General features: G+C 71.7%; 92 protein-coding genes, 1 tRNA gene and 2 pseudogenes (1 of these 95 only partly in view). 47 read left to right on the top strand and 48 right to left on the bottom strand.

Translation table 11 applies throughout. The features are described from left to right. The 4 genes from KI385_RS37290 to KI385_RS37275 form a co-directional block, all read left to right on the top strand. Positions 1 to 258, top strand: the 3' portion of a protein-coding gene (locus KI385_RS37290; protein ID WP_238576446.1) for a PAS domain-containing protein. The gene continues 453 nt to the left of window position 1, outside the view; the window shows 258 of its 711 coding nt (coding positions 454-711); its start codon lies beyond the left edge, outside the window; its stop codon occupies positions 256 to 258. A 115-nt stretch (positions 259 to 373) separates the two neighbouring features. Beyond that, positions 374 to 835, top strand: a complete 462-nt coding sequence (locus KI385_RS37285) for a universal stress protein (protein WP_238576445.1) — start codon at positions 374 to 376, stop codon at positions 833 to 835. 97 nt (positions 836 to 932) lie between these two features. Further along, on the top strand, positions 933 to 1,148 hold the full coding sequence (locus KI385_RS37280) for a dodecin (protein WP_238576444.1): 216 nt from the start codon (positions 933 to 935) through the stop codon (positions 1,146 to 1,148). A gap of 135 nt (positions 1,149 to 1,283) precedes the next feature. Beyond that, on the top strand, positions 1,284 to 2,735 hold the full coding sequence (locus KI385_RS37275) for an amino acid permease (protein ID WP_238576443.1): 1,452 nt from the start codon (positions 1,284 to 1,286) through the stop codon (positions 2,733 to 2,735). 74 nt (positions 2,736 to 2,809) lie between these two features. Here KI385_RS37275 and KI385_RS37270 read toward each other — a convergent pair whose 3' ends face one another. Beyond that, a complete protein-coding gene (locus KI385_RS37270; RefSeq protein WP_238576442.1) occupies positions 2,810 to 3,292 on the bottom strand; it encodes a hypothetical protein in 483 nt (160 codons plus the stop codon). 298 nt (positions 3,293 to 3,590) lie between these two features. Between KI385_RS37270 and KI385_RS37265 the strand changes: the two are divergent. Then, positions 3,591 to 4,116: pseudogene (locus tag KI385_RS37265) on the top strand (IS5 family transposase). Here the strand turns inward: KI385_RS37265 and KI385_RS37260 are convergent. The 3 genes from KI385_RS37260 to KI385_RS37250 all read right to left on the bottom strand — a co-directional run bounded on the left by KI385_RS37260 (position 4,105) and on the right by KI385_RS37250 (position 6,281). After that, positions 4,105 to 4,575: a GNAT family N-acetyltransferase gene (locus KI385_RS37260; protein WP_238576441.1), complete on the bottom strand. Its 471-nt coding sequence runs from the start codon at positions 4,573 to 4,575 to the stop codon at positions 4,105 to 4,107. The pseudogene KI385_RS37265 and the gene KI385_RS37260 sit on opposite strands and share 12 nt — an antisense overlap. Next, on the bottom strand, positions 4,572 to 5,105 hold the full coding sequence (locus KI385_RS37255; RefSeq protein WP_238576440.1) for a hypothetical protein: 534 nt from the start codon (positions 5,103 to 5,105) through the stop codon (positions 4,572 to 4,574). The genes KI385_RS37260 and KI385_RS37255 overlap by 4 nt, the downstream gene beginning before the upstream one ends. A 129-nt stretch (positions 5,106 to 5,234) precedes the next feature. Beyond that, a complete protein-coding gene (locus KI385_RS37250) occupies positions 5,235 to 6,281 on the bottom strand; it encodes an ArsR/SmtB family transcription factor (protein ID WP_238578014.1) in 1,047 nt (348 codons plus the stop codon). Positions 6,282 to 6,376: 95 nt separating this feature from the next. Between KI385_RS37250 and KI385_RS37245 the strand changes: the two genes are divergently transcribed. Beyond that, complete coding sequence (locus KI385_RS37245) at positions 6,377 to 7,585, top strand: MFS transporter (protein WP_238576439.1); 1,209 nt, start codon at positions 6,377 to 6,379, stop codon at positions 7,583 to 7,585. Here KI385_RS37245 and KI385_RS37240 read toward each other — a convergent pair. Next, on the bottom strand, positions 7,543 to 8,406 hold the full coding sequence (locus KI385_RS37240) for a hypothetical protein (protein WP_238576438.1): 864 nt from the start codon (positions 8,404 to 8,406) through the stop codon (positions 7,543 to 7,545). The genes KI385_RS37245 and KI385_RS37240 overlap by 43 nt on opposite strands. 188 nt (positions 8,407 to 8,594) lie before the next feature. On the opposite strand from KI385_RS37240, the gene KI385_RS37235 reads away from it, so the two are divergent. After that, a complete protein-coding gene (locus KI385_RS37235; protein ID WP_238576437.1) occupies positions 8,595 to 10,985 on the top strand; it encodes a GH92 family glycosyl hydrolase in 2,391 nt (796 codons plus the stop codon). 100 nt (positions 10,986 to 11,085) lie between these two features. On the opposite strand, the gene KI385_RS37230 is transcribed toward KI385_RS37235, so the two are convergent. The 7 genes from KI385_RS37230 to KI385_RS37200 form a co-directional block, all read right to left on the bottom strand. After that, a complete protein-coding gene (locus tag KI385_RS37230; protein ID WP_238576436.1) occupies positions 11,086 to 11,298 on the bottom strand; it encodes an EF-hand domain-containing protein in 213 nt (70 codons plus the stop codon). An 82-nt stretch (positions 11,299 to 11,380) separates the two neighbouring features. Continuing rightward, the gene (uvrA, locus tag KI385_RS37225; protein ID WP_238576435.1) at positions 11,381 to 13,843 is read right to left on the bottom strand and encodes an excinuclease ABC subunit UvrA; all 2,463 of its coding nucleotides are present in this window, start codon (positions 13,841 to 13,843) and stop codon (positions 11,381 to 11,383) included. A gap of 59 nt (positions 13,844 to 13,902) precedes the next feature. Further along, the gene (locus KI385_RS37220) at positions 13,903 to 15,222 is read right to left on the bottom strand and encodes an NAD(P)/FAD-dependent oxidoreductase (RefSeq protein WP_238576434.1); all 1,320 of its coding nucleotides are present in this window, start codon (positions 15,220 to 15,222) and stop codon (positions 13,903 to 13,905) included. Further along, positions 15,219 to 15,413 (bottom strand): ferredoxin, encoded by a 195-nt coding sequence (locus KI385_RS37215; protein WP_128511603.1) that lies wholly within the window; start codon positions 15,411 to 15,413, stop codon positions 15,219 to 15,221. The genes KI385_RS37220 and KI385_RS37215 overlap by 4 nt, the downstream gene beginning before the upstream one ends. Positions 15,414 to 15,528: 115 nt before the next feature. Further along, positions 15,529 to 16,740: a cytochrome P450 gene (locus KI385_RS37210; RefSeq protein WP_238576433.1), complete on the bottom strand. Its 1,212-nt coding sequence runs from the start codon at positions 16,738 to 16,740 to the stop codon at positions 15,529 to 15,531. Positions 16,741 to 16,945: 205 nt separating this feature from the next. After that, positions 16,946 to 17,563: a TetR/AcrR family transcriptional regulator gene (locus KI385_RS37205; protein WP_238576431.1), complete on the bottom strand. Its 618-nt coding sequence runs from the start codon at positions 17,561 to 17,563 to the stop codon at positions 16,946 to 16,948. A gap of 110 nt (positions 17,564 to 17,673) precedes the next feature. Beyond that, on the bottom strand, positions 17,674 to 18,843 hold the full coding sequence (locus KI385_RS37200; protein WP_238576430.1) for a CapA family protein: 1,170 nt from the start codon (positions 18,841 to 18,843) through the stop codon (positions 17,674 to 17,676). Positions 18,844 to 18,952: 109 nt separating this feature from the next. Here KI385_RS37200 and KI385_RS37195 point away from each other — a divergent pair, with 109 nt between their 5' ends. The 3 genes from KI385_RS37195 to KI385_RS37185 all read left to right on the top strand — a co-directional run bounded on the left by KI385_RS37195 (position 18,953) and on the right by KI385_RS37185 (position 23,376). Further along, on the top strand, positions 18,953 to 19,900 hold the full coding sequence (locus tag KI385_RS37195) for an aminoglycoside phosphotransferase family protein (RefSeq protein ID WP_238576428.1): 948 nt from the start codon (positions 18,953 to 18,955) through the stop codon (positions 19,898 to 19,900). Positions 19,901 to 19,959: 59 nt separating this feature from the next. Beyond that, positions 19,960 to 20,763 carry an alpha/beta fold hydrolase gene (locus tag KI385_RS37190; protein ID WP_238576427.1) on the top strand — a complete coding sequence of 268 codons (804 nt, stop codon included), beginning with the start codon at positions 19,960 to 19,962 and terminating at the stop codon, positions 20,761 to 20,763. A gap of 297 nt (positions 20,764 to 21,060) precedes the next feature. Then, on the top strand, positions 21,061 to 23,376 hold the full coding sequence (locus KI385_RS37185) for a glycosyl hydrolase family 95 catalytic domain-containing protein (RefSeq protein ID WP_238576426.1): 2,316 nt from the start codon (positions 21,061 to 21,063) through the stop codon (positions 23,374 to 23,376). Between the two features lies 1 nt (position 23,377). Here the strand turns inward: KI385_RS37185 and KI385_RS44290 are convergent, their stop codons facing one another. From KI385_RS44290 to KI385_RS37170, 3 genes are all read right to left on the bottom strand, one after another. After that, positions 23,378 to 23,698, bottom strand: coding sequence for a hypothetical protein (locus KI385_RS44290; protein ID WP_342593493.1), 321 nt, complete (start codon positions 23,696 to 23,698; stop codon positions 23,378 to 23,380). 283 nt (positions 23,699 to 23,981) lie between these two features. After that, on the bottom strand, positions 23,982 to 26,063 hold the full coding sequence (locus KI385_RS37175) for a restriction endonuclease (protein ID WP_425357020.1): 2,082 nt from the start codon (positions 26,061 to 26,063) through the stop codon (positions 23,982 to 23,984). Positions 26,064 to 26,287: 224 nt separating this feature from the next. Continuing rightward, positions 26,288 to 26,629: a DUF1330 domain-containing protein gene (locus KI385_RS37170; RefSeq protein ID WP_238576423.1), complete on the bottom strand. Its 342-nt coding sequence runs from the start codon at positions 26,627 to 26,629 to the stop codon at positions 26,288 to 26,290. A 127-nt stretch (positions 26,630 to 26,756) separates the two neighbouring features. On the opposite strand from KI385_RS37170, the gene KI385_RS37165 reads away from it, so the two are divergent. Next, a complete protein-coding gene (locus KI385_RS37165) occupies positions 26,757 to 28,865 on the top strand; it encodes an alpha-galactosidase (RefSeq protein ID WP_238576422.1) in 2,109 nt (702 codons plus the stop codon). A 156-nt stretch (positions 28,866 to 29,021) separates the two neighbouring features. Here KI385_RS37165 and KI385_RS37160 read toward each other — a convergent pair whose 3' ends face one another. Together KI385_RS37160 and KI385_RS37155 are read right to left on the bottom strand one after the other, a co-directional pair. Further along, on the bottom strand, positions 29,022 to 30,173 hold the full coding sequence (locus KI385_RS37160; protein ID WP_238576420.1) for a glycoside hydrolase family 88 protein: 1,152 nt from the start codon (positions 30,171 to 30,173) through the stop codon (positions 29,022 to 29,024). A gap of 152 nt (positions 30,174 to 30,325) precedes the next feature. Continuing rightward, the gene (locus KI385_RS37155; protein WP_238576419.1) at positions 30,326 to 31,561 is read right to left on the bottom strand and encodes an ROK family transcriptional regulator; all 1,236 of its coding nucleotides are present in this window, start codon (positions 31,559 to 31,561) and stop codon (positions 30,326 to 30,328) included. A 492-nt stretch (positions 31,562 to 32,053) separates the two neighbouring features. On the opposite strand from KI385_RS37155, the gene KI385_RS37150 reads away from it, so the two are divergent. Beyond that, the gene (locus tag KI385_RS37150) at positions 32,054 to 32,896 is read left to right on the top strand and encodes a nitroreductase/quinone reductase family protein (RefSeq protein WP_238576418.1); all 843 of its coding nucleotides are present in this window, start codon (positions 32,054 to 32,056) and stop codon (positions 32,894 to 32,896) included. Positions 32,897 to 32,929: 33 nt separating this feature from the next. Here the strand turns inward: KI385_RS37150 and KI385_RS37145 are convergent, their stop codons facing one another. Beyond that, positions 32,930 to 34,492, bottom strand: a complete 1,563-nt coding sequence (locus KI385_RS37145) for an AMP-binding protein (RefSeq protein ID WP_238576417.1) — start codon at positions 34,490 to 34,492, stop codon at positions 32,930 to 32,932. A 333-nt stretch (positions 34,493 to 34,825) separates the two neighbouring features. Here KI385_RS37145 and KI385_RS37140 point away from each other — a divergent pair, with 333 nt between their 5' ends. After that, on the top strand, positions 34,826 to 36,655 hold the full coding sequence (locus KI385_RS37140) for an alpha-L-fucosidase (protein WP_238576416.1): 1,830 nt from the start codon (positions 34,826 to 34,828) through the stop codon (positions 36,653 to 36,655). Positions 36,656 to 36,769: 114 nt separating this feature from the next. Continuing rightward, complete coding sequence (locus KI385_RS37135) at positions 36,770 to 37,345, top strand: TIGR03086 family metal-binding protein (protein ID WP_238576415.1); 576 nt, start codon at positions 36,770 to 36,772, stop codon at positions 37,343 to 37,345. Between the two features lie 54 nt (positions 37,346 to 37,399). On the opposite strand, the gene KI385_RS37130 is transcribed toward KI385_RS37135, so the two are convergent. Further along, positions 37,400 to 37,570: a hypothetical protein gene (locus KI385_RS37130; protein WP_158713181.1), complete on the bottom strand. Its 171-nt coding sequence runs from the start codon at positions 37,568 to 37,570 to the stop codon at positions 37,400 to 37,402. A 638-nt stretch (positions 37,571 to 38,208) separates the two neighbouring features. Here KI385_RS37130 and KI385_RS37125 point away from each other — a divergent pair. Beyond that, positions 38,209 to 39,438: a hypothetical protein gene (locus KI385_RS37125; RefSeq protein ID WP_342593492.1), complete on the top strand. Its 1,230-nt coding sequence runs from the start codon at positions 38,209 to 38,211 to the stop codon at positions 39,436 to 39,438. Then, positions 39,438 to 40,148, top strand: a complete 711-nt coding sequence (locus tag KI385_RS37120; protein ID WP_238576413.1) for a hypothetical protein — start codon at positions 39,438 to 39,440, stop codon at positions 40,146 to 40,148. The genes KI385_RS37125 and KI385_RS37120 overlap by 1 nt, the downstream gene beginning before the upstream one ends. Positions 40,149 to 40,167: 19 nt before the next feature. Here the strand turns inward: KI385_RS37120 and KI385_RS37115 are convergent, their stop codons facing one another. Then, positions 40,168 to 42,321, bottom strand: coding sequence for a tetratricopeptide repeat protein (locus tag KI385_RS37115; protein WP_238576412.1), 2,154 nt, complete (start codon positions 42,319 to 42,321; stop codon positions 40,168 to 40,170). A 216-nt stretch (positions 42,322 to 42,537) separates the two neighbouring features. Between KI385_RS37115 and KI385_RS37110 the strand changes: the two genes are divergently transcribed. The 3 genes from KI385_RS37110 (at position 42,538) to KI385_RS37100 (ending at position 47,587) form a co-directional block, all read left to right on the top strand. Continuing rightward, a complete protein-coding gene (locus KI385_RS37110) occupies positions 42,538 to 45,756 on the top strand; it encodes an AfsR/SARP family transcriptional regulator (RefSeq protein WP_238576411.1) in 3,219 nt (1,072 codons plus the stop codon). A 161-nt stretch (positions 45,757 to 45,917) separates the two neighbouring features. Beyond that, a complete protein-coding gene (locus KI385_RS37105) occupies positions 45,918 to 46,067 on the top strand; it encodes a hypothetical protein (protein ID WP_238576410.1) in 150 nt (49 codons plus the stop codon). Positions 46,068 to 46,162: 95 nt separating this feature from the next. Continuing rightward, positions 46,163 to 47,587: a lipase maturation factor family protein gene (locus KI385_RS37100; protein ID WP_238576408.1), complete on the top strand. Its 1,425-nt coding sequence runs from the start codon at positions 46,163 to 46,165 to the stop codon at positions 47,585 to 47,587. Here KI385_RS37100 and KI385_RS37095 read toward each other — a convergent pair. Further along, on the bottom strand, positions 47,544 to 48,569 hold the full coding sequence (locus KI385_RS37095; RefSeq protein WP_238576407.1) for a tetratricopeptide repeat protein: 1,026 nt from the start codon (positions 48,567 to 48,569) through the stop codon (positions 47,544 to 47,546). The genes KI385_RS37100 and KI385_RS37095 overlap by 44 nt on opposite strands. Positions 48,570 to 48,819: 250 nt before the next feature. On the opposite strand from KI385_RS37095, the gene KI385_RS37090 reads away from it, so the two are divergent. Both KI385_RS37090 and KI385_RS37085 read left to right on the top strand, forming a co-directional pair. Beyond that, complete coding sequence (locus KI385_RS37090) at positions 48,820 to 50,025, top strand: lactonase family protein (RefSeq protein WP_238576406.1); 1,206 nt, start codon at positions 48,820 to 48,822, stop codon at positions 50,023 to 50,025. Positions 50,026 to 50,360: 335 nt separating this feature from the next. After that, a pseudogene (locus tag KI385_RS37085) lies at positions 50,361 to 51,325 on the top strand (amino acid permease). A gap of 106 nt (positions 51,326 to 51,431) precedes the next feature. Here KI385_RS37085 and KI385_RS37080 read toward each other — a convergent pair. Next, positions 51,432 to 52,187: a PaaX family transcriptional regulator C-terminal domain-containing protein gene (locus KI385_RS37080; RefSeq protein WP_238576405.1), complete on the bottom strand. Its 756-nt coding sequence runs from the start codon at positions 52,185 to 52,187 to the stop codon at positions 51,432 to 51,434. A gap of 115 nt (positions 52,188 to 52,302) precedes the next feature. On the opposite strand from KI385_RS37080, the gene KI385_RS37075 reads away from it, so the two are divergent. The 4 genes from KI385_RS37075 to KI385_RS37060 all read left to right on the top strand — a co-directional run bounded on the left by KI385_RS37075 (position 52,303) and on the right by KI385_RS37060 (position 56,778). Further along, the gene (locus tag KI385_RS37075; protein WP_238578013.1) at positions 52,303 to 53,967 is read left to right on the top strand and encodes an acyl-CoA dehydrogenase family protein; all 1,665 of its coding nucleotides are present in this window, start codon (positions 52,303 to 52,305) and stop codon (positions 53,965 to 53,967) included. Continuing rightward, the gene (locus KI385_RS37070) at positions 53,967 to 54,731 is read left to right on the top strand and encodes a crotonase/enoyl-CoA hydratase family protein (protein ID WP_238576404.1); all 765 of its coding nucleotides are present in this window, start codon (positions 53,967 to 53,969) and stop codon (positions 54,729 to 54,731) included. Before KI385_RS37075 ends, KI385_RS37070 begins: the two co-directional genes overlap by 1 nt. A 161-nt stretch (positions 54,732 to 54,892) precedes the next feature. Next, on the top strand, positions 54,893 to 55,399 hold the full coding sequence (locus tag KI385_RS37065) for a DUF1990 domain-containing protein (protein ID WP_238576403.1): 507 nt from the start codon (positions 54,893 to 54,895) through the stop codon (positions 55,397 to 55,399). Between the two features lie 155 nt (positions 55,400 to 55,554). Beyond that, the gene (locus tag KI385_RS37060; protein ID WP_238576402.1) at positions 55,555 to 56,778 is read left to right on the top strand and encodes a metallophosphoesterase; all 1,224 of its coding nucleotides are present in this window, start codon (positions 55,555 to 55,557) and stop codon (positions 56,776 to 56,778) included. A gap of 98 nt (positions 56,779 to 56,876) precedes the next feature. On the opposite strand, the gene KI385_RS37055 is transcribed toward KI385_RS37060, so the two are convergent. Further along, positions 56,877 to 58,649, bottom strand: coding sequence for a coagulation factor 5/8 type domain-containing protein (locus KI385_RS37055; RefSeq protein WP_238576400.1), 1,773 nt, complete (start codon positions 58,647 to 58,649; stop codon positions 56,877 to 56,879). 520 nt (positions 58,650 to 59,169) lie between these two features. On the opposite strand from KI385_RS37055, the gene KI385_RS37050 reads away from it, so the two are divergent. The 3 genes from KI385_RS37050 to KI385_RS37040 all read left to right on the top strand — a co-directional run bounded on the left by KI385_RS37050 (position 59,170) and on the right by KI385_RS37040 (position 63,351). Then, positions 59,170 to 61,320 carry a SpoIIE family protein phosphatase gene (locus tag KI385_RS37050; RefSeq protein ID WP_238576399.1) on the top strand — a complete coding sequence of 717 codons (2,151 nt, stop codon included), beginning with the start codon at positions 59,170 to 59,172 and terminating at the stop codon, positions 61,318 to 61,320. Positions 61,321 to 61,483: 163 nt separating this feature from the next. Further along, entirely contained in the window at positions 61,484 to 61,828 is a 345-nt protein-coding gene (locus tag KI385_RS37045) for an effector-associated constant component EACC1 (protein ID WP_238576398.1), read from the top strand. Continuing rightward, positions 61,825 to 63,351: a caspase, EACC1-associated type gene (locus KI385_RS37040; protein ID WP_238576397.1), complete on the top strand. Its 1,527-nt coding sequence runs from the start codon at positions 61,825 to 61,827 to the stop codon at positions 63,349 to 63,351. Before KI385_RS37045 ends, KI385_RS37040 begins: the two co-directional genes overlap by 4 nt. A gap of 41 nt (positions 63,352 to 63,392) precedes the next feature. Here the strand turns inward: KI385_RS37040 and KI385_RS37035 are convergent, their stop codons facing one another. After that, entirely contained in the window at positions 63,393 to 64,790 is a 1,398-nt protein-coding gene (locus tag KI385_RS37035) for an NADP-dependent succinic semialdehyde dehydrogenase (RefSeq protein WP_238576396.1), read from the bottom strand. A gap of 486 nt (positions 64,791 to 65,276) precedes the next feature. On the opposite strand from KI385_RS37035, the gene KI385_RS37030 reads away from it, so the two are divergent. Further along, a complete protein-coding gene (locus KI385_RS37030; protein ID WP_238576395.1) occupies positions 65,277 to 66,032 on the top strand; it encodes a L,D-transpeptidase family protein in 756 nt (251 codons plus the stop codon). On the opposite strand, the gene KI385_RS37025 is transcribed toward KI385_RS37030, so the two are convergent. Genes KI385_RS37025 through KI385_RS37010 form a run of 4 tightly spaced genes read right to left on the bottom strand, consistent with a single transcriptional unit; the run spans position 66,019 to position 71,770 of the window. After that, a complete protein-coding gene (locus KI385_RS37025; protein ID WP_238576394.1) occupies positions 66,019 to 68,106 on the bottom strand; it encodes a dipeptide ABC transporter ATP-binding protein in 2,088 nt (695 codons plus the stop codon). The two genes, KI385_RS37030 and KI385_RS37025, sit on opposite strands and share 14 nt — an antisense overlap. A gap of 15 nt (positions 68,107 to 68,121) precedes the next feature. Continuing rightward, positions 68,122 to 69,027, bottom strand: a complete 906-nt coding sequence (locus KI385_RS37020) for an ABC transporter permease (RefSeq protein WP_238576393.1) — start codon at positions 69,025 to 69,027, stop codon at positions 68,122 to 68,124. Next, on the bottom strand, positions 69,024 to 69,974 hold the full coding sequence (locus KI385_RS37015) for an ABC transporter permease (protein WP_238576392.1): 951 nt from the start codon (positions 69,972 to 69,974) through the stop codon (positions 69,024 to 69,026). The genes KI385_RS37020 and KI385_RS37015 overlap by 4 nt, the downstream gene beginning before the upstream one ends. After that, complete coding sequence (locus KI385_RS37010) at positions 69,971 to 71,770, bottom strand: peptide ABC transporter substrate-binding protein (RefSeq protein WP_238576391.1); 1,800 nt, start codon at positions 71,768 to 71,770, stop codon at positions 69,971 to 69,973. The genes KI385_RS37015 and KI385_RS37010 overlap by 4 nt, the downstream gene beginning before the upstream one ends. Positions 71,771 to 71,949: 179 nt before the next feature. On the opposite strand from KI385_RS37010, the gene KI385_RS37005 reads away from it, so the two are divergent. Together KI385_RS37005 and KI385_RS37000 are read left to right on the top strand one after the other, a co-directional pair. Further along, positions 71,950 to 73,128 (top strand): ROK family transcriptional regulator, encoded by a 1,179-nt coding sequence (locus KI385_RS37005; RefSeq protein WP_238576390.1) that lies wholly within the window; start codon positions 71,950 to 71,952, stop codon positions 73,126 to 73,128. Between the two features lie 56 nt (positions 73,129 to 73,184). Further along, entirely contained in the window at positions 73,185 to 74,711 is a 1,527-nt protein-coding gene (locus KI385_RS37000) for a M81 family metallopeptidase (RefSeq protein WP_238576389.1), read from the top strand. Between the two features lie 31 nt (positions 74,712 to 74,742). Here KI385_RS37000 and KI385_RS36995 read toward each other — a convergent pair whose 3' ends face one another. From KI385_RS36995 to KI385_RS36975, 5 genes are all read right to left on the bottom strand, one after another. Continuing rightward, complete coding sequence (locus KI385_RS36995; RefSeq protein WP_238576388.1) at positions 74,743 to 74,943, bottom strand: cold-shock protein; 201 nt, start codon at positions 74,941 to 74,943, stop codon at positions 74,743 to 74,745. A 150-nt stretch (positions 74,944 to 75,093) separates the two neighbouring features. After that, complete coding sequence (locus tag KI385_RS36990; RefSeq protein ID WP_238576387.1) at positions 75,094 to 76,368, bottom strand: MFS transporter; 1,275 nt, start codon at positions 76,366 to 76,368, stop codon at positions 75,094 to 75,096. Between the two features lie 73 nt (positions 76,369 to 76,441). Next, a complete protein-coding gene (locus tag KI385_RS36985; RefSeq protein ID WP_238576386.1) occupies positions 76,442 to 77,617 on the bottom strand; it encodes an amidohydrolase family protein in 1,176 nt (391 codons plus the stop codon). Then, positions 77,617 to 79,017, bottom strand: coding sequence for a glutamine synthetase family protein (locus KI385_RS36980; RefSeq protein ID WP_238576385.1), 1,401 nt, complete (start codon positions 79,015 to 79,017; stop codon positions 77,617 to 77,619). The genes KI385_RS36985 and KI385_RS36980 overlap by 1 nt, the downstream gene beginning before the upstream one ends. 87 nt (positions 79,018 to 79,104) lie before the next feature. After that, positions 79,105 to 81,168: a SpoIIE family protein phosphatase gene (locus KI385_RS36975; protein WP_238576384.1), complete on the bottom strand. Its 2,064-nt coding sequence runs from the start codon at positions 81,166 to 81,168 to the stop codon at positions 79,105 to 79,107. Positions 81,169 to 81,375: 207 nt separating this feature from the next. On the opposite strand from KI385_RS36975, the gene KI385_RS36970 reads away from it, so the two are divergent. The 9 genes from KI385_RS36970 (at position 81,376) to KI385_RS36930 (ending at position 89,528) form a co-directional block, all read left to right on the top strand. After that, a complete protein-coding gene (locus tag KI385_RS36970; protein ID WP_238576383.1) occupies positions 81,376 to 82,233 on the top strand; it encodes a TetR/AcrR family transcriptional regulator in 858 nt (285 codons plus the stop codon). 68 nt (positions 82,234 to 82,301) lie between these two features. Next, positions 82,302 to 83,189 carry a beta-keto acid cleavage family enzyme gene (locus KI385_RS36965; protein WP_238576382.1) on the top strand — a complete coding sequence of 296 codons (888 nt, stop codon included), beginning with the start codon at positions 82,302 to 82,304 and terminating at the stop codon, positions 83,187 to 83,189. A 48-nt stretch (positions 83,190 to 83,237) separates the two neighbouring features. After that, complete coding sequence (locus KI385_RS36960) at positions 83,238 to 84,209, top strand: 3-hydroxyacyl-CoA dehydrogenase NAD-binding domain-containing protein (protein ID WP_238576381.1); 972 nt, start codon at positions 83,238 to 83,240, stop codon at positions 84,207 to 84,209. Next, positions 84,206 to 84,670 carry a thioesterase family protein gene (locus tag KI385_RS36955; protein ID WP_238576380.1) on the top strand — a complete coding sequence of 155 codons (465 nt, stop codon included), beginning with the start codon at positions 84,206 to 84,208 and terminating at the stop codon, positions 84,668 to 84,670. Before KI385_RS36960 ends, KI385_RS36955 begins: the two co-directional genes overlap by 4 nt. Before the next feature lie 99 nt (positions 84,671 to 84,769). Further along, a complete protein-coding gene (locus KI385_RS36950; RefSeq protein WP_238576379.1) occupies positions 84,770 to 85,102 on the top strand; it encodes a DUF427 domain-containing protein in 333 nt (110 codons plus the stop codon). Between the two features lie 123 nt (positions 85,103 to 85,225). Further along, a complete protein-coding gene (locus KI385_RS36945; RefSeq protein WP_238576378.1) occupies positions 85,226 to 86,203 on the top strand; it encodes a metallophosphoesterase family protein in 978 nt (325 codons plus the stop codon). Between the two features lie 28 nt (positions 86,204 to 86,231). Then, positions 86,232 to 87,533 (top strand): MFS transporter, encoded by a 1,302-nt coding sequence (locus KI385_RS36940; protein ID WP_238576377.1) that lies wholly within the window; start codon positions 86,232 to 86,234, stop codon positions 87,531 to 87,533. Further along, complete coding sequence (locus tag KI385_RS36935) at positions 87,530 to 88,648, top strand: TolB-like translocation protein (RefSeq protein ID WP_238576376.1); 1,119 nt, start codon at positions 87,530 to 87,532, stop codon at positions 88,646 to 88,648. The genes KI385_RS36940 and KI385_RS36935 overlap by 4 nt, the downstream gene beginning before the upstream one ends. A gap of 220 nt (positions 88,649 to 88,868) precedes the next feature. Then, positions 88,869 to 89,528: a DUF309 domain-containing protein gene (locus KI385_RS36930; RefSeq protein ID WP_425357113.1), complete on the top strand. Its 660-nt coding sequence runs from the start codon at positions 88,869 to 88,871 to the stop codon at positions 89,526 to 89,528. A gap of 37 nt (positions 89,529 to 89,565) precedes the next feature. Here the strand turns inward: KI385_RS36930 and KI385_RS36925 are convergent, their stop codons facing one another. From KI385_RS36925 to KI385_RS36865, 13 genes are all read right to left on the bottom strand, one after another. Next, entirely contained in the window at positions 89,566 to 90,726 is a 1,161-nt protein-coding gene (locus KI385_RS36925; RefSeq protein ID WP_238576375.1) for a D-alanyl-D-alanine carboxypeptidase family protein, read from the bottom strand. A gap of 208 nt (positions 90,727 to 90,934) precedes the next feature. Then, positions 90,935 to 92,158 carry a cytochrome P450 family protein gene (locus KI385_RS36920; protein ID WP_238576374.1) on the bottom strand — a complete coding sequence of 408 codons (1,224 nt, stop codon included), beginning with the start codon at positions 92,156 to 92,158 and terminating at the stop codon, positions 90,935 to 90,937. A 157-nt stretch (positions 92,159 to 92,315) separates the two neighbouring features. Further along, positions 92,316 to 93,536 (bottom strand): MAB_1171c family putative transporter, encoded by a 1,221-nt coding sequence (locus KI385_RS36915; protein WP_238576373.1) that lies wholly within the window; start codon positions 93,534 to 93,536, stop codon positions 92,316 to 92,318. After that, a complete protein-coding gene (locus KI385_RS36910; protein WP_238578011.1) occupies positions 93,529 to 94,140 on the bottom strand; it encodes a hypothetical protein in 612 nt (203 codons plus the stop codon). Before KI385_RS36910 ends, KI385_RS36915 begins: the two co-directional genes overlap by 8 nt. A 79-nt stretch (positions 94,141 to 94,219) precedes the next feature. Beyond that, positions 94,220 to 94,708, bottom strand: coding sequence for a helix-turn-helix domain-containing protein (locus tag KI385_RS36905; protein ID WP_128509549.1), 489 nt, complete (start codon positions 94,706 to 94,708; stop codon positions 94,220 to 94,222). Between the two features lie 437 nt (positions 94,709 to 95,145). After that, positions 95,146 to 96,336 (bottom strand): thiolase family protein, encoded by a 1,191-nt coding sequence (locus tag KI385_RS36900; RefSeq protein WP_238576372.1) that lies wholly within the window; start codon positions 96,334 to 96,336, stop codon positions 95,146 to 95,148. 106 nt (positions 96,337 to 96,442) lie between these two features. Continuing rightward, entirely contained in the window at positions 96,443 to 97,087 is a 645-nt protein-coding gene (locus KI385_RS36895) for a CoA transferase subunit B (RefSeq protein WP_238576371.1), read from the bottom strand. Further along, a complete protein-coding gene (locus tag KI385_RS36890; RefSeq protein ID WP_238576370.1) occupies positions 97,087 to 97,842 on the bottom strand; it encodes a CoA transferase subunit A in 756 nt (251 codons plus the stop codon). The genes KI385_RS36895 and KI385_RS36890 overlap by 1 nt, the downstream gene beginning before the upstream one ends. Positions 97,843 to 97,972: 130 nt before the next feature. Further along, positions 97,973 to 99,736, bottom strand: coding sequence for an FAD-dependent oxidoreductase (locus KI385_RS36885; RefSeq protein ID WP_238576369.1), 1,764 nt, complete (start codon positions 99,734 to 99,736; stop codon positions 97,973 to 97,975). A 14-nt stretch (positions 99,737 to 99,750) separates the two neighbouring features. After that, entirely contained in the window at positions 99,751 to 101,712 is a 1,962-nt protein-coding gene (locus KI385_RS36880; protein ID WP_238576368.1) for a maleylacetate reductase and hydroxyquinol 1,2-dioxygenase domain-containing protein, read from the bottom strand. A gap of 203 nt (positions 101,713 to 101,915) precedes the next feature. Further along, positions 101,916 to 102,794: a helix-turn-helix domain-containing protein gene (locus KI385_RS36875; protein WP_238576367.1), complete on the bottom strand. Its 879-nt coding sequence runs from the start codon at positions 102,792 to 102,794 to the stop codon at positions 101,916 to 101,918. Between the two features lie 333 nt (positions 102,795 to 103,127). Further along, positions 103,128 to 103,739, bottom strand: a complete 612-nt coding sequence (locus KI385_RS36870; RefSeq protein WP_238576366.1) for a YceI family protein — start codon at positions 103,737 to 103,739, stop codon at positions 103,128 to 103,130. Positions 103,740 to 103,903: 164 nt separating this feature from the next. Continuing rightward, a complete protein-coding gene (locus KI385_RS36865; protein ID WP_238576365.1) occupies positions 103,904 to 104,674 on the bottom strand; it encodes a pirin family protein in 771 nt (256 codons plus the stop codon). A gap of 487 nt (positions 104,675 to 105,161) precedes the next feature. On the opposite strand from KI385_RS36865, the gene KI385_RS36860 reads away from it, so the two are divergent. Together KI385_RS36860 and KI385_RS36855 are read left to right on the top strand one after the other, a co-directional pair. Beyond that, a complete protein-coding gene (locus KI385_RS36860; RefSeq protein WP_238576364.1) occupies positions 105,162 to 106,172 on the top strand; it encodes an aromatic acid exporter family protein in 1,011 nt (336 codons plus the stop codon). A 188-nt stretch (positions 106,173 to 106,360) separates the two neighbouring features. Continuing rightward, positions 106,361 to 106,630 (top strand): hypothetical protein, encoded by a 270-nt coding sequence (locus KI385_RS36855; protein WP_238576363.1) that lies wholly within the window; start codon positions 106,361 to 106,363, stop codon positions 106,628 to 106,630. A gap of 232 nt (positions 106,631 to 106,862) precedes the next feature. On the opposite strand, the gene KI385_RS36850 is transcribed toward KI385_RS36855, so the two are convergent. Next, positions 106,863 to 106,936, bottom strand: a tRNA-Pro gene (locus KI385_RS36850). Positions 106,937 to 107,098: 162 nt separating this feature from the next. Here KI385_RS36850 and KI385_RS36845 point away from each other — a divergent pair. From KI385_RS36845 to KI385_RS36835, 3 genes are all read left to right on the top strand, one after another. Next, positions 107,099 to 107,392, top strand: a complete 294-nt coding sequence (locus KI385_RS36845; RefSeq protein ID WP_181923728.1) for a YiaA/YiaB family inner membrane protein — start codon at positions 107,099 to 107,101, stop codon at positions 107,390 to 107,392. Positions 107,393 to 107,632: 240 nt separating this feature from the next. Next, the gene (locus KI385_RS36840) at positions 107,633 to 108,283 is read left to right on the top strand and encodes a transketolase (protein WP_238578010.1); all 651 of its coding nucleotides are present in this window, start codon (positions 107,633 to 107,635) and stop codon (positions 108,281 to 108,283) included. Between the two features lie 58 nt (positions 108,284 to 108,341). Beyond that, entirely contained in the window at positions 108,342 to 109,256 is a 915-nt protein-coding gene (locus KI385_RS36835; RefSeq protein ID WP_238576362.1) for a transketolase family protein, read from the top strand. 92 nt (positions 109,257 to 109,348) lie between these two features. Here KI385_RS36835 and KI385_RS36830 read toward each other — a convergent pair whose 3' ends face one another. After that, entirely contained in the window at positions 109,349 to 110,272 is a 924-nt protein-coding gene (locus KI385_RS36830) for an alpha/beta fold hydrolase (protein WP_238576361.1), read from the bottom strand. Between the two features lie 182 nt (positions 110,273 to 110,454). Between KI385_RS36830 and KI385_RS36825 the strand changes: the two genes are divergently transcribed. After that, positions 110,455 to 113,658 carry an amidohydrolase family protein gene (locus KI385_RS36825; protein ID WP_238576360.1) on the top strand — a complete coding sequence of 1,068 codons (3,204 nt, stop codon included), beginning with the start codon at positions 110,455 to 110,457 and terminating at the stop codon, positions 113,656 to 113,658. Positions 113,659 to 113,958: 300 nt separating this feature from the next. Beyond that, positions 113,959 to 115,281 (top strand): acyl-CoA dehydrogenase family protein, encoded by a 1,323-nt coding sequence (locus tag KI385_RS36820; protein ID WP_238576359.1) that lies wholly within the window; start codon positions 113,959 to 113,961, stop codon positions 115,279 to 115,281. Positions 115,282 to 115,343 lie beyond the last annotated feature (62 nt).

The raw sequence follows: 115,343 nt of genomic DNA, 5'->3' as shown, positions 1-115,343 counted from the left end.
GTCCGCGAGACCGTCCCGCCGCCGCCCGTGCCGCGCGGCTCGGCGAGCCCGGTGGAGGCCCGGATTCTGGCACTGGCCGCCGGTGGCGCGACCACGGCGTCGATCGGTACGGCGCTGGGGCTGACCGTCGACGGGGTGAACTACCACCTCACCCGGCTGGCCCGCCGCTGGCGGGTGCAGGGCCGTACCGCGCTGGTCGCCAGGGCATATGTGCTGGGCGTGCTGGCGCCGGACAGCTGGCCGCCGGCCCCCGCCTGACGGCGCCGGGCGGCGGGCCCACCGCGGGTCGGCAACGGATCCGCTCCGGGTCAGCGGCGCGCGGCAGCGTGGCCCGGAGGTCCGGCAGCACGCATGTGCGGATAACCTCCGTGGTGTGGAGGAGAACGCAGCCGCGCAGTTCGAGCGCGGAACGGACGGCCCGAAGGTCATCGTCGTCGGCATCGACGGCTCCGACTCGTCCTGGCGCGCCGCCGCGTATGCGGCCGGTCTGGCCAGGCGGCAGGCCTCGAAGCTGGTCCTGGTCTACGTCCAGCCGGTGCTGCCGGCCGGGGCGGCGATGGGCGCCCCCGTCGTGGACGCGACGAACGAGGTCGCCGAGGAGCTGATGGCCGAGATCCGCAAGGCGACCGACCGGCTGCAGGGGATATACAACGTGCGCTGGGAGTTCCACACCCTGCGCGGCGACCCGTACAACGGCATGGTGCAGATGGCCGACGAGCTGAAGGCCGACGCGGTGGTGGTCGGCGCCTCGGAGTCGGCCGGACACCGCATCATGGGCTCGGTCGCCGTACGCCTGGTCAAGGCCGGGCGGTGGCCGGTCACCGTCGTCCCCTAGCGCCCCCGCCGGGTCACTCCCGCTGGTGGGGCGCGCCGCCCTGAGGCACGGTGGGAGGTGGACGGGCGGAGCGCCGCCCCGGCCGAGGGAGACCACCGTGACCGACCGCACGTATCGCGTGACCGAGATCGTCGGCACGTCCCAGGAGAGCGTGGACGCCGCGATCAAGAATGGCATCAAGCGTGCCTCGCAGACCCTGCGCAACCTGGACTGGTTCGAGATCACCCAGGTCCGCGGGCATATCGTCGACGGCGAAATCGACCACTACCAGGTCGGTCTGAAGGTCGGTTTCCGGCTGGAGGACGCCGATTGACACCCGATTGAACCCCTCCCGTGTACGTCTCCCGGCGAGTCCCGGCGCTACTAGGGAGTCGCCTTCCTTAGTCGCGCCCAAGGGTCCATGATGATCCGCCGTCGGACCACGACGGAGCGTACGGAGGGATGACGCATGGGGCTGCGCGCGGGACAGGGCGTATTGCGCCGCAAACCGATCGAACACATTGAAGAGGCGGAAGGCACCGCAAGCCAGCAGCTCACCAGGGTGCTCGGGCTGTGGCAGCTGACGGCCATCGGCGTCGGCGGCATCATCGGCGCGGGTATCTTCACGCTGGCCGGCACCGTCGCGAACGGGAAGGCCGGCCCCGCGGTCCTGATCTCCTTCCTCGTCGCCGGCATCGCGAGCGCCGCGGCCGCCTTCTCGTACGCCGAATTCGCCGGGCTGATCCCGAAGGCGGGCTCGGCCTACACCTATGGCTATGCGGTCCTCGGTGAGGTGGCGGGCTGGTTCATCGGCTGGGATCTGCTGCTGGAGTACACCGCGATCGTGGCGGTGGTCGCGATCGGCATCTCCGGCTATTTCGGCTTTCTGCTCGGCGAGATGGGCCTCGATCTGCCCGCCTGGATGCTGGGTGCGCCGGGGACCGGCCCGGGACACCAGGTGGACCTCTTCGCCGCGGTGCTGTGCCTGCTGATCGCCTATCTGCTGACGCTGGGCATCAAGAACGCCGCGCGCTTCGAGACGATCGTGGTGGGCCTGAAGGTCCTGGTGGTCATCGTCGTGATCGCGGTCGGCTTCTTCCACATCAAGGGCGCGAACTACACGCCGTTCTTCCCGTTCGGGGTGAGCGGCGCGTTCACCGGTGCGGCCACCGTCTTCTTCGCGGTGTTCGGCTATGACGCGATGAGTACCGCGGCCGAGGAGTCCAAGGACGCCCAGCGCCATATGCCGAAAGCGATCATGTATTCGCTGGCGGTCTCGATGGTGCTCTACGTCCTGGCCTGCCTGGTGCTGACGGGTATGCAGAACTACAAGGACATCGACCCGGAGAGCGGCTTCTCTTCGGCGTTCAAGTCGGTGGGCCTGAGCAGCCTGGCGGATGTCATCGCGGTCGGCGCGATCATCGGCATCCTGACCGTCATGTTCACCTTCATGCTCGGGGTGACCCGGGTGTGGTTCTCGATGAGCCGGGACGGGCTGCTGCCGAAGTGGTTCGCCAGGACCAGCCCCAAGCACCATGTACCGACCCGGGTGACCTGGATCGTCGGCGTCGCGTCCGCGGTCATCGCGGGTTTCCTGCCGATCGGCGAGGCCGCCGAGCTGACGAACATCGGCATCCTGCTGGCGTTCGTGGTGGTCTGCGTCGCGGTGATCGTGCTCCGCTACAAGCGCCCCGACCTGCCGCGGACCTTCCGTACGCCGGGGATGCCGGTGGTGCCGGCGATCGGGGTGTGCTTCTCGATCTGGCTGATCACATTCCTGGAATGGCAGACCTGGGTGCGGTTCGTGGTCTGGTTCCTGGTCGGCATGGTCATCTACTTCACGTACTCCTACCGCCACTCGAACCTTGCGCAGGCGGACCACGAGACCTCCGACGGGGAGAACGGCGGCAAGCGGCTGTGAGCGGAGCCCTCTGACCGAGCGCGGCACGTCGCGGGGACCGACGGCCGCCGGCCGATCGGTCCCCGCTTTGTCCGTCAGAAGACGAACGGTCCCGGGGACTGCGCCGAGGTGGCCTTGCAGGTGGCCGTGATCCCCAGCACCACGACCTTCAGGGACGTGGCCTCCAGGCTGTCGCCCGCGGCGACCGTGCCGCTGAGCGGTCCGCTGGAGACCGCGCTGCCTGCCGGGATCGCCGGGTTGGAACTGCCGGTGAACTCCGTCGTACCGGAGCCGTTCTTGGTGAGCGTCAGGGTGGACGTGACCGAGTTCGCTCCGATGTCTATGGGCGAGGTGATCGCCGATGTGGACAGGCTGATGGTGGCGGAGGTGCCGTCCTGGGTCGCGGTGAGCGTTGCCGTACCGGAGCCGTAGGAACCGCAGTCGAACGAGAGGGTGGCCGTGTCGGGTGTGGGTGCCACCGCGGTCGCGGCCGGCGCCATCGCGAGTGTGCCCGCGGCGGCGACGGCGACGCCGAGCGCCGTTCCGATGCCGAGTTTGCCGTGTCCAACGTGTCTCATGGGGGTACCGCCTTCGTGAGGGGGGTGCAGGCCCGTGACACCGGCCGTCGAGGGGTACGTGAGGGAACGACAGGCAGCACGCGGGGCCCGCGGTCGGACCCCGTGCCGACCACCGCCGGAATCTGATGGGTGGTCAGCAACCCGAATCGCAGACCATTGAGGCACGGGCCCCTGAAGAGAGCAAGAGAGAACAAGGCAGACACCTCATGATTTTTGACGTGTCAGCGCCACATGCGGGCTCCTTAGGGCCTGTCTGGTGGGTCGGTGACGAGTGGTGCGACAGATCGTTCGTGGGCATGTGGGGCGAAGCGACCTGAGCGATGCGGAATGGGCTCGGCCTGAGCCGCACTTGCCGAAGAACGTCGGCCGAGGGGGACGAGGGAAGTGCCGTCGGACGGTGATCAACGGCATTCTCTTCCGACTGCGGACAGGGATCCCATGGCGAGATCTTCCGCCGCAGTTCGGGAAGCGGCGGACGGTGTTCGACCGTCACCGACGTTGGTCGGCGGACGGCACGTGGGAGCGGGTCCTACGTGCCGTCCAGGCCGATGCCGATACCGACGGGCGAATCGACTGGCCCTCGGTCGGTGTGGACGCCACAGTGTGTCGTGCCCACCAGCAAGGGAGGCCGTCCCGTCAGCTTCGACAAGTCGATCCACCGTCGCCGCAACGAAGTTGAACGAACCATCCTGGCCCTCAAGGGGTTCCGGGCCGTGGCCACCAGATACGACAAGAGAGCCTACGTGTTTCACGGCACCGTCACGGTGGCCGCGATCAGGCTGTGGCTCCGGGAGGGAGGCGGCCACCAGAGTTCAGCCGACTGACAGGTGGTACCGCAGCTTCTCCTTCGCCTGTGCTCCCAGCCGGTCGTAGAACCTGATCGCGTCCGTGTTCCAGGGTGGGGTCTGCCACTGGACTTGTCCGAGCCCCAGCTCATGTGCTTCGGCCACCACGGCCTCCAGCAGCAGGGGGCCGACTTTCAGACCCCGATGACCATCGCGCAGGAACAGGCAGTCCATGTGGAGATACTCTGCCCCGTCCCACGTGGACACCTCCGGAGCGCACGTGGTGTACCCGATGATCTCGCCGTCGTTCAACTCCGCGACGAAGCACCGCAATCGCGGAGTCTGTGAAGCGAACAGCAGCGCCTCCAGCCGCCGGGCCAAGCCAGTCGGCGGGGGTGCCGCCCTCTCGTACGCGGCGTGCTCGGATACGAGCTGGGCAACATGAGGAAGATCGGCAACGCGTGCGCGGCGCACCCTGGCCAAACCGGTGCCCGTCACCGGACCTCACCCTCCAGCACATCGCCGCGCCAGGCCACGAGCCGCTCGTCGGGCCCACCCCGGCCGTCCAGCACGTGCCGGGTGAGGGCATTCCGTTCGTGAGCCAAGACCGCCGCTTCCCACACGCACGGAGCAAGGCCCGACCGGCCGGGGCGGAGCTGGGCAGCATCGCCGGCCGGACCGACGAAGACGGCGAGGTCGGACATATACCCCTCGATCCAAGTGTGGACAAGGACGTAGTCACCGTCACCACCGGCATGGACGAGCAGCACGGCGAGCCCAAGTGAACCCCGCAGATACGCCGTTGACAGGTGATCGGCGGCGACCCGCAGCGCGGTCTGCAGGTCCTCGTCCGTCACACTCCGCCCCGGCGCCTCGATCGCATAGGGCTTCACCAGGTGCCCAGCAACCGCGCGGCTGCCCAGTGGCCGTACCGCGCGGGCGTGGTAGCCATCGGCCAGCGCCAGCAACGTAGATGAATCGACAGAGGTCAGAGGCTGGTGTGGCTGGGACTCTCCAAGGTCGGTCATACGACCATGATGCACGCGTGCGCTACACGCCCGACAGGGGCAGCAGTCGCCGGACAGGGCCTAGGTTTTTTCCCGCCGCCCACGCCCCTTCGGGGGGGTGGGCGGGTGTAGCGGGTGGGCCCAGGGGACTCACCCACCCGTCTGTGCCCCCATCAGGACCTCGCCGGCCGCCGTCCGGTAGTAGAGCACGGACCGCCCGGTCCGTCGGCGGCCGATCAGCCGGGCATCGAGCAGGACCTTGAGGTGGCGGCCCACCGACCCCAGGCCCTGGCCGGTAAGCGCCACCAGCTGCGTGGTGCTCTTGGGGGTACCGAGCAGGACCAGGACGCGCGCCCGCGCGGGTCCCAGCAACGCGCCCAGCGCCCCCGGCACGGGCGCCCGGCCCGCCTCCGCCAGCGCGCCCGAGCACGGATACACCACGGCGGAGCGGCGCTCCCCCGGCCCCCGGCCGGCAACGCCCCCGCAGTGGGGCGGGCGAACGTCCCACGAGAGCCACGTCTGGTGCGGGGTGACGGGGACGAAGAGCAGCCGCGCACCCGCTCCCGTCAGCTCGCGCGGCGGATGGTCGTACGTGGTGATCTGCAGCCGGTTCGCGCCCAGCCAGCGCATCCCGGGGCGCATATCGGCCAGGGCCGCGGCCCAGCCACCGCGGCTCAACTGGGCGGTGCGCGCGAGGACATCGGCCTCGATGATCCGTCGGCGCTGCGGCCAGTAGGGCAGCACCGCTTCCCGCCATACCCACTCCAGGAGGTCGGCGGTGCGCCGCGGCAGGTCGTCGGCGCGCCGCAGCGGGCCGGGGAGCGGGCGGCCACCCAGGGATACGGTCAGGTCGTCGCGGGCGGTGGCGGACGGCGTCTCGCGCAGACGAGCCAACTCCTGGTCGAGGGACGGGGTTTCAGCGGCCTCCGACACCTGCCCGTCGCCGGTCGGTGTGGGGGTGAGGAAGGTGGCGTTCCAGCGGTGTCCCAGGGCGGCCCGGACGAGGAGCGCGGTGAGCGGGTCCCCGGCCAGCCGCTCCCGGTAGGCGGGCAGATGCGTGTCGAGCCAGGCACGCTCGCCCGGGTGCGTGGCCGTTCCCCGTTGCAGGGTCTTGAGGCCGGCGATGGCCTCGGCGAGAGGAGAGATCACGAAGCGGCTTCCGGCGAGGGTGTCCGCGCTGATCTCCCACCAGCCCACGCCCCCGCCCGCCTCCGTACCCACTGCTCACCGTTGTTTCGCCGACCCGCGAAACAGTAACTCCCGGGCGGAGCGGCCGCCGAGACTCCGGGCTCATGCGCACCTACCGACAGCTCTTCCTTACACCGGAGTTCACCCCGTTCTTCCTGACCTCCTCCCTCCAGGTGGCGGCCCAGACGGTGAGCGGGCTGGCCCTGGGCACACAGATCTACGCGGCGACCGGCTCGCCGCTGCTCTCCGCCCTCGCCATGTTCGGCCCGTCGCTCGCCCAGGTGATCGGCGCGGCGACGCTGCTGTCGGCGGCCGACCGGCTGCCGCCACGCGCCGCGCTGACCGGCCTGGCGCTGGTACTCGGCCTGGGCACCGCCGTCCAGGCCGTCCCGGGGCTGCCCGTTGGGGCGGCGTTCGCCGTCCTTCTGGGCCTGGGGACGGCGGGCTCGCTGGGCGGCGGGGTGCGTTATGGACTGCTCGACGAGATCCTCGCGCGCGAGGGGTATCTGCTCGGCCGCTCGGTGCTCAACATGTCCGGTGGGGCCATGCAGATCGGCGGGTTCGCGGTCGGCGGTGTCCTGGTGAGCACCCTGTCCGCGCGCGGCACCTTGCTCGCCGGCGCCGCCCTCCACGTCGTCGCCGCGGCCGTCGCCCGGTACGGCCTCGGCCGCCGGCCCTCGCGCGCGACCGGGCGGCCGTCGTTGGCCGACACCTGGCGCACCAACGTGCGCCTGTGGTCCGCCGGACCGCGCCGCACCGTCTTGCTCGCCCTCTGGGTGCCCAACGGGTTGATCGTCGGCTGTGAGTCCCTCTACGTCCCCTACGCGCCCCGGCACGCCGGACTGCTGTTCGCCTGCGGCGCGTTCGGCATGCTGGCCGGGGACATGGTGACCGGCAGATGGATCCCCGAGCGGTGGCGGCAGCGGCTCTGCGTCCCGCTGTGTCTGCTGCTGGCCGTGCCGTATCTGCTCTTCGCCGTACGCCCGGCGCTGCCGCTCGCGGTGGCCGCCGTGGTGCTCGCCACGGCCGGCTACGCGTCGAGCCTGCCGCTGCAGGAGCGGCTGCTGTCGCTGACCCCGGACGAGCTGGGCGGGCACGCCCTCGGGCTGCACTCCTCCGGCATGCTGACCATGCAGGGCGTGGGCGCCGCGCTCGCGGGCGGCGTCGCCCAGTGGACCTCGCCCGCGACCGCGATGGCGGTGCTGGCGGCGGCCTCGGTCGCGGTCACGCTGGCTCTGGCGCCCGGTCTGCGGCCGAGGGTGACGGACCCTCACCTGCGCCGCGACGGCCATCTCAGCCGCTCGCCGAGCTGATGCCGCCACAGCCACCACGGCAGCCGGCGGTGGGCCACATACCCCCACAGATCCTGGTCGGCCTCGTTGCCGCGCGGGCAGCGGCGCAGCAGGTCCAGACAGCGGCGGTCGACGGTGCGGTGCAGCCGGGCGGTATGGGCGAGGGCGACGATGCCCTGGTGGCGGAGCCCCGGGTCCGACGTCTCCAGCGCGCGGTCCAGGGCCCGCGCGACCCTCGGCAGGATCGCCGCGGCGTCCGGGTGGGTGAGCGCGAGTCCGATCACGGCGACGCCGACCAGCTCTTCGCCCCGGTCGAACGCGGCGTCCACCTCTTCGGGCCGGTCGGTCCCCAGCAGCGCGGAGCTCTCCTGCCAGTTCATACCCCGGCCGGAGGCGGCCCGGTCGAGCAGGAACTCCCGCTGTCCGTCGGCCAGTTGGCGCCGGAAGGCCTCAACGGCAGCGCCGCCGTCAGCACCGTCGCCGACATCGCCGTCACCGTCACCCTCGCTGCTTGCGCGCGGCACATCCCGGCTCAGCGCCAGGTGGTCCCAGACCCGCCGCGCGTCCTCCGGGTCGTCGCCCAGGATCTCCCGGCATACGGCGGCGAGTTCCGTCGCGTCGTCCGGCCCGCGCGCATGGATACGGGCGAACGCCTCGCCGGGCGCCCCGAGATCGCAGCGGCGAAGGAAGGCGAGCCGGACGGCATCCTCGGCGGTCAGCCGGTCGTGCAGATAGCCCCAGGCGAGTTCGGGTGCGTCCAGGGCCACCGCGAACCGGACGAAGTCGGCGGGGATGCGGTGGGGCGGGGCCGGCGGGGCTGTGGTCTCGTCGGGCGGCGGCACGGTGGAAGGCTATCGAGTACTCGGCCGCGCTCCGGAGTTACCCTCGCGCCGCCCCTTGACGCGCACCTGACCGGCACCAAGAATGAGCGCGCTCTGACAACGTTGTCGGCCCGTGAGGTCATCCGCGTCTCCCTCCGCATGCCCTCGTCGGCCGTCCGCTCGGCAACAACCCCCGGAGGTCTGGATCCATGCCATGGCTCAGTCGCACCCGGCTGCGCACCGCGGGCGCGGTGCTGGCGGCCGCGCTCATCGGGGGCGCGCTCGCGGTCCCCACCGCGCAGGCCGAGCCGCCCGGCGGCCCGCTCACCGACCTGGTCAACCCGTTCATCGGCAGCCAGAACGACGGCAACACCTACCCCGGTGCCGCCGTACCGTTCGGCATGGTGCAGCTCTCCGCCGACACCGGCCACACCACCGGATACAGCTACGACGACGACCACATCCGCGGTTTCAGCTCGGTGCACATATCCGGCGTCGGCTGCGGGCTCGGTGGTGATCTGCCGGTGCTGCCCACCACGGGCGAGATCACCGAGACCGACTATGCGAAGTACGCCGCCGCCTACCGTCATGACGACGAGTCGGCCCGCCCCGGCTACTACCGCGTCGGACTGACGTCCTACGGCGGGATCACCGCCGAGCTGACCGCCACCGCCCGCACCGGCAAACAGCGCTACACCTTCCCGGCCACCGACCAGGCCAACGTCCTGCTCAACGCCGGCCAGTCGCTGCACAAGACGGTCTCCACACGGGTCGAGGTGCTGGATTCCCGCACCATCCGCACGGCCATCACGGGCCGCGGCTTCTGCCAGGACACCAAGCCGTACACGGTGTACACCCTCACCCGCTTCGACCGGCCGTTCTCCTCGTACGGGACCTGGGACGGTGACAAGGTGACGCCCGGCTCCAAGGACTCCACCGCCACCGGGCGGCACGGCGCCTACGCCCGCTTCGACACCCGCAAGGACCGTACGGTCGAGGCGACCACAGCCATCAGCTATGTCGACGCGGCGGGCGCGGCCCGCAATCTGCGTGCCGAGGGCGGGCGTTCCTTCGACCGCACGAAGGCCGCGGCCAACGCGGCATGGGAGCGGCGGCTGGCCCTGGTCAGGACGCAGGGCGGCGACACGACGCTGCGCCGCACCTTCTACTCCTCCCTCTACCGGTCCTTCCTCGCGCCGAACATCGGCAGTGACGTCGACGGCCGGTACACCGGCTGGGACCAGCGCACCCACCGGACCGCCGATTTCGGCGGGCACACCTACTACCAGAACTGGTCCCTGTGGGACACCTATCGCACCCAGGCGCAGCTGCTGGCGCTGCTCGCGCCGCGGGAGTCGCGCGATATGGCGCTGTCGGTGCTGCGGATCGACAAGGAGAGCGGCTGGCTGCCCAAGTGGGGCTACGGAACGGTCGAAACGAACATCATGACCGGCGATCCGGTCACCCCGTTCCTCACCAACGCCTATCAGCAGGGGCTGTTGGCGGGCCATGAGGAGGAGGCGTACGCGGCGCTGAAGAAGAATGCCGACGGGGTGCCGCCGGCCGATTCGCCGGCCGTCGGGCGGGAGGCCAACGCGCAGTATCTGAAGGACGGCTTCGCCCCCTTCATCAAGGACCGCCCGCACGCCAAGCCGGGTGACTCCGACTTCGACCACGGCGCCTCGGCGACCCTCGAATACGCCCTGTCGGATGCGATGCTGGCCCAGATGGCGCGCGATCTGGGGCACGACAAGGACGCCGACCGGTATGCGGCCCGGGCCCAGAACTACCGCAAGATCTTTGACAGTTCGACCGGATTCTTCCGGGCGCGGGACGAGCGGGGCGCCTTCACCGGGCCGGCCGACCCGGCCAAGAGCCAGGGCTTTCACGAGGGCACGTCCTGGCAGTACCAGTGGCTGGTTCCGCAGGATCTGCCGGGGATGCTGAAGCTGATCGGCGGCAAGGACAAGGCCGATGAGCGTCTTGATTCCTTCTTCGCCTACCAGCAGCTGCTGGAGGATCCGCGCAGGACGGCGCGTGAGGTGTGGGTCAACGGCCCGTACGACTACTACAACGCGGACAAGTACAACCCGCAGAACGAGCCCGATCTGATCGCGCCGTACACCTATCTGTCCACCGGCCGGCCCTGGAAGACCACGGATGTGGTGCATGCGGCGCTGACGCTGTTCACCGACACCCCCACGGGAATGACCGGGAACGACGACCTCGGGACGATGTCGGCGTGGATGGTGCTGTCCTCGATCGGGGTGTTCCCCGTGCAGCCGGGCACCGACAGCTGGGGCCTGAGCACACCGGTCTTCGACCGGGTGGAGCTGACGCTGGACCGGCGCTACTACCCGGCCGGGCACTTCACCATCACGGCGCCCGGTACGTCGTCCGCGCAGCGCTATGTGCAGTCGGTCCGTCTGGACGGCGCCGACCGGGACCGGACCTATCTGACCACCGACGAGCTGCGTTCGGGACGTGAACTGTCCTTCACCGTGGGCGCGAAGCCGTCCGGCTGGGGCACCGGCGATCATGCCGCGCCGCCGCCGGTGGGTACCGCGGCCGCGCAGCAGCGGCCGGCTCGCCGGCGCTGAGACCACCGTCGCGGCAGAAAGGCGACCAAGGCCCGGGCGGGGCGTCCCAGGACGACCCGTTCCGGGCTTTGCCGCGGCTGCGCACGAGGGAGCGCGGACGTCAGGCCTGCAGGGCCTGCCAGAACTCGTCGAAGGACATCCGGCCGTCGCTGTCGGTGTCCTTGGCCTTGATGACCGCCTCGGCGACCGGGCCGGTGACGTACGGGTCGCCCATCTCGGCCATCGCCCGCTTGAACTCGTCCGGCGTGACCTGGCCGTCGCCGTCCGCGTCGAACCGGTCGAACGCCGCCCTGGCCTTCTCGATGTCTGCCATGAGAGGTGCCCCCTTCGTGGTGCTGCGCAGTGCTGCGCGGTGGTATTGCCTGGTGATCTGACCTGCGTACATTAGCCGACCCTCACGAAGCGTCCGGCCGCGCCCTCCGCCGTGCCAGGTAGGGCGCCGTACGGCTCCCCGGCGCCGCCGCGACCTCGGCCGGTGTACCCGCCGCCACGATCCGGCCGCCGTCCGCACCGCCGCCCGGTCCGAGGTCGATGACATGGTCGGCGCCCGCGACCACCCCCATGTCGTGCTCGACGACCACGACGGTGTGGCCGGCGTCGACCAGCCCGTGCAGCTGCCGCAGCAGTACCTCGGTGTCGGCGGGGTGCAGTCCGGTGGTGGGCTCGTCGAGGAGGTAGAGGGTGTGCCCGCGACGGGTCCGCTGGAGTTCGGTGGCGAGCTTGATGCGCTGGGCCTCGCCGCCGGACAGCTCGGTCGCGGGCTGGCCGAGCCGCAGATAGCCCAGGCCCACCTCCTGGAGGGTGCGCAGGCTGCGGGCGGCCGCGGGGACATCGGCGAGGAAGTCGCCGGCGGCGTCGACGGTCATCGCCAGCACGTCGGCGATGGTCCTCTCCCGGTAGGTGATCTGGAGGGTCTCGGGGTTGTAGCGGGCGCCGTGGCAGGCGGTGCAGGGCGCGTAGGTGCCGGGCAGGAAGAGCAGTTCGACGGCGACGAAGCCCTCGCCCTGGCAGGTCTCACAGCGGCCGGCGGCGACGTTGAAGGAGAACCGGCCGGCGGTGTAGCCGCGGGCGCGGGCCTCGTCGGTGGCGGCGAAGACCTTGCGTACCGCGTCGAACAGCCCGGTGTAGGTGGCGAGGTTGGAGCGCGGGGTGCGGCCGATCGGCTTCTGGTCGACGCGCACCAGCCGGTCGATCGCCTCCAGGCCCTCGGCGCCGGTGAGCTGGGCACGGGCCATCGGGCCGGTGTCGGCGCCGTCCGTGTCGGTGGTGTCGCGGTGGTCGTCGCTGGTGCCGAGGTGGTCACGGACGGCTTCTGCGAGGACGCGGGTGACCAGCGTCGATTTGCCCGATCCGGAGACGCCGGAGACGGCGGTGAAGACGCCGAGCGGGAAAGCGGCGTCCAGACCGCGCAGATTGTGCAGGGTGACTCCGCGCAGCGTCAGCGTGCCCGAGGGAGTGCGCGGCGGGCGCGCGGCGGGCGGTTCGGTGGCGAAGAGGAACCGGCGGGTGGCGGAGTCGGCGGCGTCGGCGAGGGCTGCGACCGGTCCGCTGTGCAGCACCTGCCCGCCGTGCTCCCCGGCCAGCGGGCCGACGTCCACGAGCCAGTCGGCGCGCCGCACCAGGTCCATGTCGTGCTCCACGACGAACAGCGAGTTGCCCGCTTCCTTCAGCCGGCCGAGCACGGCGAGCAGGGACTCCGTATCGGCCGGGTGGAGTCCCGCGGACGGCTCGTCCAGGACGTAGACGACGCCGAAGAGGCCGGACCGCAGCTGGGTGGCGAGCCGCAGCCGCTGCAGCTCGCCCGCGGACAGGGTGGGCGAGGGCCGGTCCATGCTCAGATAGCCCAGGCCGAGTTCGGTGAGCACCTCGATACGGGCCACCAGGTCGCGGGCGAGCGCCGGGGCCACCTCCTCGTCCGTGCGCTCCGCGGTGGGGCGCAGCAGCTCGGCGAGGGCGCCGAGCGGCAGGCCGGCGAGCGCGGCGATGTCGTGGCCCTCGAACGTCACGGCCAACGCCTCGGGGCGCAACCGCCGCCCGTGGCAGACCGGGCAGGGCTCGGCGACCATGAACCCCTGGACGCGCTTGCGCAGCGCCTCGCTCTTGGAGTCGGCGAAGGTGTGCAGTACGTAGCGTTTGGCGCTCATGTACTGGCCCTTGTACGGGCGTTGGATACGGCCGGCCTCGCGGACCGGGTGCACGGTGACGACGGGCTGTTCGTCGGTGAACAGGATCCAGTCGCGGTCGGCCCGCGGCAGCTCGCGCCACGGCCGGTCGGTGTCATGGCCGAGGGCGGCGAGGATGTCGCGGAGGTTCTTGCCCTGCCAGGCGCCGGGCCAGGCGGCGACGGCGCCCTCGCGGAGGGACAGCGCCGGGTCGGGGACGAGGGACTCCTCGGTGACGCGGTGGACGGTGCCCAGGCCGTGGCACTCCGGGCAGGCGCCGGCGGCGGTGTTGGGCGAGAAGGCGTCGGAGTCGAGTCGTTCCGTCGCGTCCCGCGGATGGTCGCCGGCGCGGGAGAACAGCATCCGCAGGGTGTTGGAGAGGGTGGTGACGGTGCCGACCGAGGAGCGGGAGGTGGGCGCGGAGCGGCGCTGTTCCAGGGCGACGGCGGGCGGCAGACCGGTGATGTCCTCGACCTTGGGCGCGCCGACCTGGTGGATCAGGCGCCGGGCGTAGGGGGCCACCGACTCGAAGTAGCGGCGCTGCGCCTCGGCGTAGATGGTGCCGAAGGCGAGGGAGGACTTGCCCGATCCGGACACCCCGGTGAACGCGACCAGCGCGTCCCTCGGGATGTCCACATCGATGGTGCGGAGGTTGTGCTCACGGGCGCCGCGCACCCGTACGAACGAGTCGGCCATCCCTCCATGATCGGGCACAGTCCTCCATGATCGGGCACAGCCCTCCGTGGTCGTGCCCGTCAGCCTGCCGCCGTGGCGGCCCGGATCCGCTCGCGCGCCTCCTCCCAGGGGAGCGGGGCGGCGATGACCGCGCGCAGCGCACGGACCTGGCGGGGCGGGAGCCCGGCCGCCAGGACGCCGACGGCGCTGCCGCCCCGGCCGTAGAGCGCCAGGGCGCGGCGCGCCGTCCGGTCCAGGACGGTGGTCTCGACGCGGTCGGCGCCCGCGGTCAGCCCGTACGCCTGGATCTTGATGTCGTACTGGTCGGACCAGAAGTACGGCACGGGGGCGAAGGCGCGGCGCTCCTGGCCGGGGGTGCCGTCCGCGGGCGCGGCGGGGGCGGAGGCGGGCGCGGAGGCGCAGGCCTCGGCGGTCAGTTCGGCCAGGAGGTTGCGGGCGGCGGCCATCCCTTGCTCGGTGGCGTTCATCCGGTGCTCGAAGCGCAGCGGCCGGCCGTGCACCGGATGGTCCCAGCGGGCCACGTCGCCCGCGGCGTAGACACCGGGGGCGGCGGCGCAGTACGCGTCGCAGCGCAGCCCGTCGGTGGTGTCCAGCGCCGGGTCGGCCAGCCATTCGACGGCGGGCCGGGAGCCGATCGCCAGCAGGACGAGGTCGGCCGGCAGCCGGGTGCCGTCGGCCAGCCGTACATCGGTGATCTGTGCGTCGTCCGTACCGGCCGGGTCCGCCCCGTCCGCCGTGGTCCCGAATCCGTCCACGGCCCCGGTGATGAGCTGAACGCCCCGGGCGCGGTGTTCCTCGGCCAGCAGCTCGCCGACCTCGGTGCCGACCGCCTCGGCCATCGGTATCGCCCCGATCCCGACGAGGGTGACCTCGTGCCCCAACTCCCGTGCCACCGCGGCGGCTTCGCAGCCGAGGACGCCGTTTCCGACGATCACCAGCCGTCGGGCGGTGCCGGCGAGCCGGCCGCGCAGGGCCAGCGCGTCGTCGAGGGTGCGCAGGGTGTGCACACCGGCGATCCCGTCGGCGCCGGGCAGCGTACGGGCCGCGACGCCGGTCGCGATGATGACGCCGGCGCAGTCGAGCCTCTCTCCTCCGTCGAGGGTGAGGGTGCGGGTGGCCACGTCGAGGCCGGTGGCCCGGGTGCCGAGCCGCAGGTCGAGGTCGAGCGGGTCGAGCTGTTCCTCGGTACGCAGCAGCAGCCGCTCCGGCTCCCAGGCGCCGTGCAGCAGCTGCTTGGACAACGGCGGCCGGTCGTAGGGCAGATGGGGCTCGTCACCGATGAGTGTCAGCGGGCCCCGCCAGCCGAAGCGGCGCAGCGCCTCGGCCGCGGCGAGCCCGGCCGCCGAGGCGCCGACGACGGCGATCGGCCGGGCGGTCATGCGTGGACCTCGATCACGGCGGCCGGGCAGATGGCGGCCGCCTCGCGGACCGCGTCATGCTGCTCGGCGGGCGGTTCGGCGTCGAGCAGCACCACCACGCCGTCCTCGTCGCGCTGGTCGAAGACCTCGGGGGCGATCAGCACGCACTGGCCGGCGGCGCAGCACTTGTCGGCGTCAAGGGTGATCTTCATGGCAGAAGGCTCCGTGGGGGATTTCCGTGGGGATTGTGGTGTTGGGCCTGTGGTGTTGGGCTTGCGGACAGTGAGATCGGGCCGGGGCCACGATCGCGTGGCGGCGGGCCCGGTGTCACCAGGTGACGGGCAGCGCGTGGCAGCCGTAGATCGACATATCGGTGCGGAAGGGGATCTTCTCCAGGGGCACCGCGGGCCGCAGGGTGGGGAAGCGGCGCAGCAAGGTGCCGATGACCACCTGGAGTTCGACCCGGGCGAGCGCCTGGCCGAGGCACTGGTGGATGCCGTAGCCGAACGCGACGTGGTGCTGGGCGTTGGGGCGGCGGATGTCGAGCCGGTCGGCATCGGCGAAGACGCTCTCGTCGCGGTTGGCGGACGGTACGGCCACCACGACGCCCTCGCCGGCCCGGATGAGGTGCCCGTCGATCTCGATGTCGGCGGTGGCGACCCGGCGCGGTCCGTTGCGGATGATGCTGTGGAAGCGCAGCAGTTCCTCGACTGCGCCGCGGATCAGGGCGGGCTCCTGGCGCAGCCGTTCGGCACTCTCCGCGTCGCGCATCAGGGTCAGCGCGCTCAGGCCGATCATGTTGGCGGTGGTCTCGTGCCCGGCGATCAGGAGCAACGCGGCGAAGGCGGCGACCTCGTCGTGGGTGATCTCGCCGGTTCGCTGCTGTTCGACGATCAGCCGGCCGAGGATGTCATCGCCGGGGTCCGCCTCCTTGGCCGTGACCAACCGGTCGAGATAGTCCCGCAGTTCGAGCCGTGCGGTCTCCCGCTCGTCGTCGGGGACGGTGCGGGAGAGCAGTGTGCCGGTGATCCGCTGGAAGATGTCGTGGTCGTCGTACGGGACGCCCAGCAGCAGGCTGATGACCAGCGACGGGACGGGCAGCGCCAACTCCTCGACGAGGTCCACGTCCTGGCCGGCGCGGCGCTCCATGGCGTCGCACAGTTCGTCGGTGATCCGCTGGATCTCGGGGCGCAGCGCCTCGACCCGCTTGACCATGAACTCCCGGGTGACCATCCGGCGCAGCCGGGTGTGCTCGGGCGGGTCCCTGCGGATGAAGCCGCGGTTGTCGGTGTTGGAGCCGCCGGTCATTCCGCTGAGCGGGTAGCCGTGGACGGTGGTGTCGGAGCTGAAGCGGGTGTCGCCGAGGATCGCCCGGATATCGGCGTAGCGGGTGGCCAGCCAGGCCCAACTGCCGTCCGACAGTGAGATCTTGGAGATCGGCTGCTCGGTGCGCAGGGTGCCCAGTGCGGCGGGAGGGTCGAAGGGGCAGCCGCTCGGGGGTTCCACGGGCAGCGGCGCGGGGGCGGTGGAAAGTGTCATCTCGCTCATCTCGGTTCGTGCGCGCACGTCGGCAGGGGCGTGCGCCGGAGAGTCGAACTCGCCTAACACCCGTAAACTTACATGTGTAATGCACAGGTAAGCGTGCCGGGGGTGGTGTGGGTGACGATTCCTCAGGTGAGCGGCCCGGAGAGTCCCGGGGCGAAGACCGGCGCGGCAGGCGGTGGCCCGGCGCCCGAAGCGCGGCTCAGCGCTCCAGCAGCAGCCGCAGCATCTCGTCCACGAAGCGGTCCAGCCTGCTGGCGTCCTTGGGGCTTGGCATGACCTGCCAGAGCATGACCCGCCCGTGCACCGACGACCACAGCACATACGGCGCCTCGGACCGCGAGCCGCGCACCCGCCATCCGGCGTCCTCACAGGCCGTCAGCGCCTGCTGCCAGCTGCGTACCAGCAGCCCGGCCGGGTGTCCGGCGAGCCGTTCGGGGCCGACCGGGGTCTGCCGCGTCTCGTAGAGCAGCCGGTAGGTGGCGGGGTGTGCGACGGCGTAACGGCAGTAGGCGCGCAACTGGGCGCGCAGCCGCGCCACCGGGTCGTCGTCGGCCTTCGCGGCGGCCTCGGCCATCGCCGCGGCGAGCCGCTCATAGCTGACTTCCAGGGTCGCCCAGACCAGCTCGGTCTTGTCGGAGAAGTGGCGGTAGATGCTCGGTGCGGCGACGCCGGCCGCGCGGGCCACCGCCCGCAGCGACAGCGCGTCCTCGCTGCCGACCTCCTCCAGGAGGCGCTCGGTGGCCCGCAGGAGCTCCTCCCGCAGACGCTCGCCCTGTCCGCGCGGATTGCGGGGCCGGACGGCCGCACTTTCGCTCACTGCCCTCCGGTTCCTTCCCTGGCCTGGCCGATGTGGTGCTTCACCAGGGTTTCACACCGGGGCGGCGGGGCGTACGCGAGGAGGGCGCGGCGCCTGTGGGGACCGCGGGATCAGCTCCCCATCGTCAGCCCGTCGGCCGCGGCGCCCCGGCTCAGCACCGCCTTGCCGATCTTCTTGCGGACCTGGCGGTGGCCGTCGGCCGTGGCGAGATTGCGCATCCGCACCCGTGGCTCCCGCTCGGCCAGCTGCGGGATGTACTCGGCCTTGGTGACCCGCCAGCGCTCACCGGGCCGGCCGGGCGGCTCGAACCGGAAGCGGGCGATGGTGCCCCAGTTGCCGCGCGGCTGCTTCATGACGCCGGAGATCTGGTCGCCGAGGCCGTAGACGACCCAGGTGCCGTTGACCTTCTCGTACGGCTGCGGGGTGTGCGCGTGGGTGCCGACGATCAGGTCGATGTCGGGCCGGCCGTCGGTCTCGGCGGCGGTGAGCGCCCGGGCCAGTCGGAGCTGCCGCGCATCGGGCGCGGTGCGGTACTCCGTGCCCCAGTACGGGCTGACGACCACGACATCGGCGCCGGCCCGGCGGGCCGCCCGCGCATCCTCGATGATCTTCTTCTCGTCGAGCAGATTCACCGTCCACGGTGCGATCCCCGAGCGGCGGCCGCCTTCGGTGCCATAGGTGTACGAGAGCTGGGCCACCCGTACGCCGCCGGGCGTCCGCAGCAACGCCGGGCGGGCGCCCTCGGTGGCGTCGCGGGCCGAGCCGGTATGCCGCAACCCGACCGTGTCCAGCGCCTCCAGGGTGCGGCGCACGCCCGGGACGCCATGGTCGAGGGCATGGTTGGAGGCGGTGGCGCAGGAGTCGTAGCCGGTCGCCTTCAGTGCGGTGGCGATCTGCGGCGGCGCCTGGAGAACGGGGTAGCCGGTGAAGGGTCCGGCCAGCGGTCCGAGCGGCCCCTCCAGATGGCACAGCGCCAGATCGGCGGAGGAGATGACCGACTTCACGCCCTTGAGCATCGGCCGGTAGTCGTAGCCGTCATGGGGTGCGTCGTCCTGCGCCGTGTCGAGCACCTCGGGGTGGGACGGGAGGATGTCCCCGGAGGCGACCAGGGTGAAGGACAGCCGGTCGGTGGACCCGGCGACGGGGGCGCCCGCGTGGGCGCGCGAGGTGGATTCCGGCGTCGGCCGCGGGACCGGTCGCGGGACGGAGTGCGGGCCACCGCACCCCATGGCCAGCGCGGCGAGCAGGACGGCTGCCGCATACCGTGTGTACGCGCTCATGCTCGACAGATATCAGCCGATTATGGTGGGAATTGCCCGCATACGCCGGTGTCTGTCGCTCTCCCCCATACGGCCCCACGACAGCCGCGGCCCCCCTTACGCTGCCCGGATGGCGCACACTCCGTACGACACCGACCGCTTCCCCGCCGGCCTCCCGGTGGTGGCGCAGATGGGGCGGACCGCCTCCGGGCGAGCCTGGCTCGACCGGCTGCCGGGGATCGTGCGGGAGGTGGAAGAGCGCTGGGAGCTGCGGCTCGGCGCCCCGTTCCACGGCGGCAGCTGCTCCTGGGTGGCGCCGGCCGAGCGGCCCGACGGCGAACCGGCCGTGCTCAAGGTGGCCTGGCCGCACCGCGAGGCGGAGGGCGAGGGCCCCGCGCTGCACGCCTGGGGCGGCAACGGCGCCGTACGGCTGCTGCGCCGGGACCACGAGCGGGGCGCGCTGCTGCTCGAACGGTGCACCCCCGGCACCCAGCTCGGGCGGACCGCGCTGCCGCCGACCGGGCAACTCGCCCTTGCCGCAGGTCTGTTGCGTGAGCTGTGGGCGGCGCCCACCCCACCCGACGGTGAGTTGGAGCGGGTGGCGGTGGTGTGCGCCGAGTGGGCCGACATCCTCCAGGAGCGGATGCTGCGACTGCGGCCCGGCTACGACCCCGGGCTGGTGGCGCTCGGCGCCGATCTGCTGCGCGAGCTGCCGTCGACGGCGGCCCGCGAGGTCGTGGTGCACGGCGACTTCAACCCGGGCAACGTACTCGCGGCCGAGCGCCGGCCGTGGCTGGCCATCGACGCCAAGCCGATGGTCGGCGACCCGGCGTACGACCCGTGGCCGCTGCTGATGCAGATCGACGACCCCTTCGCCCACCCGGACCCCCGGCCGGTGCTCCGTGCGCGCTACGCACTGGTCGCCGAGGCTCTCGGCGAGGATCCGGCGCGGCTGCTCGCGTGGTCGGTGGCGCGCGGTGTGGAGAGCGCGCTGTGGAGCGCCGATCACGACGATGTGGAGGGCGGGGCCGAGGAGTTGACGGAAATTCAGGTACTGGCGGAGCTGGCCGGATTGTGACCTTCGAGGGGGCGATCGGGGGCTGGCAGGCGGGCGGGCCGGTCCTAGGCTGAGGGCGCATGAACGAGGAACCTTTTCGGGGCCGTGAGCCGCTTCATGTGACGGTGTGGGACGAGGCGACGCCCGGTGCGCCGCGGGCGGTGCTGGTGCACGGCACGATGAGCTGGGGCACCCACTGTTTCGCGGGGCAGCGGCCGCTGGCCGAGATGTTCCGCCTCGAACTCGTCGACCGGCGCGGCTTCGGCGACAGCCCGGACATCGAGCGCAGCGACTACACGATCGACGCCGAGGATGTATGCCACCTCCTCGGCCATGGCGCGCACTTGGTCGGGCACTCCTACGGCGCCGCCGCCGTGATGCTGGCCGCTTCGGCCCGTCCGGAGGCGGTGCAGTCGCTCACCCTCATCGAGCCGTCCCCGCTGCGCACCGCGGCCGGGCACCCCGTCGTGGCGGCGGCGCTGGAGCGGATCCGGGCCTCGTTCGGCGGCGTGGAGGAGGAGCTGAGCCCGGAGGACCATCTGCGGCGGTCCACCGAGCCGTACGGCCTGCCGATGCCGGAGACGACCCCGCATCTGCTGCGTGCGGTGCGGTCGGCGATGCGCGAACGGCCCGTATGGGATGCGCAGTTGCCGCTCGGGCCGCTGGCCAAGGCCACCATGCCCAAGACCGTCATCAACGGGACATGGGAGACCGCGCACCCCGACTACCGGGAATTCACCGGGAATGCGCTGGTGGCCTGCGGGGAGTATCTCGCCGAGATGATCGGCGCCCGCCATGTCCGGGTGGCAGGCGCCGACCACGCCCCGCACCAGGACCGCCCGGACGCGGTGAACGCGGTCCTCACCCGGATGTGGCAGAGCTGAGGCGGGCCGCGCCCAGCGGACGGTAGGTCAGGCCGGGCGAGGCCACCGCCTTCGCCGCACCGTCCGGTACGGCGAAGGTCCGGACACCCCCGCCCTGACATCCGAGGTATCCGGACGCCCCGCCCTGACATCCGAGGTATCCGCACGCCAGCGCACGGGCGATCCCGTAATTGCCCCGACTCCCGCAGCATTTGGCGCGCCGTCATCCGATGTATTTGGCGCCGGGGGGCTTCCGCAAGCCCGAGGCCGGCTGCACTATGCGGGAGGAGTTCAGGGACGAGAACCGGAGGCGCCTACATGACTCATCTCTCGCGAAGAGCCTTCACCGGTGCGGCGGTTGCCGGCACCGCGGGCGCCTGGTTCGCCGGGCCCGGCGCCGCCTGGGCCACCGGCGGCGCCGGCCGCCCGGACCCGTACGCCTCCGCCGTCCGCGCCGCCGCGATGCGGTGGCGCACCCTGCCGACCGGCTGGCAGCAGGCGCCCTTCCTCGCCGACGGGCGGCTCGGCTGCCAGATCTACGCGGGCCCCACACCCCACACCCTGAAAGTGATGGTCAGCCACACCGAGGTGCAGGACCGGCGCGGCCGGTGGCGGGCCGGGATCGGCTACTCGCGGCTGCCCGTCGGGTACTTCACCCTCACCCTGGCCGGGGCCGTGACCGGCGTCGACTGGACGCTGGACCTGTGGGACGCGGAGCTGCGCGGCACCGTCACCACCACCCGCGGCAGTGTGCGGCTCAGCGCCCTGGTGCACACCACCCGCTCCGCGCTGCTGATCTCCACCCGGCCGAGCCCGGGGGAGGCCGACGCCGCCTGGTCGTTCACCTGGCTGACCGCGGCCACCACCCGCACCAGCGGCAAGCCCGCCGACTACACCCCCAACCCGGCTCCCCGTACCGGCTCAACCGGAGCCCCCGACGCCACACACTTCGTCGAGCAGCCGCTGCTGGCCGGCGGCGGCTGGACCACCGCCTGGCGCGAGCGCCGCGCCGGCACCGCCCGGCTCCTCGCCGCCCACCTCGTCTACCGCTCCCCCGGCGACCCGGCCCGTACGACACAGGAGGCGGTCCGCGCGGTCGCCGACACCCTGGCCGCCGACCCCGACCGGCTCATCGCCGGGCACCGCACGTGGTGGCACACCTACCACCGGCGCAGCCTGCTGTCCGTACCCGACAAGCGGCTGCAGAGCTTCTCCCTCGGGCAGCTCTACAAGCTCGGCTCGGCCACCCGCGCCGACGGCCCCGCCCTGTCGGAGTGGGGGCCGTGGTTCCCGGAGGTCGGCAACAACTGGACCGCCCTGTGGTGGAACCTCAACGTCCAGATCGCCTCCACCGCCTACCTCGGCACCAATCACCTCGAACTCGACTCGGTGACCGGCGCGTTCCGCCGCTTCGAGGAGAATCTGCCGCTGTCCGTACCGCCCGCGTACCGCGACGGCCGCACCTACGCCCTCGGCCACCCCTCCGACTGGCATCTGCGGCCCGGCGAATGGACCGTGGGCGTGCCCGGCTCGGACCGGATCTCCGACAACTTCGGCAATCTGACCTGGGGCCTGCACAACGTCTGGCTCGCCCACCGTCACACCATGGACCGTGCCGTCCTGCGCGACGTGCTCCTCCCGGTTCTCGCCGGAGCGCTGAACTTCTACGACCACTTCCTGTACGAGGGCAGCGACGGCTCTCTGCATCTGCCCACCACCCGCTCCCCCGAGTACGCCGACGCCGCCGACTGCAGCTATGACCTGGCCCTGATCCGCTGGGCCGCCCGCACCCTGCTCGACGCGGCCCGCGCGCTGCGCATCGACGACCCGCGCGCCCCGCGTTGGCACGAGATCGCCACCGGGCTGGTGCCCTACGCGCAGGACCCCGCCGACGGCGTGATGATCGGCGCGGGTGTCCCGCTCGCCGAGTCGCACCGCCATCACTCCCACCTGCTGTGGCTCTACCCCCTGCGCGAAAAGGTCTGGGACCGGCCGGCGGACCGGGAGCTGATGCGCAAGAGCTTCGCCCACTGGGCGGGTATGCGGGGCGCCTGGCGCGGCTACAGCTATGCGGTGTCCTCGTCGATGTCGTCGGTGATGGGCGAGCCGGAGCGCGCGCTGGACCTGCTGACGTTCTTCACCGACCGGAACACCGTGGCCGACTGTCAGCTGACCGAGAACACCATGTACCGGGAAGGGAAGAACTTCGCGCTGGAGAGCCCGCTCGCGGCCGTGCAGTCGATGCTCGACATGGTGCTGCAGAGCCATGGCGGGGTGCTGAAGGTCTTCCCTTCCGTCTCCCGGCGCTGGTCCGATGTCTCCTTCGCCACGCTGCGCGCCCAGGGCGCGTTCCTGGTCGACGCCGACCGGTCCGCGGGCCGTACCCGCTGGATCCGGGTGCACAGCGAGGCGGGCGCGCCGCTGGTGCTCGAACACGGCATCAGGGGCGCGGTCACGGTACGGGACGAGCGCGGCAGGCCACTGCCGTGGAAGCCGGCAGGGCAGGGCCGGATCGCCGTCCGTCTGCCGCGCGGCGCCACGGCGTTCATCGCGCCGCCGGGCACCGATCCGGACTCCGGCCCACGGGACGTACCGGCCTCCGGGCCCACGCAGCCTTGGGGGCTTCCGTCGTGAATCAGCCGGCACCCCCCTCCGACTCGACCTCCGACTCGACCTCCGGCTCCCCCGCCCCCTCCAGGAGAAGCGTCCTCGGTGTCGCGCCGGCCGCCGGTGCGGCAAGTGCCGCCGGTGCGGCAAGTGCCGCCGGTGCGGCAAGTGCCGCCGGTGCGGCCGGGATGGCCGCCGTCGCGCCGGAGGCGGTGGCCGCGGCGGCCCCGGAGTCGGCGGCCGACCCCTGGGTGAGCGTCCTCGCCGATGCGGACCTCGTACGGCAGCGGATGCCGAAGACCTGCTGCGAGGGCCCGTTCCTCGGCAACGCCCGCCCGGGGTCGGGCATTTACGAGGAACCGGACGCCAACGCCGTGCGCTTCAACGTCCAGCACAGCGAGGTGCAGGACCACCGGCCGGAGTTCGGCTCGCTCTTCGGGCCGGCCCGGCTGCCGATCGGGCAGTTCACCCTGGAACCGGTCGGGCACCGCGCGCGGCGACCGGCCCGTGCCGCGGATCGCGCCGGTCGCGGCGAACGAGCCGGCGCCGCGCTGGGGGCCGTCCTCGTGACGGGCCCGTACGGACCCGCCGGAGCGCCCCGGGAACCGACCCCGCCGCCGCCCGCTTCCTCCTCAGGCGACCTCGATGCCGTACTCCTGCACCAGCGCCTCCAGGCCGCCGGGGAAGCCCTTGCCGCCGATCACGAAGTCCCAGTCGCCGCCCACCCGTTGCCGGAACGAGCCGAGCACCAGCGCGGTCTCGCCGCGCCGCCCGTCGGAGACCTCCAGCTGCCCCAGCTCCTCGCCCGACGCGTCCAGCAGCCGGATCCGGGCATCGGTGAAGCCGGCGAGGTCGGCGTCCGGGTTGACCTGGGGGTCGATCGCCGCGACCAGGACCAGCCGGTCGGCGTCCGCCGCCAGCGCCTCGAACCGCACCTGCATCGCGGCGCGGTCGGGGGCGAAGCCGGGCAGCATCCGCACCGAACCGTCCGGGGTGCGCGGGTTGTTGTAGAAGACGAAGTGGTCGTCGCTGAGCACCGTGGTCCCCTTGCAGACCAGGGCGCAGACATCGAGGGCCACGTCGCCGGACCAGTTCATGCCGAGGATGTTGTGGTCGGGCGCCTCGTCGGCGGCGGTGGAGCCGTTCGGGGCGGCCGCGCCGAGCCGGCCGCGCAGTCCGTACCGGCCGAGCAGATCGACGAGTTCGGGGCCGGCGATCAGGCTGAGCGGCTTGCCGTTGGCGAAGGTGTGCGCACCGGGGCCGAACCGGGAGGTCGTCACCAGCACACCCTTGTTTGCGCCCTCCGACTGCACGGTGCCGTAGAGGTCCCGGACGGCGGTCGGCGGGACGGTGTTGCGGTAGCGCTTGACCTGGACCACGATCTTGCCGCCGCGGATCGGGTCGGGGTCCAGCGCATCCACATCGACCCCGCCGTCGCCGGACCGCTGGGTCGTCACGGCCTGCATACCCATGGCACGGAACAGCTCGGCGATCAGGTTCTCGAAGGCGATCGGGTCCATCTCGTACAGATCCGGCTCGCTCTCGCTGCCGTGCGAGACGACCCCGCCGCCGACATCGCCCGGCAGCCGTCCGGGGCGCACCGCGGTCCGCTGGTCGGGGCGCGCGGCGAGCTGCCCGCGCAGCCCTTCGGTCAGACACTCCACGGCGCCGACCTGCTCAAGATGGAACGCGTCGAAGGCGCTGCGGGGCGCCAAGACGGTCGCGAGATACACCTGGGCCGGGCGGCCGGTGACCGGGTCCACATCGTCCACGAAGCCGTTGAGCGCCACCGACTCCAGGGTGCCGAAGGTGTCGGCGGCGAAGAGGTCGCGCAGCACCAGGAGCACGCTCTGGGCCAGCACATCGCGGTAGAGCGCCCGGCGCTGCGCGGCCGGCCGGGCGGTCTCCTTCTCCTGGTCGGCGGTGGGCATGTACCGCACGGACTTGGTTTCCGGAACGATGTCGTAGCCGGGCAGCTCCCAGTCCAGGACGAGCTGACGAGCCATCGGGTCGTAGGCGGCGGCGACCTGACGGGGGAAGCCCTCCGGCCATGCCGTGGAGGAGTACAACGCGGCGGAGAAGTACTCGACGGCCGCCTCCGCGTCCCCGTTGCGCAGCCCGGACAGCAGCTCCTCGATGCCGGCGTTGTGCTGCCGGATCTCGGCCAGTGCGCCCGCGGCCCACTGGTCGTACTGCTGCCGGTAGGCGGCGAGTTGGGCCTGCCGCTGGCTCTCCGCGGCCTGCGCGGCGTACCAGTCCTGCTCGTAACGGGCGCGGGCCTCCTCCTGGGCGCGGTCACGGCGGGCGGCCCCGACGTGCCAGCCGCCGGGCGGCGCCTGGTAGCGGGCCGGGTCGGGCATCGGGAGCGGGGTGGCGAGGGCGCCGGGCGCGAACTCCTCGATGCGCTCGGGCCGCAGCAGCGCGGAGGCGGTGAAGGCGGGGGCGCGACAGCCGTCCGCGAGCAGGCCGGTCAGCGCGGCGACCCGGGCGTCCAGTTCCTCGGTGCGGCGGCGGGCGTCGGCCTCCCGCTGCTGCCGGTAGGCCGCCTGCCGCTCGCGGTGCATCCGCGCCATGGCGCGTTCTGCGTCCCGTGCCTGCCGTTCCTGGTCGCGTTGGTGTTGGACATACGCGCGGCGCTGGGCTTCCTCCCGGCGTTGCTGCTGGCGCTGCGCCTCGGCCCAGACGGCCATTAATCCATGGGAACGGCGGCTCATGTCGATCTGTGTCCTCCCCCCGGGGCACCTGCCCCCGGAACCCTGTGGAAGCGGTTTCACCTGCGCTGTTCATCCGACTGTAGCGGGGCGGGAGATGCCGGGCCGGTGGGGGGACGAGAACAGTCCGGCCGGAGTTCGGGGGCCTGTCCGGCCCTGGTCCGCCGGTCGGGTGCTAGGGCCTGTCCGATGGGCCGCGGGCCCGGCCATGACCCATCGGACAGGCCCTAGGCGGCTTCGGCCCGTCTGGCGGCCGCCGTCACCGAGACGTCGTAGTCCGGTCCGACGCCGGGGACCAGGACCGTTTCGCCGTCGATGTGCCGGGTGCGCAGCGGCAGGATCTCCTGGTACTCGGGGGAGTCGTACCAGGCCCGCGCCTCGTCGATGCCGGGGAATTCGATGACGACGACAAAGCCGGGCCAGCTGCCTTCCTTGACCTCGACCACGGCGTTGTGGACCCGGAACCGTCCGCCGAAGGGGTCCAGGGTCGCCTGGATCCGCTCCAGGTATACGGCGATGTCCGGGTGCGGGTCGGCGGGGCGGAGGTGGGCGATGGCGAACGCGCTCATGGGGCGGCCTTTCTCGGTGCGGTACGGCGGTTGCGTTGCCGTCCACGTTTCCAGCCGGCGCCATCGGGGTCGATTACCTCCGAGGTCATCACGCACCTCCTCCGGCTCTCCACGAAGGGATTCCGTCATGGACGACCTCCTGCACTTCCGGGCCGCCGGCACCAGCCTGGTGCTGGATCTGTCCGGAACCGGCCTGCCGCGCATCACGCACTGGGGCGCCGACCTCGGTGAGCGTGCGCCCGGCCGGCTGGCGGGGCTGCGCACCGCCGATGTCGCGCAGACCGTCGCCAACGCACCGGACGAGCCGGTCCCGCTGAGCGTGCTGCCGCAGCAGTCCGCCGGCTGGCCCGGCACCCCGGGGCTGAGCGGCCATCGCGACAGCTCCGCCGCCGCGCCCGCTTTCACGGTGCGCACCAGGTCCGTACGGGCGGCGGACCGCCGGCTGACCGTCGAGGCGGTGGACAGGGACGGCGGCCTGGCGCTGACGCTGGAACTCGGGCTCACCGACGCCGGGCTGGTACGGCTGCGCGCCGCCGTCACCAACACCGGCGACACCCCGTACCACCTCACCGAGCTGGCGCCCGCGCTCCCGGTCCCCGCGCAGGCCACCGAGATCCTCGATCTCACGGGCCGTCATCTGCGGGAACGCGCACCGCAGCGGCATGCGTTCACGCTCGGTACCCATCTGCGGGAGAACCGGCGCGGGCGCACCGGCAGCGACGCGACGCTGTTGCAGATCGTCGGGGTGGCGGGTTTCGGCTTCCGGTCCGGTGAGGTGTGGGGCCTGCATGTGGCCTGGAGCGGCAACCACCGCTCGCTCGCCGAGCGCACCCCGGCCGGGCATGCCGTACTGGCCGGCGGCGAACTCCTGCTGCCCGGCGAGATCCGGCTGGCGCCCGGCGACACCTACCGCAGCCCCTGGCTCTACGGCTCCTACGGCCGCCATGGCCTGGACGAGCTGGCCGGCCGCTTCCACCGCCATCTGCGCACCCGCGACGGCCACCCCACCTCACCTCGGCCGGTCACCCTCAACACCTGGGAGGCGGTCTACTTCGACCAGGATCCGGCGACGTTGGAAGGGCTGGCGCGGGCGGCGGCCGAGGTGGGGGCGGAGCGGTTCGTGCTGGACGACGGGTGGTTCCGCGGGCGGCGGGACGATCGGGCCGGGCTCGGCGACTGGTATGTGGACGAGGAGGTCTGGCCCGACGGGCTGCATCCGCTGATCGGCACGGTGCGGGGGCTGGGGCTGCGGTTCGGGCTGTGGGTGGAACCGGAGATGGTCAACCCGGACTCCGATCTGGCCCGTGCGCACCCCGACTGGATCCTGGCCGCCTCCCCCGCGCGGCTGCCGCCCGCCTCCCGCCATCAGCAGGTCCTCGATCTGGCGCGCCCCGAGGCGTACGGCTATGTCCTCGGCCGGCTGGACGCCCTGCTGCGCGAGTACCGCATCGACCACCTGAAGTGGGACCACAACCGCGATCTGGTGGACGCGGCCGCGCATCACCAGACGGCGGCCGTCTACCGGCTGATGGACGAACTGCGCGCCCGGCACCCGAATGTGGAGATCGAGTCCTGCTCGTCAGGCGGCGGCCGGGTGGATCTGGGGGTGCTGGAGCGCACCGACCGGGTGTGGACCAGTGACTGCATCGATGCGCTGGAGCGGCAGCGGATCCAGCGCTGGACCGGGCTGTTGCTGCCGCCGGAGCTGCTCGGCGCGCATGTGGGGGCGCCGGTGGCGCATACGACGGGGCGGCGGCACACGCTGGACTTCCGGGCGGGCACGGCGCTGTTCTGCCACTTCGGGATCGAGTGGGATCTGGCGGCGGCGGACGCGGCGGAGCGGGAGCGGCTGGCCGAGTGGGTGGCGCTCCATCGCGCGCTGCGGCCGCTGCTGCACAGCGGGACGGTGGTGCGTGGCGATCATCCCGATCCGGCGCTGTGGGTGCACGGCGTGGTGGCCGAGGACGGCGGGCGGGGGGTGTTCGCGCTGGTGCAGATGGCGACGAGTGTGCAGTCGCCGGCCGGGCGGGTGCGACTGCCGGGCCTCGATCCGGATGCCGACTACCGCCTGTCGCCGCTCGCGCCGGGCGACCGCCCGGAGGGGCCGTTCACCTCGGCGCTGCCGTGGTGGGAGAAGGGCGTGACGCTGCCGGGTCGGGTGCTGGCCGAGGTGGGGGTGCAGGCGCCGACGCTGTTCCCGGAGCGGCTGGTGCTGCTGGAGGCCGTACGGCGATAACAGAATGTCTCACCGAGCACGGCCGGCCGGTCATGCAGGTCGAGTCGCGCAATCTGCGCGCGGCGTGAGTCCGCCGCCCGGGAAGGCCCGCGAGGCGACCTCCGTCAAGGCGGTGGTGCTGCCCCAGCAGTGACCGCGCGGCCGGCCGACGGGCCGTCAGCCGTCGCCCAGCGCCACCAGCTCCGTGCCGGCCAGCAGGAAGGCGCCAACACCGAAGTCGGCGGTGGAGTCGTAGGTGACCGGCTGGCTGGACTCCGGCCGGTCACCGACGTTCTGGACATGGCCGAGGAAGCCGTCGGGGTGTACGGCGGTGTCCACCATCGCGTTCCAGGCCCGGGCGGCGACCGGGCGGAAGAGGCCGCGCGGGACGAGCCCGGCGCGCAGCGCATACGCCGTCCCGTAGGTGAAGAAGGCGGTGCCGCTGGTCTCGGGGCCCGGAAGGTGCGCGGGGTCGGCGAGGTTCACATTCCAGAACCCGTCGGTCCGCTGGACGGCGCGCAGCGCGGCCAGTTGCCCGACGAGCGTGGCGCGGTAGGCGCGGACCGGGGCGAAGGTGTCCGGGAGGACGGCGAGCACCTTGGCATGGGCGCCCGCGACCCAGCCGTTGCCGCGCGACCACAGCACGGGCCTGCCATGGGGGGACGCTATGCCGCCGGGCAGGAACCGCTTGTCGCGGTACCACAGGCCGCTGTCGGGGTCGTGGAGGCCGGGGCCGCCCTCGGCGCTCTTGGTGTGGGTGTAGAGCGCGTGCATCGCGTCCCAGTAGGCGGGGTCGTCGCGCAGCGCGCCGAGCCGGGCGAACGGCGGCATCGCCATGTGCAGCGCATCGTCCCACCACCAGTCGTCGTGCTTGTCGGCCGAGGTGTCGACCATCCGCCGCAGCGAGTCCTCGATGGCGGCGATCTTGGCCTGGTCGGGCGCGGCGTCCAGCGCGTAGAGATCGAGGTACGCCTGGCCGGCGCAGTGGTCGTCGGCGTGCCGGGTGGTGACGCCGTTGTGCAGCCCGTACGCATGGCGCTCCGCCCAGCCGCGCGCATAGGCGAGGTAGCGGGGCTCGCGGGTGAGGCGGTGCAGGGCCATCAGCCCGCTGAAGAACGTGGCGCGCGCCCACTGGTTGTTCCCGGGGTCGCTGTGCGCACCGATCCAGTGGTCGGCGACCTTGCGCAGTACGGCGACGATCTCGGCGCGGGCCGGCAGCCGGTCGTGCGGCCGGCGGCCGGTCGCGGCGGCGGCCGAGTGCGCGGACAGTGGCAGCGCGGTGCCGGCGGTCAGCGCGGCGCCGGTGGCGAGGAATTGCCGACGTTCCATGAACACACCCCTCCGGGACGGGAGTTCAGGCAGACAGGCCAGGCAAGCCGGCACACTCAGAGATTTACGTATATGAACGATGTTCTTTCATGTGATGGCAGCGAGGGACATCGTGACAGCCAACTCCGGCTTACGGAAGGGGGCTTGAGGCTTCAGACGGTGCCGCCGGCCGCCAGGAACCGTTCGACGGGCAGCGTCGCGGCACCCAGCGCCACCGCGTCCGGACCGAGCCGGCACAGCTCGATGCTGGTGCGCTCGTACGGATGCCGCAGCGCCTGCCCGGCAACCGCCGCACGGATCTGCGGCAGCAGCCGGGCGCCGAGCAGCAGCCCGGCCCAGCCGCCGAGGATGATCCGCCGCGGATTGAAGAGGTTGACCAGGTTGGCGATGCCCGCGCCGAGGTAGACGGCGGTCTCGTCCAGGATCCGGCGGGCCGCGGCCGAGCCCTCCGCGCCGGCGATGAGGGCGGCCAGCGCGGATTCCTCATCGACCCCCGGCGCGGGCCGGCCGCGGCGGGCCTGGTGGTAGCGGTCCAGGATGCCCTCGGCACCGACATACGCCTCCAGACAGCCACGGGCACCGCAGCGGCAACGCCGCCCGCCGACCTGGAGGACGGTGTGCCCCCACTCCCCCGCACTGCTCGTGGCGCCGTGGTAGAAGCTGCCGTTGGCGACGACGGCGGCACCGACGCCGGAGCCGATCAGCGCGATCACGGCATGGTCGGCGCCGCGGCCCGCGCCGAACCACATCTCGGCCTGCCCCAGGGTCGTCGCACCGTTCTCGATGTGCAGCGGCAGATCGGTGCCCGGATGGGCCGCGGTGCCTTCCCGCAGCAGCCGGCCGAGCGGTACCGCATGCCAGTCGAAGGTCTGCCCGTGCACCAGGGCACCGCCCTCGCCTGCGCCGGCGCGTTCGACGACACCGGACACCGCCACGCCGACCCCGAGGATGTCGGCGCGGTCGACGGCGGCGGCCGCGATCACCTCGTCCAGACCGGCGAGGATCCGCTCGACCACCGGACCGACGTCATAGCGGCCGCTCTCCAACGGGTGGTCGGCCCTGGCCCGTTCGTTCATGGCCAGGTCGTACAGCTCGACACGCACCCTGGTCTCGCCGACGTCCACACCGATGACGCAGTGCCGGTCGGGGGCCACCCGGAGCAGAATGCGCGGCCGCCCGCCGTCGGAGTCGACCGCGCCGGCCTCCACCACCAGGCCCTCGGCGAGGAGTTCGGCGGTGACGGTGGAAACGGTGGTGCCGCTCAGCCCCGTACGCGCACCGAGTTCCTGACGGCTCAGTGGTCCGTCGAAGTAGAGGGACCACAGCAGTACGGAGCGGTTTCCGCGCCGTAGATCGCGGGTGGTGGCATGTCGCTGGGCAGCGCCCATGGACCTCTCCTGTCCCTCGGTCTCCCCGGCGCCACATAATTCGAGACGCGTCAGAAGCGTGTCAAGGAGTTGGACTGGACCAGATCGGCAAGCCGGTCCGCGTTGCTTCCGCCCGTGCGGGGCATTATCTTTGACTCCGTGACTACCGGGTCGGCCATGGGCCAAAAGCGAGTGAGGTTCCCGGTCACCACGTGACCGCGCGGCGGGCGACCAGAGCCCCGCCCCTCCTCCCTTTCACAGTAAGCGCGTTCCGCGCCTTTTCGATGCATGCGTCGTACGCCTGCATTCGCCACCACCGCATTCAGCACCGCATTCACCACCACGGTCGATCTCGCGATCCCGTGGACGATTCGCGGCCGATGCGAGCGATCATTCGCCATCAATTCGCCCTGCCCGGCGAGCGGTTGACCCGCTCGTCCACCGGGCTTCTTCGCCATGCCCGCTCACATTTCGCGGGCCTGTGCCTTCACCAACCCTGGAGAAAAACAGCACATGCCGATGGATTTCAATCAACAGGTCATCGAGGAGTTCCGGGCCAACGGCGGATGCGTCGGCGGCCCCTTCGAGGGCGGCCGGCTGCTTCTGCTGACCACCACGGGCGCCCGGTCCGGCAATCGGCACACCACCCCGCTCGGCTACCTCCCCGACGGCGGACGTGTCCTGGTCATCGCCTCGGCCGCCGGCGCGCCGAAGCATCCGGCCTGGTATCACAATGTGGTCGCCAACCCCCGCGTCACGGTCGAAGCCGGTGTCTTCACCTACGAGGCGCAGGCCGTCGTCCTGGAAGGCGCCGAACGCGACCAGGCCTTCGCCCGCGCGGCCGAGGCCGACCCGGGGTGGTCGGAGTACCAGGCAAAGACGACGCGGGTACTGCCCGTTGTCGCCCTTGAGGAAATCCCCAGCGGGCCGCCGAATATCACCGCATCTTCGCCGGGTGCGGCCCTCAAGGCGGTCCACGACGGATTCCGGCGCGAACTCGCCCTGATCCGCAGGGAAATAGCCGAATCAGGCCCCAGCCTCGGCGCCCAGCTCCGGGTGAATTGCCTGACCCTGTGCCAGGGCCTGCACAATCACCACACCGGTGAGGACACCCATATGTTCCCGATGCTCGACCGGAACCATCCGGAACTCGGGCCGGCCCTGGAGCGGATGCGCCAGGAACACGAAAAGCTCGCCGTCCTCCTCGCCGAACTTCAGCGGGTCATCTCCGCGGAGGGCGCGGATCCCCAGCTCGTGCTCTCCGAGGTCGAGCGCCTCACGGACGAGGTCGAGCGCCATCTGACCTACGAGGAGGAGCAGTTGATCCCGGTCTTCGACGGGGCGGGCGCCTGCTGAGCCGAGGCGGTCGCCGGGCGGGTCACGACGGGCTCAGATCACGCCGTCCCGACCCGCCCAGTACGGGTCCCGCAGCAGCCGTTTGAAGAGCTTTCCCGACTCGTCGCGCGGCAGCCGCTCCTCGAAGACCACGGCTCGGGGGACCTTGTACCCGGCGAGCCGCTCACCGACATGGGCGCGTACCGCCTCGGCGCTGAGCAGCACGCCGGGTTCGGTCTGCAGATGCGCGGCGAGGACCTCGCCGAACTCCTCGTCGGGGATGCCGAACACCGCCACATCACGGACCCCGTCGAGGGCGAGCAGACAGCCCTCGATCTCCGCGGGGTAGATGTTGACGCCGCCGGAGATGACCATGTCGTTGCGGCGGTCGCTGAGGTAGAGGTAGCCGTCCGCGTCGAGATGGCCGATGTCGCCGATGGTGACGTACCCGGGCAGGCCCGGCGCTTCCATGGCGGCGCGCTTGTCCGGGTCGCCGAGGTAGGTGAACTGCGGCCATTCGTCGGCGGGTTTGAGGTAGATATCGCCGGTCGCGCCGGTCGGCAGCTGTCTGCCGCCGGGGCCGAGGATCGCGACCCCACAGCTTCCGGTGGCCCGTCCCACGGTGCCGGGGTGGGCCAGCCACTCGGCGCTGTCGCACCATGTCACGGCGCCGGTCTCACTGCCGCCGTAGTACTCGCGCAGCACCGGTCCCAGCCAGTCGATCATGGCGTGTTTGATATGCGGCGGACAGGGCGCCGCGGCATGCACGACGGAGCTGAGCGACGACAGGTCGTAGCGCGCGCGTACGTCGTTGGGCAGTCGCAGCAGCCGTACGAACATCGTGGGGACGACCTGCACCTGCTCGATGCGGTGCGCCTCGATCAGCCGCAGGAACTCCTCGGCGTCGAAGCGCGGCATCAGAGTGATGTCCAGACCGGCCGCGAGCGCCAGGACGGCGTGCTGGCTGGGGGACGCGTGGTAGAGCGGCGCGGGGATGAGCGTACGGCCGCCGGGCGCGACCGCGAAGTACTCCAGGAACAGCCGCACCGCTTCGTCGAGCCGGTCCGGGGCGACGGGTTCGCGCAGAACTCCCTTGGGACGTCCGGTGGTTCCGGAGCTGTAGATGACGGTGGGCGGGTGGTCCCCGGCGGCCCGGTCCAGCGGTTCGCAGCCTTCCAACCAGCGGTCGAGCAGCGGGTACCGCCCGGTGGGCGGTGGCGCGGCGATGCCACAGGCGGCCGCCACACCGGCGGGGAGGGGGACCTCGACGATCGGTACGCCGTCGGGGAGCACGGCGGCCACCCCGTCGAGCAGGTCGGTGTGCGCGAAGACCACCTTGCTGCCGCTGTCGGTGAGCACATGCCGTAACTCGTCATGCTGGAAATGCCAGTTGACGGGCACGGCGGAGGCGCCCAGCAGCGCGGCCCCGGTGGTGATCTCCAGATGGGCCGGCTCGTTGCGCAGCACGACGGCGATCCGGTCACCGCGCTCAACTCCCATCCGGCGCAGTCCGGTTGCTGTCCGCGCGGCACGTTCGAGGAAGGTCGGGTAGTCGCGTTCCTGACCCGCGCAGCGGATCGCCGGGGCGCCGACGGCGGACGGGGCGACGGCTTCCATGGTGCCTCCAGTGAGTGCGACCGGGCTCGCTCATTGAAACAGCCCGCTCCAGGTGTTTTCCAGGCCACCGGCCTGGATGCCCGCGTCCGCGGAAGCCGACGCTACGCATCTCGGCCACCCACCCCAACGACCCTCCTTAGGTCCGAGGTATTCAGCCTCTCCTCCCGTCGACTCCCCCAACTCCCGGCCGCTTCCTGCCCACTTCCCGGCCGATTCCCGTCAGATGCTCCGATGTTTATCGCGTCCAGGGTCTTCCGGTCCGGGCGCCGGCGCCTGCACCATGCGGGGTGGCACAGGAGGCACGTAGTGACCAACTGACCCGAGGAGCGAGCGATGCACAGCCGCACAAGACCGTTCCGGATGCTGGGAGTTGTGGGCGCGCTGGGCGCGCTGTTGCTGGCGGCCGGCAGCCCCGTGGCCGCCGCGAAACCCCCGCCGCGACCCGCCGCCGGCCCCGGCACCAACCACGCGACGGACGACCCGTTCACCTCATCGCGCACCTCGTGGTGGCGCCAGGACCGCTTCGGGATGTTCATCCACTTCGGCGCGTACTCGAACCTGGAGGGCGAGTACACCCGGCCCGACGGCACGGTCTGCCGCAACGCGGAGTGGATCAAGCGCGAGTGCATGATCCCCGACGAGGCGTACGAGAAGCAGGCCGCCACCTTCAACCCCTCGGCCTTCGACGCCAAGGCGATCGTCCGGGCGGCCAAGGACGCCGGACAGCGCTATATCGTCATCACGTCCAAGCACCACGACGGCTATGCGATGTGGCCGACGAAGCAGAACACCTGGAACCTGCGCGACCACTCCTCCTTCGACCCGCACCGCGACATCCTCGCCGAGCTGAAGAAGGCCGCCGACGCCGCCGGGATCAAGCTCGGCTTCTACTACTCGATCTGGGACTGGCACGACCCCGACTTCGCCGATCCGGCCACCTTCCCGCGCTACAAGAAGCGGATGTACGGCCAGCTCAAGGAACTCATCGACAATTACGACCCGGCGCTGCTGTGGTTCGACGGCGAGTGGGACGCGGACAACCCCACCAATTCCTGGTCGCGCCAGGACGGCGGCGATCTCCAGGCGTATCTGCACGGCCTGAATCCGCGTCTGATCGTCAACAACCGCGTCGGCAAGCGCGATGTGGTCGACGGCGACTTCGGCACACCGGAACAGGAGATCCCCACGGAGCCGGTCGACGGTCAGCTGTGGGAGAGCTGTATGACGCTCAACGACCACTGGGGCTTCGCCAGATACGACACCAACTGGAAGGCGCCCGCCACGGTCGTCCGCGATCTGCTGGATGTGACGAGCCGCGGCGGCAACTATCTGCTCAACGTAGGCCCTGACAAGCTCGGGCGCATCCCGCAGCCGTCCGTCGACCGGCTGCGTGAGGCCGGCCGGTGGCTGGGCGCGCACGGCCAGGGCGATGCGGTGTACGGGGCCGGGCACACCGGGCTGGTCGCCGACCCCTCCTGGGGCGCGGTCTCCCGGCGCGGCAACGTGCTGTACGCCTCCGTCACCTCCTGGCCCGCGGCCGGCACACCCCTCCACCTCACCGCCGAGCAGCCGTTCGAGATCGCCTCGGCCCGGGTGCTGGGCAGTTCCCAGCAGGTGAAGGTCGCCCCGTCCGGCGACGGCTTCGACCTCACCCCGTCCGGCGCGGCCACCGATCCGATCGCGAGCGTCATCCGCCTCACGATCAAGCCGCCGGCCGCGGCACCCGCCGGCAGCGGCCGCGGGCTGACGGCGCAGAGCTGGGCGAACGACTCCTTCTCCGGCCCGCCCTCGGTGACCGCCGTCGATCCGACGGTGAACAAGTCCTACCGCTTCGACGGATCGCCGGACCCCAAGATCCCCGCCGATCACTTCAGCACCCGCTGGACCGGCACCGTCCAGCCCCGCTTCGACGAGACCTACACCTTCACCACGGTCTCCGACGACACCGTGCGGCTGTGGATCGACGGCAAGCCGGTGATCGACAGTGCCACCCCGCACGGCCCGAAGGTCGACAAGGGGACCGTCACCCTCAAGGCCGGCCACCGGCACAGCATCCGGATCGACTACACGGAGCGGACCGGTGAGGCGCATATGAAGCTGCTGTGGTCCAGCCCGAGCCAGTCCCGGCAGATCGTGCCGCAACGTCAGCTCTACGCCGACTGACCGCGGCCCGGGCGGACGGTACCTGCCGGCGGGCGGGAAATCCGCCGCCCCCGGTTGGGCCGTTCGAGTCGGCGCGGGGGCGGTTGTCGGCGCCCGCTCCTATTCTCGGGGAGCATGAGCAACGACGAGATCCTGCGGACCCATGGCGAGGCCATCGCGCTCTTCGGGACGCGGGTGCACGCCGTCCGCGACGACCAGTGGGACGACCTCACGCCGTGCACGGAATGGTCGGTGCGCGATCTGGTCAACCACCTCACCGCCGAGCAGCTGTGGGTGCCCCGCCTGGTGCGGGACGGCGCCACGCTCGCGGAGGTGGGTTCGGACTACGACGGGGATGTGCTCGGGGAGGATCCGGCCGCGGTCTGGGACCGAGCGGCGGTGGCCGCCGTGGCGGCGTTCTCGGAGCGCGGTGCGCTGAGCCGCACGGTCCAGCTGTCGTACGGCTCGAGTCCGGCCGACGCGTACTGCACGCAGATGATGGCCGACGCGGTGGTGCACGCCTGGGATCTGTCCCGCGCGATCAGCGCCGATGAGCGGCTGCCGGGCCATCTGGCCGAGGCGGCGCTGCGTGAGGTGGAGCCGTATGCCGCGGGGCTCGGCGCCACCGGGCTGTTCGCCCCGGCGGTGGAACCCCCGGCGGACGCCGACGCTCTCACCCGGCTGCTGTGCCTGCTCGGACGTCGGCCCTGACTCTGGAGGGTGGTCACCTCAAGGGTCAGGGCCGACGCCCGAGCGGTCGGTCGATCAGTCGATGCCGCGGAAGATGTTCGGCTCGGCGGGGTCGTCGTCGCAGCCGGCCAGACGGACCGGGGCGCAGCGGTCCCAGGCTTCGAGGTTGCGGACTTCCTTGATACGACCTGGCCGCTCGCCCTGCTTCAGACGGGGCTGTTTGTGTTGAGCCTTGTGCAAAGCCACCACGCACTCCTTCATCGAGGTATTGGTCCGACGCGGTGGCGCCTTGTTCACAAAGCGGGAAGTCGGCCAAGGTTTGTGGCGTTCCCGCGACGGGCCAATGGTGTTGGCGTCTCCCAGAAAGGTCGTCCGTCGCCCTTCAGAGTAACGACGCCGCGCGCGGCGCGCTCAACGATTTCCGTCGGTATAGGCATGTCACGGGAGGGCGGGAATTCCCTCTCCCCAAGAGCCGCGGGGGAAGGGGGCACATCCTGTGATGCACATCACTCACTCCAATGGCCCTCAAGTTGCTGCATCTGCCATGATCCGTACGCTGGAGAGTGACCGCGAAGCGGGATGGTTCTCGCCCTCCTGCCGCTACACGCGCGGGCCGCGTGGCTCACGGATGACACCGGATCCTGCCGCCTCCGCTTATGGCCGGCCGTCTCGGCACGATGGCCCGCGACCTGGGCCGGCAAGGTTTTGTCGAGGTACCGGCAACCATTCCGTCCCGTCGTGCGGGCACCCCCTGGGTCTCGGAACTTCCGTTCGGACTCATGGGGGGTGACATGTCTGCTTTCCGCAGGCATTCAGAGCGAGCGTCGGTCGGGGACATCGGGGACAGCCGGTGGCTGACCGTACCGGGCTGCAAACAGGTACTGGTGGTTGCCCATTCGGTGACCTATCTGCAGCGGCTGCGCGCGGTGTTCTCACTGTTGGAACAGGACCCACGGCTCCAGGTGGTGTGCACGGTCCCGCCGCACCAGTTCGGCGAGGGGGTGCATGAGGCGCTGGCCGCGCTGGGCATTCCGGTGATCCCGTGGCGCCGGGCCGTCCGCCGTGAATTCGATCTGGCGCTGGCGGCCGGGTCCCGGGGCACCGAGCGGATCCGGGCCCGGCTGGTGCGGCTGTCGCACGGCGCCGGCCAGATCAAGGTGCTGCGCTCCGCCCGGGAAGGCGCGGCGGCGGACGGGAAGGCGACCGGACGGCACGAGGCCGGCACGGGCGAGGGGCGGACGGCGGACGCGCAGGCGGCGCTCCGGCCGCCGGCCATGCTCAGCCGCGAGTATCTGCTGCACGAGGGGCGGGTGGTGCCGGCGGCGGTGGCGCTCTCCCACGAGCGGGATCTCGCGGAGCTGGCCCGTAACTGCCCGGAGGCGCTGCCCGTCGCCCGGGTGGTCGGCGATCCGTGTCACGACCGGATCGCCGCGAGCCTGCGGCTGCGCCGTCGCTACCGGCAGGCCCTGGGCCTGGGCGAACGCCAGAAGTTGGTGGTGGTCGCCTCGACCTGGGGTCGGTCCTCGGCGTTCGGCAGCTTCGAGACGCTGCTGCCGCGGCTGGCCACCGAGCTGCCCGCGGACCGGTTCCGCACCGCGGTGCTGGTGCATCCCAACATCTGGGCCGGGCACGGCAGTCGGCAGATCCGGGCCTGGCTCACGGGTTTCCGGGGGCGTGGACCGGTGCCGATCCCCCCGGAGGCGGACTGGCGCAGCATCCTGGTCGCGGCCGACTGGATCATCGGCGACCACGGGTCGGTCACCTCGTACGGAACGCTCACCTCGGCGCCCGTGCTGCTCGCCCGCTTCCCCGACCACGAGGTGCACCCGGACTCCCCCGCCGCGGCGCTGGCGCGCACCGCTCCGGCACTGACCGCGGCCCGGCCGCTGCGGGAGCAACTGCGGTACGCGGCCGCCGAGTACCGGCGTGCCGATTACGCGCGTATCGCGGCGATGCTCTCCTCGGAGCCGGGCCGCTTCAACACCAATATGCGCTCCTTGCTCTACGGGATCCTGGGCCTCGGCCGGCCCGCGTACGCACCGGTGACGGCCGCCCTGCCCAGTCCACCGCCGCTCGAGCGCTGGGCGGGTCTGCCGGGATCGGAGGCGGCGTGATGACGCGGTCGACGGCGGCGCGGGCGGCGGCCGCTCCATGTGCGGACGGGTCCCCGCCCGTCGTGCTGCTGGCCACGGTGGCGCTGGTGGGTGTGCCCGGTACGCCGGCACGGGAGGCGATGCCGCACGGCGACCCGGATCCGGCCGGCTGGGGACTGACGGTCGGCGCCGTCACGCCGGGCGCCTCCTGCCTCGCCGCGGTGCGGATGACGCCACCCCTCGTGGACGGTCTGCCGCACTCGGCGGAGACCATGGATCCGTCGGGGGCGGCGGCGGACACCCATCTGTGCGTCGGCGGTGAAACCTCCGGTACGCCCTGGTGGGCCGAGTGTGCCGATGTCCTCATCGGCGGGGCCGCCGGCTGCGCGGACGCGGGTACACCGCACGGCGTCGGCCCGCTGCTCGACCGGCACCCCGGCGCGCTGATCGCGGCGGTTCCGCACAGCGCGGGCGGCTGTGTGCTCGGTGTGCGTGACGGGCAGACGCTGTTGGCGATCCCGGGCGGCGGGCGTCGCATGTGCGCGCGCCGGCGGACCGCGTTCGCGTCCTTCGTGCACGGCTGGCTGGTGGCCGGCCGGCCGCTGGGGGCGCTGCGCAGCGTCGTGCTCGGCGCACCGGACACCGCGACCAGCGCCCCGCCGCTGTCCGTACACCTCCGGCACGGCCGTACGAGGCCGGGCGGGGGGCGCGGCGCGGCGCGAGGGGGGTGAGGCGGGCCGTACCGCCGGCTCACCCCGGGCCGGCTCCGGCATCCATGTGTCGGAGCCGGCCCGTCAACCGGTGGGTGTCGGACGGGCTGAGCGGTTCGTACAGCGCACGGGCCCGCTCGTAGGACCGTCGCGCCGACGCCGGCTCTCCGCCGTCCTCGGCGCACTGGCCGAGCAGTTCCCAGGTGCGTGCTTCCCAGTGCACGGAGCCCAGCCGCTGGAACTCCTCCAGTGCGGCGGCGAGTTGACGGGATCCGGCCGCCGGGTCGCCGGCGCAGGCGGTGGCCCGGCCCAGATGGGCGAGGGCCCGGGCCGCGTCATAGGGGTCGCTCTCGGCCCGGAGCGTGGTGTGTGCGTGGGCGAGCAGGCCGGCCGCGGTGTGCCAGGCGCCGCGTTCCAGGGCGAGTTCGCCCAGTGCGTAACGGGAGAGGGCGGCGCCTCGGGTGTGGCCGATGGACTCGCGGCGGTCGAGGGCCTGCTGGTGGTACTCCTCGGCACGCGCCAGATCGCCCGCGCCGCGGTGCGCCTTGCCCAGTCCGTCGAGCGCCTGGGCCTGTTGGCGTACGTCGCCGTCTTCCTCGGCGAGCCGGAGCGCCTGGTCGAACCATTCCACGGCTTCCCCGTACCGCCCGGTGTGGCACAGGCCGTTGCCGCCGGAGGTCAGCATCCGTCCCTCGCCCTTGCGGTCGCCGTGCCGGCGGGCGGCATCGAGTCCGAGGCCGTGCGCCTCGACCCACAGGTCGTACGGGCGCAGCCGCAGGAACAGTGGCCACATGGCGTCGACCAGCTGCCAGGCGGTGGCGTCGTCGTGGCCGCTGCCGGCGCTCAGCCGTACGGCGGCCATGAGGTCGAGCCGGCGGACGTCCAGCCAGGCGAGCGCCGTCTCCTGGTCCGGCAGCGGGGTCGGCTGCACGGTGCGGCCGTCGTAGTCGCGGTCGAGCCTGCGGTGGCTGGGGGTGAGCAGCGCTTCGGCGGCGGTGGTGGTGGCCAGGCACCAGTCGAGGAAGTGGCGCAGGGCCGCGCGCCGCGCCGGTGCGGGTTCTTCCTTGGCACGCCCGGCGGCATGCAGTCGTACCAGGTCGTGGAAGCGGTAGGTGTCCGGGCCGACGTCCTGGAGGAGGTTGCCGTCCATGAGGACGTCGAGCAGCCGTTCCGCCTCGTCCAGGCTCACCGCGCACACCGCGGCGGTCAGCTGCGGATCGTAGTGGGTGAGGGGCAGCAGGCCCAGCAGACGGTAGGCGCGGGCGGCGTCCGGCGGCAGCAGTGCGTAGGACTCGTCGAGTGCGGTGTGCACGGCCGATTCCCCTTCCACCCGCAGGAGTTCGAGGGGGCCGCGCCCCCGGGCGAGCGCCGCGGCCATCGCCGCGACCGGCTGCCGGGGGCGGGCGGCCAGCCGGGCGGCGGCCAGGCAGACGGCGAGCGGCAGAAACGCGCACTGCGAGACGACTTGGCGGGCCGCTTCAGGGTCCTGCTCGACCCGGCTGCCGCCCCCGCCGCGGGCCAGCAGTTCCAGGGCCGCGGCCGGGTCGAGCGCGTCGACCTGGTGGAATCCGGCGCCGTCGGTGATCAGTCCGGTCAGCCGACGGCGGCTGCTCACGACGAACAGGCTGCCCGGCGCGCCGTTGAGGAGAGGCCGGACCTGGGCGGCGCTCAGCGCGTTGTCGATCATCACGGCGATCCGGAGGCCGGCGCTCACCGAACGCCACAGGGCGGCCTGTTCGGCGAGTTGGACCGGTACGAGGCCCACGCCGAGCGCCCGGAGGAAGGCATCGAGCACCTCACCGGGCCGCAGCGGGCGGTCCGGGCCCTGGGCGCCGAGGTCGGCGTAGAGCTGTCCGTCCGGATACTCCTCGGCGATTCCGCGCAGCCAGTGGGAGACCAGCGCGGTCTTGCCGACGCCCGCCGGCCCGCTCACCACCACCAGCTGGGGTACGGACGTCCGGCGGGCGTCGCGTAATTCCTCCAGGGCCGCGATATCGGCATCGCGGTCGGTGAAGTGGGCCGGGACCGAGAGGAGTTGGCGTGGTACGGGCGGCCGGGCCTGCGGCGCTTGATGAACGTGGACGCCGCCGCGGATCTCGGCCGCCTGCACGCTGGCACCCCAGATCTGTGCCGACCCGCCGATCTCGTTGCGTCCGCTCCACGCCCCGTCGGTGTGCTCGCCCGGTCCGCTCATGCCGCTCCCCCGCTGGCTCAGCCGTTTGGCATATCCATAACCCTTGGCCCGAGATCTACCCAACGAGGGCTGCTCTTCACATCGCCGGTATGCCGCATCGGCCGGGCGCGGCCCCTATCGGGCGCTCCACGCGGCGCAAAATCGCCGTCTGTCCCAGAGCCTGACACTGTGTCATGCTCCTCAGAGTGCGGGGTGGTACCGGCGGGAGGGGCGCTGGTGGAATTCCGATTACTGGGTACGGTCGAGTTGCGGTCCGGTGCGCGCGGCAGCGGGCTCCGCTCCGGCAAGGAACGCATCGTCCTGGCCGCGCTCGCACACGACGTCGGCCGGCCGGTGAGTATCGAGACCCTGGCGCACCGCCTCTGGGACGACTCCCCGCCCCGGCGCGCCCGCCCCAACCTCTATACCTATGTCTCCCGCGTCCGTCGGGCCCTCGCGGAGATCGGCGGGGCGGAGGCACCGCCGCTGGCCCTCCGGGCGCGGACGTACACCCTGGAGGCGGACCCGGAGACCGTCGATCTGCGCCGCTATCTGAATCTCGTCGCCCGCGCCCGGGTACTCAGCGACAGCGGCGACACCCCGGGCGCCCTGGGCCTCCTCGACCGGGCTGCGGCGCTCTACCGCGGCGAGCCGCTGGCCGGGTTGTCCGGTTCCTGGGCCGAGCAGGTCCGCACCACCGTCGCCGCCCGTCAACTGGCGGCCACGCTCACCCGCTCCGGCATCGAACTGCGGCTGGGGCACTTCGCCGAGGTCGTCCCCGACCTGACGACGCTGCTCGAACGGCATCCCGCCGACGAGGCGCTGACCGCCCAGCTCGCGCTGGCGCTCTACGGCTGCGGCCGGATCGCGGAGGCCACCGAGGTGCTGCACAAGACCGGTGCCCGGTTGCGCCGCGGCTTCGGCGCCGACCCCGGCTCGGCCCTGCGCCGCATCCAGCGGGGCATTCTGAGCGGCGTCCCGGCGGCCGAACTGCTGACGCCCGCACCCGCCGCACCCGTCACGTCGGGCCCCGCGCCCACCACCGGTCTTCCGGTGCCCGACAACCTCCCCCGGGACGTCCCCTGGGTGGGCCGGCGGAACGAGCTGCGCCGGCTGACCGCCGCCCTGACCGATGCGCCGGACTCCGGCGCCTCGGCCCGGCACCCGGTCGTCGCTCTGGAGGCCATCGACGGGATGGGCGGCGTCGGAAAGACCTCGCTCGCCGTGCACGCCGCTCATCTGCTGCGCCACCGTTTCCCGGGCGGCCGGGTGCACCTGGACCTGCGTGCCCACGCGCCGTTCGAGGCTCCTTTGGAACCGGCGGCGGCGCTCGGCATCCTGCTGCGGCGCTTCGGGATGCCCTCCGCGCGGATCCCGCACGAACTGGAGGAACTCGTCGCCCAGTGGCGGGCGTTGCTGTCCGACCGGCGGGCCGTCATCATCCTCGACGACGCCACCGGGCCGGATCAGGTCCGGCCGCTGCTGCCCGCCGGGAGCTCCCCGTCCCTGGTCATCATCACCAGCCGCAGCCGGCTGACCGGCCTGCCGGATGTCCGCCCGATCTCGCTGGGCGCGCTCACCCCGGACGACGCGGTCGCCCTGCTGCGCAGCCGGCTGGGCGACGAGCGCCTGGTGAACGATGAGTCGGCGGCGGAAATCGTGCGGTTCTGCGGCCATTTGCCGCTCGCCCTCGACATGGTGACCAGCCGGCTCAAGACACGTACCACGTGGTCCACGGCCGACCTCAGGGACCGGCTGGTGCGCGAGCGGGGCCGGCTGGGCGAGATCCGGGACGCCTCCGGCGACATCACCCGCACCTTCGACTTCTCCTACCGCGGTCTGACGGCCCCGCAGCAACACGCCTTTCGCCTGCTGGGTCGGCACATCGGCTCGGAGTTCGGCGTGCACGCCGCGGCGGCGCTGATCGACCGCCCGGTCGACGGCACCGAGCGCACCCTGGAGGAGCTGCTCAATCTGCACATGGTGATGGAGCCTTCCCCGCACCGCTTCCGGCTGCACGATCTGCTGCGGGTCTACGCCAACGAGCTGTCCTCGGACGTGCCGGACGCCGACCACGACCGGCGGGCGGTCCAGCGGCTGACCGACTTCTATCTGCACACCGCGGACCGGGCCGACCGGATGCTCTATCCCCACCGGGCCCGGATCGGGCTCCCGGCCGCCGCGCAGCCCGCCGAGTTGCCGCAGTGGCTCGATCCGGCCGGTCCGCAGGAGTGGCTGCTCACCGAGAAGCCCAATCTGCTGGCCGTGGTGGAGTACGCCCGCGTACAGGGCGACACCCTGCGTACCGCCCTGCTCGCGCATGTCCTGGGCGAGTATCTGGTGGCCGAGGGGCACTGGGACCTGGTCCGGGAGCTGCACGAGGCGGCGGTCGCGCACTGGCGGGCGGAGGAGGACGCCGGCGCCGAGGCACGGGCGCTGCTCGATCTGACCACGGTGCTGGCGCGCGGCGGCGGCTACGACCGGGCGCTGCGCGCCGCCCATCGCGCGCTCGACCTGGCGCGGCGGGCGCTGGACCCCGAGGCGGAGGCCGAGGCGTTGCACCAGCAAGCGGTGCTGCTGTGGTACACCGCCCGCAATCTGGAGGCGCTGCCGCTCCAGCAGCAGGCCCTCTCCCTGCGGATGCGCACCGCGGACCGACGCCAACAGGCCCGCAGCCTGAACACCTTGGGGATCATCCTGCTGCACCTCGGCAGCCATGCCGAGGCGTTCGGCAGCTTCCAGGACGCCCTGGAGCGGTTCCGCGCGGTGGACGACCGGCGCGGGCAGTACCTCACGCTCAACAACCTGGGCGAACTGCATCTGGCGAGCGGCGCCCCCGACCGGGCCGGCCAGGCATACCGGCAGGCGCTCACCCTGGCCCGGTCCATGAGTGACCGCGCGGAACAGGCAGCTGTCCGGATGAATCTGGCCGGGGTACTGACCACGGCGGGCGAGCTGGACGAGGCGCTCACCCTGCACCGTGAAGCCCTGGTGGCGCTGCGCGACATCGGGGACCGACGCAACGAGGCGATCGCGATGAACACCCTCGGCCGGACGCTGCAGATGGCCGGCCGGGACGACGAGGCGCTGGCACACCACAGGGCGGCTGTTGCGCTCGCCCGCCGGATCGGCGCGGCCTGTGAGGAGGCACGGGCGCTGCGCGAACTGGGGCTCGCCGAGCTGCGCACCGGCCGGATCGGGCATGCCGCGCGGCATCTTGAGGGATCGCTCGCACTGGCCCGGCGGATTCAGGCACCCGACGATGTCACCAGGTCGTTGGAGGCATTGGCGAAGCTCCGGGAGGCGGAGGGCAACGACCAGGAAGCGGTCGCACTCCGACAGGAAGCGGCCGCGGTGCAGCGCTCTCTGGATTCTCAACTTGCCACCGAGCAAACAGAAGAGGAAGATCTTGATCACGCATCGATCAAGCCCGAACGGCTCCATAAGGGCGCTTAGTAGGATTTAACGAAAATCCGACGAAGATCGATTCGGAAGGGCCTGGCGCAGGCGACAGCGACTAGATTCGGCCACCGCGGCAAGATCATCAGACATGTGTGGTCTTTCCCCACGCCGCGGCTACCGAACACAGCCGTTACTTGCGCTCCGAAGGACCTTACGTGCTCAACCAAGCCGGCCCGCTGGCGTCACTGCTGGCCGCCCTCGCCGTCACCGCCATGCTGCTCTCCGCGGCCCCCGCCCATGCCCACACCGCACAATCCGAACGGACGGTGGAGGCCAGCGCGCTCGACTCCTGCCTACCGTACTGACCCGCCCGGCCGGCGCACCGCCGGCCGCAGCTGATCAGCCTCAAGGCCGCGCGCCGTGCACCAGGGCGCGCGGCCGCAGTGCTACCCATGGGCGGGTGGCATGGTTCTCGGATTCCGGTTACTGGCTCGGACGGCTCGTCTTCCAGCGGATGCTGGCCGTTCTCTATCTGGTCGCCTTCCTTGCGGCGGTACGGCAGTTCCGGGCGCTCATCGGGGCGCGCGGCATGCTGCCGGTGCCCGCGTTCGTGGCACGGGTGCCGTTCGGCGCGGCGCCGTCGGTGTTCCAGTGGCACTACTCGGACCGCTTCTTCGCGATCTGGTCCTGGGGCGGGGCGCTGCTGGCGGCGGCCGTGGCGGCGGGGGCCGCGGATGCCGTGCCGCTGTGGGCGGCGATGGTGATGTGGGCCGTCCTGTGGGCGATGTATCTGTCCGTCGTGAACGTCGGGCAGACCTGGTACAGCTTCGGCTGGGAGTCGCTGCTGCTGGAGGCGGGGGCGCTTGCGGTGTTCCTCGGCAATGCCGAGACGGCTCCCCCGGTGGTGGTGATGTGGCTGCTGCGCTGGCTGCTGTTCCGGGTGGAATTCGGGGCCGGACTGATCAAGATGCGCGGCGACACCTGCTGGCGGGATCTGACCTGTCTGTACTACCACCATGAGACCCAGCCGATGCCGGGCCCGCTCAGCTGGTTCTTCCACCATCTGCCCAAGCCGCTGCACCGGGTCGAGGTGGCCGCCAACCACGGTGCTCAACTCGTCGTCCCCGTCCTGCTGTTCACCCCGCAGCCGATCGCCGGGTGGGCCGCCCTCGTGATGGTCGTCACCCAGTTGTGGCTGGTGCTGTCCGGCAACTTCGCCTGGCTGAACTGGCTGACCATCGCGCCCGCCATGTCTGCCGCCGCCCCGCTGTGGGGTCAGCCGTCCTCCCCCCTCCCCGCACCCCCCGTGTGGTTCGAGGTCCTGGTCCTCGCGGCGGCCGCCGGTGTCCTCGTGCTCAGCTATCGGCCGGCGCGCAACCTTCTGACCCGGCAGCAGATGATGAATACGTCCTACGAGTCGCTGCACCTGGTCAACTCGTACGGCGCGTTCGGCACCATCACGCGGGTGCGCCGGGAGATCGTGGTGGAGGGCACGGCGGACGCGGTGACCGGCCCCGACACGACCTGGCTCGCGTACGAGTTCCACGGCAAGCCGGGCGATGTGCGGCGGCTCCCACGGCAGTTCGCGCCGTATCACCTGCGGCTGGACTGGCTGATGTGGTTCGCGGCGCTGTCGCCCGGCTATGCACGGGCGTGGTTCGTGCCGTTCGTGACGCGGCTGCTGGAGAACGACCGGGACACCCTGCGACTGCTGCGCGGCAATCCGTTCCCCGATCTGCCGCCGGCCCGGATCAGGGCCCGGGTCTTCCGCTACCGCTTCACGACCTGGCGGGAACTGCGGGAGACCGGAGCGTGGTGGCATCGCACCGAGGAATGGGAGTTCATGCCGCCGGTCGCGCGGTCAGCTCTGCACGGAAGGCGATGACCATATCGCGTGCGTGCCGCAGTCCGATGCGGGTGAAGTCACGCTCCAGCGAGGCGAGTTCGGCCATCGTCCGGCCCACGTCGCGGCCGAGACGGGCACGGGACTTGGCCAGGCCGAGGCGGGAGAGCGCCACACCGCGCGGCTCCTGCATCTCGGAGAATTCCTGGAGCGAGAGGGTGTAGGTGTCGCGCGCGGACTCGTAACGGCCCGCCCGGTAGAGGACGTTGGCGCGCATCTTGTGGTTGTAGGCGAGCGCGCTGGCCAGGTCCATGGTGCGGCAGATGGTCTCCGCCTCGGACAGCAGCGCCAGCGCGCGGTCCGTCTCCCCCTGTACGGACAGGACATCGGCCACCCCGCGCAGCGACCAGGCGCGCCCGCGGGCGTCATCGGCCTCGGCCGCGATGCGGGCGGACTCCTCGAACAGCTCCAGGGCCTTGTCGTAGCCGCCGGTGTTGCGGTGCATCTGGGCTATGCCGGACATCGCCCAGACCATGTGCCGGGCCTCGCCGTGCGCCCGGCCCTGTTCGAGCAGCTGCTCGTGGAGTTCGGCGACCGCGGCGTAGTCGCCCTGGATACGGCCGGTCTCGGCGAGGCCGGCGAGCGAGTAGCCATGGGCGAGGCGGTCGCCGCTGTCGGCGGCCATCGTGACGGCGTGGGTGAGCAGCCGGCGGGCGAACGGCAGCGTCCCGCACTGGCGGGCCAGGGTGCCGCCGCTCCACAGCGCCCAGGCCATGGCGGCCGGGTCACCGGCGGCGCGGGCGCTGCGGTAGCTCTCCCGCCAGGCGGCGCCGGCCTCCGCCACCCGGCCGAGCCGCCGGTTGGCCTCGGCGACCGCGAGCGCGGCCCGTGCCCGCTCCAGCGCCGTTCCCGCCTCGGCGTGCGCGCGGGTCGCCGTCGCCAGCACCTCCTCGTACGAGGAGTTCACGCCCAGTGCCGAGCCCAACTCGCCCTGGTATTCCGGGGCGAATGCCTTGCCGTACATATATCCGTGGCCTCTCGATCATCTCCGTGCCTTGATCAAAAACTACGAGCGGGGCGGGGTGCGGCGAATCAGTCCGTGTATGTGTTGTGCCGTACGACTCGAGTGCTACGACAGGGGGTCATGGTCATCACGGGGATGTAGGGGTACGTCAGGGTTACCCGGCCGGGACGGGCACCGACATGGCGTTGCACACCATGCAATTTGAGTTGCAGCTCTTGCCGGTGTGGGCGTGACGGGCCACGCTGCTGGCATGACACCAGCGCGTACGGGAACGCGGTCCGGGACCGGGATCGGCCGTCGGCGGTTCATCGGGACCGCCGTGGCGGGGCTGACCGCGGCCGCCGGTGCGGCGCTACCGACAGCGCGGGATCCGGCGCCCGCGCAGGCCGGACACCCTCCGGCACACCGCCCACGCGGCGCCCGGCCGCTGTTCCTGGGCACGTACACCTCGACCGCGGGCGGCGGGACCGGCATCGGGCTCGGCACGTACGACACCGGGACCGGGCGGATCACCGCCACCGGTGTCGTGACCGGAGTCGCCGATCCGTCCTATCTCGCGCTCGCACCGACCGGCCGCACCCTCTACGCGGTCGATGAGCAGGAGCAGGGAGGAGTGACCGCCGTCGCGCTGACGCCGGACGGCGCGCCCAGGGTGCTGGGCACCCTTTCCACCGGCGGCGCCGGGCCCTGCCATCTGTCGGTGCACCCCGGCGGGCGCTGGCTGCTCAGCGCCCATTACCTCTCCGGCAGCGTGGCCGTGCACCCCATCGACCGGTCGAGTGGCGCCCTGGGCGAGCGTACGGACCTGGTCACCCACTCCAGCCCGCCGCCCGGCCCCGGCCAGGACGGACCGCATGCCCACCAGATCATCACCAGCCCGGACGGCCGGCACGTCCTGGCGGTCGACCTCGGCAATGACACCGTCTACACCTACCGGCTGGACACATCGGCCGGAAAGCTGACCCAGGTGTCGTATGCCGCACTGCGGCCCGGCGCCGGTCCCCGGCATCTGACCTTCCACCCCTCGGGCGTCTTCGCCTATCTGGCGAACGAGGTCGACAACACGGTCGTGGTCTGCGGCTATGACCGCAAGAGCGGGCGGCTGACACCCGGCGAACCACAGTCCACCGGGACCGGCCCGGGGACCAGCTATCCGGCGCAGATCCTGGTCACCAGGGGTGGCGGCTTCGCCTATCTCGCCAATCGCGGTCACAACAGCCTCACCCGCTACGCCGTGGAGGCCGGCGGGGCACGGCTGCGCCTGCTGGACACCGTGCCGGTGGGCGGGGACTTCCCCCGGCAGATCGCGTTCTCGCCCGATGAGCGGTGGCTGTTCGCGGCGAACCAGAAGTCGGGGTCGGTGACGGTGTTCTCGGCCGATGCGCGGACCGGGGCGCTCAAGAACGCGGGCGAGCCGTTCGCCGCTCCGGTCCCGGTGTGCGTGCTCCCGCTGTGAGTGCGCCGTGCGGGACATGGTGCCGGCCGTGCCGTCGCCGCACGCGGCCACCGGAGCCCCGGCCCGCCGGCTGAAACACTGCGGCAACGGCCCCGCATGGTTGGCCGGTTGGCGTCGGCTCCCATGAGCACGGGAACGGTTCCGGACGACATCACGGAGGCCGGGGCGCCGGCGGCGCAGGGCGGTCTGCGGCAGCGGCTCAAGCTCCGCCATATGCAGTTGATCGCGCTGGGCGGGGTGATCGGCGCCGGGCTGTTCGTCGGCAGCGGTGTGGCCGTACCCGTACGGTCCACCGGTCCGGCCGCCGTGCTGTCCTGCCTGGCAGACGGGGTGCGGTGGCGGGCGGCCGTATCATTCAACTGTGGCTGCCCGGCGCCCCGTTGTGGGCGATCAGCCTGGTCCCGATGACGCTGCTGACCGCGACCAATATGGTTTCGGCACGCTCCTACGGCGAGTTCGCGTACTGGTTCTCCTCGATCAAGGTCCTGGCGATCGTGGTGTTCCACTTTCCGGGCGCGCTGTATGTGCTGGGCTGTGGCCGGACGCCCACGGCGGGCTGGGCAATCTGACGGCGCACGGCGGGTTCGCGCCCGAAGGGGCCGGCGCGGTGCTGGCCGCCGTGGTGCCCCACATCGGGTTCTTCACCGGCGCGGAGATCGTGACCATCGCGGCCGCCGAGTCGGTCGAGCCGGAGCGGGCGGTGGCGGATGCGATCCGTTCCATCGTGCTGCGGGTGGTGGCGTTCCATGTGCTGTCGCTCTTCCTGGTGGTCGCGGTGGTGCCGTGGACGTCGAAGGCGATCGAGGTGAGTCCGTACGCGGCGGTGCTGGACCGGCTCGCGGTGCCCGCGGCGGGCACGGTCATGAACGCCATCGCGCTGATCGCCGTGCTGTCCTGCCTGAACTCCGCGCTGTACACCTCCTCCCGGATGCTGTTCGCCCTCACCCGTAACGGGGACGCGCCGCGCGGCTTCACCAAGGTCAGCGGGGGCGGGGTGCCGCGCCGGGCGCTGCTCGCCGGAACCTCGGTCGTCCATCTGGCGATCGCGGTCGCTCGGGTGCGGCTGCGGCGGAAGCCGGAGCGCACCGAGTTGGCCCGGCTGACGCTGAAGATGTGGCTGTTCCCGTGGCTGAGCCGGGTGACCATCGCGTTGATGGCGCTGGTGATCGGGGCGATGGCCTTCCTGCCGGACAGCCGCTCGCGGTTCTGGCCGAGTCTGCTGACGGTGGCGGTGGTGCCTGCCGGGTACGAACCGCGGCGCCGGGTGGGCGGCAGGCGGCAGGGCGTATCCGGCGGGTGAGGGTCGGACGGGCGCCGGTCGGCGAGCAGATCGCGCAACTCGGTGAGGGTCGGACGGGCGCCGGTCGGCGAGCAGATCGCGCAACTCGGTGAGGGTCGGACGGGCCCTAGTCGGCGAGGTACTGCCGCAGCAGATCGCGCAGTTCGGTCTCGAACGCGGCGTATTCCAGGCGGAGTTGACCGCCCGGCCAGTCCCGTGGCAGCAGCTCGGCGGGCAGCAGCGGGTCGGACAGGAGATGGCGCAGCGCGGCCGCCGCGATCGTGAAGCGGTCGGCGAGGGTGTCGGCGCCGTGCAGTGCGGCCATCAGGTCACGGGCCCGCGCCGCCCAGCCGTCCAGGTCCCACAGCCGGCCCGCGAGCGCGGCCGGATCGTCGTCCGGGGTGCCGGTGAACCAGGTGCACTGTTCGGTGACGACGGCCGGGCGGCTCCGGTCGAGGTTGGCCGGGCGCAGCCAGCTGCCCTCGCGGAGTTCGGCCAGCCGCAGCGCGGCCATGGCCTGACGCAACGCGGTGCGCTCGGTGGCCGGCCGGCGTTCGGAGGTGGCGACGACGGCGATCTCCCACTCCCCGCCCCAGGGCCGGGTCCGCGGTGAGCGGCTCTCGTCCTGACGCGTCTGGCGCGCGAGCAAGCGGCTGGTGAGTGCGTACGAGCCGGCGGCCTGCCGCAGGTCACCGGCGGCCACCATGCGGGACAGTGCGACCCGGACGGTCCCCTCGGCGATACCGAACAGCTCACCGACCCGTACCAGGGCGCGCGCGGGCAGCCGTGGCGGGTGGTGTCCGAGGAGGGTGCTCAGCACGATCGAGCGGGCGGTGAGCGGCCGCAGCGCGAGCGCGGCGGTGTCGCTGGTGTCGTCGTTCATATGTGCACGAAATTCTAGCGACGCTAGCCATGAGCCGGCACGGCGGTCGTACGACATCACGGTCCTCGACATTACATACTTCCCACAGATGTTCTACTTCTGTAACGTCAACGGTATGACCGTCACCCATGAAGTCGTGAATCAGGCCCCGCCGCTGACCGGGTTCAGTACGGCGGACGAGCCGGCTCTGCTGGAGGCGCTGCGCCGGGACGGCGCCGAGTGGGGCGAGCGGGAGGTGTCCGAGCTCGGCGCGCTGGCCGGGTCGGCGGCGGTGCAGGACCAGGCCCGATGGGCGGAGCAGCAGCCGCCCCGGCTGCACACCCACGACCGGTTCGGGCACCGCGTCGACGAGGTGGAGTTCCATCCGGCCTGGCACCAGCTGATGACGGTCGCCGTGGAGCACGGTCTGCACGCCGCGCCCTGGGCCGACGACCGCCCGGGGGCGCATCTGGTGCGCGCCGCGAAGTTCTATGTCTGGTCGCAGGCCGAGCCGGGACACGGCTGCCCGATCTCGATGACGTATGCCGCCATCCCCGCGCTGCGCAGCGCACCGGACCTCGCCGCGCAGTACGAGCCGCTGCTCGCGGCCCGCAGCTACGACTTCGGGCTGCGCGCACCGCTGACCAAGTCGGGCCTGATCGCGGGCATGTCGATGACGGAGAAGCAGGGCGGCTCGGACGTACGCGCCAACACCACGCGCGCGGTGCCGGCCGGCGACGGCACCTATCGGATCACCGGCCACAAGTGGTTCACCTCGGCGCCGATGAGCGATGTGTTTCTGGCGCTGGCGCAGACCGAGGAGGGGCTCAGCTGCTTCCTGCTGCCGCGGGTGCTGCCGGACGGCACGCTCAACGGGATGCGGCTGATGCGGCTGAAGGACAAGCTGGGCAACCGCTCGAACGCGTCCTCGGAGATCGAGTACGACCAGGCGGTGGCCTGGCCGGTCGGCGAGCCGGGCCGTGGGGTGCGGACCATCGTCGAGATGGTGAACATGACGCGGCTGGACTGTGTGCTGGGTTCGGCGGCCGGGATGCGGGCGGGGCTGCGGCAGGCGCTGCACCACACCGCTCATCGGCGGGCGTTCGGACGGAAGCTGGACCGGCAGCCGCTGATGCGCTCGGTGCTCGCCGATCTCGCGATCGAGTCGGAGGCGGCGACGCTGCTGGGTATGCGGCTGGCGGCGGCGGTGGACCGCTCGCAGGCCGGCGACGCCGGGGAGGCGGCGCTGCGCCGGCTGGCGCTGGCGGCCGGCAAGTACTGGGTGTGCAAGCGGGGCAGCACGCATGCGGCGGAGGCCCTGGAGTGCCTGGGCGGCAACGGGTACGTCGAGGACTCCGGCATGCCCCGGCTGTATCGGGAGGCACCGCTGCTGTCCATCTGGGAGGGCTCGGGCAATGTCGCGGCGCTCGATGTGCTGCGGGCGCTGGGCAAGGAGCCGGTCGCGCTGGACGCGTTCCTCGCCGAGGTGGAGACCGCGGCGGGCGCCGACCGCCGGCTGGACGCGGCGGTGGCCGGGGTCCGCAAGATGCTCGGCTCACTGGCCGATCCGGAGCGGGCACAGCTGATGGCCCGGTCGCTGGCGGAGCGGTTGACATTGGTGCTCCAGGGTTCGCTGCTGCTGCGCTACAGCCACCCGGCCGTCGCCGATGCGTTCTGTGCCTCGCGCCTCGACGGGGAGTGGGGCAACGCCTTCGGCACTCTTCCGTCCGGCGTCGATCTGACGGCGGTGCTGGAGCGTGCCCGGCCGCGGACGCCCGGTGCGGGCGGGGGCGCGGCCTGATGTCCGTACGGGTGGAGCGGGCCGGGCCGGTGACGACGGTGGTGCTGTCCCGGCCGGCGGCCCGCAATGCCGTGGACGGTGCCACGGCGGACCAACTCGCCTCGGCTTTCCGGGAGTTCGAGGCCGATGACGGGGCGCGCGTCGCGGTGCTGTGGGGCGAGGGCGGGACGTTCTGCTCCGGCGCGGACCTCAAGGCGGTGGGCACCGAGCGCGGCAACCGCGTCGCGCCGGACGGGGACGGGCCGATGGGGCCGACCCGGATGCGGCTCGGCAAACCGGTGATCGCGGCGGTCGCCGGTCATGCGGTGGCCGGCGGTCTGGAGCTGGCGCTGTGGTGCGATCTGCGGGTGGCGGAGGAGGACGCGGTCTTCGGGGTGTTCTGCCGACGCTGGGGGGTACCGCTGATCGACGGCGGTACGGTGCGGCTGCCCCGGCTGATCGGAGCGAGCCGGGCGATGGACCTGGTGCTGACGGGGCGTCCGGTCCCCGCCGCGGAGGCACTGGACATCGGACTGGCCAACCGTGTGGTGCCCACCGGGACGGCGCGCGCGGAGGCGGAGCTGCTGGCCGCGGAGATCGCCCGCTTCCCACAGGCCTGTCTGCGCAGTGACCGGGCCTCTCTCCTGGACCAGGAGGGCAAGGACGAGCGGTCCGCGATGGCCGAGGAACTCCGTTACGGGCAGGCGGTGTTGGCCGAGGCGACAGAAGGCGCGGCGCGGTTCGCCGCGGGGGCGGGGCGGCACGGGGAGCCGGAACGGAGGTAGGGCCCCACCCGGCGGATCGGGTGGGAGCGCCGCGAGCGAACGGGTTTGCGCAGCCGGCGGACCGCCCGTCGCAGGGGTGGGGAGCGTCGTTGAACGGGCGCGGTTCTCCACGTACCGTCGCCTTTCCCCGCCCCGCCGCCCGCCCTTGAGGAGCCCACCGCATGCAGGACCTGAACTACCCCGAGCAGGGCGGCACCCGACGCTCCCCGCTGCCGTCCGGCTACCACCACCTCCACGAAGAGCTGCCGGTCGGCCACGGCCGCGCGGCGCTGACCGCGGCGGGCGAGGCGATCACCACCTTCCGGATGCATCGTGCGGCAGGCACCGGAATCCGGGCCGACGCCCCACGCGCCGCGCCGGGTGTGGGCGTCGAGGTCTCGCTGGGCATCGGCCCGCTGCGGCTGCGGGCACCGTGCCGAGTGGTGTGGACCGTGGCCGAAGAGGACCGCATCGGCTTCGCGTACGGGACGCGGGACGGGCACCCCGAGTGCGGCGAGGAAGCGTTCGCGGCCGAGCTGCGCGCCGACGGCTCGGTGTGGTTCACCGTGACCGCCTTCAGCCGCCCCGCCAGCTTCCTCACCCGCGGCGCGGGCCCGTTGGTCCCCGTCTTCCAGCGCCTCTACATCCGCCGCCTGGGCCGCACCCTGCGCCGCCTCGCGAACCATTAGCGGAGGGCTCATGGGGCATTTTTCTCACGCGTTGATGCCGCTCGGAAACACGTAGTTACCAATGAGTAGCCGCGTGGCCGCTGATCGCCATACGTCCACCTGTGATTCATCATTCCGTCACCACGATCCCCGTCGATCGTGAGAGAAATCCAGACATGTGTGATGACGAACTGATCCCGCCGCAGGCGGATATGACCGAGCAGGAGTGGCTGCGGGCCGGCTCGGAGGCGACCGCCGGGGGGCCGCCGGTGCGGACGACGGGGCGCGTGCCGCAGTGGGTGAACCGGCGGACGCTGCTGGGCGGCGCGATGGCCGGTGCGGCGCTTGCCGTGCTGCCGTCGCAGGCGCAGACGCCCGCGGCCGCCGCGCCCCGCCTCGGGAGCCCGGGCGCCTTTCCGTTCCCTGAACACCCCAATGGCAAGGGCGAGTTCAGCGTACTGATCACCGGTGACGCGGGGACCGGCGACGAAGCGCAGTATGCGGTGGCGGCCGCCGCGCGGGATATCTGCCAGACCGAGCACGTAGGCCTGGCGGTGGGTCTCGGCGACAATATTTACGAGAACGGGCCGGAGTCCGACGACGACTCGGAATTCCAGGACAAGTTCGAGAAGCCGAACAGCGGCATCGATGTGCCCTGGCTGATGCTGCTGGGCAACCACGACTGCTCGGGGCTGATCCCGGGCAGCGGCGGCGACCCGTCGCGCGGGGACCGCGAGGTCGCCTACGCGAAGACCTCCCGGCGCTGGTACATGCCGAGCCGCTACTACAGCGTGCCGCTGCCGGCCGCCGATCCGCTGGTGGAGTTCTTCGCGATCGACACCATTCCGTGGTCGTCGTATGTCGCCCAGCTCGACCCGTACTACCGGTGGGACGGGCCGTACATGCGCGAGCAGCGGAGCTGGCTGGACGGTGCGCTGCGCGCCTCGCGGGCCCGCTGGAAGGTGGTACTGAGCCACCACCCGTACCTCAACAACGGCAAGCACGGCAGCGCCGGTTCGTACGACGGTTTCGAGATCGGGAACTACACCAGCGGCGTCCACCTCAAGGACATGTACGAGAAGGTGGTGTGCGGGCGGGCCGATCTGATCCTGTCCGGTCACGATCACACGCTTCAGATCCTGGAGCCGACTGCCCGTACGGGCGGCACCCGTCAGGTGGTGTGCGGGGCGTCGGCCAAGACGGAGGACGGCAAGGCGCACTTCGGTCACCCGGCGGCCTGGCAGAACTTCTCCGACCACGGGTTCATGGTGCTGAAGGTCTCCGGCGCGCGGCTGACCATCGATGCGTACACGGTCGATGTGGCGACGCGGAAGGCGACTTTGCAGCACCGGACGCGGCAGACGCGGCCGGTTGCGGCGGCGGCACGGGCGCACGCCTGACGGTGGGAGCCGTCCCGGCCGTGGCGCTCGGCCGGGACGGCTCACCTCACCTCACTCCATCTCACTTCACCTCACCGCACTGTCGACCCGCTGGGAACTCACTGCGGATAGCTCACCAGATTCGCGACATTGCTGTTCGCGTCCGAGGGGCCGCCCGTGCCGTTGATGACATGGCGGATCGTCCCGGTGCCGCCGAGGGAGACGGTCACCATGTCGTGGAAGCGCACGCCGGGGGTGTCGGGCACCTCGAAGGCGTGCTCGGCCGTGACACCGCGGTCGACATTGAAGAAGCAGTAGCTGCCGAGCCCCCACGCCTCGTGGTTCTTGACGTTGTCACCGACCTTGTAGGCGGCGTAGCCCTGGGTGCCGCCGTTCATCCAGGAGCCCTGGTCCGGCGGGTCGTAGGGCATCTCGTTCTGGTAGAAGTACGTCCGGCCGCGCTCGCCGTTCCAGACCGTCTGGTGCTGCTGGTAGTGCTCGACGAACAGGCCGTACATGGTGACGTCGTCGCCGTTGACGGTGAGGCCGTTGGCCGCGGTGTTGGTGTTCCAGCCGACGCCGTCGCCGTGGTCGGCGCGCCAGATCCACAGATGGTCGCCGATGACGTGCGAGCTGTTGACGACCAGGCTCTTGGCGGCCTTGCCGGGTCCCGCTCCGCCGACGCGGAAGAACACATCGTGCAGCGAGGTCGGGTCGTCGGCGTGGCCCGCGGAGGAGTTCTGCGGGCCGAGCTCCATCAGCGACGGGGAGCTCTGCGTCCCGGCGTCGATCAGCAGGCCGGCCAGCTTCACACCGTCGACATCGGCCACCGAGACGGCCGTGATGCCGTTGTCGGGGATGAGGGTGGCGAGGCCCAGGCCCAGCACCACGGTGTCCGGTTCGGTGATCCGCAGCGTCTGGTCGAGGTGGTAGACACCGGGTGTGACCAGCAGATGCTTGCCGGCGGCCAGTGCCGTGTTGATCTGCGCCGCGGTCGCGCCCGGCTTGACGACGAAGAAGTCGTCCAGCGGCAGTGAACTGCCCTGCGGGCTGCCCGAGGACCAGCTGGTGCCCTGGGAGTCCTTGCGGAGTGCCGGTACGAACACCTGGTAGGCGCCGGCGTCGTCGACGTACAGGAACGGCTTCTCGCGGGAGACAGGAGTGGTGTCGACGCGGGTGTAGGGCGGCCGGGGGAAGTCTCCGGCCGGGGCGTTCTCGGCGCCGACGAAGACCATGTTCCAGTTGGCGCCGGTCCAGCTGCCCCATTCGGTGTTGCGGGACAGCCACTGCTGCTGGGAGCCGGAGCGGACCTCGCCGTCGACCTTGGTGTCGGCCAGCAGTCCGCCGCTGGACCAGCCGCCGTCGTCCAGCTGAAGATCGCCCTTGAGGTGCATCCGGCGGTACGGCGCGGCCTGCGAGACCGCCCAACGGTCCGCGCCGCCGGCCGGGTTGACGGCGAGGTTCTCGGCGGAACGCCAGAAGTTCTGGGTCGCGTTGCCGTCGAACCAGTCGGCCTCCGCGTGTACGGCGCCGTTGAGGGTGGTGTCGTCCGGGGAGCGGCCGAGCCCGGCGATCTGGGTGTAGAAGCCGATGTTGGCGTCGACGTCGTACGAGCCCGGTTTGAACAGCAGCGCACGGCGGGCCGCGCCGAACTGGTTCTTCTCCTGTTCCTTGAAGACGTCGTTGACGGCGCTCTGGATCTGGTCCTTGGGCGTCGAGGGGTCGAAGATCCGCACGTTCGGGCCGAGGTCGGGGTCGGCCGCGGCGGCATCCGCGTGCGGGAGCGAGAGGGTGGCGGCGCAGGCCGCGACGAGGACGGCGAGGACCGTGACGCGGCGGGGTACCCGCGCTCCGCGGTGCCCGCCGGCACGGTGGACTCTTCGGGATCTCATGGTGGGGGGTGCCCTCCTGTGGCAAGGGCAGGCAGGCGCGCACGCCGGATGTCTGCCCTCTGAGCCGGTGGGTTCACGGCTCTGCTGACACTTCCGGCCGGTGTGGTCACGGCCGACGGCTCGGCCATATGGTTCGGGGCTTGAACGTGCCACGTCAAGGGTCATGCGCGACTTGGGAGTTGGCGGGGGTCGGATTCCGGCTTGGATTCACCTTCTGAACGGGAGGCGTGCCGGGGTCCGGTGGGCGGGGCGCCCGCGGCGGAGCGCCCGGGCGGTGCCGTCACCCGGACCCCGTAGCCCCGGAGGGCAGTCGGCGCACCGGAAATGCGGGGTCCCCGACCCGCGCCTAAGGTGTTCGCATGGCCGCGTTCCGGTGGATATCGGCCCCGGTCAACGGCCCACGACCGAGGGCACGGGGCGTGCTCGACCCGGCGTCGCCGGGCGCTGCCCTGATGTCCCGCTGCCTTCAAAGGGTGAGCCCGTACGGTTCGCGCCTCAGGTCCACGAGGCGGGGCGCCCCATGACCGGACCGCCGCCCGGCCTGCCCGACGAGGGATATGACCCCCGGACCGAACAGGACTGGCGCCGGGTCGAGGAGGACGCGTCCGGGGTGTCGCACCATGAGCCGATCGGGCTGCGCGAGCGGCTCTCGCTCAACCGGATGGGCACCTTCGACTGGGATCTGGACGGCGGGTGCATGGACCTGGACCCGGGTGCCATGGACGTCTTCGATCTACACCCGGGGGAATACGACGGTGCGCCGATGTCGCTGGTCACGCGGGTGCCGCCGGAGGAGGGCCTGCGGCTGGACGAGGCGCTCTCCCAGGCCCTTCAGGACGGCCACTCGTCCTACGGCGCGTACTTCCGGATCCAGTGCCGCGACGGGTCCCAGCGGTGGACGCACTCCCAGGGGCGGATCCTGCACAACGCGGACGGAATGCCGTACCGGATCATCGGCATCGTCCGGGAGGCGACCAGTGAGCTGGCGGACTCCGCGCTGCTCCGCTCGCTCCAGCAGGAGCGGCAGCGGCAGACCGTGATGGTGCAGCAGACCACCGCCGCGCTGGCCCGTGCGCTTTCCGTCAAGGACGTGACCCGGGTGCTCACGGGTACCGGCGGCGCCCGGCGGTTCGGTGCGGACGGGCTGGTCCTGGGGCTCGTCGAGAACGACCGGTTCGAGGTCATCGCCACCGCCGGGATGGGGGGCGAGGTGCCCGACGACATGATGACCTCGCGGCTGGACGACACCCTGCCGCTGGCCGACGTGGCGCGCTTGCGGCGGCCGCTCTTCCTCAGCACCCGCGGTGAGCTGGTCGCCCGCTATCCGCGGCTGCGCCCGTACACCGATGTGCTGCCGACGGGCAGCGCGGCGTTCCTGCCGCTGATCGCCCAGGACACCGTCATCGGGGCGCTGGGGCTGTTCAACTCCGAGCCGGCGGTGCAGTCGCCGGAGGCCAGGAACCTGGCGCTGGCGCTGGCCGGTGTCGTCGCGCAGTCGGTGCAGCGGGCGACCCTCTTCGACCAGGAGCGGGAGTTCGCGACGGGGCTGCAGGAGACGATGCTGCCGCGCCGGCTCCCGCCCATCGAGGGCGGTGCGGTCACCGTCCGCTACCACCCGGCGAGCGTGGGGCGGGACATCGGCGGCGACTGGTACGACGTGATCGCGCTGCCCCAGGGGCGGACCGGCCTGGTCGTCGGCGATGTGCAGGGCCATGACACCCATGCGGCCGCCGTGATGGGCCAGCTGCGTATCGCGCTGCGCGCCTACGCCAGCGAGGGGCACTCCCCGGAGACCGTACTGGTGCGGGCCTCCCGCTTCCTGGCCGAGCTGGACACCGAGCGCTTCGCGACCTGTACGTACATCCAGGCGGATGTGGAGTCCGGCGCGCTGCATGTCGCACGGGCCGGCCATCTCGGCCCGCTGATCAGCAACAGCTCCCGGCACATCGACTGGCCCGAGGTCTCCGGCGGGCTGCCGCTGGGGCTGGCCACCCTCTTCGGGCACGACCATTTCCCGGAGACGCAGATGTTCCTGGAGCCCGGGTCGACGCTGCTGCTGTGCACCGACGGCCTGGTCGAACAGCCCGGCCAGGACATCTCGGAGGGCATCGACGCACTGTCCGCCGCGGTCCGCGCCGGCCCCGCGGAACTGGAGGCCCTTGCCGACCACCTCTCCGACCACCTGTGGGCGGACCCCGGCTCCGAGGACGACATGGCCCTTCTGCTGCTGCACCGGCGGCCCGGCCCGGGGGCCGCCACCACACCGCGGCTGCGGCTGCACGTCCATCAGGCCGACCCGTCGGGCGCCGCGGAGGTCCGCTCGGCGCTGCGCCGCACGCTGGACCAGTGGCGGGCGGGCAGCATCACGCACAACATCGAGGTCGCTGCCTCCGAGCTGATCGCCAACGCGCTGACGCACACCGAGAGCGGCGCGCTGGTCTGCGTGGAACTGCTGCCCGGCATCCCGCGCCGGATCCGGCTGGAGGTCGAGGACCGCTCCAGCCAGTGGCCGCGCCGGCGCAGCCCCGGCGAGACCGCCACCTCGGGCCGCGGGCTGATGCTGGTCGAGGCGCTGGCGGACCGCTGGGGCGCCGAGCCACGCGGCGCGGGCAAGGCGCTGTGGTGCGAATTCGTGGTGGCGGAGGCACCGGGCGAGCCGCCGGGGCACTGACCTCCCTCGGCTCAACTCCCTTGTGCCACAAGGCTCGACGGAACCGGCTGCCCGCGCCGGATCACCGTGCCAAGATGGCGGCTACTGTCTGCCACGGGGAGGGTCGACCATGTCGGGCCCTGGTCAAGGTTCACCGTCGGATTCCGGCGGACTGAAGGTGTCCGTGAGCGGTCCGGAGAGCGCGGCGCATCTCGCGTCGCTGCGGGGCTGGCTGGCTTCCGACGACGCGCTGCGCGGGCGGGTGCACCAGCGGCGCCGGCCGCCGGAGCCCGGCCACATGGGCAGCCTGGTGGAGGTGCTCACCGTCGTCGTGGGCACGGGGGGCATCGCGGGGCTGATCACTCCGCTGTGCACCTGGCTGGCCGGCCGTCGCTCCGATGTCACGGTCACCGTCGAGCTGCCCGAGGGCCGCAAGGTCAGCGTGGATGTCAAACGGGCCGGCGACCCGGCGGCGGTGATCCGTGAGGCGAACGGCCTCCTCAACTCGCCCGACGGGCAGGACGGGTGAGCGAGCGCCGGTTCCCGCACGGCCCCGCCAGCCGGGCCGTGCTGATCGGGACCAGTCGCTTCAGCAGCCCCGATCTGCCCGGTATCCCGTCGGTCCGGGAGAACCTCGAGGCGTTACAGGGCGCGCTCACCCACCCGACACAGGGACTGCTGGCCCCGGAACACTGCCGGAAGGTGTCCGACCCCACCGACCAGGCGGCCGTCGGCGCGGCGCTGACCTGGGCCGTACGGGAGGCCGACGATCTGCTGCTGGTGTACTACGCCGGGCACGGCGTACTGGACGACAGCGGCCTGCTGCATCTCGGGCTCGTCCACACCGATGTCGAGCACGTCGGCTTCTCCGCCCTCCCGATCGACCTGATCAAGCGCCATGTCGGTGAGGCGCGGGCCAAGTCCCGGGTGCTGCTGCTCGATTGCTGCTTTTCGGGCCGGGCGGTGTCCGCGATGGCCGAGCCGACCAACCTGGCCGTCGGCCAGCTCGACCTATCCGGAACGTACACCCTTACGTCCACGACGAAAACAGCTCCGGCGCATGCGCCCCTCGGCGCGACGTACACGGCCTTCACCGGGGCCCTGCTGGACGCCCTGGCCGCGCCGGCCGCCCTCCCCCTCGACGAGATCTACCGCGAGGTCGACCGCGCGCTGCACGGCCGGGGGCTGCCCCGGCCGCAGCGCAGGTCGGCCGGGGCGGCCGGGTCGCTCGCGCTGGTACGCGGGCCGGTGCGGACGGGTGGGGCCACGCCGCCGACGCCGCCGATGCCGCCCCTTCCACCGCCCCCGTCGTTCCCTCTCGGTCCGCCCGCTCCGGCGCCGCGCGCGCGAAAGGGCAAACGTGCGGTGGCGATCGCCTCGGCGGTCGGCGGGGCGCTGGCGGTACTGCTGGCCTCGTCACTGATCAAAGGCGCGCTCGGCGACGACGGCGGCGATGACGGCAGCGGTGGCGGTGGCGGCAAGAAGGACGCCGGCGGACGGCCGGACACCGGCCACAGCAGCGCGACGACGCCGGCGGGCTCGGCCGCTCCGGTGACGTCCGGCCCCACCCCCACGGGCCCGAAGCCGCTGTACCGGGACAAGCACCTCACCTGGCAGGCGCCGGACTGCACCGCCGGATCGGCATTTCAGTTCCTCGATCTGGACCAGCCGTCCGTCAGGGGCGGCGACATCGAAACCGGGATGGGTGCCGATCTCGACTACGTGGGCTGCCCGGGCCCGTCGTTCGGCGGCCGGGCCGTGATCTGGCCCAACGACGAGGACTTGCAGAGCTTCCAGGTGAAGATCGGCACCGCCGGCCCGGGGACCGATACGGCGGACGCCTGCCGGGCCGCGGCCGATGAGCGACCGGTCGGCGCTCATCTGCCCGCCGCGAAGATCACCGCGGGCACGGTCTGGTGCGTGATCACCACGGACAACCAGGTGGCGAAGGTGGTGTTCACCGACGTGGATGCGTCCCGGGCCCAGGGCCTGGGCACCAGCGCACGCAACCCCACCTTCGAGCTGTCCGCCACCTTGTGGGGCGCCCCGTGAACCTGTCGTAGTCCTCCGGTCGTCTCAGTTCTCCGGTCGTCTCAGTCCTCCGGCCCGCACCACACCGTCGTCATATTGCAGAATTCCCGGATCCCGTGCCCGGAGAGCTCCCGTCCGTAGCCGGAGCGCTTGGCGCCGCCGAAGGGAAGGCCCGGGTGGGAGGCGGTCATGCCGTTGAAGAAGAGGCTGCCGGCCTGCACGTCGCGGGCGAGGCGGGCCTGTTCGTCGGGGTCGCGGGTCCAGGCGTTGGAACTGAGCCCGAACGGCGTGTCGTTGGCCAGCGTCACCGCCTCGTCCAGGTCGGCGACGCGGTAGAGCGTGGCGACCGGGCCGAACGCCTCCTCGTGGTGGATGCGCATGGCGGGGGTGATGCCGGACAGCACCGTCGGCTCGTAGAACCAGCCCGCGCGGTGCTGGGGCGGCCGCCGGCCACCGCACAGTGCACTCGCGCCCCGGTGGATCGCGTCATCGACGAGTTCCTCCAGGTCGGAACGGCCCTGCTCGCTGGAGAGCGGACCGACGTCGGTGTGCTCGTCCATCGGGTCGCCGACGGTCAGCGCGGCCATCCGGGCGGTGAACCGCTCGGTGAAGGCGTCGTAGACGTCCTGGTGCACGATGAACCGCTTGGCCGCGATGCAGGACTGCCCGTTGTTCTGGACCCGCGCGGTGACCCCGACGCGGGCCGCCTTGTCGAGGTCGGCGGAGGGCAGGACGACGTACGGGTCGCTGCCGCCGAGTTCAAGGACGGTCTTCTTGACCTCGTCACCCGCGATCGACGCCACCGAGCGGCCGGCCGGCTCGCTGCCGGTCAGCGTCGCGGCGGCGATCCGCGGGTCGCGCAGGATGTCCTCGACGGCGCCGGCGCCGATCAGCAGGGTCTGGAAACAGCCCTCGGGGTAGCCGGCGCGGCGGAAGAGTTCCTCGATGTAGAGCGCGGTCTGCGGGACGTTCGAGGCGTGCTTGAGCAGCCCGGTGTTGCCCGCCATGAGGGCGGGCGCGGCGAACCGTACGACCTGCCAGAGCGGGAAGTTCCAGGGCATGACCGCGAGGATGGTGCCGATGGGGCGGTAGCGCACCACGGCGCGCACCGCGCCGGAGTCGCGGACATCGGCGGGGTCGGGGTGCTCGTCGGCGAGCAGTTCCTCGGCACGGTTGGCGTACCAGCGCATGGCCTTGGCGCACTTCGCGGCCTCCGCGCGGGCCTGGACCAGCGGTTTGCCCATCTCGGTGGTCATGGTGCGGGCGATGCCGTCCTGGTCGGCGTCGAGCAGGTCGGCGGCCTTGAGCAGCAGTTCCTTGCGGCGGGCGAAGGTCGTGGTGCGGTGCTCCTGGAAGGCCTGCTCCGCCCGGGCCAGGTGGTCTTCGATCTCGCCCGCGTTGAGCGCGTCGAAGGTTTTCAGGGTCTCGCCGGTGGCCGGGTTGACCGTGGCGATGGCCATGATCAGCACCTCCTTGGTGTGCGGGGCGGTGGTGCCCGCGGGATACGGGCACGAGGGTCCGGGCGGTTGCTACCTGAGCGGCGAGGGAGCCGGGGAAGGCTCCGGGACCGGGTCGGGATCGGGTCCGGGCGGACGGGGTACCGGCGAGGGATCCGGCGGTATGGGATCCGGCGGTCCAGGCGGGGTGGGCGGCCCGGGGAGCGGCTCAGGGATGGGGCTGGGCGGCGGGCCTCCCGGGTCGGGGACCGGCGTGGGCTGGGGATCGCGGTCGAGCACGCGGTCACTGCGCGTATGCGGTTGCCGCTGCACTGCGGGCCTCCAGAATGAGACGGCTAGTGGCACATGAGCCCCCGTACCCGAGTTTCGCCCGTCCATGGCCCCGGCGCACGGCGGATTGGCGCGGACGGGTTGCGGATGGACCCGGATCGGCGTATGTGACCTGATCGGGCGGCGCCGGGCGGGCCGGTGGGGCTTTACCTTGCGGTCATGCCCATGACGCGTACGAGGACGAGGTACCCGGCCGCGGCGCTGCTGTCCGCGCTCTGCGCGCTGCTGCTCACGGTGGCCGCACCCGCCACGGCCGGCGCTCCGCCCGCAGTGCCCCCCACCCCGGTCGTCCCGCTCCCCTCCCGCATGGCCGACACCGGCGGCGGCGACCAGCTGATCACCGCGCAGGCGCCCACGACGAGCGCCACCGCCGGAACGGTGGTGTGGTGGCAGCGGCACAACGGCCGCTGGCGGCAGGCCGGTTCGGCACCGGCACGCTTCGGGTCCGGCGGGCTGACCGAGGGCGCCACCCGGGTCCAGGGCACCTCGACCACCCCGACCGGGCTGTACGACCTGCCGTTCGCCTTCGGGTCCGATCCGGCACCGCCCGGCACCGTCACCCCCTACCGCAAGGTCGGCGCCGACTCCTGGTGGTGCGAGGACAACGCCTCGGCGTCCTACAACCGCTGGGTGGAGCCCCTGCCGGCGGACTGCGCGGCCGGCGAGTCCGAGCGGCTGGCGGACCATCCGGTGCAGTACAGCCGGGCCCTGGTCACCGGCTTCAACTACCACCGCCCGGTGCACGGCCGGGGCGCCGGGATCTTCCTCCATGTCCACGGGAAGGGCGCCACGGCAGGCTGTGTGTCCGTACCGGCCGGGGCGATGGCGCGGATCCTGTCCTGGCTGCGGCCGTCCCAGGAGCCGCATATCGCCATCGGCACGGTGTACGGGCCGACCGCGCTCACCCGGTACTGACCGCTTCGGCGGTCAGCGGGAAGTGGCAGGCCACCCGGTGTCCGGGCGTCTCCGGCTCGGCCGGCGGCGGCTCCGTGGTCGCGCACAGCCCGGTCGCGGCCGGGCAGCGGGTGCGGAAGCGGCAGCCGGAGGGCGGGTCGGCGGCCGACGGGGTCTCGCCGCCGAGCGGGCTGCCGGCCGGGACGGCGTCCGGGTCGGGTGCGTTGACGGTGTCCAGCAGCCCCCGGGTGTACGGGTGCAGCGGCCGGGCGAAGACCTGCTCCGCGGGGCCGGTCTCGACGAGCTTGCCCAGGTACATCACGCCGACCGAGTCCGCGAGATGCCGCACCACCGCCAGGTCGTGCGAGATGACCAGATAGCTGAGCCCCCTCTCGCGCTGCAGCTCGCGCATGAGGTTGAGGATCTGCGCCTGTACCGAGACATCGAGCGCGGAGACCGGTTCGTCGGCGACGACAAGGGACGGCGCCAGGGCCAGGGCGCGGGCCAGGCCGAGGCGCTGCCGCTGACCGCCGGAGAATTCGTGCGGATAGCGGTCCACCGCGCCGCGCGGCAGCCCGACGTCGTCCAGCAACCCGTCGATCCGCCGCCGCTGCCCGGCCCGGTCGCCGATGCCCTGGATGACCAGCGGTTCGCGCAGTACGGCCCCCACCCGCATCCGCGGGTCCATGGCGGCACAGGAGTCCTGGAACATCAGCTGGACGTCGCGCCGATGCGCGCGCAGCTCCCGTTTGGTGAGGGTGGCGATATCGCGGCCGCCGAAGTGGACACTCCCGCCGGTGGGCGCCTCCAGGCCGACGGCCATCCGGCCGAGGGTGGACTTGCCGCAGCCGGACTCCCCCACGATGCCGAAGGTCTCGCCGCGGCGGACGGTGAGCGAGATTCCGGCCACCGCGCTGACCTCGGCGGCGCCCTTACGGCGGGCGAAGGGGCCGCCGTGCAGCGGGTAGGTCTTGCTGACATCGGCGAGGCGGAGCAGCGGTTCGTCCGTACGCACCGGGGGCCGGGCGGGTGCGGGCGGGAGGATCTCGGCGGCCGGGTCGGCGCCGGGGGCGGGGTCCGTGGGGTGGAAGCAGGCGAAGGCATGGGCACCGGCGGCGGGTGGGGTGTCGTCGAGGCCGTCGGTGAGCTCCGGCTCGGCGGCATGGCAGACGTCGGTGGCGAAGCCGCAGCGTGGGGCGAAGCGGCAGCCGGTGGGGCGGGTGACGAGGGACGGCGGCAGGCCGGGGATGGTGGCCAGCGGCCGGTCGGCGCCGGTGACGGGGGCACTCCCACTCAGCGGTGGCCGGGGGAGTTCGGGCAGGGCCGCGAACAGGGCCTGGGTGTAGCGGTGCCGCGGGGTGGCGAACAGCGGCCGTACGGCGGCCCGTTCGGCGATCCGGCCGCCGTACATCACGGCGACCCGGTCGACCCGGCGGGCGATCACCCCGAGGTCGTGGGTGACCAGGATCATCGCCATGCCGAGGCGGGCGCGCAGCTCGTCGATGAGTTCGAGGATCTGGTGCTGGGTGGTGACATCGAGGGCGGTGGTCGGCTCGTCGGCGATCAGCAGCCGGGGTTCGCAGATCAGCGCCATGGCGATCGCGACGCGCTGCCGCATCCCGCCGCTGAGCTGGTGCGGGTAGTTCTTCAGCCGCTCGGCGGGGCGCGGCATGCCGACCAGGTGCAGGGTCTCCTCGGCCTTGGCCCAGGCCTCGGCCCTCGTCAGCCGCGTGTGCAGCAGCAGGGGTTCGGCGACCTGGGCGCCGATGGTGAGGGTGGGGTTGAGGGAGGTCAGCGGGTCCTGGAAGACCATGCCGACGGTGTTTCCGCGGATGTCCCGCAGCACGGGTTCCGGGGCGGCGGCGAGGTCGGTGCCGTCGAACAGGATCCGGCCGCCGGTGATCTTGCCGCCGTGCGGCAGCAGCCCGAGGACGGACAGCGCGGTCATGGTCTTGCCGCAGCCGGATTCGCCGACGATGCCGAGCGCTTCGCCGGGGGCCAGGTCGAGGTCGATGCCGTCGAGGGCGTGGACGGTGCGGCCGCGGCCGGCGATCTCGACATGCAGATCGTCGATCCGCAGGAGCGAATCGGTCATGGTGGGGTCCTCGCTTCAGTTGTTCTTCAGGCGCACGTCGAGGGCGTCCCGCAGGCCGTCCCCGATGAAGTTGAAGGCGGCGACGACCAGCACGATCGCGATGCCCGGCGGGAAGATCAGCCACCAGTAGCCGACCTGGGTGTAGGTGATGCCGGTGGAGAGCATGGAGCCCCAGTCGGCGGCCGGCGGCGGGATGGACAGGCCCAGGAAGGACAGATAGGCGACGTAGAGAATGGCGTCGGCCACCTGGAAGGTGGCGTTGACGATGACGGTGCCGATGGCGTTGGGGACGATGTGCCGGAACACCGCACGGCCGCCTCCGCCGCCCATCAGCCGCATCGCGTGGAGGTAGTCGCGGCCGCGCAGCGCCAGCGCCTCGCCGCGGATCAGGCGGGCCGGGGACAGCCAGGCGACGGAGGCGATGATCAGGATGAGGACGGGCTTGCTGGGGGTGACGATCGCGGCGACCACGACGAGCAGGAAGAGCGCCGGAATGGCGAGCGCGGCGTCGGTGACGCGCATCATCGCGGCGTCCACCCAGCCGCCGAAGTAGCCCGCGACCGCGCCGTAGAGCGTCCCGAAGAGGGTGGCCAACAGCCCTGCCGCCAGGCCGACTTCGAGGGAGGTACGGCCGCCGTACATCAGCCGGCCGAGCAGGTCGTAGCCGAGGTCGGTGGTGCCCAGCGGATGGCCGGCGCCGGGGGCGAGGCCGGCCTGCGAGAGGTCGGTGTGGATCTGGTCGGTGGGGTGGAGCAGCGGCCCGAGGAAGCAGAAGGCGAGCAGTGCGAGCAGCACCAGGGCGCCGGCGAGGGCGAGTTTGTTGCGGGCGAAGACGGCGAGGGTGCGGCGGGCGAGGCCGGGGGTGGCCCGCGCCGCGTCCGGCTGCGTGGCGTCAGGGGCCTCGAGGGCTGGGGTCGTCACGTCACGCTCCTGATGCGCGGGTCGAGGACGGCATAGGCGATATCGGTGATCAGTGAGCCGAGGACGGTGGCGACGCCGACGACGAGGGTGACGCCGAGCAGGACGGGGAAGTCCGATCCCTGGGCCGCGTTCCAGAACAGCAGCCCCATTCCGGGGTAGTTGAACATCGACTCGACGACGAGGGTGCCGCTGAAGAGCGTGGGCAGGTAGAGGCCGAGGAGGGTGGCCAGCGGGATGAGGGCGTTGCGCAGGACGTGCCGGGCCATGACGCGGGCGTCGGACTGGCCCTTGGCGCGTGCGGTGCGGACGTACTCCTCGCCGAGGTTGTCGAGGACGGCGGAGCGCATATAGCGGCTGAAGGCGGCGATGATGCCCAGCGCGGTGGTCACGACGGGAAGGACGAGCGCCGGCAGGTCGGAGAGCAGGCCGCCGACGGTGTCGGCCTGCGGCGCTTCGGCGGGCAGCAGTGGGAGCTGCTGGCTGAAGACCAGGATGAGGACCAGGCCGAGGAAGAACACCGGGGTGGCGTAGGCGAGGAAGGCCACGCCGGTCAGGACGTAGTCGGCGGCCTTGCCGCGGCGTACCGCTTGCAGGATGCCCAGCGGGACGGCCAGCAGCGCGGCGAGTGCGAGGGCGAGACCGGCGAGCAGGGCGGTTTTGGGCAGCCGTTCGCCGAGCAGCGAGGCCACGCTCTGGTTGAGTTTGTAGGACTCGCCGAGGTCGCCGGAGAGCAGCCGGCCGAGGTACATGGCGTACTGCTCGGGCAGCGAACGGTCGTACCCCTGCTGGTGGTTGAAGTGGGCGATGGCTTCCGGGGTGGCCTGGACGCCGAGGATGGCGCGGGCGGGTCCGCCGGGGAGCAGATGCAGCAGGACAAAGACGATGACGGAGACCAGCAGCAGCACGACGAGGGCCTGCGCGATGCGCTTGGCCAGGAAGTGGATCATCTGCCCGCGCCGCCCTTCTTCACGAAGTACCAGTTCTGGGGTGCGAGGGACAGGGTGGGGTTCTGGTCGACGCCGCGCAGGTCGTTGCGGATGGCGGAGACCTGGTACGCGGGGTTGGGGGTCCACAGGACCGGGAGCCGGCGGGCCACCTCGCGGCCGTAATCGCGCAGCACGGCCGGGCGGTCGGAGTACTCGGTGGCCCGGATGAGGCGGTCGGTGCGCGGATCGGACCAATTGCCCATGTTGGAGGGGGCGTTGCTGGCGAAGATCTTTTCGCCGCTGGGGTCGGGCGGGAAGTACCAGCTGCCCTGGGTGCCGAAGAAGCCGAGCTGCCACTGCGCGCAGAGGGGCTCGGTCTTCTTGCAGGGGACGGTGGTGCCCAGGACGGTGTTCAGCGGCTGCTGCCGGATGTCGAGGGTGATGCCCGCCTTGCCGAATTCGGACTTGATGGCCTGCATGGTGTTGGAGGTCTCGGTCGAGCCGGACTGGGAGAGCAGTGAGAGCCGCAGTTCCTGGCCGTCGTGGATGTCCGCCCCGCACTCCCCCGTGCCGCGTCCCGGCCGTACGCAGTGCAGCGTGCCGTCCCGGTCGGCCCAGCCGTGCCGGGCCAGCAGCGCCTTCGCCCGCTTCGGGTCGTACGGATAGGGGTCGGCGTCGAGGAGGCCGGCGGGGACCGGGCCGAGGGTGGGCGTGGCGCTGCCGTGCCAGATCACCCGGGAGATCGACTTCTGGTCGATGAGCCGCTGGAGCGCCTGGCGCAGATAGTCCTGGCGCAGCAGGGGTCCGGCCGTGGGGTGGTGATAGTTGAGGACGATATAGGTGACCGCCCAGCCCTCCCACGGATCGATGCGATAGCCCATTTCCTTGAACTTCGTGGACTGCGCCATGACGGAGGGCGGGATATAGCCGTAGTCGACGCCGCCGGCGCGCAGCACATTGAATTCGGAGTCGGCTGTGGTGAAGGGCTTGAGGACCACACGGTCGAGGTGGGGTGTGTCGGGCCCTCGGTATTTCTTGTTGGGGATGAGGGAGACCCGCCCGGAGGTGGTCCATTTCTCTATCCGCCAGGGCCCGTTGACGGTCTTCCACAGCGGATCGGTGGCGAATGCGGAGAATCGCTTGGCGTGCCGCATCAGCCGGGCGAAGGCCTGCCGGGGGCTCTGGTGGCCGGGGTTCCAGGCGTGTACGGGGAGCGCGACGAAGTCCTGGAGTTCATTGGCGGTGAACCATGTCGGGTTGTAGGCGCGGTCCAGCCGGAGCCGGAAGGTGCGGTCGTCGACGATCTCGAAAGCCTTGACATCGTCCGGCATCAGCTTCGGCGAATAGCCGGCCCAGTCCTGCTTGTTGTCCTTGATCAGATCGAACCAGAACTTCACATCGCGGGTGGTGACGGGCTTTCCGTCGGACCACCGGTAGCCCTTCTTCAGCGTGATGCTGACGGTGGTGTTGCCGTCGCTGTAGCGGGGCGTCTCCGCGAGACCGCGGGGCGAGTCCATGGTCAGCGCATCACCCTTCTGCTCGGGCATGAACAGCCGCAGGAACAGCAGGTCCTGGATGGCGCTGTTGTAGGAGGCCAGATAGCCGGGGGCGCCGATGGGGAAGATCCAGTTGGGGGTGGAGGCGGGCGGCAGGGCCATGGTGGCGGTGCCGCCCTCGACGCGCGTTCCGCCGGTGGCACCAAGATCGGTGACAACGTTGCCAGAGGGGCCGCAGCCGACCAGCGCCATGGTGCCGAGCAGGGCCGCGACCGCAACGCGCCCCAGGGGCCCGCGTATTCGAGTACTGCGCAGGCCCATGCTGCCTCCGGGGGTTCGGCCGGTCGAAGAGTGCGAGCAAAGTACGGACGGCCGCGAAAAGAAGTCAAGACCTTGGCGGAACAACGCCAACTGATGTCTACTGTCCGCGAGTTGACTCCCCCACTTCCTTCGATCACCGAAGAAAGCCCCGCTCCCGCACCAAGCCGAAAGGCGCCGCCATGACCGCCCCCGACGAGCAGCCCGGCTCCGCCGCGCATGTCCTGGAACTCGTCGCGAACGGCTCCGCCACCTCACGCGCGGACCTCGTGCGCGAGCTCGGGCTCGCCGCCTCCACCGTCTCCGCCCGCGTCCAGGAACTCGTCGAGGCCGGGCTGCTGGCCGAATCCGGCGAGGGCGCCTCACGCGGCGGCCGTCGCCCGCGGCTGCTGCGGGTCGCCGAGCAGGGCGCCGTCGCGCTCGCCGCCGACCTGGGCAGCCATCACATCCGCACCGGCGCGGTGGGCCTGACCGGCGACGCCTTCGACATCGACGACCACGCCGTCGATCTGACCGCCGGGCCGGAGCCCGCCCTGGACACACTCGCCGAGCGGCTGGGGGCGCTGGCCGAACGGCAGCGCGCGGCCGGCCGTACGGTCCGTGGCGTCGGCGTCGGCTTCCCCGGCCCGGTCGACGCGGACGGCGCCCGGATCATCGCGCCGTCCCGGATGCCCGGCTGGCATCTGTTCCCGCTGCGCGACCGGCTCGCCGACCGTCTCGGTCTGCCGGTGCTGCTCGACAACGACGCCAACATGATGGCGCTGGGGGAACACCGCGCCGCCCACCCCACCCGGCGCCATCTCGTCGTCGTCAAGGCGGGCCGCGGTATCGGCTCCGGTGTCATCAGCGACGGCCGGCTGCACCGAGGGGCCCGTGGATCGGCCGGCGACATCAGCCATGTCCGGGTGGACGAGGGCGCCGAACTCCCGTGCTCATGCGGAAACATCGGCTGTCTGGAGACGGTGGCGAGCGGCGCCGCGATCGCCGCCGCACTGCGCGAAAAGGGCATCGCCGTGGACTCCGCCACCGACATTCTGCGGCTGGTCGAGAACGGCGAACCGCACGCCACCACCCTCGTACGGCAGGCCGGCCGGGACATCGGCGCGGTGCTCGCCGTCGTCGTGAACTTCTTCAACCCCGAGGCGGTGATCCTCGGCGGTGCGCTCTCCGGCGCCCAGCCGCTGGTCGCCGCGGTACGCGGGATGCTCTACGAGCGCTGTCTGCCGATGGCCACCAGCGATCTCACCATCAACGCCGCCGGCTGCGGCCCGGACGCGGGGCTGCTGGGCGCCGGCCATGCCGCCCTGCGCAGGCACACCACGGCGGACGCACCGCCCCCACCGGCCGCCGTACGAAGCTGACCACCGGCCCGGGCCCTGCCGCAGACCACCGCCCCCGCCACGGAAAGTGAGCCCCCATGACGCCCTCTCCCACCGGCCGCCGCCTCCGTATCGGCGTCGGCGGCATGGCCATCGAGTCCAGCCAGTTCTGCCCGCACCGCTCGACGTACGACGACTTCCGCATCACCCGGGAGCATGCGCTGCTGGACCGCTACACCTGGACCCGGCCGGACGGCGATCTGGCCGAGCTCGTCGAGTGGGTGCCGCTGGTGCATGCCGTCGCGGTGCCCGGCGGGCCGGTGGAGCGTGCCACCTACGACCGCATCAAGGACGAACTGACCGCCCGGATACGGGAGTCGGGGCCGCTGGACGGTTTGGTGTACGACATCCATGGCGCGATGAGCGTGGTCGCCCTGGCGGACGCGGAGGCCGATCTGACCGACGCGGTCCGGGCCGCGACCGGCCCCGACACCCTGATCTCGGCCGCCATGGATCTGCACGGCAATGTCTCCCGCCGCTTCGCCGAGCGCCTCGATCTGCTCACCGCCCACCGTCTGGCCCCGCACGAGGACGCCTGGGAGACCCGGGAGCGGGCCGCCCGCAAGCTCGTCGGACGACTGGTCTCTAGGAAGGGCCGCCCGCACCGGGCCTGGGTGCAGGTCCCGGTGCTGCTCCCCGGCGAGAAGACCAGCACCCGGCTGGAGCCGGCCAAGTCGCTCTACGGGCGGCTGGCCTCGGTCGAGGCGCTGGACGGGGTCGTCGACGCGGCGCTCTGGGTGGGCTACGCCTGGGCCGACGAGGAACGCTGCCGGGCCGCCGTGGTGGTCACCGCGGACGACCCCGAACTCGCCGTGGCACAGGCCGAGTCGCTGGCCCGTGCGTACTGGGACGCACGCCGCGACTTCGTCTTCGTCGGGCCGACCGGTGACGCCGACAGCTGTATCGCCCGCGCCGTCGCCTCGCCCGCCCGCCCGTTCCTGATCAGCGACTCCGGCGACAACCCCACCGCGGGCGGCGCCGGGGACCTCGGGTACATGCTGGGCCGGCTGCTGGCCAACGAGGAGCTGGCGAGCGGCCGGGTCACCGCGCTGCATCCGGGCATCACCGACCCGAAGGCCGTCGCCGTCTGCTTCGACGCCGGTGTGGGCGCCGAGGTCACCCTCCGCGTGGGCGGCCACTTCAGCGCCGGCACCGGCCCGCACGCGGAGCCGTACGGGCTGACCGGCACGGTGACCGCCCTGGAGGGCGCGGCCGGACCCGCTTCGGGCGGACCTCGCGGCAATCCGGCCTACGAGGGGGGCGGCCGGACCGCGGCCGTCACCCGCGGCGGGGTGACGGTGGTGCTGACCGAGCGCCGTAAGCCGTTCCACACCCGTGCGGACTTCGGCGCGCTGGATCCGCTGGGTTACGACCTGGTGGTCGTCAAGATCGGCTATCTGGAGCCCGAGCTGCATGCGATGGCCGCGGACTGGCTGCTGGCGCTCACCCCGGGCGGGGTGGACCAGGATCTGCTGCGGCTCGGGCACCACAAGGTGCTACGGCCGCTCTACCCCTTCGACGACGAGGGGTTCGAGGAGCCGGACCTCACGCCGGTGGTGCTGTAGGCGGGCCCGGCCGGCGCCGGGCCGCCCGGCTTCAGATCGACCTCACCCGGTCCGCCTGGGGCCCCTTCTGCCCCTGGGCGACCTCGAACTCGACCCGCTGGCCCTCCTCCAGGGCCTTGAAGCCGTCCATGTCGATCGCGCTGTAGTGGACGTACACGTCCTGTCCCCCGTCGACCGCGATGAATCCGTACCCCTTCTCGCTGTTGAACCACTTCACGGTGCCCTGAGCCATTGCGCTGTCCCTTGCTGGATGGTGCCTGGATGCCCGGTCGGGCACGGTAGTTCTACCCGCCCGGGATGCCGGCTCCGCCGGTGTTCACCCGGACGGTTGAGCGGGCACCCCGGACCCGGCCGGGCAGCGGCGCCCTTCAGGGCAGCGGGCTCAGGGCTGTGGATCGCGCGCGTCGTAGCGGGCGAAGGCCCGGCGCCCGAGGCCGAGTCCGGTCACCACCAGGACGCAGGCCAGGCCGCCGCCGATCACCGCGGTGGCCGGTGAGGTCAGATCGGCCACCGATCCGGCGAGGAAGTCGCCCAGCCGCGGTCCGCCCGCGACCACGACGATGAAGATGCCCTGGAGGCGCCCGCGCATCGCGTCCGGCGTCGCGGCCTGGAGCATGGTGCTGCGGAACACCATCGAGACGGTGTCCGCGCACCCGGCCACCGCCAGGAAGAACAGGCCGAGCCACAGATGCCGGGAGAGCCCGAAGCAGGCGATGGCCGCGCCCCAGGAGGCCACCGCGATGAGGATGGCCAGACCGTGCCGGCGGATCCCGCCGAGCCAGCCCGAGAACAGCCCGCCCAGTACGGCGCCCACCGCGGGCGCGGCGACCAGCAGGCCGACGGTCTTGGCGTCCCCGGCGAACCAGAGCACCGCGATCGCCGGGAACAGCGCGCGCGGCTGGGCGAGCACCATCGCCGCCATGTCGGAGAAGAACGTCATCCGCAGATTCGGCCGGGTGGCGAGAAAGCGCAGGCCGTCCAGTACGGAGGCGCGGCGCCGCGGCCCCTCCCCCTGGTCGGGACGCATGGACGGCAGCCGCCACATCGCGTACAGCGAGCCGCTGAAAGCCACCACATCGATGAGATACGCGGCCTGGTAGCCCCACAGGCCGACGATCACGCCGCCCAGCATCGGTCCGCCCATCAGGCCGAGGTTGCTGGTCAGGGAGTTGAGGGCGTTGGCGGCCGGCAGCTGCTCGGTGGGCAGCAGCCGCGGGATCATCGACGTACGGGCCGGGGAGTTCATCGCGAAGCAGACGGCCTGGAGGGCGACGACGGTGTAGAGCAGCCACACCCGGTGGTATCCGGCCAGCGCCGCGGTGGCCAGCACGATGGACATCGCGGTCGCGCCCGCGGCGCTGTACAGGCCCAGTTTGCGGCGGTCGACGGTGTCGGCGATGGCGCCGCCGTACAGCCCGAAGACGACCAGCGGGACCAGGGAACACAGGCCCACCAGGCCGACCGAGAAGGTGGAGCGGGTGATGGCGTAGACCTGGAGGGAGACCGCGAGCGCGGTCATCTGCTGGCCCATCCAGGAGATGGTGTTGCCGCACCACAGGCGGCGGTAGTCCGCGGACGAGCGCAGCGGGGTCAGATCGGCGAATATCCGGGAGCGCAGGGGGATTTCGCGCTTTTCGGAGGTAGTTGCAGGGGCCACGCGGCGCAGTAAAGCACGCTGCGTGGGTGCGGCCGACGGCAGGGGTGGAAGAGGCGCTCGGCGCGCACGCCCCTTACGGACCGGCCGCCGCCGACCCGCCGGCCCGGACGGTCTCCGCCAGGCCGTACACCCTGCGGGCATTGTCCGCGGCGATCATCGCGCCGACCCGCCGGGCGTCCGTCTCCGACCAGGCGCCGGATGCCGTCCACGCGCCGAGGACGGCCGCCAGGCCGGTCCGGAAGAGCGCGCTGCCGACGACGTACAGCTCCGGGAGGCCATAGGCGTCGGTGGAGAAGAGCAGCTTGCCGAACGGCGCGAGCTCCAGGAATTCGGCGAGCACGGCCGCGGCCCGCGGGCCGGTCTGGGTCAGCGTCAGCCCGATGTCGGCGTAGACGTGCGGGAAGACGCTCGCCAGGTAGGCGGCCTGCCGGTGGTACGGGTAGCAGTGCAGCAGCACCAGGTCCGTGCCGGTGTCGGCGGTGGCCCGGACCAGGTCGGTCAACAGCGCCGGGTCGGCGTGGTCGAGCCGTAGGTCGGGGTCGCCGAAGCCGGTGTGGAGCTGGAGGGGGCGACCGGTGGCGACGGCCAGCCACACGAGATGCCGCAGCAGGACCGGGTCGGTGAGGCGGGGCGCGCCGGCCGCGATCCAGGAGCGGGCGGCGGTGCGCACCGCGTCGGGGGCGGGCGGCGCGGGATCCAGGGCGAGCCCGTGGCGGTAGGCGGCGACGGTTTTGAAGGCGACGGCGGTGCCCGCGACGTCCTGGACGGCGCGGGCGAGGGCGTCGGTGAACTCCTCGGCGTCATGGGCGCGGGCCGCGGTGCGCTCGGCCAGCGTCTCCAGCCGGACGACCTCGAACCCGCTGCCGTCGCCCGCCTCGGCGGTCTCGGTGGGGCCCGTCAGATCGCCGGGCAGTCCGGTGTCCAGGAGGTACGCGCCGATGCCGGTGGCGCCCAGCAGACGGCGCCGGGTCTCGTCCGGGCCCAGCTCGCGGCGGCGGGCGAGGTAGCGGTCGGGCGGGCAGTGCGCGGGCAGGCCGAGCAGCGGCGGGCACCAGCGGCGGACCGCGAAACCGGCCTGGGTGTCGAAGAAGGTGGTACCCGCCGCGGGCGGCCGGTCCGATTCGGTGAGATACCCGGCGAACGTCCCGGGGTCCGGATCGTGGCGGAGCACGCCGTGGCAGTGGTGGTCCACCAGCGGCGGCAGTCCGTCGTCGAAGCCGGGGCCGCTCCCCGGGACGTCCCTGGGCATCACCAGCGCCAGCGGGTGGCGGCGGCGATCTCCTCGGCGTCGTTCTCGGCGAAGTGCGCCTCCTCGGCGCGCCGGACCGCGAGCACCGCGCCGTGCAGCACCTCGCCGAGCGCCTCGTACAGCGGGGCCGACTTCTCCAGCCGGTCGGTGGCCTCGGTGAGGGTGGCGGGCAGCCGGACGATGCCGCGCCGGGCGCGCTCGCGGACGCCGAACGTGCCCGGGTCGCCGGTCTGCGGCGCGGGCAGCCGGGTCGCGGACTCGATGCCGTGCAGTCCGGCCGCGATGACCGCGCCGACGGCGAGATACGGGTTGGCGGCGGCGTCGAAGGTCTTGAGCTCGGCGTGGCCGCCGTCCGGGTCGTCGGGAGCGCCGGTGATCAGGCGCAGCGCCGCCTCGCGGTTCTCCACCCCCCAGCACTGGTAGACACCGGCCCAATGGGAGGGCTGCAGCCGCAGATAGCTGGCGGGCGAGGGGCAGCCGATGGCGAGCAGGGCGGGCAGGGCGCCGAGGATGCCGCCGAGGAAGGCCACCGCGTCCGGTGCCAGGCCCCAGTCGGCGTCCGGGGTGCGGTGCAGGCTCACCCCGTCGCGGTACAGGCTGAGGTGGAGGTGGCAGCCGTTGCCGACCTGGCCGGCGACGACCGACGGGGCGAAGGAGGCGCGCAGTCCGTGCCGGGCGGAGACGGCGCGGACGGTCTCGCGGACCAGCACCGCGTCGTCGGCGGCGCGTACCGGGTCGCCCGGAGCGGTGGTGATCTCGAACTGGCCCGGCGCGTATTCGGGGTGCACCTGAAGGACGTCGATGTCCTGGACGGACAGCGCTTCGCTGACGTCCCGGAGGTAGTCGGAGAGTTCGACGACCCGGGTCATGCCGTACGCGGGTCCCGCGCAGGGGTAGTCGAGCGCCTCGTACGCATCGGTGGCGGCCGGGGTGTGCCCTGCCGGGGCGCGGGTGACCACCCACTCGGTTTCGAAGCCCATCCGCAGTTCGAGGCCGGCCGCGGCGGCCCGCTCGGTCATCCGCCGCGCGAACTGCCGCTGGCAGGCGGGGTGCGGCCGGCCGAGCTGGTCGTAGCGGTCCACCGGTGCCCAGGCCCAGCCGGGCTGTGCGGCGAGCGGGGTGAGGCGGTCCAGGTCGGGGAAGAGCCGTAGATCCCCGTCGGGGCCGCCCAGATGCTCGGATTCGGTGATGGCGTCGTCGGAGGTGAAGACGTCGAAGACGGGCGACATCCCGACGCCGCGTTCGGCCGCATCCGCGAGCCGCTGTACCGGAACGGCCTTGACGCGTGTGATGCCCGCGTTGTCCACCCAGGTCAGCGCCACATTCCGGACACCTTCCGCCTCCATCCGCGCCGCCAACCGGCGGGCTTCCTCGCGCTGTTCCGCAGCCCGCGTTCCCATAGAGCCGTCCTCACTCGACCGTGCCGATCGCTCGGCGCCCGTTCCCGCTGATGGCCGGTGCGGCTCAGGGCGTGAGAGCCGGTCCGATCAGGGGCAGTTGAACTCGCACCATACGCACTTTCCGCCGCCGCGCGGTTCCACACCCCAGACATCCGCCAAGCGGTCCACGAGGAGCAGGCCGCGGCCGGAGACACCGGCCTCACCCGGTTCGCGGCGCCGCGGCAGGCTGCTGGAGTGGTCTTCGACCTCCAGGCGCAGGCGCCGCCCGACGCTGTGCGGCATCCGGACATTGATCACGGCCTCGCCGTCGGTGTGCAGCAGCGCGTTGGTGATCAGCTCATCGGCAATCAGTTCGATCTCGTCGACGCGGTCCTCCGCGCCCCAGGCGCGTACCGCGGCCCGGATCATATGGCGGGCGGCGGAGAGGCCTTCGGGGTCGGCGGGGGCGATGTGCTGGCGGAACCGGCCGACGGTGTCGTGCTCCGGGGCGCCCAGGCGGCGCAGCAACAGCAGCGCCATATCGTCCTCGCCGGTCCGTTCATCCGCCGACTCGCAGAGCCGGTCGGCGAGTTGCTGGACGTCCTGGGGGCCCTCGCGGACCTCGCGGGCCAACTGCCGCATCCCGTCGTCGAGGTCGGTGCCGGGCTGTTCAACGATGCCGTCGGTGCACAGCAGCAGGGTGTCGCCGGGGGCGAGCTGGACGGTGGTGACGGGGTAGTCGAGCCGCCGAAACTCGGAGGAGATCCCGAGCGGCAGCCCGCCGGCCACCGGCAGCCGGCGGCAGATGCCCTCGGCGTGCCGCAGCAGCGGGTCGATATGGCCGGCCCGGACGATCCGGGCCGCGCCGGTGCTCAGGTCGGCGTCGACATAGGTACAGGTGGCGAAGCGGTCGGTGTCGAGCTCGTTGAGGAAGGCGGATGCGCGGCCCATGACGGTGGCGGGGGCGTGCCCTTCGGCCGCGTAGGCGCGCAGCACGATCCGCAGCTGGCCCATCAGCGCCGCGGCCTGGGTGTCATGCCCCTGGACATCGCCGATGACGGCGGCGACCCGGCCGTCGGGCAGCGGAATCACGTCGTACCAGTCGCCGCCGATGTCCCGGCCCATCCGGGCGGAGCGATAGCGGACGGCGATCTGGGCGCCGGCGATGCCGGGGATCCGGCGCGGCAGCATGGCCTGCTGGAGGCCGGCGGCGAGATCGTGCTCCTGGTCGTAGAGCATGGCGCGGGCCAGGCTCTGCGCGATGCTGCTGCCGAGCGCCACCAGGACGTTGCGCTCCTGGTCGCGGAAGTCGCTCTCGCGCTCGAAGAACAGGCCGATCACACCGATCGGGCGGCCCTGGGCGATCAGCGGCAGATACGCGGCGGAGTTGACGTTCAGCGGCTCGATGGCATGCCACAGTCGCGGGTAGCCGTGCTTGAATTCGGCGCGGCTGCGGACATAACGCGGGGTGAGGGTGCGGACGACCTCGCTCATCGGGAATTCGTCACCGACCCGCGTGAATTCGAGGTCGGGCACAAAACTGCCCGCCTTGCCCTCGGAGACCAGCCGGATACGTCCCGCCTCGACCAGCCCGAGGATGACGTTCTCCGCGCCCAGCCGGCTCAGCCCCTGCTCATCGGCGAGCACCGCGATCACTTCGCCGACCGTTCTGGCGTGCGCCAGGGCGGCGGTGGTGCGCTCGACGACGCTGGTGTGCCGGCGGCGCTCCTCGTCGACGGCGAGCCGCTCCGCCGCGTGGGTGTATTCGTGGCTGGCGTCGCGGACCACCCCGATGATGCGGCGGGGTCTGCCGGTGTCGTCACGGCGGATGCTGCCCTGGGCGTGGGTCCAGCGCAGCTCGCCGTCGCGCAGCCGCACCCGGAAGTACGCCCCGTAGGAGTGGCTGCCGTCCTTGAGCGCGCGGGCGACCAGGGCGTCCAGACGGGCCGCCTCATGGGCCGGGACACGGCAGTTGAGGGTCTCCGGATGATCGTCGTACTCCGACGGGAGCAGGTCGAAGACCTCGAGGGCGGGCGGGTCCATGTGCATCAGCCCGCTGTCGAGGTCCCAGTCGAAGCCGCCCATGCCGTTGAGGGCCAGGGTCAGGTCCGGGTGGGCGGGCCAGTCGTCCGGCACCGACACGGTGGGCCGCTTCGCTCCCCGGTCAGCCATGTCGTCACTTTGCCACATTCATCAGGATTACGGCGTGTCCAGACCCTTCCCCCAGAAATCCGGCAACACCACCGGCAACACACCTGACTCTCTCATCAGTCACCTCACTACACCGCACCACGACAGCTTGCCAAGACTGGCCTTCACCCCTCTCCACCCCTCTCCCCTCATTGCGATGTTCTCAACACACTGTTACGGTCCCGGACCATGAAGGACGCCCCCGGAGCCCGTATCACCGACGACACCGGAGATGTCACGGACCGTGTCCGGCAGGTGATCGACCGGCTCGGCTGCAGCCACCGCGAGTTCGCCCGCCGGATCGTGATGGACCCCTCGAAACTCTCCCGGTCACTGGGCGGCACCCGCCGCTTCACGCTGGCCGAGATCGTGCGGATCGCCGACATCGGCGGGGTCGACACCGGCTGGCTGCTCGGTGCCCCGGAGCGGCCGGCGGCGCCCGAGCGCGAGCCGGTGGCCGTCCCCGAGGGTGGCCGGCCGCTGCAGATCGTGCGGGAGACCGTCCGGCTGATCGCCGAGCACGGCTTCCACGGCGTACGGGTCGCCGATATCGCGGCTGCCTGCGGCACCAGCCCCGCCGCCGTGCACTACCACTTTCCCGGCCGCGACGAGCTGCTGGAAGCGGCCGTGCGCTGGTGCATGGACGAGGACACCGAGCGCCGCGCGGCGGGCCTGGCCAAGGCCCCCGACGCCCGCGCGGAACTGCTGCATCTGATCGCGCTGCAGACCCCGCGCACCGAGCAGCAGCGCCGTCAGTGGCTGGTCTGGCTCGACCTGTGGGCCCAGGCCGCCCGCTCCACCGCGGTGGGCCGGCTGCACGAGCACTACTACCGGCAGTGGCGCACCACCGTCGCCGATGTCGTACGGCGCGGCGTCGGCCAGGGCGTCTTCCGCACCGTCGATCCGGAGTTCACCGCACTTCGGCTGACCGCACTGATCGACGGGCTGGCCACCCAGGTGCTCGCCACCGCACCCGACAGCACCGGCCCGGACACCATGCACGCCGCGCTGCTCGCCTTCGTCGAGAGCGAACTCACCGCGGGCTGACGGCCGACGCGCGCCCCCTTCTGCCCACTCCGCACCGCATGCCCTCAACCGCCGTCGAAGGGACCCGCATGAACAACGAGGTCATCATCACCTGCGCGCTGACCGGCGCCGGTGACACCGTCCGCCGCTCCCCGCACGTGCCCGTCACGCCCGAGCAGATCGCGAAGTCGGCCGTCGAGGCGGCGTCCGCGGGCGCCGCGGTGGTGCACATCCATGTACGCGACCCCGAGACCGGCGCCCCCTCGCGCGACCCACGGCTCTACGCCGAGGTCGTCGAGCGGATCAAGGAGACCGGCACCGACGTCGTCATCAACCTCACCGCCGGCATGGGCGGCGACCTGGTGATCGACCCCGAGAACCCGCTCCGGCAGCTGCCCGGTACCGACCTGGTGAGCGGCCTGGAGCGGCTGCCGCACGTCGAGGAACTGCTGCCCGACATCTGCACCCTGGACTGCGGCTCCCTCAACTTCGGCGACGGCTCCAACCTGTACGTCTCCACCCCCGACATGTTGCGCACGGGCGCCAAGCGCATCCAAGAGCTGGGCGTACGGCCCGAGTTGGAGATCTTTGACACCGGTCAGCTGTGGTTCGCCAAGCAGCTGCTGGCCGAGGGTCTGCTGGACGACCCGACGATCTTCCAGCTGTGTATGGGCATCCCGTGGGGCGCGCCGGCCGATCCGGGCGTCCTGCAGTCGATGGTGAACATGCTCCCCGAGGGCGCGCAGTGGGCGAGCTTCGCGCTCGGCCGGATGCAGATGCCGTGGGTCGCCCAGTCGATCCTGCTCGGCGGCAATGTCCGGGTCGGCCTGGAGGACAACCTCTACCTCAGCAAGGGCGTCAAGGCCACCAACGGCCGGCTCGTCGAGCGCGCCGTCCAGATCACCGAGCTGCTCGGCGCCACGGTCGCCACCCCCGACCAGGCGCGCGCCCGCCTGGGCCTCAAGCCGCGCGGCTGAGCCCCACAGCTTCCCTCCTTCCCCGCCCTCCCCTGGAGCCGCTCCCTCATGCCTGAAACCACCCCTGCCCCCTGCGCACCCGAGGCCGTACGCCGCGTCGCCTGTATCGGCGCCGGAGTGATCGGCGGCGGCTGGGTCGCCCACTTCCTGGCCCGCGGCTACGACGTCACCGCCTGGGACCCGGCCGCCGACGCCGAGGAGAAACTCCGCCGGCTGGTCGCCGCCGCCTGGCCGGCCCTGGAGCAGATAGGCCTCGCCGAGGGCGCCTCACCGGACCGTCTCACCGTCGCGTCGACCCTCGCGGCCGCGGTCGCCGAAGCCGACTTCGTCCAGGAAAGCGCCCCGGAGAAGTTGGAGTTGAAGCGCTCACTGCTCGCCGAGCTCGCCGCGGCGACCCGTCCGGGCGTGGTCATCGCCTCCTCCACCTCCGGTTACCCGATGACCGATATGCAGACGGCGGCCGAAGACGCCGGCCGCCTCGTCGTCGGCCACCCCTTCAACCCTCCGTACCTCATCCCGCTCGTCGAGGTCGTCGGCGGCGAGAAGACCGACCGCGAGGCCGTCGAGTGGGCCTCCCGCTTCTACGACGTGGCCGGCAAGTCCGTGATCACCATGGACCGCGAACTGCCCGGCTTCATCGCCAACCGCCTCCAGGAGGCGCTGTGGCGCGAGGCGCTGCACATGGTCGCCAACGGTGAGGCCTCGGTGGAGGACATCGACGCCTCGATCACCGAAGGCCCGGGCCTGCGCTGGGCGTTCATGGGCCCCTGTCTGACCTTCGCACTGGCCGGCGGCGAGGGCGGTATGGCCCATATGCTCGACCACTTCGGCCCGTCCCTGAAGTCCCCGTGGACCCGTCTGGAGGCGCCCGAGCTGGACCGCGAGCTGCGTGACGCGATGGTCGACGGCTGCGCGGAGGCCGCGGGCGAGCGCACCTACGCGGATCTGGTCGCCGCACGCGATCAGGGCGTCATCGACGTCCTCCGGGCCACCGGCCGACTGGGGGACACCCGCCGATGAGCACCCCTCTCCCGCTCTTCCGCCAAACGGTCCAGGACGCCTGGATCGACTACAACGGCCACCTCAGCGAGGCCTACTACGTCCTGGTCTTCGGCTTCGCGACGGACGCCCTGATGGATACGGCGGGCCTCGACGCCGCCTACCGCGCACGCACCGGCTGCTCGCTCTACACCGTCGAGGCGCATGTCCGCTACCTCCGCGAAGTGGCCCGGGACAGCGAACTCACCCTCCGCACCACGGTGTTGGGGGTGGACGGCAAGAAGCTCCGCTTCGTCCACGAGATGTTCGCCGGCGAGCCGTCCGGGGACCCGGTCGCGACCGAGGAGCTCTTCACCCTGCACGTCGACCAGGGCACGGGGCGCGCGGCCCCGCTGCCGGACGCGGCGCGCCGACACCTCGCCGGCCTGACCGCCCCCGCGCCGGAGTGGGCGGGGCGCGGAATCCGCGCGGTGCAGCGGTAGCGAGGCCTCCGCTCCTCGGCGCCGATCCGGAGCGCCGCCGCCCCGTCCCGGTGCGATCCTGGACGGACCAGCCTTCCGACCCGCCGAGGAGCGACCACCATGACAGCCATCCGAGGCCACCGCATCGAGATCGAGCAAGGCACCGACCACGTCCGCGTCGAGATCGACGGCCGGCTGGTCGCCGACAGCCGGCGTCCGCTCCTGCTGCGCGAGACCGGCTACCCGGTGCGGTACTACCTGCCGCCCGAGGACGTACGGACCGACCTGCTGACGCCGTCCGAGACGCATTCGGTCTGTCCGTTCAAGGGCACCGCTTCCTACTGGTCGCTCGCCGACGGACCGGAGGATGTCGTGTGGGCCTACCCCGAGCCGTATCCGGAGGTCGCGCGGATCAAGGATCATTTCTGCTTCTACGAGGCCGAGTTGGGCTGAGACCGGGGTCGTGAGCTCGGGTAGGAAAGTTTCCTAACAATTACCGTCACACTCCTTGACCCGTGCATGAGCGACCGTCAGGATTCCTCGGGACGGCCCCCCACGCCGACCCAGGAGACGGACATGACGCCCACCCCCCGCGCCAAAAAGCCCCTCAAGTCACGAAGCCCCCTGTTCAGCAATGCTCGCCTAGGAATACCCACCGCCGCGGGCGCGGCGCTCGCGCTCATCGGCGGTGTGGCGCTGTGGTCGAACGCCGGCCAGGCCAACGCTGTGCCCGACCGTGCACCGGGCACGCATGCCGCCGGGTTCACGGCCGTCGCCGCCGGCGATATCGCCGAGCAGTGCACGGCGAGCGACAGTGACTGCGCACACCCCAAAACCGCCGCGCTGGTGAAGAAGATCAACCCGGCGTTCGTGCTGACCATGGGCGACAACCAGTACGACGACGCCCGGCTCAAGGACTACAAGAGGTACTACGACAAGAGCTGGGGCGCGTTCAAGGCCAAGACGCACCCTGTCGCCGGCAATCACGAGACCTACGACCCGGACGGCAAACTCGCCGGCTACAAGTCCTACTTCGGCGCCATCGCCTACCCCAAGGGCAAGAGCTACTACAGCTTCGACCAGGACAACTGGCACTTCATCGCACTGGACTCCAACAGCCTGAACTCCGCACAGCTCAAGTGGCTCAAGGCCGACCTCGCGGCCAACTCCAAGAAGTGCGTGGCCGCTTACTGGCACCACCCGCTCTTCTCCTCCGGCGAACACGGCAACGACCCGGTCAGCCGACCGATCTGGAAGCTGCTGTACGACGCCAAGGCCGAGCTGGTGCTCAACGGCCACGACCATCACTACGAGCGGTTCGCGCCCCAGGACCCCAACGGCAAGGCCGACAAGAACGGGATCGTCGAACTCCTCGGCGGGATGGGCGGCGCCAACCCGTACAAGATCGAAGAGGTCCAGGACAACAGCGAGAAGCGGCTCACCGACACCTTCGGCGTGGTGAAGCTGAACTTCACCGACACCGGCTTCTCCTGGGATCTGGTGGGCACGGACGGCCGCACCAAGGACAGCAGCCCGTCCTACTCGTGCCGCTGACCGACGGGACCCACGGGCGGCTCGACTGATGTATCTCGCGACCACGGATGCGGCCGCGACGGCGACAAAGGTGACGCGTGGCCGCGTCGGCGGGCCGGTTCTGGCCCTCGGCGCGGTCAGCCTGGTCACCGATATCTCCTCCGAGATGGTCACCGCCGTGCTGCCCCTCTACTTCGTCCTCCAACTGGGGCTCTCACCGCTCCAGTTCGGCTTCCTCGACGGCCTCTACAACGGTGTCACCGCGCTGGTACGGCTGCTGGGCGGGCATGCGGCCGACCGCGGCGGCCGGCACAAGCTCGTCGCCGGGTCCGGCTATGCGCTCTCCGCGCTGTCCCGCCTCGGCCTGCTGCTCGCCGGCGGCGGCACCCTCGGTATCGGCGCGGCGCTCGCCGCGGACCGTATCGGCAAGGGCGTACGCACCGCCCCGCGCGATGCGCTGATCTCGCTCAGCGCCCCGCCGGACGCGCTCGGCCGGGCCTTCGGCGTACACCGGGCGATGGACACCACCGGCGCCCTGCTGGGGCCGCTCGCCGCGTTCGCCCTGCTGTGGGCCACCGCGGACGCCTACGACGCGGTGTTCGTGGTGAGCTTCTGTGTCGGCCTGCTCGGTGTGCTGCTGCTGATCGCCTTCGTACCGGGGCGGGCCGCACTGCCCGCCCACCACCGGGCGCCGGCCGTCACGGACCGCCCGCGCGCAGGGCTCCTCGCACCGCTGCGCGCGCCCGCCTTCCGGCGCATCTTCGTGGCGGCGGCACTGCTCGGCGCGGCGACCATCGGCGACGCCTTCCTCTATCTGCTGCTCCAGCGCCGGCTGGACTTCGCGGTGAGCTGGTTCCCGTTGCTGCCGCTGGGCTCGGCCGCGGTCTATCTGCTGCTCGCGGTGCCGGCCGGGCGGCTCGGCGACCGTATCGGCCGCCGGGTGCCCTTCCTGTGCGGTCATGCGGCGCTGCTCGGCGGTTATGTCCTGCTCCTGCTGACCGACGCCGGGCCGGTGCTGCTGGTGGGCGTACTGCTGTTGCTCGGTGTGTTCTACGCGGCCACCGACGGGGTGCTGATGGCGCTGGCCGGACCGGTACTGCCGGCCGCACGCCGGGCGAGCGGCATGGCGCTGCTGCAGACCGGCCAGGCGCTGTGCCGTCTGCTGGCGGCCGCCGGATTCGGCGCCGCCTGGACGCTGTGGGGCACCCGCCCCGCGCTGATCGTCGCCGCCGTCGCACTGGCGGCGGCGCTGGCGGCCTCGGTCGCCCTGTTGCCCGGGCCGACGCGCCCGGAACTCCAGGAAGACCCGGACCCCACCGACCCTCCCGAAAGGCAGCCGTCCCGCGCATGAAGCCCTCGAACGGTCCGCGCAGGGATCCGGCGAACGGACCGGGGCCCGCCTCCGGTGGCCAGGAGCCCGCGGCCCCCACCTCCCTCTCCCTCCGCGCCCGCCTCATCGCCGTGGCGACCGCCACCGCGGTCCTGGCCGCCATCGCCGTCGTCTACACCGTCGGCGCGGCCCGGCGCGCCGAACCCACCGACGGGGCCTCGGCGTTCGGACTCGACCACGGCCGGCTGTACTTCCGCAGCACCGGCGCCGGCGCCGGCCGGGTGGCCCGGCTGCCCGCGCCGGTCACCCCGACAGCCGATGCCCGGGCCACCGCGGCACCGGCCCGCCCCGCCGGGCCCGACCACCGCACCACCGGCGGCCCGGCCTGCGAGCGCTTCCACGCGGCGGCCGGCACGGGGCTGTGCCTCCAGCGCCGCCCCGGTATCCCGCCCAGGTCGTACGCCCTGGTCCTGGACCGGCGGCTGCGCGAGAAGCGGCGGATCGCGCTCACCGGCATCCCCAACCGGGCCCGGGTCTCGGCCTCCGGCCGGATGCTGTCCTGGACGATGTTCGCCACCGGCGACTCCTACGCCACCACCGCGTTCTCCACCCGCACCTCGATCCTGGACACCCGCACCGGCTACCTCATCAAGAACATGGAGGAGATCCCGCTCACCCTCGACGGCCGCCGCTACCACTCCCCCGACGTCAACTACTGGGGCGTCACCTTCGCCCGCGACGACAACCGCTTCTACGCCACCGTCTCGACCAAGGGGAAGACCTACCTGGTCGAGGGCGATATGCGCAGATGGGCGGCGCATACGATCCGCGAGAACGTGGAATGCCCCTCGCTCTCCCCCGACAACACCCGGCTCGCGTTCAAGAAGCGGGTCCGCGAGGGCGCCACCGATCCCTGGCGGCTGTACGTACTGGATCTGCGGAGCCTGCGCGAACGCCCGCTCGCCGAGACCCGCAGCGTCGACGACCAGGCCGCCTGGCTGGACGACCACACCCTCGCCTACGCCCTGCCGGGCCGCGACGGCCGAACCTCCGACATCTGGACCGTCCCCGCGGACGGCCGGGGCGCCCCGTCCCTCCGCGTGCCGGACGCCTCCTCCCCCGTACGGGTCCCCTGAGGGCCGGTCCGCTGACGTCCCCTTGAGCGACGCCGGAACAGCGGGCACACACCCCGCGGCGACGCGAGGCGCCCGCCCGGCGCACAATCGAAGCGTGAACGACGCGGAGGAAGCCCCCGACGAGCCCGGCACATCCCGCCGACCCGAGCCGCCCCCGACGCACGACGAAGGCGGCGATCCGGCCTGCTGGCAGAGCCAGGTGTGTGACGCCTGCGGCCGGATCCGGGAACGGCCCGGCAGCGACGTCTGCGAGCACTGCGGCGCCGCGGCGGACGACGAAGCGGGCGACGGCACGGGCACGAGCGGGACCGGCACCCCTACCGGCCCCGAGCGCCCTGCCCACCGCCGGGACCGTGACGAGGGAGGCCGGGCCCGTAACGCCCGCCCGCGCGACGGGCTGGGACGGCCGTTGCCGTACGGCGCCCCCGGTGTGGCGCGGCAGCCCGAGGGCGTCTCCCGTACGCCCGCGCAGTCGCTGGCCGAGGCGCAGCGGCTGCTCGACGCCGGGATGCCGTTCCATGCCCACGAGGTGCTGGAGGACGCCTGGAAGGCGGCGCCCGAGGCGGAGCGCGAGCTATGGCGTGGGCTCGCCCAGCTGGCGGTGGGGCTCACGCATGCGGCGCGCGGCAACGCCGTGGGCGGGAGGTCGCTGCTCGCCCGGGGGACGGCGGCCATCGCGCCGTACGCGGATGCCGTCCCCTACGGGATCGATATCGCGGGACTGACGGCCTGGGCCCGGGAGCTGACCGGCCATCTGGCCGACCCGGGGACGACCGTACCGGCGGCTCGGTCCGCGCCCCGGCTGCGGGCCACCGACGGCAGCTCCGGAAGTCACCCCGCCGGAGACGGGGCCGGGGACCGCCCCGCCGCCGACGGCTGACCACGGGCAAGGGCATACGCCCGCCGGCGCGCGCGTCCTACGCGGCCCCTCCCCTCTGCCCGCCGCGGCCGCGTCCCTGCCGCCACCGGGCCAGCAGGGCGCCCAGCCCGAGCACCACGACGCCGGCGCCGGCCGCCCCGAGGACGAGGGCGGGGCGCCAGGGGGAACCGTCGTGGGCCTCGGCCCCGGTGGCCTGGGCGGCCACCGGGCGCAGATGACTGCCGTCGTAGGTGGTACGTACGGCGTGCAGGGTGCCGATCGGCTGGGCGTCGCCGGAGGTGCCAAAGCCCCAGTCCAGCAGCGAACCGGCTTCCTTGTAGACGCCGTTGGCCTCCTGTGACTGTGGGTTCAGTACGGTGACCAGCAGCGTGCGGCCGTTGCGGCGGGCGGCGGCGATCAGCGTGTTGCCGGCCTTGCTGGTGTAGCCGTTCTTGACGCCGATGATGCCGGGGTAGCGGGACAGTCCGTGCGAGCCCACCAGCATGCGGTTGGTGTTCTCGATCCGGGTGATGCCACCGGCGCCGGGGAACGAGGCGCTGGGGGTGGCGCAGTAGCGGGCGAATTCGGCGTTGGCGAGGCCGGCACGGGCGAAGACGGTCAGGTCGTACGCGGAGGAGACCTGACCGGGCGCGTCGTAGCCGTCCGGGGACTTCACCATGGTGTCGCGGGCACCGAGTTTTCGGGCGGTCTGCTGCATCTCGCGCGCAGTGGCCTGCCAGCCGCCGTTCATCGCGGCCAGCACATGCACCGCGTCGTTGCCGGAGCGGAGGAAGACGCCGCGCCACAGGTCGGCGACGGTGTAGCGGCGGCCCTGCTGGACGCCGACGACGCTGCTGCCGCTGCCGACACCCGCAAGGTCCCCGGAGCTGACCCGGCGCACCGTGCCGGCCGAGAACTTCGGCAGGACGGTGACCGCGAACAGCGTCTTGAGGGTGCTGGCCGGGGCGAGCTGGCGGTGCGGGCTCTTCGCGGCCAGCACGCTGCCGGTTTCCGCGTCGGCCACCATCCAGGACAGGGCGGTCAGACCGCCGGGCAGCCTGGGTATGCCGGGGGCGGTGACGGCCTGGACCCCGGCCTCGGTGGGCTGACGGGCCGTCGCACCGTCGGCCGCGGCCGGTATGGACGTCAGCGACACACCGGCGACGGCGATCAGGACCATCGCAGTCGCCTTCTTGGACACACGCGCGTCAAATGCCATGCCGTCACGCTAAGTAGGGCGGCGCTCGCCCGCAGCGCAGTTGAGCCAGACGGGCCACCGCGGCGCCGTCCGCTCGGCGTGTCGCATCTGCAACAGGTGCAAAGAAAGACCCGCCCGGTGCGACGGGGGATGCACACCGGGCGGGTCTCAGGAACATTTCTACCGCATGAGCGAACGGTTATGCCTCAAAAACTTGTTCGTTTGCCGTTTACCAGGCGACGGGGAGCGAAATCAGGCCACGTGCACGCAGCGCCCGGCGGTGCCGCAATGCACCACGCGGGACGTCCAGCCGCAGCTCCGGGAAGCGGGCGAGGAGCGCATCGAGCGCGGTGACGGCCTCCATACGGGCCAGCGGGGCGCCGAGGCAGTAGTGGATGCCGTGGCCCATCGCGAGATGCCCTGAGAGGTCCCGGCCGGGGTCCATCGTGTCCGGTTCGGGGAAGCGGCCAGGGTCTCGGTTCGCGGACGCTATCGACAGCAGCACGCTCTCCCCCGCCGGGATCCGTACGCCGCCGATCTCCAGGTCCTCCTTGGGGAAGCGACGGATCGCCAGCGGGGCGGGCCCGTCGTGACGGAGGAACTCCTCGACCGCGGCCGGCAGTTCGGCCGGATTCCGCTGCAACTGACGGAGCTGTTCCGGGTGGTCGAGCAGGGTGAGCACGGCGTTGCCGATGAGGTGGACGGTGTTCTCGTATCCGGCGAGGAGGATGAGGAAGGCGAGCGAGGTCAGCTCGTCCTCGCTGAGCCGGTCGCCGCCCTCATCGGCGCCCGCGTCATCGCGTACCGCGATCAGATCCGAGAGCAGATCATCGCCCGGCTGTGCCCGCTTGGCCGCGATCAGGCCGGTGTAGAACTCCAGCATCGACCCGATGGCCTCCTTCATCTGCCCGGGCCGGCTCGGGTCCGGCGTGATGAGCGCGTCGGACCAGGCCAGAAAGTCGCGGCGGTCATCCTGCGGGATGCCGAGCAGATCGCAGATGACGGTGATCGGCAGCGGCCCCGCGTAGTCGGCGATCAGGTCGGCGCGGCCGCGTTCCGCCATGGCGTCCAGCAGCTCGTCGGCGACCCGCCGTACGGGCTCGCGCAGCGCGTCGACCCGGCCCGGGGTGAACGCCTTGACCACCAGGCGGCGGACCCGGGTGTGGTCCGGCGGGTCCATGTTCAGCAGATTGGCGTCCAACGCGGGCGGCAGGGAGAAGCCGCGGTAACCACCGGGCGTGGCATGCCGCTTGTCCAGGGAGAGCCGTGGGTCGGCGAGCGCGCGGCGGACATCGTCGTAGCGGGTGACCAGCCAGGCGGGCTGCCCGTCGGCGCCGGTGATCCGGTGGACCGGGCCGGCTTCACGCAGCGCGGCGTAGGCGGCGTACGGATCGTCGAGGAGGGGGGTCACGTCGATGGGGGCATCGGGGCCGGTCCCGGCGGTGTTCTGCATGATCCCGACTGTAGGGCGTGGCCGACGGAGCCCCGGCTGTCGCCCGCCACCGTGCGACAGCTGCGAGGGCGGCACCGGCCTCGCGGGAGACCGGTGCCGCCTTCGTGGTTCGGGCGGCCCGGACCCCCGTACCGGGCCACCCCGTCTTTGTGGTTCCTCAGGTGCGCGCCACCGAGCTCCGCTGGCGCAGCTCGGTGAGCACGGTGTCGATCAGCGGCGAGTGGTAGACGTCCGCGACCAGCGCCAAGTGCTCGTACTCCGCGGTGAGTTCGGCCGGTTCACGGCCCGTGGCGACCACCACGCTGTCGGCGCCGTGCGCGGGGACATGGCCCACCGAGCGATTCTCCAGACCACGGCGCAGCGCCGCGGCCTCCGCGACGGCCGCCAGCTGCCGGTCGTCCAGTGCGACCGCGCGGGCCCGTTCGCGCGCGATGTCGAGGGCGTCGGACTCCACATGGCGGCGGATACCGCGCTGTACGTCCCGGATCTCGGCCATCTGCCGGTTGGCCCGCCACTCCAGATCGGCGAACGGCCATCGCACCGACCACGCCGAGGACTCCATCGCGACCTCCGGGGCCTGCGCGGTGACGGTCCGCCAGAGCGGCGAGAGGCGGCGCAGCCGGCGCCAGGCGGCGACCCGGGGGCCGGCCGCCGGCAGCGCGAATCCGGCGAGGACCAGGAGCGCGGCGACCGAGGCGCTCAGCGGTGCCACGCCGTTGGAGAGCCACAGCGCGGGGTGGCCCGTCCAGGACAGGACGAAGCCGATGACCTTGCAGGCGCAGTAGACCAGGCCGAGCCAGCAGCCCGCGGCCAGCACCCGCAGGCCGCGCGCCAGATGCGTGCCACCGAGCCGGGCGGCGTAGCGCGGGCAGAGCGTCCCCAGGCCCGCAAGGCTCGATCCGAAGATGGCCAAATACAGCACCAGGAACAGCATGACTCCCGGGGAGTCGGTGTAGGCGGTGCTGAAGTCACGGGGGTGCTCGACGGCGTCCGGCCGGCCGACCGCGAAGCCGGTGACCGCCACCGCCCACAGCGCGGCCACGCTCCCGACGGCGGCGCGCGCCCTGGCCCGCGCCCGGGCCCGGGCGGCCGCGCCCTCGCCGGCCGTCCAGCGCAGCAGCAACACCAGCGCGCCCGCGGCGAACACCACGACGGAGGAGTAGAGGAAGACCATGGCGAGGTTGGCCACGCCGACCAGCCGGTCGAAGGCGCGGTAGAGGCTGGGCGCGGAGAAGAGGAAGACCGTCGCCACCCCGCCGGTCATCACACAGGCCAGCCCCAGGTCCGCATTGCTGCGGTCGCGTAACCAGGCGACGGCCTTGTACGCCACGATCGCCCAGGCCGCCACGCCGAACGACAGATAGATGACGTCAAACACGCGGCCCTCCGTCCCCGGCCGCGCCCGCCTCGACACCGTCGGATCCCTCGCCGCCGGCCGGGACGTCCTGCCCCCGCCGGACGTGCTGCAACGCGGGCCCGAGCGCCGCCGCCAGTTCGGCCGCCTGGCCCTCCAGGGGGAGTTCACGCTCGGCCGCCGACGGCGCCACCCGCTCCATCAGGAGCGTGCCGAGGACCTCGGTCTCCCGCTCGGCGAGGTTGTCATAGCCGTGGTGCCGGGCGAAGCCCATGGTCAGGCCCATCCGCCGCATGGCGGTGGCCACATCGACCGACGGCGTCCACATCTTCAGCGCGTCCTCGGTGACGGCCGGGTCCTGGCCGTGTCCGAGCAGGAGATGGCTCAGTTCGTGCAGCACGATGTGCGCCTGGTGCCAGGGCGAGGTCTTGAGCTCGTAGAAGACCCAGTAGCCCTCGTCGGTGACCGCCGTCATGCCCGAGACCACGCCGCCCAGGCTCATCGGCACCAGATGGACGGGCCGCTCGACACGCGTGGCGACCATGTCGCACATCCCGCGCAGATCGGTCGCGGCGGGCAGTGCCAGCTCCTTGATGAGGCGCTTGCACCGCCTTCGTATCTGCCCCACTCGCATGCTCGTCCCGTCCTCGTATCCGGTCCGCTGCCAGTAAGAGAAGACCTGGTCGCGTTCAGCGGTCCGTATCGGGTCACTCACCGCGCCGATCACCGCCCTGCTCCGGCGGATCGGCCGGCAGATTCATCTGCTGCCGGAACTGGGAGATGATCGTCGTCAGACTGTCCTGCACCTCCGGCGGCAGCCCGACGGAGCGCAGCGCGATGGCGCGCACCCGCTGGTCCCGCATCGCGGCGAGGAAGCGGACCTCTTCCTCCACCCGCGCGGCCTGCGGCTGCGAGAGGTCCCCCAGCAGATAACCGACAGGTACGGCAAAGAACTTGGCCAGCGCGCGCAGCAGTTCCGGGCTCGGGTTCGCACGCCGTCCGTTGCGCAGCATCGACAGATACTGCTCGGTGACCTTGACCCCGCCGTACTCCTCCGCCCCGCCGCTGATCTCCTCGGCCACAAAGGCGTTGGTGTACGGGGCCCCGGGCGGATGCATGTTCGCGAAGAGATGGTTGAGCCGCTCCGCGAGCGCGCTGCCCGCCCCCTTGGACCGGCCGTCGCCCCCCACGCTCATGCCCACCGTCCCCCATCGATCGACCCAACGAACAGTTAAGCCACCAAATCCGCCGCACTCATCCTGTCATGCAACGAACGCGCCGCACCAGTCCACTTACGGACAGTAAGGACCCCCGACTTAACCAGGAGTTGAGTGACAGCACAGACCAGCCCATTCCCCCTCCCACACGCCATATCAACGAAAGTCCCCCACCACCCATTTCACCCTGCGCAACGGCGACCCGCGCCACGACAACGACAAGCCACGTCCCCCCAGCCGAAGGGCACCTCAGGCAGCGGCATGTCCCGGGGACAAGGATGTGCGGGGGGACCGGCGCGTGCTGACCGGAAGTGTGCGTGGCCCTCGGACCAACAGTCCTGGCCGGTAGGGAAGTTGTGCCGGGTCCACGGCCAGCCGCATGCCGGGAAGAGCTTCGAAGAGGGCGGGGAGGGCGATCAGCGCTCCAGTACGAGTGCCAGGCCCTGGCCGACGCCGATGCACAGGGCGGCCAGCCCGGTGCCGGAGCCGGCGGCGGCGAGTTGGTGGGCGACGGCTCCGGTGATACGGGCGCCGGAGGCGCCGAGCGGGTGGCCGATGGCGATGGCGCCACCGCGCGGATTGACCATCGCCGGGTCGAGTTCCGGTAGCGCGGCGAGGCAGGCCAGGGCCTGCGCCGCGAACGCCTCGTTGAGCTCGGCCGTGAGCAGGTCGCCGGCGTCCAGGCCGGCCTTGGCGAGTGCCTTGCGGATGGCCTCGACCGGGCCGAGGCCGAAGAACTGCGGTTCGATGCCGGTCACCGCGCTGGCCCGGATCCGGGCCAGCGGTTCCCGGCCGGTCGCGGCCACGCCCTCCTCGTCGGCGAGCAGGAGTGCTGCGGCGCCGTCGTTGAGCGGTGAGGAGTTGCCGGCCGTCACCGTGCCGCCCTGGTGGAAGGCGGGCTTCAGGCGGGCAAGGGCCTCAAGGGAGGTGTTGTCGCGGATCCCCTCGTCACGCGGCAGTTCCACCCCCTCGACGGGCACGGTCTCGGCGTCGTAGAGGCCGTCCTTCCAGGCACGGGCTGCCTTCTCGTGGCTGGCGAGGGCGAAGGCGTCCTGCGCTTCGCGGGTGATGCCGTACCGGTCGCCGACCAGCTCCGCGCTCTCGCCGAGCGGGATGGTCCACTCCTCGGGCATCCGCGGGTTGACCATGCGCCAGCCGAGCGTGGTGGAGTGCAGCTGCTGGTGCCCGGCAGGGAACGCCCGGTCCGGCTTGGGCAGCACCCAGGGGGCGCGGCTCATGGACTCGACGCCGCCGGCGACGGCGATCGAGGCATCGCCGACGGCCACGGCGCGGGCCGCCTGGATGACGGCCTCCATGCCCGAGCCGCACAGCCGGTTGACAGTGGCTCCCGGCACCGTGACGGGCATCCCGGCCAGCAGAAGGGCCATCCTGGCCACGTCGCGATTGTCCTCACCCGCGCCATTGGCGTTGCCGAGGATCACATCGCCGATGCGGGCCGGGTCGAGGCCGGGACTGCGGTCCAGCAGGGCGCGCAGCACATCTGCGGCGAGGTCGTCGGGGCGCACTCCGGAGAGCGCGCCGCCGTAGCGGCCGATCGGTGTGCGGACGGCGTCAACGACGTAGACGTCCCGCAGGCGCTCGGTCATCGGGACTCCTCATGGTGTGTGGCGGATTGAGCCGGGGGATGGACCCGCCGGTCCGGGAAGCTGTCCGGGCACCCGGCCGGCGGGGTTCAGGGCGCTGACCGGTGGGTCAGCCGGTGGGATCCGGCACCCGTAGGGGCGCGGCGGTGCGGCTGATGATCTCCTCTGTGGTGACGCCGGAGGCGGTCTCGACGAGGACGAGCCCGTCTTCGGTGACGTCGATGACACCGAGGTCGGTGATGACGCGGTGCACGCACGCCTTGCCGGTGAGCGGAAGGCTGCACTCCTGGACGATCTTCGGGCTGCCGTCCTTGGCGGAGTGTTCCATGACGACGATCACCCGGCGGGCGCCGTGGATGAGGTCCATCGCGCCGCCCATGCCTTTGACCATCTTGCCGGGGATCATCCAGTTGGCGAGATCGCCGCGGGCGGAGACCTGCATGGCGCCCAGGATCGCGGAGTCGATATGGCCGCCGCGGATCATGCCGAAGGACAGCGCGGAGTCGAAGAAGCTCGCACCGGCCAGCACGGTGACCGTCTCCTTGCCCGCGTTGACCAGATCGGGATCGACCTCGGCCTCTTCGGGGTAGGGGCCGACGCCGAGGATGCCGTTCTCCGACTGGAGCACCACGTGCACCCCTTCGGGCACATGCCCGGGCACCAGAGTGGGCAGGCCTATGCCGAGGTTGACGTAGTCACCGTCGTGGATCTCGGCCGCGGCCCGCGCGGCCATCTCGTCTCTGCTCCAGGGCATCAGTGCCGCACCGTCCTCTTCTCGATCCGCTTGTCGGCGGCCTGTTCCGCTGTCAGTTCCACCACGCGTTGGACGAAGATGCCCGGCAGGTGGATCTCGTCCGGGTCCAGCACGCCCGGCTCGACCAGTTGCTCCACTTCCGCGATCGTGATGCGGCCGGCCATCGCGGCGAGCGGGTTGAAGTTGCGCGCCGCGCGATGGAAGACCAGGTTGCCGTGGCGGTCTCCCACGGCGGCACGGACCAGTGCGAAATCAGTGGTGATGCCGTGTTCCAGCACGTAACTGCGCCCGTCGAACTCGCGCACCTCCTTGGGCGGTGAGGAGACGGCCACGGTGCCGTCAGGTGCGTAGAGCCAGGGCAGGCCTCCGTCGGCGACCTGGGTGCCGACACCGGCCGGGGTGAAGAAGGCGGGGACACCGCAGCCGCCGGCCCGCAGTCTTTCGGCGAGGGTGCCCTGGGGGGTCAACTCCACCAGCAGTTCCCCGGACAGGTACTGGCGGGCGAACTCCTTGTTGTCACCGACGTAGGAGCCGGTCACCCGGCTGATCCTGCCGGCGGCGAGCAGGATGCCGAGGCCCGCGCCGTCCACACCGCAGTTGTTGGATACCACCCGCAACCCCGTCGTGCCGGTCGCGTACAACGCCTGGATCAGTACGTCGGGGACGCCGCTGAGGCCGAAGCCGCCGACGGCAAGTGACGCTCCGTCCACCACATCTGCCAGCGCCTCCTGGGCGGTGGCAACCACCTTGTCCATCTGCACCGTTCTCCGTTCTGGTTCGGCAGGGTCGCCTGGAGTGGTGACTGCCCGTGATCGTTGTTCGTGATTGACGGTTGGTCGACCGCGCATCCGAGCGGCGGCTGTGGCCGGGCCGGCGCCCCGCCGTTCAGCGCTGCAGCACGCTCCTCAGCGCCTTGAACAGCTCCTGCTGCGCCGCCTCGCCGGACTCCGGGGCGGTGGAGCACCGCCAGGCGATATGTCCGTCCGGGCGGACGAGCAGGCAGCCGTCCTCGGGCATCTCCGCGATCCGGCGCCACTCCCCGTAGGCGTCGCGGCTGTTCTCGGCTCCGATGCGGACGACGTTCAGGGGAATTCCCAAGGCGTCCCGGCAGCCGGCCGCAGCGGACTCCCACACTCCGCCGGACAGACCGGTCACCAGGGTGAACATCCCCTTGCCGACGACGTCCAGCGTGGACAGCCGGTGACCGGTGCCGTTGACCAGCCAGGCATGCGGCAGTTTGGCGCCGGGACGCGTCGTGGGCTGGTGGAACAACTCCGGGTCCCGCGCGTACGTATCGTCGGACCCGGCGTCCTGGAGTACCGCGGTGGAGACGTAGCGGTGGTTCATCTCGACGCCGTGGGCGTTGAACTCGTAGTTCTTCAGCTGGATGGCGTCTTCCAGGGCCTGACGCCGCTTGATGCCGTCGGCCGCGTCACTGCGGCATGCGGCGAGCCCGCTCGCGATGCCGTCCTCGTCGCTGTCCTCGTTCAGGCCGAGGGCCTGGAAGATCGGGCCGAACTGGTCGCGGCTGAGGTTGGCGCGATCGACGATCTGCTGTCCGACCGGTGCCCGCTCGGTGGTGTAGGTGTCCAGCAGCGCGGGTCCGGCCTCGCCTCGGATGACCATGGCGAGCTTCCAGGCCAGGTTGTACGAGTCCTGGATCGAGGTGTTGGAACCGAGACCGTTGGACGGCGGGTGCCGGTGGACGGCGTCGCCGGCACAGAAGACCCGACCGGACGAATACGAGGTCGCATAGGCGTGATTGACCGTCCACAACGAGGTGGACACGATCTCCACGGGTATGTCCTGGGCGCCGACGAGGTCGCGCACGATGGCCCGGGCGGACGCGTCGTCCACCTGCGGCGGAGGCTGGTTGATGTCATATCCCCACACCAGCAGCCACTCATTCCACGGCCGCACCATGCGGACCAGACCCATACCGATGCCGCCCATGTGCGCGCCGGGTCGCATGACCCAGTACAGAACGCTCGGACGGTGGGCCACATACCGGGACAGGTCGGCCTTGAAAACGATGTTCATGGAGCCGGCCTTGCCGGTCTGTCCGGCGATCGGCAGCCCGATCTGCTCGGCCACGCTGCTGCGGCCGCCGTCCGCGCCGATCACATAGCGGGCCCGCACGGTGAACTCGTCCCCACGCAGCCGGTCCCGCAGACGGGCGGTGACCGAGTCGTCGTCCTGCTCCAGGCTGAGGAACTCGGTGTCGAAGCGGACCTTGGCACCACGAGCCGCGGCGTTCTTCACCAGAATCGGTTCCAGATAGGTCTGCGGCAGGTCGAGCATCTGCACCGGGCTGCCGGCGCCGTACTCGGTCGCCGCGTAAGGACCCGTGCCCCAACTGCGGATCCGGCCGATCTCCTCGCCGGCCAGGGCAGTGCACAGGACGGTGTCGCCCATCAGCTCGGCGGGGCTTCCCGCCGCGGCGGCTTCGGTGTCCACGCCGAGGTCACGCAACACCTCCATGGTGCGCTGGTTGGTGATGTGCGCGCGGGGGGTGTTGGCCAGCCAGCCATACTTGGTGACCAGCAGGGTGCGAATGCCGTAGGTGGCGAGAAGCAGGGCTGCGGATCCACCGGCTGGGCCGCTGCCGACCACAAGGACGTCGGTGTCGAAGGCGTCGGTTGCTTCCATGGAACGGCTCCTGCTCAGCATGTCGCCTCCTCGGCGAGGCGGGCGATGCGGAAGGTGAAGTGAAGGCTGTGCCACTCCCCGTCGACGGTGCGGCCGTCGGGGGTCGGCCCGCTCTCGGGAGTGAAGTCGACGATCAGGGGGTCCTTGGTGCCGAAAACGGTGTCGGAGTCCAGGTACCGACCGCCCTTCACGAACAGCTGGGTGACCAGGCTCTGATGGCCGGGCGCAGAAATCATGAAGTGCACATGGGGGGCGCGGTAGGGATGGCGTCCGACCGCCGCGAGCATCTGTCCCACCGGACCGTCGTCCGGGATCGGGTATTCGGCCGGCAGAATCGTCCAGAAACGCAGCCGTCCGCGCTCGTCGGTGCGCAGGCGGCCCCTCAGCACCGGCCCGTCGAGGTCGGGCAGTTGGACATCGTAGAACCCGTCCTTGTTGGCCTGCCAGACATCGACCACGGCGCCCACCAGCGGCCGGTCCTCGGTATCGGTGATGCGCACGTCGGCCCACAGCGGTGTGCCGCCCAGACCCTGCGAGATGTCGCCGCCCTGCGGGGTCTCCGGCGGGCCCTCGGTGTAGAACGGACCGAGGACCGCCGACGGTGTCGTCTGCGGGGTACGCGAATTGGTGAGCAGGTCCACGACGCTGGAGACGCCGAGCGTGTCGGACAGCAGCACGAACTCCTGGCGGGTGTCGGTGCAGATCTGCCCGGTACGGGTCAGGAAATCGATCGCGTGCTGCCACTCGGATTCGGTGACGTCGTTGCTGGTCACGTAGTGGTGCAGGTGCCGGACGAGGTCGGTGAGCAGCTGCTTGGCCCGCTGATCGGGTGTGTGGTCGAAACTCGCCACCACCTGATCGGTCAGACGCTGCACCTGCGACTTCAGTGCGTCGGACGCAGCGGCCCGGGCCGAAGGCACCTCCGGCCGGCGGCCCTGCCAGGCATCGCGCAGCAGGCCCTCGATGCCCTGACGCGTCAGCTCCCGGGGGTTCGGGTACGGCGTGGAGGTGGCCAGCTCCGCGGCCTGTGGCAGATCCGCCTCCGCCATGCCCAGCCCGCGCAGCGAGGTGGGGCCGCCCAGGGCGGCGACCAGATCGAAAACCCCGCTCGGGGCGTCCGCCACGCCGAGCGCGTCCGCGATGCGGCTCATGACGTCGGGGACAGCCGGGGCGTTGTAGGCCATGGCGTACGGCAGGATCACGGTGTGCGTTTCGGCGTGCGGCAGGTTGAAGGCACCGCCCAGCGTGTGGCACAGCTTGTGGTGCAGGCCCATGCCGACGGATGCGAGGCAGGTACCGGCGAGCCACGCCGCGTGCAGCAGGTCGGCGCGCGCCGTGGTGTCGGACGGCTCGACGACAAGAGCGGGCAGCGCGGAAGCGATCTTGGAGATGGCCTCCAGAGCCATGGCATCGACGACGGGGTTCGCCTGGGGCGAGTACAAGGCCTCCACGGCGTGGGCCAGGGCGTTGATTCCGCTGGTGACCGACATGCCCACCGGCAGGTCGCGGGTGAACTCGACGTCGTAGACCACGGTTTCGGGCAGAATCGCGGGTGACGACCGAGTGGTCTTGCGTCCGTCCCGGGTCTCCCCCAGCACGGGGGTCACCTCGGAGCCGGCGTAGGTCGTGGGCAGGATCAGCTGCGGCAGATCCGTGCGGAGTGCCAATGCCTTGGCCAGCCCTGTGGTGGAACCGCCTCCGACGGCCACCACGCAGTCGGCGGAGTGCTTCCGAAGGACGTCGAGGGCGCGATCGGTCACCTCGACAGGGGTGTGCATCGCGGCACCGTCGAACTCCGCCACCGTGACGTCCCCGAGGACCTCGCGCACCCGGGCGGCGGCCTTGGCCACCGGTGGACTGGACAGGAGAAGGACGCGAGAACAGCCGAGTCGTTCAACCTCATGGCGGACCTGATCGACCGTTCCGGTGCCGAACACGACCCGCGAGGGGTGGGAGGAGTACACGAAATTCCTCATTGGGTTCCTCCTGCGATAGTCCTGTCGAGTCGCTGAATACGAGCTGTCATCGAGTAAAGGCCTGGTGTTCACCGACTTTCCTGCACATTGCGCGCGTCTTTCTGCAGGATCCGAGCGGCATCGGGGGTCGGGGCCGGGGATCGCGCGGTCGCGGGACTGCCGGACTGCCGGTGCGTCCGGATGCGCGGGCGCCGGGTGAGGAGTCACCCGGCTCGGCGGACAGCGGCCGGGGTGGTGCCCAGCTTGGCGCGCATCACTCGCGTCAGGTGTTCCTGGTGGGAGAAGCCGCAGCACAGGGCTATGTCGGCAATGGGGAGCGTCCCGGTGCGCAGCAACCGACAGGCGTGGTCCAACCGCAGCTGCAGGAGGAACTGGTGGGGAGACTTACCCGTGCTCGTCCTGAACTGCCGACTGAACTGGCTCGGGCTCAGTCCCGCCGCCAGCGCGAGGTCGCAGACGGGCAGCGGCTCGGCGATCCGCTGCTCCATCAGTTCGCGGGCCGCAATAAGTTGTCGGGGCGTCAGCCCGGACGACGATCCGATCCGACTCGGCGCGGAACGACCGACTGTGTGTGCCTGCGCGAGCCGACCGGCGAGCGCGCCGACCAGATGATCCACGTACGTTCGCGCGGAGGGTTCCCAAGCACGTACGACGCCGTCCAATGCCAGGACGATCTGCTCGACGAGGGGATCGGAGCTGCCCAGCTCCTCGGCGAGTTCCACCGGGCGGTCCTCGCCGTGCGCTTCCTGCAGGGCTGTGTCGGTGAGGTAGAGGTGGGCCGTCTTCAGTCCGTCCTCGAGCTCCACGTCCAACGGGCGGTCCGCGGGGTGGAGGAACAGTCCCCCTGCGGGAATCCGCTGGGAACGGATCGCCCCGTCCAGTCGGCGGCGGACGGTCACCGGGCCGTCCAGGTGAAGGATCAGAAGATGAGTGAGGGCGGCGTCGAACGACCCGTGATAGGGCCGTTCCCGCTGGGCGGAGACGTACACATGCTCCCACCCGAGACCGGAGCTCGTCCGGTCCGGGCGCACCCACGGCTGCCGCAGGATGCCGCCGGTGTCGGCCAGCCCCAATTCGGACATCGCTCGGACCTTCCCTTGGCACGGCGGATGGCGTCGCGGCGCGAAGCCACCGCGCACCCTCACACTAATTGAAAACTAAACGAATATCTCCTATCCGGCGCCCGGTTCTCCGGCAGGGCATCTTGACCCGCGGTCGACGCAGCCCCCCTTGAGCTCCGGCGCGACAGGAACCCAAGGGCTGTCGTCACCGACAGATGCGAGCTGCGACGGCCTGCCGGTTCGCGACAGCGGGCGGCGGCCACGACTCCATGGCGCACTCGGCCCTGACGACGACACGCGGACGGGTAGCAAGGCAGGCCGCGGGAGGTTGCGCGCGCCCCACTCGGCGGCGGGTCAGGCTTCCTTGACTGCGGAGATGTCGAAGCTGAGCTTGACCTGCTCGCCGATCAGCACACCGCCGGCCTCCAGGGCGGCGTTGTAACTCAGACCCCAGTCGGCGCGATTGACCTTCGTGACACCCTCGAAGCCGACGCGGTCGTTGCCGTACGGGTCCTTGGCGTGACCGTTGAACGCCAGGTCGAGAGTGACGGGACGCGTGACGTCCTTGATGGTGAGGTCACCGGTCATCCGGTACGCGTCGTCACCGAGGCGCTCGGCGGACGTGGAACGGAAAGCGATGTGTTCGAACGTGGAGGCATCGAAGAAGTCGCTGGTCCGCAGATGCTCGTCACGCTGCTCCTGGTTGGTGTCGATACTGGCGACCTTGATGACCAGCTCCGCGGAGGAGCGGGACGGGTCGGCGCCGTCGAGCGAGAGGTTGCCCTCGAAGTCCGCGAACCGGCCGCGGACGGTGGCGACCATGGCATGCCGGACGGCGAAGCCGATCTCGCTGTGATCCGGGTCGACCCTGTAGTCACCACTGAGATGCTTGAGGTCCCGACCGGCCTGGACGGCGGTGGCGGTGTCATTCTTGGCGGCCTTGGCGGTGCGGCTGAAGAGGGCCACGCTTGCTCCTTGAGTAGCACTTGTTCAACATTCAACTAAATTCTCGTCCGGAGGATTCCCGGAAATCCCGACGAAGTGCGCCACCGCCGGCCGCTGCACGTCCGGATCAGATGGCGGAGTGCCTTACGTTGCACATCCCGGCGCACGCCCCGGCAGCGTGATCATCAGCCCCTGATCGTGGCGCGCATCTCCCAGAGGAGGATCTCGGCGGGTTCGGTGGCCGTCACCCTCTGACCGCCGGTGGCCGTGAAGCGCACGGCATCGCCCGCCCCCAGGGCACCCGCCCCCTCGAGCGTGACACTGCCGCGGGGCACGAAGAGGTGGAGGTACGGCGCTTCGGGCAGCGTGACGCTCTGCCCGGGCTGCAGTCGTGCGACATGCAGGGCGGCGTGCTTGTTCTTGATGCGGATGGCCGTCGCGCCTTCATGCTTCTTCATGCCGGAGGCGACCGGCACCAGACCGCCGGTCATCAGCTCGTTGTCGATCTCCAGCTGCTCATAGCCGGGCTTGATGCCACTCTCGTCGGGCGCGACCCACATCTGCACGAAGTGGACCGGCTCAGTGTGGGTGTCGCCGCCCTGCAGGCGCCAGGAGTCGTTCTTCTCGGAGTGCAGAATGCCGCGTCCGGCGCTCATCCGCTGGGCGAGGCCCGGGTAGATCACGCCGGAGTGACCGGTCGAGTCCTGATGGACGAGGGAGCCCTGCATCACCCAGGTGACGATCTCCATGTCCTTGTGCGGGTGGGTGTCGAACCCCCTACCCGGGCGCACGATGTCGTCATTGTTGACCAGCAGCAGGCCGTGGTGGGTGTTGTCGCGGCGGTAGTGCGGGCCGAAGGAGAAGGAGTGCTTGGAGTCCAGCCAGCCGGTCCTGGTGCTGAAGCGCTCGCTCGCACGGCGGATGTCCGTGACGGGGTGCATCGGCGTCCGGTTCATGAGTGGTCGACCCTCCTCGAATTTTGTTTACTATTCAACTATACGCCTCGAACGCGGGCGGGGGCTCGTCTATTCCGGCCCCTGACCCACACCTCACCCCGGTCCGCCATCGCGCGGCCATGGTGCACGCCGCCTCAGCCACACCACGGCGAGCGCGGGCGACCGAAGCCGCGGACCGATCACCGGAGACACGACCCCGAATGCGGGCACGAAGGAAGCCGCATGAGAGGCGGACTCCGAGCGATCAGGTGAGACACGCCACTGCGCCGAAGGGTGCAAGTCGGGCACACTCCACATTGTGCAACTTTCAACCACCTCTCTGACCTGGCGGGGCCTCCCGACGCTGCGACTGCTCCACATCCCCCGGACGCCGCGTCCCGGGCAGGCGGCGTCGGCGTTGACGCAGGGAGCCAAGGGGGTGATCGCAGCGCTCCTGGCCTGGTGGGTCGCCTCGTGGTGGCTCCCCGGTCAGCAGCAGTACTTGGCCGTGGCCACCGCGCTGCTCATGGCCAACGCCCCCACCGTCTACCGGTCGGTGACGGAGGCCGTGCGCAATGTAGCCACCCGGGCGACAGGGTTGTCGCTTGCGATGGCCGTCGTGTGGCTGCTCGGCTCCACCGCGGGAAGCATCGCGGCAATCCTCGCGATTGCGGTCGTCGCCGGCGGCCGCCAGGCTTCCGACAAGCAGGTCGCCTCGACGGCCGTGCTTGCCTTGACGGCGGCGACAGCCGCGCCGGCGGGTGATGTGGTCGCACTGGTCCTGGTGACCTTGACCGGCGCGGCGGTGGGGATCGCGGTGAACGCGCTCATCCTGCCTCCGCTGCACCTGGGAGCCGCCGATGCCTCCGTGCGCGACTTGTCCGCGACCATGGGGTCGCTGCTGAGCGACATGGGCCGCGGACTGCGAGAACGGCAGCACACCAACCGCGCGCATGCGTGGCTGGACCGCGCCCGACGCCTGGAGGAGCTGGTGGAGCAGGCCCACGAGGACATGCGCCGCGCCGAGGAGAGCCTGCGCTGGAACACTCGGTGCATCGTGCAGGCACGACGACAGCAGCCTTCGACCCACTGCCATGCGCTGGGCATTCTGCACCGGATTTCCTTCCAGGTCCGCGGCATTGCCCGCACACTGGCCGACAACGTGGACGACCAGCGCACCAGCCACCGCCTGGGCCAGCTGTTCCTCGACCGGTACGCGGCGACCCTCGAGGCGGCAGGGCCTGCGGCACAGTCGTTCGCCGCCCCGCAGCAAGTCGAAGGCTCCGGAGCAGGCGATGCCCGTGAACGGCTGCGCCAGGCCATCGGCACAGCGACGACCTGGCACGAGACGATGACCGGCCTGGTCGAACAAGGGGCGCTGGCCGTCCCCAGGGCCTGGCATGTGTACGGATCGCTGATGACCGACATCGAACGCCTGCTTGCCGACCTGGACCTGGCGGACCAGTTCGCCGGAGCGTCCCGCCAGGCGGACACGCGGACAGTCGGCCTTTCTCTGTAACACACCTCGCTACGTCAGCGAGTGGTGCGTTCCGAGAACGGTGGAGGCCCCCACTCGTACCGGTTCAAGGCCCTGGCACGAACGAAGTCGTCGCGACAACAAGATCCGACCGAGAGCGCTGCGACCCTGGGGGGCACGTACACCACCGGGCTCGTCATACACCGCGAACCGCCGAGTATCCGCCCCGCTTGCGGCCGCAGCCCCGGAAGGGGCCATATCGCCGCATCCGCCCCCCTGCTCTCTGGGGCGAGGCCGTCGCCTTCAACGCGTGCACCGCCGCCCGCATCGGCGAGGTCCCCGGAGTCCGCGCCCGCGACATCGACCCCGCCCCGTGGCTGTGGACCGTCCGCCGGCAGAGGAAAATCGCCGGACACGGCCAAATCACCACCACCCAGCGCTACTCCGCCCCGGCACCCGCCACCTGGGCCGAGCCGGCGACGCACTCACCCACCACCTGACGGCACACCAGGCCCCCAATTTCTCCACTCAACTGGGCGCCTGACCGTGCATTACGGCCGGCCCGAGCAGATCCGCTGAGCACGTGAATCCCCGTGTCCGGCCGTTCCCGGGCCATCCGGCCACCGTGATCCGATGTACGCCGGTTTGTTCCCGGACCCCCAGTCAACACGGAAACGTCAAAAGGCGGTGCCCGATTGACTCGGACACCGCTTCTAACCTGCGAAAACACCGTCGGGACGACAGGATTTGAACCTGCGACCCCTTGACCCCCAGTCAAGTGCGCTACCAAGCTGCGCCACGTCCCGGTGCTCGTTCCGGCCGGGGTTTTCCCGGCTGACCGCGCACGAGAACAATACCGCATGTCAGAGGGTGGGTGCTGCCATATTCGGGCGCCCTGGCGCGGACGACCGGACGGGATGAGTACTCGTACTCATGCGCCGCTGTCACCGGGCCGCCACGCTACGCGCATGACTACTCCATCGATTCAGCGGCCGACGACGACGGCCTTCTTCGTGCAGGCCGCGGTCTCCTTCGGGCTGTCGCTGGCGGCACTGATGATCGGGATCATCAAAATGCCGGTGGGGCCCTGGGAGCGCGGTTTTCTCGCCCTCGGCCTGGTTTTTGTGGTGTCCTCGGCGTTCACGCTGGCCAAGTGCGTACGCGACCGCCAGGAGGTCGAGGAGGTGACGAACCGGGTGGACAAGGCCCGGATCGACAAGCTCCTCATCGAGCAGGACGTCTTCAAGCCGGGGCAGATCTGACCCCGGCGCCCTCGGGCCGCGGATCTCCGGGTCCGCGGCCCGACGCTTGACCTCAAGGGCGCTTGAGGTTGCAGGCTCTGCCGTATGACGCACGCGATGACAGAACCGGCGACCGGACAGGCGACCGGACCGATGGCGGGACCGGCGACAGAGTTGGCGACGGAACCCGCCGGAGGCATTCCGGCGGCATCGGCGGCCCCGACCGGCCGTCGTGTCGAATTCGCCGAACTGCCGGGCCTGATGAGCCTGATGACGGGCGATGAGAAGCACGGACCGGCCGCCACCTCCACGCTCGATGCCCTCTGGGTCCTGTACGACCGGGTGCTGCGGGTCTCCCCCGGCACCGTCGCCGACCCGGAGCGGGACCGCTTTCTGCTCTCCAAGGGGCACGGCCCGATGGCCTACTACGCGGTGCTGGCCGCCAAGGGCTTCTTCCCCGTCGACTGGCTGCCGGGCTTCGGCTCGTACGACTCGCCGCTCGGCCACCACCCCGACCGGCAGCTGGTGCCCGGCGTCGAGATCGGCAGCGGATCGCTCGGGCACGGGCTGCCGCTGGCCGTCGGCACCGCCCTCGGACTGCGGGCACAGGGCCGGCCGGGACCGGCCGTATGGGTGCTGATCGGCGACGCCGAACTCGACGAGGGCAGCAACCACGAGGCACTGGCCTACGCGGGCGCGGCCGGCCTGGACCGGCTGCACACCCTGGTCATCGACAACTCGTCCGCCACGCATGGGTGGCGCGGCGGGATCGCCTCCCGTTTCGAGAGCGCGGGCTGGTCCGTGGCCACCGTCGACGGCCGCGACCACCAGGCGCTGTACGCGGCCTACGCCGCGCCGCACCCGGGCCGTCCGCATGCGGTGATCGCCCGCGTCGAACCCAAGAACGCCTGACGCTGCGCTCCGGGGTTCGCCCCCCTGTACCGACCAAGACTTCGAGAGGGTTTCAGTGATGGACACCATGCGTGAGCGTTTCGCCTCGGTCACCTCGCGCCTGCTGGACGAGGACCCGCGGCTGGCGGTCGTTCTCGCCGACATCGGCGCGGACGGCTTTGCCGGGGCGGCCCGGCGGCATCCGGAGCGGGTGGTCAATGTCGGCATCCGGGAGCAGTTGCTGATCGGGGTGGGCGGCGGGCTGGCGCTCACCGGGCTCCGCCCGATCATGCACACCTTCGCCAGCTTCCTGGTGGAGCGCCCCTTCGAGCAGGTGAAGCTGGACTTCGGCCACCAGGGCGTGGGCGGGGTGCTGGTGAGCGCCGGCGGCTCCTACGACTGGCCGAGCGGCGGCTTCACCCATATGGCGCCCGGCGACATCGGCCTGCTCGACACGCTCGACGGCTGGACCGTGCATGTTCCCGGCCACCCTGACGAGGCCGAGACGCTGCTGCGGCACGCCGCGGCGGCCGGTGACGACAAGGTGTACGTCCGGCTGTCCGTACAGGTCAACGCCGCACCACGGCCGGTGGACGGGGCGGGGTTCCGGACCGTGCGGGAGGGGCGCGGCGGGGTCGTGATCGCCGTCGGTCCGATGCTGGACAACGTGCTCGCCGCGACCGAGGGGCTGGATGTGACCGTGCTGTACGCGACGACCGTGCGGCCCTTCGACGCCGCCGGGCTGCGCGCCGCGACCCGGGCTGCCGATGCCGCGGACGTGGTGATCGTGGAGCCCTATCTGGCGGGGACCTCGACACGCTTCGCCAACGAGGCGCTGGAGGACCGGCCGCACCGGGTGCTGGGGCTCGGCGTCGGCCGCCAGGAGCTGCGCCGTTACGGACAGCTCGACGAGCACCTGGCGGCGCACGGCCTGGACCCGCGCGGCCTGCGCGAGCGGATCACCGGGTTCGTTCCGGCACGGACCGGACGCTAGGGCTCGGCACGGACCGGACACCAGGGCGATGCACGGACCGGACACCAGGGCCCGGCACCGACCGGGCACCAGAGCCTGTCCGGAGCGACGCCTCAGATGTGCTTGTCGAGCCAGGCCAGCAGGTCGTCATGGACCTCGTCGCGGTTGATCTCGTTGAGGATCTCGTGGCGGGCCTCGGGGTAGGCCTTCCAGGTGAGATCACGGGTGCCCAGGTAGCGGAAGTCCTCCAGGAGTTCATGGACCAGGGTCATCCGCTGATTGCACGGGTCCAGGTCGCCGACGGCGACATGGACGGGCAGTCCGCGCGGGACGCGGGCGAGGTTGACCGGGTCGTTGATCTTGCGGATGGCGCGTACCCAGTCGACGGCGAGGCCGGCGGAGAACGGGAAACCGCAGTCCTCGTCGGCGACGTAGGCGTCCACCTCGGCCGCGTCGCGGGAGAGCCACTCGTAGCCGGTGCGGTGGGTGAAGGCGTCGTTGAAGGAGCTGAAGTTGCGCGGGATGAAGGCGGAGAGCGTTTCGCGGCCGCGTACGGCGATCTCCTGCTCCAGTTCGCCGACGGCGCCGTCGATGTCCAGTCCCGGCAGGGTGCGGAAGGTGCCGGTGAGGATCAGTCCGGCGAGGTCGGCGCCGTACTCCTGGGCGTAGTCGCGGGCCAGCATGGAGCCCATGCTGTGGCCGAGCAGGACCAGCGGGATGCCGGGGTGGGCGCCGGCCGCGTGGTTGCCGATGCCCTTGAGGTCGGTGACGATCGCCCGCCAGGCGTCCTCGCCCACCACGCCGTGGCCGCCGGTGGAGGCCGCGGTGGCGCCGTGGCCACGGTGGTCGGAGGCGATCACGCCGTAGCCGTGCCCGGTCAGGAAGCGGGCGAAGCGGTCGTAGCGCCTGCCGTGCTCCGCGGCACCGTGCGCGATCTGGACCAGGGCGCGCGGGTGGCCGGACTCCGGGAGCCAGGTGTAGGTGGCGATGCGGGCGCCGTCCGGGGCCTGGTGGAAGTCCTGCTGCATGGCCTGCATGGCGTCGTCTCCTGACTGCCGGGGCGGTGGCTGACGAGTCGTCGACGCCCACTCTTCCCTCCTGGGCGGCGGTGCGCCATGGGGCGCGCGTGGCAGAGATGGCCCGGTACCGGCACCACATGACAGGATCGGCCGGTTCATTCCCGGCGCCAGTGCCGCAACCCCCTTTCACAGGAGGATCGTTGGACACCACGGACCGTTCTGAGCACTCCCCCCTGCGTCCCGCACCGCTGTCCCGCCGCAGATTTCTACAGGGCACCGCGTCGGCCGCCGCCGCGGCGGGCCTGGCCGGTGTCGCCGCGCCCCCGGCGTTAGCCGAAGCGGCCGGTGCCTCCGGTGCGGCGGCGCTCTCCTTCACGGCCGCCACCAATGGTGCGGCCTCCCTCTCCCCGGCCGGCGACCGATTGATCGCCGAGATCCAGAACGTCCTGTGGTCGCTGCCGCGGGCCGGCGGCGACGCGGCGGCGCTGACCCCGCCCGACCTGGAGCCCACCCGCCCGGTGCACTCCCCCGACGGCCGCCGGATCGCCGTCTGCGCCTACCGCGGCGGCAACTTCCATCTGTGGACGCTGGGCACCGACGGCTCCGGTCTCCAGCAGCTGACCGACGGTCCGTGGGACGACCGCGGGCCGGCCTGGTCGCCCGACGGGACCCGGATCGCCTTCGCGTCGGAGCGGGGCGGCGATGCGGTGGCCGGCAGCCCGTACCGGATCTGGGTACTGGAGCTGAAGACCGGGCGGCTGACGCGGCTGACCGGGCTGCCCGGCCAGGACGGGCCCCATCAGGACGGCGCCTGGGAGGACTTCGACCCCTGCTGGTCGGCGGACGGCTCGCGGATCGTCTTCGTACGGGGGCAGGTGGCGGGCGCCGCGCTGGTCTCCCGTACGGTCGCCTCGGTGCCGGCCGACGGGCACGGTGCGGTGCGCACCGAGCACACCGAGACGGCGGCCGCCCAGGTGATGGTGCCGGCGCTGTCTCCGGGCGGGCGGCTCGCCTATCTGCGGACCACGGACTATCCGGGGCCCACCTGCGCCCTGGTGGTGGACGGTGCGCGGGTCGCGGTCGACGGCGATGTGGAGCCGGTGCCGCCGCGCTGGATCTCGCGGGACGAGCTGCTGCTGACGGTCGGCGGGCAGTTCCGGATCGTCAAGGCCGATGCCCCGCAGCAGTCCGAGACCATCCCGTTCACCGCACGGCTGCCGCTGGACCGCCCCGGCTACCGCGTCAAGGACTACGGCTTCGAGCGGACGGCGGCGGGGCCGGTGCGCGGCGTGCATCTGCCGGCGCTCTCCCCCGACGGCCGCAGGGTCGCCTTCGCGGCGCTCAACTCGCTGTGGCTGGCGCCCACTTCGGGTGGCGGCGCACCGCGCAGAATCGTCCGGGCCGACGCCACCCGCTATGTCCTGGCGCCGAGCTGGTCCCGCGACGGGCGTTCGCTGCTCTACGCGGACGACCGGGACGGGCTGTTCGCGGTGCGCCGCCGGGACCTCGGCTCGGGCGAGGAGACGGTGCTGGCCACCGGCGGCCGGGTGCAGCCCGCGCTGTCTCCGGACGGCGGGCGGCTGGCCGCGCTCGACATGTCGGGAAATCTCGTCATACGGACGCTGTCCGACGGGAAGGAGCGGGTGCTGGCCGCGCCGATGGGTGCCGGCGGGCTGCCCGGCCGCCCAAGCTGGTCGCCGGACGGCCGCTATCTGGCGTACTGCGACCGCAACCGCCTCAACCGCCGCTTCCGCGAGGGCTACAACGTCATCCGGGTCCTCGACGCCGAGACCGGGAAGGGCCGGCTGTACCCGGTCGCCGAGCATGTCTCGATCGCCGACCGCTATGACTCCGGACCCGTGTGGTCGCCCGACGGGCGCTGGATGGCGGTGATCGCCGAGTCCGCGTTGTGGGTGCTGCCGGTGCGGCCCGACGGCACGCCGGACGGTGCGCCGCGGCAGCTGACCGACGAGAGCGCCGACCACCCGTCGTGGTCCGGGGACTCCGGCACGCTCCTCTATCTCTCGGCGGGCAGGCTGCGGCTGATCGGGGTGTCCGGCGGCGCGGCGCGGACCGTGCCACTGTCCCTCGAACACCGCGCCTCGCGCGCCCGGGACACCGTCGTCCACGCGGGCAGGTTCTGGGACGGTACCGGCGAGGAGGTCCGCGAGGACGTCGATGTGGTGGTGCGGGACGGCCGGATCACCGCCGTGGAGCCGCACCGCCCGGCCCGGTCCGGCGCGGCCCGGCGGGTGGATGCCTCCGGGCAGACCGTGCTGCCCGGTCTGTGGGACGCGCACACCCACCCGTGGCAGACGACCTACGGCGGCCGGCAGACGGCGCTACAGCTCGCGTACGGCATCACCACCGCGGTCTCCTGCGGCGGCTTCTCCTATGAACAGGCCCGTATCCGGGAGGCCGTGGCGGCCGGTGCGCTCGCCGGGCCGCGGCTGCTGACCTGCGGGGAGCTGCTGGACGGCGGGCGGGTGGCGTACAGCATGGGGCGGGCGCACCGCACCCGCGAGGGGCTGCGGCGGTCGCTGGCTCGCGGCGCGGCTCTGGACTGGGACTTCGTCAAGACGTACGTACGGGCGCCGGGCTGGGTGATGGAGGAGGCCGCGCGCTTCGCCCACGAGCGGCTCGGCGTCCGGGCCGGGAGCCATCTGCTGACCCCCGGCGCACAGCTGGGACAGGACCTGACGACCCATCTGCAGGCGACCCAGCGCATGGAGTTCGGCCATGCCGTCTCCAGTTCCGGGCACGCCTACCAGGATGTCGAGGAGGTCTACACGGGGACCGACTTCCACCTCCTCGCCACCCCGTTCTCGGCGGGCGCGCTGCTCGGTGACGACCCGGCGCTGGCCGACGATGTGCGGGTGGGAAGGCTGATGCCGCCGTGGGACACCGCGGTGGTACGGGAGAACGCCGGGCATCGGCCCACCCCGGCGCAGCTGGCCGACATCGAGACCGAAGTCGGCGTCTACCGACGGGTGTTGGCCGGCGGCGGGCTGGTCGCGCTGGGCACCGACCAGCCGCTGGCGCCGGTGGGGCTGTCCCTGCATCTGTGCCTGCGGGCGCTGCATCGCGGCGGTCTCAGCGTGAGTCGGACGCTGCGCACCGCGACCGCGCTGCCCGCCCGGGTGTTCGGCGCGGAGCGGGATCTGGGGACGCTGGAGGTCGGCAAGCTCGGCGATATGACCTTGGTGGACGGCGATCCGTTCACGGACTTCGACTCGCTGGTGCGGACCTCGGCGGTGCTGCGCGGCGGACGGCTCTTCGAGCAGCGTGAGCTGGTCGACTCCTTCCCCGCGCCCGCGACCCGCGCACTGCGGTCGTCCGATGCCGACTGGCTGGAGGTGGGCCGGCAGCAGCGCCGTGAGTCCTGCTGCGACGTCTCGCACTGACGCGCAGCACCCTCGCCACGGCGGGGTGGGGAGGCAGGGGGTGGCGCGGTTCCGAGGCTCCGGGAACCGCGCCACATGTGTTCGCCGAACAGGGGTGGTGCGAATAGGCATCGCACTTCGACTCATCGCATAAGTGCCCCCCGTTGATGTTTTATGCGCCCCGCAGTAGGTATGCCAACGGGTATTGCACGCGGTAAGCGACAGATCACGTTCCGGAACGTTCAGTGCAGACGGCACCGCCGGTGCCGTCCCGAGACGGGGCGCGACCAGCGCGGCAAAGATCGCAAAGGAGGGCTCGTCTTGCATCGCTACTTCACCGACCAGCGACATGAGGCACTCCGGCACCAGGTGCGGGACTTCGCCGAGCGCGAGGTCCGCCCCCGGATCGCGGAGATGGAGGCGAGCCGTACCGTTTGCCACGACCTTTCGCGTCGGATCGCCCGCCAAGGATGGATCGGCGCGACGGTACATCGCGCCTACGGCGGAATGGGCGCCGGACATGTCGCCAAGACCCTCATCATCGAGGAACTCTCGCGGGTCAGCGCCGCGATGGGCGCCATGGTGCAGGCGTCCCAGCTGGGCGTCGCGAAGATCGTCCACTTCGGCAACGAGGAACAGAAGAAGACCTGGCTGCCGGCCATAGCGTCCGGTGACTGCCTGCCGACCATCGCCGTCACCGAACCGCAGTCCGGCGGCCATGTGCTGGGTATGTCCTCCACCGCGGTCCGCGACGGCGACGACTATGTCCTCAACGGCCGCAAGATCTACGTGGGCAACAGCCATGTCGGCGATCTGCACGGTGTGGTCGTCCGCACCGGCGAGGGCTCCAAGGGCCTGTCGGCCTTTCTCGTCGAATCCGACAGCCCCGGCTTCCGGGTCGGGCCGCAGCAGCCCGCGATGGGCCTGCACGGCTTCAGCTTCGGCGAGCTGTTCTTCGACAACTGCCGGGTCCCCGCGGCGAATCTGCTGGGCCGCGAGGGCGACGGACTGTCCGTGGCGTACTCCTCCAGCGTGCTGTACGGCCGGCCGAATCTGACCGCCGTGTCGCTGGGCATCCATCAGGCGGTGCTGGACGAGACGACGAAGTTCTGTGCCGAGCGGCAGCGCTACGGCAGACCCCTGGCCGACCTCGGCAACATCAAACTCAAGCTCGGACGCATCCAGTCACGGCTGCTGCTGGCCCGCCTGTCCGCGTATCACGCGGTCCATCTGCTGGACCAAGGGCTCCCGTGCGATGCGGAGTTGATGAACGCCAAGCTGGTCAATGTGGAGTCGGCGCTGGAGTCGGCGCGCGATGCGATGGACATCCACGCCGCGTGCGGGCTGTTCACCGACCGGCCGGTGGAGCGCTTCCTGCGCGACGCCCACCACATCTTCGCGCCGGCCGGCACCTCCGACATCCAGCTGCTGCGGCTGGGCGAACTCGCCCTGGGCCGGGCGAAGGGCGAGTGGTCCTCCCGGCTCGCCGATCTGCTGCGGCTGGAGCCGTCGGAGTGGCCGGAGGAGGACGACACCATGGCGGACGACGGGGCCGGTGCGGTGGGCGAGGCATCCACGGCGACGGTGCCGGGCCAGCGCACCGGTCCGGCCCGCCAGCGCTCGCGGTTCGCCCGTCCGAGGTGAGCAGCGGGCCCTGCCCCGGAGCCGCGGCCCCCGGCATCCCGCCGATGCCACGGCTCCGGGCC

Source organism: Streptomyces inhibens, assembly GCF_022221585.1.
Taxonomy (GTDB): Bacteria; Actinomycetota; Actinomycetes; order Streptomycetales; family Streptomycetaceae; genus Streptomyces; species Streptomyces inhibens.
Note: the sequence above shows the minus strand (reverse complement) of the source record. Positions and strands in the feature narration are given on the sequence as shown.

Coding starts and splice junctions, on each gene's coding strand:
- KI385_RS37275 (WP_238576443.1), top strand. CDS start 1,284: ATGGGGCTGCGCGCGGGACAGGGCGTATTGCGCCGCAAACCGATCGAA.
- KI385_RS37270 (WP_238576442.1), bottom strand. CDS start 3,292: ATGAGACACGTTGGACACGGCAAACTCGGCATCGGAACGGCGCTCGGC.
- KI385_RS37255 (WP_238576440.1), bottom strand. CDS start 5,105: ATGACCGACCTTGGAGAGTCCCAGCCACACCAGCCTCTGACCTCTGTC.
- KI385_RS37245 (WP_238576439.1), top strand. CDS start 6,377: ATGCGCACCTACCGACAGCTCTTCCTTACACCGGAGTTCACCCCGTTC.
- KI385_RS37235 (WP_238576437.1), top strand. CDS start 8,595: ATGCCATGGCTCAGTCGCACCCGGCTGCGCACCGCGGGCGCGGTGCTG.
- KI385_RS37230 (WP_238576436.1), bottom strand. CDS start 11,298: ATGGCAGACATCGAGAAGGCCAGGGCGGCGTTCGACCGGTTCGACGCG.
- uvrA (WP_238576435.1), bottom strand. CDS start 13,843: ATGGCCGACTCGTTCGTACGGGTGCGCGGCGCCCGTGAGCACAACCTC.
- KI385_RS37220 (WP_238576434.1), bottom strand. CDS start 15,222: ATGACCGCCCGGCCGATCGCCGTCGTCGGCGCCTCGGCGGCCGGGCTC.
- KI385_RS37215 (WP_128511603.1), bottom strand. CDS start 15,413: ATGAAGATCACCCTTGACGCCGACAAGTGCTGCGCCGCCGGCCAGTGC.
- KI385_RS37210 (WP_238576433.1), bottom strand. CDS start 16,740: ATGACACTTTCCACCGCCCCCGCGCCGCTGCCCGTGGAACCCCCGAGC.
- KI385_RS37200 (WP_238576430.1), bottom strand. CDS start 18,843: ATGAGCGCGTACACACGGTATGCGGCAGCCGTCCTGCTCGCCGCGCTG.
- KI385_RS37195 (WP_238576428.1), top strand. CDS start 18,953: ATGGCGCACACTCCGTACGACACCGACCGCTTCCCCGCCGGCCTCCCG.
- KI385_RS37190 (WP_238576427.1), top strand. CDS start 19,960: ATGAACGAGGAACCTTTTCGGGGCCGTGAGCCGCTTCATGTGACGGTG.
- KI385_RS37185 (WP_238576426.1), top strand. CDS start 21,061: ATGACTCATCTCTCGCGAAGAGCCTTCACCGGTGCGGCGGTTGCCGGC.
- KI385_RS44290 (WP_342593493.1), bottom strand. CDS start 23,698: ATGCCCGACCCCGGGCGGGCGTTGCCGAGGAACGGGCCCTCGCAGCAG.
- KI385_RS37175 (WP_425357020.1), bottom strand. CDS start 26,063: ATGAGCCGCCGTTCCCATGGATTAATGGCCGTCTGGGCCGAGGCGCAG.
- KI385_RS37170 (WP_238576423.1), bottom strand. CDS start 26,629: ATGAGCGCGTTCGCCATCGCCCACCTCCGCCCCGCCGACCCGCACCCG.
- KI385_RS37165 (WP_238576422.1), top strand. CDS start 26,757: ATGGACGACCTCCTGCACTTCCGGGCCGCCGGCACCAGCCTGGTGCTG.
- KI385_RS37160 (WP_238576420.1), bottom strand. CDS start 30,173: ATGGAACGTCGGCAATTCCTCGCCACCGGCGCCGCGCTGACCGCCGGC.
- KI385_RS37155 (WP_238576419.1), bottom strand. CDS start 31,561: ATGGGCGCTGCCCAGCGACATGCCACCACCCGCGATCTACGGCGCGGA.
- KI385_RS37150 (WP_238576418.1), top strand. CDS start 32,054: ATGCCGATGGATTTCAATCAACAGGTCATCGAGGAGTTCCGGGCCAAC.
- KI385_RS37145 (WP_238576417.1), bottom strand. CDS start 34,492: ATGGAAGCCGTCGCCCCGTCCGCCGTCGGCGCCCCGGCGATCCGCTGC.
- KI385_RS37140 (WP_238576416.1), top strand. CDS start 34,826: ATGCACAGCCGCACAAGACCGTTCCGGATGCTGGGAGTTGTGGGCGCG.
- KI385_RS37135 (WP_238576415.1), top strand. CDS start 36,770: ATGAGCAACGACGAGATCCTGCGGACCCATGGCGAGGCCATCGCGCTC.
- KI385_RS37120 (WP_238576413.1), top strand. CDS start 39,438: ATGACGCGGTCGACGGCGGCGCGGGCGGCGGCCGCTCCATGTGCGGAC.
- KI385_RS37115 (WP_238576412.1), bottom strand. CDS start 42,321: ATGAGCGGACCGGGCGAGCACACCGACGGGGCGTGGAGCGGACGCAAC.
- KI385_RS37095 (WP_238576407.1), bottom strand. CDS start 48,569: ATGTACGGCAAGGCATTCGCCCCGGAATACCAGGGCGAGTTGGGCTCG.
- KI385_RS37090 (WP_238576406.1), top strand. CDS start 48,820: ATGACACCAGCGCGTACGGGAACGCGGTCCGGGACCGGGATCGGCCGT.
- KI385_RS37080 (WP_238576405.1), bottom strand. CDS start 52,187: ATGAACGACGACACCAGCGACACCGCCGCGCTCGCGCTGCGGCCGCTC.
- KI385_RS37075 (WP_238578013.1), top strand. CDS start 52,303: ATGACCGTCACCCATGAAGTCGTGAATCAGGCCCCGCCGCTGACCGGG.
- KI385_RS37070 (WP_238576404.1), top strand. CDS start 53,967: ATGTCCGTACGGGTGGAGCGGGCCGGGCCGGTGACGACGGTGGTGCTG.
- KI385_RS37065 (WP_238576403.1), top strand. CDS start 54,893: ATGCAGGACCTGAACTACCCCGAGCAGGGCGGCACCCGACGCTCCCCG.
- KI385_RS37060 (WP_238576402.1), top strand. CDS start 55,555: ATGTGTGATGACGAACTGATCCCGCCGCAGGCGGATATGACCGAGCAG.
- KI385_RS37055 (WP_238576400.1), bottom strand. CDS start 58,649: ATGAGATCCCGAAGAGTCCACCGTGCCGGCGGGCACCGCGGAGCGCGG.
- KI385_RS37050 (WP_238576399.1), top strand. CDS start 59,170: ATGACCGGACCGCCGCCCGGCCTGCCCGACGAGGGATATGACCCCCGG.
- KI385_RS37035 (WP_238576396.1), bottom strand. CDS start 64,790: ATGGCCATCGCCACGGTCAACCCGGCCACCGGCGAGACCCTGAAAACC.
- KI385_RS37030 (WP_238576395.1), top strand. CDS start 65,277: ATGCCCATGACGCGTACGAGGACGAGGTACCCGGCCGCGGCGCTGCTG.
- KI385_RS37025 (WP_238576394.1), bottom strand. CDS start 68,106: ATGACCGATTCGCTCCTGCGGATCGACGATCTGCATGTCGAGATCGCC.
- KI385_RS37015 (WP_238576392.1), bottom strand. CDS start 69,974: ATGATCCACTTCCTGGCCAAGCGCATCGCGCAGGCCCTCGTCGTGCTG.
- KI385_RS37010 (WP_238576391.1), bottom strand. CDS start 71,770: ATGGGCCTGCGCAGTACTCGAATACGCGGGCCCCTGGGGCGCGTTGCG.
- KI385_RS37005 (WP_238576390.1), top strand. CDS start 71,950: ATGACCGCCCCCGACGAGCAGCCCGGCTCCGCCGCGCATGTCCTGGAA.
- KI385_RS37000 (WP_238576389.1), top strand. CDS start 73,185: ATGACGCCCTCTCCCACCGGCCGCCGCCTCCGTATCGGCGTCGGCGGC.
- KI385_RS36995 (WP_238576388.1), bottom strand. CDS start 74,943: ATGGCTCAGGGCACCGTGAAGTGGTTCAACAGCGAGAAGGGGTACGGA.
- KI385_RS36985 (WP_238576386.1), bottom strand. CDS start 77,617: ATGCCCAGGGACGTCCCGGGGAGCGGCCCCGGCTTCGACGACGGACTG.
- KI385_RS36980 (WP_238576385.1), bottom strand. CDS start 79,017: ATGGGAACGCGGGCTGCGGAACAGCGCGAGGAAGCCCGCCGGTTGGCG.
- KI385_RS36975 (WP_238576384.1), bottom strand. CDS start 81,168: ATGGCTGACCGGGGAGCGAAGCGGCCCACCGTGTCGGTGCCGGACGAC.
- KI385_RS36970 (WP_238576383.1), top strand. CDS start 81,376: ATGAAGGACGCCCCCGGAGCCCGTATCACCGACGACACCGGAGATGTC.
- KI385_RS36965 (WP_238576382.1), top strand. CDS start 82,302: ATGAACAACGAGGTCATCATCACCTGCGCGCTGACCGGCGCCGGTGAC.
- KI385_RS36960 (WP_238576381.1), top strand. CDS start 83,238: ATGCCTGAAACCACCCCTGCCCCCTGCGCACCCGAGGCCGTACGCCGC.
- KI385_RS36955 (WP_238576380.1), top strand. CDS start 84,206: ATGAGCACCCCTCTCCCGCTCTTCCGCCAAACGGTCCAGGACGCCTGG.
- KI385_RS36950 (WP_238576379.1), top strand. CDS start 84,770: ATGACAGCCATCCGAGGCCACCGCATCGAGATCGAGCAAGGCACCGAC.
- KI385_RS36945 (WP_238576378.1), top strand. CDS start 85,226: ATGACGCCCACCCCCCGCGCCAAAAAGCCCCTCAAGTCACGAAGCCCC.
- KI385_RS36940 (WP_238576377.1), top strand. CDS start 86,232: ATGTATCTCGCGACCACGGATGCGGCCGCGACGGCGACAAAGGTGACG.
- KI385_RS36935 (WP_238576376.1), top strand. CDS start 87,530: ATGAAGCCCTCGAACGGTCCGCGCAGGGATCCGGCGAACGGACCGGGG.
- KI385_RS36925 (WP_238576375.1), bottom strand. CDS start 90,726: ATGGCATTTGACGCGCGTGTGTCCAAGAAGGCGACTGCGATGGTCCTG.
- KI385_RS36920 (WP_238576374.1), bottom strand. CDS start 92,158: ATGCAGAACACCGCCGGGACCGGCCCCGATGCCCCCATCGACGTGACC.
- KI385_RS36905 (WP_128509549.1), bottom strand. CDS start 94,708: ATGAGCGTGGGGGGCGACGGCCGGTCCAAGGGGGCGGGCAGCGCGCTC.
- KI385_RS36900 (WP_238576372.1), bottom strand. CDS start 96,336: ATGACCGAGCGCCTGCGGGACGTCTACGTCGTTGACGCCGTCCGCACA.
- KI385_RS36895 (WP_238576371.1), bottom strand. CDS start 97,087: ATGCCCTGGAGCAGAGACGAGATGGCCGCGCGGGCCGCGGCCGAGATC.
- KI385_RS36890 (WP_238576370.1), bottom strand. CDS start 97,842: ATGGACAAGGTGGTTGCCACCGCCCAGGAGGCGCTGGCAGATGTGGTG.
- KI385_RS36885 (WP_238576369.1), bottom strand. CDS start 99,736: ATGGAAGCAACCGACGCCTTCGACACCGACGTCCTTGTGGTCGGCAGC.
- KI385_RS36880 (WP_238576368.1), bottom strand. CDS start 101,712: ATGAGGAATTTCGTGTACTCCTCCCACCCCTCGCGGGTCGTGTTCGGC.
- KI385_RS36875 (WP_238576367.1), bottom strand. CDS start 102,794: ATGTCCGAATTGGGGCTGGCCGACACCGGCGGCATCCTGCGGCAGCCG.
- KI385_RS36865 (WP_238576365.1), bottom strand. CDS start 104,674: ATGAACCGGACGCCGATGCACCCCGTCACGGACATCCGCCGTGCGAGC.
- KI385_RS36845 (WP_181923728.1), top strand. CDS start 107,099: ATGACTACTCCATCGATTCAGCGGCCGACGACGACGGCCTTCTTCGTG.
- KI385_RS36840 (WP_238578010.1), top strand. CDS start 107,633: ATGAGCCTGATGACGGGCGATGAGAAGCACGGACCGGCCGCCACCTCC.
- KI385_RS36835 (WP_238576362.1), top strand. CDS start 108,342: ATGGACACCATGCGTGAGCGTTTCGCCTCGGTCACCTCGCGCCTGCTG.
- KI385_RS36830 (WP_238576361.1), bottom strand. CDS start 110,272: ATGCAGGCCATGCAGCAGGACTTCCACCAGGCCCCGGACGGCGCCCGC.